The following is a 115,343-nucleotide window of genomic DNA, read 5'->3' as shown; positions in this document are numbered from 1 at the left end:
CGCTCTTTTAATTGTTCTCTGTACGGAATCTTATTTAAGTAATCGAAAGTAACCTCGTTTTCTGCCTTTACCCAAGCTTCAGTTTCTTTACTTCTATCGTCTTCTAACCATCTATAGTTATCTACAACAGCGGTTCCAAAAAGTGAATCTATTACTGGTTTTTTAGTCGTTTCTGGATATTTCAAATTGATGTTTTTTTGTTTGACTTCTTCCTTACAAGAAACAAATATTGCACTTGCAAATAAAATAGGAATGATTAATTTATTTTTCATGAGCTCTAAAGTTTGGTGGATATCAAAATTAAGGATATTTAATATATTTATAGTTATTTAAGCATTTTTAACTTTTGAAGCTTCAATTTACTCCCATTTTGTAATTTATCAAGTATAAAAACGACTACTTTTGTGAAAATAGATTACGTATTTCCGATATTGTCGGAAGCAAATTAAAAAATTATGACAGAAAACTTAACAAAAGAAACTTTCTTAGAAAAGGTTTTTAATTTTGAAGAAAGCCAAGAATGGAAATTTAAAGGAGACAAACCAGCATTAATCGATTTTTATGCAGATTGGTGTGGACCATGTAAAGCTATAGCACCTGTTTTAGAGGTTTTATCTGAAGAATACGAAGGTAAAATTGATATTTACAAAATAGACACCGAAGCTGAACAAGAATTATCTGCAGCATTCGGAATTAGAAGTATTCCTTCTATGTTATTTTGTCCTGCAGAAGGTGAGCCACAAATGGCAAATGGCGCTTTACCAAAAGCAGAACTAGAACGCATTATTGCAGATGTTTTAAAAGTGACGAAATAGTTTTTATTATTGCTATTTTACAAAGCAATTTTAATAATATAAATCCTGAAATTAACTTTTCAGGATTTTTTTCGTTTAAAAAACAATACATAAGAATCTAATGTATAAGAAAATTATGTATATTTGATGAATCGCACAGACAAAACAAATGTCAGTTCGAGTGGTTTTAAATTGAAGTGAAAACGAAAATTTAAAATTGTATCGAGAACAAAATGGCTTCTCGATACAATTTCGATAAAAAATCGAAATCACTCGAAGTGACAGTGAAACCAGAATAATACTGTTAAACAGACTTTAACAAATAAATACTTACACATTATAACGATTACACATTTTTTAAACATGGGAAATCAGAAATTATATAAAGGCTCTTTACAAACCATCATTTTAAAGTTGTTAGAAACCAATGATAAAATGTATGGGTATGAAATTACACAGAAAGTAAAAGAGCTTACAAAAGGCGAATTAAAAATTACCGAAGGTGCTTTGTACCCTGCATTACACAAATTAGAAGCGGATGGTTTGTTAGATGTAGAAGTTGCAAAAGTAGGAAACCGACTACGTAAATATTACAAACTTACCGAAAGTGGAACCAAAGAAACTGCGAACAAGTTGGATGAAATGCAAGAATTTTTAAGAACGATGCAACAATTGGTAAATCCTAAATTAAGTTTGGAATAATATGGAAAAGCGCTATGAAATAACGGAAAAACAGTTGACTTTTTTAAATAATTATTTGCTGAGAAAATACCCAAGTATTACTGATGAAACTAGAATAGAATTGGTAGATCATTTGGTTTCTGACTTTGAGAAAACAACTGAAGATGGAAATTTATCTCAATATTTATCTAACAAATTAAGTTTTATTAGAAAGTTCATTTTTGATAGAGCAAATACTCATCAAAAAAGATATGGAAAGGAAACTTGGAAACAATTCTATAGCTTTTTGACGTATATTAAATTATTACCAATCACATTTTCTGTATTAATTCTTTTCTATTTTCTAAATGAAAACATAAATGAAAAATGGTCTTGGGGAACTTTAGCTATTATTCAACTATTAATTTTTCTTTCTTCTATAATATTTGGAACAATTTATAAAAAAGAACTTAAAAAACTTGATGAAGTAAAATATTTAAGTGCTGATATTTGGTTACCATATGTTATGGTTCAATTACCAAGCGGATTTGGTTTTGACGATTATATAATGTCAAACAGTATTTTATTTACATTTTACGCTTCTTTCACTATAATTTATGCTATTTCTGCTTTTATTGTAATTAGAGAAAAGAGAAAAATCATCTTAGAAAAATACAAACACCTATTATACTAACGCTATGGAACTAACAAAGGAAGAAATACAGAAAGTAGAACATTATTTAAACATAAAACATATTACTTATATCGATTTAAGAGTGGAAGTTTTAGACCATATTGTTTCTGAAATTGAAGACGTAATGCGAAAAGAGAAAATTACTTTTCATTATGCTTTTGCAACTGCAAAACAAAAATGGAATCCGCAATTAAAAGAAACTACCAGTATGTTTTTCGGTTTGGGTTTTTCTGCACCAAAAATTGTAATTCAGAAAGCAAAAAAGGTGTATTGGAAACAATATGTATTTTTATTAGCATCTTATTTTATACCCTTTTTATTGTTAACTCATTTTAACTTTACAATAGAAAACCCCACAGAGTATAGTTTTTTTACCCTTTTTAAAGGAGTCGTAATTTTTAGTTTTCTGGCTTTTATTTACATGTTGGTTTTTAGAAATTATAAAATTGAAACTACTTATGGTTTTATTTTAAAAGCTCAAAGTTTAGGCGCTTTTACTGGGTTAATTGTTTTGGCTGTATTTTTCACACGTTTAAAAGAGTTAAACGGAATTAACATTGGTATGCTTTGCTCTTATATTTATATGACTATTAGTTATTTCCATTTCTATAAAAAACACCAAGAAGCTATCAAAAAATATAAAATTTCATAACTATGGAATTAACAAAAGAGCAAATACAGTACATAGATCATCGTTTAGAAAACGAAGGTGTAAAATATTGGGATATTAGAATAGAAATATTAGATCATGTAGTTTCTGATGTTGAGAAAAGAATGGATAATGAGGAAAGTTTTGATGATGCAATTAAAAATTCATTTATTTTTTTAGGACATAATGGGAACTTTGATGATTTATTAAAAAGTAGACAAAAGCTTTATCAAAGATTAAATAACAAAAGTTTTCTTAAAGAGTTTAAACTATTTTTCACTTCATTTAAAAGTGTTTTTAGTTACATGCTAATTATATTAATATGTTATTTATTTCAAGATGAGAGATTAATTATTAAAATACTTATTGCATCGTCTTTAAGTGCTTTTACACTTGTTACTGTGTTTAGCTTAGTACATTCTAAAAAAGTTTTTAAATCCGCCAGTCTTTTGGCTAATTTTAATTTTCTATCTATTTCATTAACACTCTTAAATTGCTTTATTTTTTTTCCAAGAGTTTTTATGGATATAGATAAATTACCTAATGAATATTTAGCTCTGGTTGTTGTAATTATATACCCATTCTTTTATGTTAGTTATATCAATTTCTTTAAAGGCTATAAAAAGATTAATGCCTCTTATTTAAAACTAATTAAAGAATGAAACTAACCAACACTCACATAGAAGAACTCTACAAATTCACTAAAAAACATTACGTAGAATATTATGATGTTCAAACGGAATTGGTAGATCATTTGGCAAATGACATAGAAAGTATTTGTAAAGAAAACCCGAGTTTAACTTTTGAGCAAGCTAGAGATACATCTTTCAAAAAATTTGGCGTTTTTGGTTTTATGGATGTTGTAGAGAAAAAACAATCTCAAATGACAAAAAAGTACTTTAAAATCATTTTTAAGTTTGCTAAAGAATGGTTTCAACTTCCTAAAATTATACTTACAATATTACTTTTTACAGGTTTTTATCAATTGCAAAATACTTCAAATGCCTACACAGTATATGTTACTGTTTTTGGGTTTGTTTTTATAGCACAAGTAATTTTAACAATCATCAATGCTAGAAAGTTAAAAAAGGAATTTAAAATAACACAAAAAAAATGGCTGTTCAAAAACATTATTAATGTTCAAGGATTGATATATTCGGCTTTTATATTAATTTATTCTTTCCATTATTTATTTCCGAATAACTCCAAAGACTTTTTAGTAATGGGAGATTTTAGAAAAGCTTTCTCAGCATTTTTTATCACATTTATACTAATTTTCGGCTATATCACTTTAATTGTTATTCCTAAAAAAGCAGAAGAATTATTAGCAGAAACATATCCAGAATATAAATTGGTTTAAATTTTCAGGTTAATGAAATTTTCAGAAAATCAAATAGACGAACTTTATAAATTTACCAAAAAACATTATGTGTATTATTACGATGTGCAAACCGAATTGGTAGATCATTTAGCAAACGACATAGAAGAAATCTGGGTAGCTCAACCACTTTTAACATTTGAAGAAGCTCGAGATACATCCTTTAAAAAATTCGGTATTTTTGGCTTTATGGATGTTGTAGAAAGCAGACAAAAAGCCATGAATAAACGTTATTGGAAAATAATATTACGTTTTGCAAAAGAGTGGTTTACAGTTCCTAAAATAATCATCACCTTTTCTGTATTTCTATTATTTTTTAGTCTTTTACAGATAAAATTTTCGGAATATATTTTCTTAGCAACTCTTTTAATTTTAATTACATTAGAAGGCATAAATTCTTACAAAGTGAGAAAAAAGCACAAAGAAAAAGAAGTGAAAAAAGAAAAGATATTTCTTTTAGAAGAGATGCTTGGCACGACAAAAAACACCTACACAGGTTTTACTTTTGTCAACTTATTTAACATTGCCAATTTAACAAGATTAGATTTTAGTCACTTAAATAGCTATTGGATTTTCGCTATTTCTATTGTACTGACTTTATTATGCATTTTGTTTTATGTTTCTAATTATATACTTCCCCAAAAAGCAGAAGAATTACTACAAGAAACCTACCCAGAATATAAAATGGTAAAAAGCGATTAAACAACTTTTAAGAATACGAATATCACTTCTATCTTAGTAATAGTCTCCTAAAGAAGTTAAAAACATAATGGAACAATAGTATGAGATTTCTCCGAAAAGTCGAAATGACAAATTGCATGAAAAAAGTACAATAAATGAAGTATTCTTATCAAAAAAAAGAAAATTAAAAATATTCTGTAACAAATTCCATTTCTAAACTACTTATTATCAATCTAACTAATTACCAAAACTTATGATTTCACATTTTTTAAAGCTAGAATGGAAACAATTTACACGTTCTGCCTCTTTAGGGAAAAGCGTTTCCATAAAAATATTAATGGGCTTTTTGGCAATTTGGATGCTTCTTGGATTTCTTTCTGTTGGGATTGGAGCCTATTTCTTTCTTGAAAAAGAATTCCCTAACAATGACCCTTTTATTATGGCGAATAAATTTATAATTTTCTTCATAATCATAGATTTACTTTTTCGCTATTTAATGCAGAAAATTCCTGTAATGGATATAAAGCCAATGCTTATTTTATCAATAAAAAAGAAAAAACTAGTAAACTATATTTTAACCAAATCTATTTTCTCCTTTTTTAATTTCAGTGCTTTAACACTCTACATACCTTTTGCTTTTATCTTAATTTCTAAGGGATATAATTTTACAGGTGTATTAGCTTGGACTTTTTTTATGCTGACAATTACAATCTGCGTAAACTTTATAAATTTCTTAATTAATAAAAATAATATTGCGCTGGGAGTTATAATTATATCTATAGCAAGTATATGGATATCTTTTAAATACCAAATATTTGATATGACTCATTTTTTTGGCGATGTATTTTATACTATTTATAAAAACCCTTTGCTTGCCATTATTGGGCTGCTATTATCAATAATATTATACTATTTAAACTTTAAACAACTATCTAATATTATATATCTAGATGGAGCCATAAAACAAAAAGAGGAAGAAGTAAAAACTGCTGATTTATCTATGATAGATAAACTAGGTGATGTTGCTCCTTTTATTAAAAATGATATTCGATTAATTTGGCGAAATAAAAGAACAAGAACAGTATTTTTAATGTCTTTTTTATTTTTACTAATTGGCTTAGTATTCTTCACTGTAAAAACATACAAAGATTCAGAAATATGGCAATTATATGGTTGCATTTTTTTAACGGGTGGTTTTGCCATGAATTACGGACAATTTGTACCCGCATGGGATAGTGAACATTATAGAATGTTAATGACTCAAAACTTTTCTTATCGAAAATTTTTAGATTCTAAATGGTTTTTAATGGTAGTTATGACCATTATTTTATTTGTTTTATCTACACCGTACATTTATTTTGGTTTTGACAAATACCTTTTAATTGTTGCAGGATTCTTCTTTAATCTAGGTTTTACACCGTTAGTAATGCTATATATGGGAGCATTTAATAAAAAAAGAATAGATTTAAATGCTAGTGGTTTTGGTAATACACAAGGTACAAGTGCAGCGCAATTTTTAGTAATGATTCCTGTTTTAATTTTACCAATGATAATTTACGCCATTGTTAATCACTTTTTCGGTTTTAATACAGCGGTAATTGTTATTGCAGCTGTTGGTGTTATTTCATTTTTATCAAAAAACGGATTAATGAATTTGATAGAAAAAAAGTACCAACAAAATAAATACAAAACACTTCACGGTTTTAAACAATCGGAATAGATCAACCTTAAATTCAACATCAAAATGATTACAATAGATACAATTACTAAAAAATACGGAAAAACAGAAGTTTTAAATGTAGCATCAGTAGAAATTCCTACCGGACAAAGTTTTGGTTTGGTTGGTAACAACGGAGCAGGAAAAACTACTTTGTTTAATATACTTTTAGATTTAATTAGACCTACAACAGGGAGTATTACAAACCATAAAATTGTTGTAAACCAAAGTGAAGATTGGAAAAATTTTACAGGTTCTTTTATAGACGAATCTTTTTTAATTGGTTACTTAACCGCAGAAGAATATTTCGATTTTATTGGAGATTTACGTGGCATGAACAAAGCAGATGTAAAATCTTTTCTAACTCAGTTTAATGACTTTTTTAACGAAGAAATTATAGGAAAGAAAAAATACCTGAGAGATTTAAGTAAAGGAAACCAGAAAAAAGCCGGAATTGTTGCTGCATTAATGGGAGATCCGAAAGTTGTAATTCTAGACGAACCTTTTGCTAATTTAGATCCAACCACACAAATAAGATTAAAAACCATCATTAAAAAATTAACCGAAAACAGAGATATAACAGTTTTAATTTCTAGTCACGATTTAACACACGTTACCGAAGTTTGTGAGCGCATAGTAGTTTTAGACAAGGGGAATGTGGTAAAAGATATAGAAACATCTACAGAAACTTTAGAGGAATTAGAAAGCTATTTTTCTGTAGAAGCCTAGTATTCTTAATTTATTACTATTTTTACGCATCAATTTATACTATTATCTATAGATTTTAGTTTAAATAAGAGTTTCTTACTTTTAAAATTAGTTGTTTAATCTAGATATATCTGCGTGAAAACCACCAAAAAAATAGTTTTAGTAATTGCCGTATTTTCAGTTCTATATTCTTGTAGTACAAGAAAAGATACTGTAATAAGCAGAAACTGGCATACCTTAAATACTAAGTACAATGTACTATTTAATGGTAAAGAAGCTTTTAATAAAGGAATTGAAGGTATTAATGAAGGCTATAAAGATGATTGGTTTACACAAATACCTATAGAACCAATTAAATTTGAAGAAGATAAAATTAACATCCCAAACTTTAATACAGGTATGGGTGCTGGTTTTAATGATGACAACGGAAACGAAGAAGAAAAAGCGAGTACTCCTTTTGGAATTGCAGAAGAAAAAGCTGTAAAAGCAATCCAAAAACATGGAATGAACATTAAAGATGTAGAGCGCAACAGACAAATTGATGATGCGTATCTATTATTAGGAAAAGCCCGTTATTACGAACAACGCTTTATACCTGCCATAGAAGCATTTAATTATGTTATTGCTACGTATCCGGATGCTAATTTAATTGCTGAAACCAAAATTTGGAGAGCAAAAGCTAATATTAGAAATGATAATGAAGAGTTCGCTATTGAATCTCTAAAATTACTTCTTCAGGTAAAAGACACACTAGAAGTAGATTTACCAGAAATAACGAGAGAACAAGGATATACTGCTTTAGCAATGGCCTATATAAAATCTGACAGTATAGATAACGCTAAAAAGTATCTAAATAAAGCTACAGAAACACTAAATAATAGAAACCAAGGTGCTAGAAATCTATTTGTTTTAGGTCAGATTTACAGTTCAGAACATAAAAAAGGTTCCGCATCACTTGCATTTCAGAGAATTATCGACTTTAGAAAAGCGCCCTACAAATACAAAATGCATGCCCATATAGAATTGGCAAAAAACTCTACTAGCGACTCTACTTCCAGTGCTATCTTAGAAAAAATTCAAGATTTAATTGAAGAAAGAGAAAACAGACCTTATTTAGATGAATTGTATTATCAAGCTGGTTATTTACACGAGCAAAACGATAGTATAAATTTAGCTGTAGCGTTTTATAATAAATCTCTTAGAGCTGAATCTGACAATGTAAAACAGAAAACATTTACCTACGAAAAATTAGGGAACATCAATTATAAAAATTCAAAATACATCGTTGCAAGTTCTTATTATGATAGTATTATAAACATTGCAGCAGATACTTTAAACTTAAAATTTAGACGTATTAAAAGAAAGCACAAAAACTTAGCTTCTTTAATTAATTTTGAAAATACTGTTGCTAAAAATGATAGTATTTTAAGAATTGTTGCACTTTCTAAACCCGAACAAGAAGCTTTTTTTCAAAAATACATAGACGATTTAAAAGAGAAAGATGAAGAAGCAGCTCAGTTAAAATTAAATCAGCAAGCCTTTGGAGATACGTTTGGCGGAAACATTTTAAAATCAAACACCAAAGGAAAATGGTATTTCTACAATTCTCAATCGATAAGTTTTGGTAAAACAGAATTTGCAAAAATTTGGGGAAACAGAGCTTTAGAAGATAATTGGAGATGGTCTGGAAAAGCAGCTACCAACATTGCAGACAATGACTCTTTGGTTATAAATACAAAAAATTTACGTTACGATTTAGCGAGCTACTTAGAAACGATTCCTACTGAAAAAGAAAAAATAGACACTTTAAAAATTAACAGAAATCTAGCTTTATACGAATTAGGTGTTATTTATAAAGAGCAATTTAAAGACACTAAACTAGCTTTAGAGAGATTAGAAAGAGTAAACAGTCTAAACCCTAGCAAAGAATTAGTTTTACCAATTAACTGGCATTTATATCAAATTTATAATGAGTTAGGTAGTGCTATAAAAACAAATCAACATAAAAACATCATTCTTACAGACTATCCTACCACTAAGTTTGCACAAATAATAAGAAACCCGAATAAACCTCTTGAAGAAGCTGTTTCTATAAATGAAATAGAAGAGACTTATAAAGAAATCTATTATCTATATAAAGAAGATAAGTTTGAAGAAACCGAAGCCAAAATAAACGAAATGCTTCCAACATTACAAGACTCAAAATTATTGCCAAAATTCGAGCTATTAAAAGCTTACGCTATAGGAAAATACCAAGATATAGAAACTTATAAAATTGCAATGGACTTTGTAGCTGTTAGCTACGGAAATACAGAAGAAGGAAAGAAAGCAAAAGAAATAGTAAAACAATTAAGTAAGTAATATGTTTAGTAATAAAAGTAAAAAACCACAAAATAAAAAAGTTATGGAAAGAAATGTTCTTGCTAAAAATACAAAAATTGTTGGCGACATAAAATCTGATGGTGATTTTAGAATTGATGGAACATTAGAAGGAACATTAGTGACAAAAGGACGAGTTATTATAGGTGCCGATGGTTTTGTTAAAGGAAAAGTGGAATGTACCAACGCGGATATAGAAGGTAAATATTCTGGAAACCTTTTGGTATTAAATACCCTAACCATAAAAACGAACGCAAACATTTCTGGAGAGGTAATAATTGGCAAACTATCTGTAGAACCAGGTGCTACATTTAACGCAACTTGTACTATGAAAGGAGCCGTAAAAGAATTAAATTCTAGTAATGACAAAAAAAACAGATCAGAAAAAACCGCTTAATAAAGCAATAAGACTCTCTGGTGCGGGTTTGCAAATGGGGTTAACTATTTATTTAGGTTCCTTGTTAGGGGAATGGTTAGATCTAAAATTTAACACTGCTTTCTTAACAGAAGCTATTACATTATTTGCCATCTTTGTAGCAACCTATTCTTTGATAAAACAAGCCAATAAAATTAATGATTAGAATTGTTATTACGTACTGTATTGCCTTAGTTTTACTTTTCGCTATCTGTTATGGTATTCATAGTTTTCTGATAGAAAAAAACCAAGTGATATTACATTTTAAGCTAGTAGAAATATACGAATTTAATGTTGGTTTCTCTGTATTGGTTTGTACTAATTTTGTTGCATTCTCTTTTGTTGATAAATTCAAGAAAAAATTAAGTTATATATATCTTGCCGCTATTCTTATTAAACTAATACTGTTTAAATTAGCCTTCTACGACACCCTGTTTCTAAAGGAAACACTCACTGTTTCAGAAAAATTATCGTTGCTAATTCCTACCCTTATTTTTTTATCAACAGATGCATTTTTTGTAGCTAAATTACTGAACAAAAAACAATAAAATAAAATAGCTAAAAAAAAGAGTGTAAGTATTTGAATAATTACATACCTTTGCCGCAAATTTAGAAAGCGTATTTTAAAAATGGGTGTTGCACAAAAAACAATCAAATTTCTGACAATAGCTGTAATAGCTCTTATTACAACTACAAGTTTCGCATTTGAATCAGGTAAAAAGACCGACGACCAAAACGACGGAGGACAAGTAAATACCAAAGAAGAGGTAAGAGCTTATATAGAGCATCACCTTAAAGATTCTCATGATTTCGCATTTTACTCTTACACAAATGATGCCAATGAAAGAAAACATGTAGGTTTTCCTCTTCCTGTTATTATTTGGACTACAGAAGGTTTAGTTACTTTTATGTCATCAGAATTTCATCATAATGACGATGGACATGTAATTGTAGAAAAAAACGCATTAAAATTCGCAAAAATACACAGTAAAATTTACGAGCTAGAAAACGGAGCTGCAACAGTTTCTTTTGATGATGCTCATCATGCTACAAACGCTAGTAGAGTTTTAGATTTTTCTATCACTAAATCTGTTGTAGGTATTTTATTTGCAGGATTCTTAATGTTCTTAGGATTCTCTAGATTAGCAAAACAATATAAATCAAGACAAATACCAAAAGGATTTAGTCGTGTTTTAGAGCCTTTAGTTTTATACGTTAGAGACGAAATTGCAAGACCAAACATTGGTGAGAAAAAATATAAAAAATTTACAGGCTTTTTATTAACCGTATTTTTCTTTATCTGGATCTTAAACTTATTAGGTTTAACTCCATTTGGATTTAACGTTACGGGTCAAATTGCTGTAACATTAGCATTGGCATTATTTACAATGGTAATCTATTTAGTAAATGGTACCAAAGATTTTTGGATGCACACATTATGGATGCCAGGTGTACCTTATATTTTAAGACCTATATTAGCAGTTATAGAATTAGCTGGTTTTATTTTAATTAAACCGTTTTCATTACTTGTACGTTTATTCGCAAACATTACTGCGGGTCACTTTATTGTAATGAGTTTAATTGCATTAATGGTAACAATGAAAGAAGCATTCGGACCTGTAGCATCTACAGGAATGTCTTTAGCATTGGCTTTATTTATAATGGTTATTGAATTATTAGTAGCCTTTTTACAAGCATACATTTTCACAATGTTATCATCATTATTTATTGGAATGGCTGTTGAAGAGCATGACCATCACTAAAAAACCTTGGTGCAAACCAAGTATCAAAAAAGAGTATTAGAATTTGTTTAATTAATATATTTAAAAATCAATTAGTATGTACAATTTAATTGGAGCAGGATTAATCGTAATCGGAGGAGGACTTGGATTAGGTCAAATCGGTGGAAAAGCAATGGAAAGTATTGCTCGTCAACCTGAAGCAGCTGGTAAAATTCAAACCGCAATGATCATCATTGGTGCCTTATTAGAAGGATTAGCATTTGGTGCATTAATCTTAGGGAAATAATTTTCTCAAAAAAAAACGAAAACACATTTCTGTAACGGTTGGTTACAGAAAGTGTTTTTAAATTAAACAAAGAACAATATAATTAGTAAATAGAATGGAAACTTTATTAAACGACTTTTCACCAGGCTTATTTGCAATGCAAGTAGTAATCTTAATTATCTTATTAATTTTGATGAAAAAATTTGCTTGGAAGCCAATTCTAAACTCTTTAGAAGAAAGAGAAACAGGTATAGAAGATGCATTAGAAGCTGCAGAAAATGCACGTAAAGAAATGCAAAATCTACAAGCAGATAATGAGAAATTATTAAAAGAAGCTAGAGCAGAAAGAGAAGCAATGATGAAAGATGCTAGAGATATTAGAGATAATATGCTAGCAGAAGCAAAAGAAGATGCAAAAGAAGTTACTTCTAAATTAATAGAAAAAGCACAAGCATCAATTCAGCAAGAAAAGCAAGCTGCTATAGCCGATATTAAGAAAAACGTTGCCGAATTATCTATTGGTATCGCAGAATCAGTAATTAAAAAAGAATTATCTAATAAAAAAGATCAACTAGAATTAGTTGAAGGACTTTTAAAAGATGTTACTTTAAACTAATTTAAGCATGAAAAACGCAAGAGCAGCAATACGTTATGCAAAAGCAATTTTAAATCTTGCTAAAGATTCAAAAGAAGAAACTGCCGTAAATGACGATATGTTATTGATAGCTAGTACAATTTCTGAAAATGAAACTTTTGAAGTAATGCTAAAAAGTCCTATTGTTAAACCATCAGAAAAAACAAAAGTTTTAAAAGCTTTGTTTGAAGGTAAAGTAAACAATATTACACTTGGCTTGTTTCATTTATTACAAGATAATAAAAGAATATCAATGCTTCTTAGTATTGCAAAGCAATATGCTATTATTTATGATTTTGATAAGAATATAAAAGTAGCAAAGGTAACTACAGCAGTTCCTTTAACAGAAGAAATAGAAAAGAAAGTTTTAGCTAAAATTGTAGCCATTACAGGAGACAAAGCTAATATAGAGAACGTAGTTAATCCGGCTATTTTAGGAGGATTTATTTTACGTGTGGGAGATGTGCAATATGATGCAAGTATCTCTAATTATTTATACGAATTGAAAAAGGAATTTGACAACAGTCATTTTATTCCAAAAATTTAATTATACATCAAATTATAAAAGATGGCAAGTATCAAACCAGCTGAAGTATCAGCAATTTTAAAGCAACAGTTAACAAATTTTGAAGCAAAAGCTACTTTAAACGAAGTAGGTACTGTTTTACAAGTAGGAGATGGAATTGCTCGTGTTTACGGTCTTTCTAACGTTCAATATGGTGAATTAGTAGAATTCGATAATGGATTAGAAGGTATTGTATTAAACTTAGAAGAAGACAATGTAGGTGTTGTTTTATTAGGTGCATCAACTTCTATTAGAGAAGGATCTAACGTTAAACGTACAGAACGTATTGCCTCTTTACAAGCAGGTGAAGGCGTTGTAGGACGTGTTGTAGATACTTTAGGAAACCCTATTGATGGTAAAGGACCAATTACAGGTAAAACTTATCAAATGCCTTTAGAGCGTAGAGCTCCTGGAGTTATTTATAGAGAGCCAGTAACAGAGCCATTACAAACTGGTATTAAATCTATTGATGCAATGATTCCTGTTGGACGTGGACAACGTGAGTTAATCATTGGAGATAGACAAACTGGTAAATCTACCGTTGCTATTGATACTATTTTAAATCAAAAAGAATTTTACGATGCTGGTGAACCAGTATATTGTATATATGTAGCTATTGGTCAAAAAGCTTCTACTGTTGCAGCAATTGCAAACATGTTAGAAGAAAAAGGCGCAATGTCTTATACTACAATCGTAGCAGCAAATGCATCAGATCCTGCAGCAATGCAAGTATATGCACCATTTGCTGGAGCTGCAATTGGAGAATTTTTTAGAGATACTGGTAGACCAGCTTTAATTGTTTTTGATGATTTATCTAAACAAGCAGTTGCATACCGTGAGATTTCTTTATTATTAAGAAGACCTCCAGGACGTGAGGCATATCCTGGTGATGTATTTTACTTACACTCAAGATTATTAGAACGTGCTGCAAAATTAATCAATGATGATAAAATTGCTAGTGAAATGAACGATTTACCGGATTCTTTAAAAGGAATTGTAAAAGGTGGAGGTTCTTTAACTGCATTACCAATTATTGAAACACAAGCAGGAGACGTTTCAGCATATATTCCAACAAACGTAATTTCGATTACAGATGGACAAATTTTCTTAGATGGAGATTTATTTAACTCTGGTGTTCGTCCAGCAATTAACGTAGGTATTTCTGTATCTCGTGTTGGTGGTAACGCTCAGATTAAAGCAATGAAAAAAGTATCTGGTACTTTAAAATTAGATCAAGCTCAATATCGTGAATTAGAAGCGTTTGCAAAGTTTGGTTCTGATTTAGATGCTGCTACAATGAGCGTAATTTCTAAAGGACAACGTAACGTTGAAATTTTAAAACAAGCTCAAAATGATCCTTACTCAGTAGAAGATCAAGTTGCTATTATCTACGCAGGTTCTAAGAACTTATTAAAAGACGTACCTGTAAATCAAGTTAAGAAATTTGAGAGAGATTATATCGATTACTTAAACTCAAAACATAGAGATACTTTAGATACATTAAAATCTGGTAAATTAACACCAGAAACAATTGCAGTATTAGAAGCAGCAGCTAAAGAAATTTCTACTCATTTCGAATAAAAAATAGTTGTCATTCCCGCGCAAGCGGGAATTTCAAAATTCCAATAGAATGGCAAACTTAAAAGAAATACGTAATAGAATTACCTCTATTAAATCTACAATGCAGATTACATCTGCCATGAAAATGGTATCTGCTGCAAAGTTAAAAAAAGCACAAGATGCAATTACGGCAATGCGTCCATATTCATCTAAACTAACTGAATTGTTGCAAAATTTAAGTGCAACTTTAGATAGTAATGCTGGTGGAGTGTATTCAAATCAAAGAGAGGTTTCTAAAGTTTTATTAGTTGTTGTAACTTCTAACAGAGGTTTGTGTGGTGGTTTTAACTCATCAATTACAAAAACAGTTATTAGAACTGTAAAAGAAAAATACAGTAATGTTGATGTAGACCTATTTACCATTGGTAAAAAAGGTGGAGATGTTTTATCTAAACAATATAACATTGCAGAAGCTAATAACGAAATTTACGACGATTTAACTTTTGATAACGTAGCTGAAATTGCTGAAAAGTTAATGCATCTATTTGCAGAGGGTACATATGATAAAATTGAACTTATTTATAATCAATTTAAGAATGCTGCAACTCAAATTCCGCAAGTAGAACAATTTTTACCAATTAAACCTATTGAAGGTGGTGATGCAGAAGCAGTAAGTTCTGATTATATTTACGAACCATCTAAATTACAAATTGTTGAAGCTTTAATACCTAAATCTTTAAAGACTCAGTTATATAAAGCACTTAGAGATAGTTTTGCATCAGAACACGGTGCTCGTATGACTGCAATGCACAAAGCAACAGACAACGCTACCGATTTAAGAGACGATTTATTGTTAACTTATAACAAAGCACGTCAGGCAGCAATTACTAACGAAATATTAGAAATTGTTGGTGGTGCAGAAGCATTGAACAATTAGACGAAGTTTTTTACTGAGTCAAATTATTCAAAATGCAGAAGCATTGAATAATTAGACACTTTAATTATCCTGCGAAAGCAGAAACTTATATAAAAAAGAGCTTATCAGAATTGATAAGCTCTTTTTTTATACCTTGGCATATAGTTTGATTTCTATTACAAAATAAGAATTATGAAAACTTTATCCATTTTACTACTTATATTGAGCTTTTCACAATGTGGAAGCACTCAGTTTGAAAAGAATACTCCTTTTATAATTGATTCGGCAAACTATATGACTTGGACTGGAGGACAACCAGGAATTCATGGTATTAATGTTCAAATTCAATTAAAAGAAAAATCGAATATTACATTTGATTCGTTATACTTTAGAAACAAGGCCACAAAAGTCGAAATTAAAGAAGCATCTCTAATTATAGCAAACTATACTAATTCAAAGAATAAAAACTTAGATATTACACTTCATTTAGACCCTAAAAAGGAATTTAGAAATAAACTTCCCATACAAAAAAAGATTCCTTTTGAATTATCAAAAAATGAAGCAGTCCTCACCTATCAACTAAATGGAAAAACAAAATATTATAAAATAAAAGATATTAAAGAAAGGGATACTAAACCTACTCAACAAATACAATAAGATGCAAAAAGATTCTTTAAAAATCACTCAATTATGAGTGGTTTTTATTTTTGGCACGTATTTTGAAATTACGTAAGCATAACAGTAAAATTCAAGCTTATGAAATCAATAAAACTACTTATAACAATAATCATTACCGGAACACTATTAAGTTCTTGTTCTACAGTTGACGATAATTACCAAGTTTCTTTAGAGCAAGTAGTCACAGATTATGATTTATGGTATGTAGATTATCACAGAACAACAGGAAGTGGAGACATCCCTTATGTTTCTAGAGCATTTACTTTATCATTTGTAAATGGAATTTTATACGCAAACAATAATATTGTAGATATTGGAAGAACCGGAAATGGTTTTGGAATTGTTGTTGGAACATACAATACGTATAATGGGGAATTGGAAACAGATCATGATATAGACGGTGCAAACGACTTTGAAGTTACTGTACTTTCTAACAATGAAATAAAATTATATAATTACAGACAGAATGTTACCTATTACTTAATTGGGTATCAGGTAAGTCAATTTGACTATGATAAATTATTTTACGAAAACATAGAATACTTTTTGCAAGAATATATTGCTTGGGAAAAAATAAGTACAAAAGGAGGCTTAACAAATGCCTTTGATAATGAAAATTATTTAGCATTTACACCCAAAAATATAACAACATTTTATAGTTCTCAAGAAGGAGTTGGCACAAAAGTTGATTATAGTATTTGGGATTACGTTGGTGCATATGAAATCTTTGATATCAATGGATTTGAAGACATAAAGGATTTAACATTATATTATGACAACGGAGATACAGAAGAGTTTAAGTTGGACGTTATTAATGATAGAACGATAGCACTTTATAATTATGAATCAGGAAAAACTTACGAGTTTTCTGGAATAGGTTATTTAGAATTTAAGAAAAGTGAAAATTCTAAAACAAGTGCAAAAGATATTGTAAGGAATGATGGTAGAAAACGTACTAAGGTAATAAGAGAAACAAAAGAAAGAAGAAATTTAAAATAAAGTTTGGTTAGTTGATTTTTGATTGGAGTAGTTACCAATTGAAAGATAAACCGTCCTGTGGAGGACGGTTTTTTCTTTGTTTATAATTTGATAAAAATTAAACCCTAAAACTCTGACTATCAAAATATGTTTTCTTAATTTTATAGAACAATTTTACGGATTGAATTAGATTACTGCTACCGCAGGAATAATAGAAAAAAGACAAATGAAACAAACAGCATTTATAACCGGAGCTACTTCTGGAATTGGAAAAGCAACAGCAGAAATTTTCGCAAAAAATAACATCCGTTTAATTCTTTGCGGAAGAAGAGCAGAACGATTATCAGCACTTAAAGAAACTTTAAGTAAACTTACAGAAGTAACCACTTTACAATTTGATATTTCTAAAAGAGAAGAAGTTGCAACAGCCATAAATTCATTACCCGAAAACTTTAAACAAATTGATATTTTAATAAATAATGCAGGGAATGCACATGGTTTGTCTAGCATACAAGATGGCGATATAGATGATTGGGATGCTATGTTAGATATTAACGTAAAAGGCTTGTTATACGTTTCCAAAGCTATCATTCCGCAGATGACAAAAAGAAACAATGGTTTTATTGTAAATATTGGCTCTATAGCCGCAAAAGATGTCTATCCTAACGGAAATGTGTATTGTGCTTCTAAACACGCTGTAGATGCTTTAAATAAGGCAATGAGAATCGATTTAAATAAACATAACATTCGTGTGTCTGCAATTCATCCTGGAGCGGTAGAAACTGAGTTTTCAGATGTTCGTTTTAAAGGTGATATAGAAAAGGCAAAATCTGTGTATGCTGGTTATAAAGCTTTACAAGCGGATGATATTGCAGATATTATTTATTTTGTAATTTCTAGACCGTATCATGTTAATATAGAAGATTTAGTAGTGTACCCAACAGCGCAAGCAACACCAACAATTTTAAATAGAGATTAAAATGCCAAAATCAGAAATTATAATTGGGTGTATGTCTTGGGGGAAATGGGGAAAACAATTTTCTACTAAAAAACAAATTGAGATGATTCAATTCTGCGTAGAAAACGGTAATGCAACATTCGATCATGCAGATATTTATGGGGATTATTCTACAGAGGCTGAATTTGGAAAAGCGTTTGTAGAAACTGGCATTCCGCGTGAAGAAATTCAGTTAATATCTAAATGTGGTATCCAACTTGTTGGAGAAGCAAGAGATAATACATTAAAACATTATAATTATTCGAAAGAATATATTATTTGGAGTGTAGAATCTACTTTAAAAAACTTAAAAACAGATTATCTTGATACTTTTTTACTGCACAGACCAAGTCCGCTTATGCAACCTGACGAAATTGCAGAAGCCATTACAGCATTGCAAGAAAGTGGAAAAATAATCAATTTTGGAGTTTCAAACTTTACGCCTTCTCAAGTTGATTTAATTGCTGATAAAATTCCTGTTTCTGTAAATCAAATAGAATTTTCTTTAACACATCATAATGCAATGCAAAATGGCAATTTAGATCAAATGCTACAAAAAAGTATGCAGCCAATGTGTTGGAGTCCTTTAGGAAGTGTTTTTAGAAAAAAAACAGCACAAACAGAAAGAGTAAAAGCAGTTTTAAAAACATTAGTAGCAAAATACATGGTTTCTGAAGATGTGTTATTATTAGCATGGATTTTAAAACATCCTTCAAAAATATCTCCTGTGATTGGAACCACAAATAAAGAACGAATTTTAAACGCAAATAAAGCTTTAGAAATTAATTTAGAGCTACAAGATTGGTTTCTACTTTTAGAAGCTAGCCAAGGAGAAGAAATGCCATAAAATGATAAACAAAAGACTTTTAATCAAAAACCTACTTTCTCACAACGATGAGAATAGTTTTTATGATAAGAAGCAAAAATTATCATTAAGTGCAAAAGATGGAAAAGCAAAGTTTTTAAAACATATTTGTGCACTTTCTAATTCCAATCCAGAAAATAATTCTTACATCGTTATTGGTGTTGAAGATGAAGAAAACAAAATTATTGGTGTCGATTTTTATGATGATAGCAAGATTCAGAATTTGGTAAATGCTTATTTAAAAAATCCTCCAAAAATTGAATATGAAAATGTTCCTTTTCCTAGCTTACAGCGTCATAAAGTTATTGGTTTGGTTACCATTCATCCGAATAATAAGATTACATCACTTTTAAAAAACACTTGGAAATATAGAAAAGGAACTACTTTTTATAGAAGAGGAAGTAACTCTATACCTTCTTCCGGAAATTTTGAATTGCGAAATACCAACAAAGATATTGTTGAGGCAATAGAGAAAAATGCACGTAACAATATAGAACTAACCTTAGATGGTGTTTTCGATTTCATCAACAATCATAAATCAGCCTACAACCCACAATATAAAGTTTTTAATGAGCAATTTGTGCTGTGTTGGGCAGGAGAAAAAAAGCTTATAAACGATGAAGTTTATTTTTCTAGAGTAGATATCGAATTAATTAACGAGCAAGTAAAGTTGTTTTTTTCGGCTTTAGATGATGTACAAATTAGTTATAATCAGCACTCTTTTATTATCACCGAGTACATCTATTTAGGATTAGAAAAGCAGGAAGAATTGTATCCTTTAGAGAAAACAATTATCCATTTTAAAGAAAACGGGCAGCATGACATTGTAAAAGAATTCTTGTTTGTTCCTCCAAAATTTGATGTAAACATTATACATCACATTTACAATGATTGCAATGCTATTGTAAAAAAAATTGAAAACAACATCCCTCTTTCTGTAATTGAAGATGCGGATGTGTTACGTTTACCTACCAATTATTTAATCTGTTATTTACACGGTTATATAGACGTCTCTAAACAGTTAAAGAAGGTAAAAACCTACCTAAAAGATTTAAAAGATAAAACAACGTATATAAAGTATAAGGAAGCTATGCGTGTAATTAGAAAAGTGCAGTATCATTAAATAAAAAGAGGTCGTCTAAAAAAGTGTTTTTATGTCAGTAAGACAACGTTTAATACTTTTAAGACAACCTCTTCTTGCAAAGGGATATTAAAATTTATAGGCTACTTTCTGGACTTCCGCTTCTTCATTTTTTTATCTTCTAATTTCTTTAAAATTTTCTCTTGTTTTTTCTCGTTTAATTCTGCTTTTGTGAGCTTTTTTCTCAATACAGCCATGATATTATTATTTTAAATTTATATATAAGAAAAACAGTATCGTAAACTCTAAATGGAAACATTATTACATATGCGAGTAAAGCCATTCAATTTGTTATTTTGAATATCTTCTATAAGAAATAATGAAATAGAGTTGTGTAGGCACACTCGAAATGCCTAATTAAGACACAAAGATAATTTTACGTTTTCTATACATTGCAAAAGAAAAAGAAGCACAAACAAAGCCATGGACGAGCGTCTCATAAAAGCTTTGTAGATATTTTCTTTTTATTGATTTCATTGCAGTATTAAAATAAAATATTGATTAATTATCAAAGATAACTTTAAGATTTCGACTTTCCAAATTTACATGCATCGTTTAATTAAAACGTATTCTGGATATGAGAAATATTAAACAAAATTCAATTTAGAAAATGATTTATTTAAAATAGCCACATCATCTACTTGTAACCATTTGTCTAAAATTGTTGCGTAAATCTCTCTAAAATCTATTTCATATTTAAGGTTTCCGTTTTTATCTAAATCGCCTAAATTAGGTAAGTTATTATACAAACCTTGTTGCTTTAAGTTTTTACCCATCACAAAAACATTGTTAGCTGTTCCGTGATCTGTCCCTTTAGATTCGTTTTGTTTTACACGTCTTCCAAATTCTGAAAACGTAAGAATTAACACATCCTCAAAAGTGTTGTTTTTTTGTAAATCATTTATAAACACTTCCATACTTTCTGCATACACTTTTAATAATCTTTCTTGTGTACCTGCTTGGTTTGCATGTGTATCAAAACCACTTAAACCTGCATAATATACTTGTGTTTCCAATCCAGAGTTTATAAACTGAGAAATAGTATTCAACTGTTTTCCAAAGATATTTTTAGGAAATTCTGCAGACGTACTTTTTGTATTACTTTTTTCGTAAATGTGTTTTGCAGATGATTTTGCATCAATCATGGTGTTGTACAAATAGCCTAAGTTATGTTCGCTTAAATGGGCATCATCATAATTGGTTACCACATTGTTAAAAAACGGAGCTCGCATAGAATTGTAAAACATTTTTGGGTCCGTAATTGCCAATCCGTTTTGTGTATTTCCTTTCATCATTAAAGACAAACTTTCATCAACTTCAATGGCAGCATATGGATTTCCTTTGGTGTAATCTAAATAACGACCTACCCAACCATTTTGTAAATATTCATTACTATCACTAGCCGTTTGCCAAATATCTGTAGATCTAAAATGTGATAAATTAGGGTTCGGATACCCAACATTATTTATAATACTTACAAAACCTTTGTTATACAAATCTTCTAATGGTTTTAGACTTTTATGAAGTCCAACTTCATCCGAAATTTTAAATACATCGTTTTGTTTTATGGCGATGTTATTTCTTTGTTGATAATAAATATCGTTATTAAAAGGAATCACCGTATTTAAGCCATCATTACCCCCTTTTAACTGAATAATTACTACTTTTTTATGGCTAAATGTTTTCACAGGAAGCTGTTCAAAAGCCTTTAAAAATTGAGGCACAAAAAACATTCCTGAAGCAAAAGTTGTCTGTTTTAAAAAATCTCTACGTTTCATGTGGTTAATAATTTAGCAAAGTTGATATTCAGGTAAACTCATTAATTGCACAACAAAATCTCTTTTGGAAAGTTGCTGATTTCTTTCTAACATTTCTTCAGTTCCACTATTTATTTTCGATGTAATTATTTGATGTACCAATTCCTTATTAGATTCCTTTTTATAATTTTCTTCAAAAGAACTCCAATCTGCAGAAACTTTTATAAAGGCTTTTCTTCGTAGTTTTCTTTTCTTAAAATCGGTAATCATGGTTTCTTCATCACCAATTTCTGAATACGCAATTTCGGCATTGTTTAACAAAACAGAAGGCAAACGCAAACGGGTAACAATGGTATTGCTGTCAATCCAGTTTCTACCAGTTTTCCAACCAGCCACATTTGGCGGACTCAATAAAATTTGCCCTAATAAACGTTGCAGTAATAAAACTTGTCTCGGTTTTTCTATTTTATAAGGTACAATGGTGTTTATTCCTACCAAAAATTCAATAGGCGATTTTATTTTGGTTCCAATATTTTCATCAGCATAAAACCAATTAGAAAGCAATACAAAGCGCATTAAATTTTCTATGCTGTAATCTTTATAAAACACCTCTACCATTTCATTTACATGCTTTTCATTAATGTTTTCATTGACAAAATAGCTGTAAATTTTTTCTGATATAAAACGTGCACATTGTTTTTTTTCTAGAATGATATCTATAATATCATCACCCTGAAAATTACCAGATTTTCCGAAAAACAACTTTTCACCACCATCATGTTGTCCTTCCTTAAACACAAAATGTCCTTTATAATTATGATTATATCCTGTAAAAGACCTTGCAGATTCTTTTATATCTTGTTCTGTATAATTATCCTGTCCTAAGGTAAAAAGCTCCATTAATTCGCGCGCAAAATTCTCATTCGGACTTTTTTTCTTGTTCTGTTTGTTGTTTAAATAGTTAAGCATTGCCGCTTCTTTAGAAACTGCTTTTGTGAAATCTTTAAAATTCCCTAAAGCATTTTTTCGCAACATATTATTGTAGCTCTGTACATATAATATGTTTTTATTTTCACATACAAAATGATTTGCCCAAAACAAGGTCATTTTTTCACGTAAAATTTCTGATGGATTATTTAACCTTTCAAACCAAGCTGTAGAAAGTTCTTGTACTTTTTTTCTACTAATTTTTTGAAGTTCTCTACGTTTGTTTTTATCCTTGACATCTTTAAAAGAAATACCTTTTAAAAAAGAAGTATCTACCGATAAAATAGTTGTGTTCTTTGAAGAAGTAAATAATTCGTTAACTACGTTTTTTTTACTTTTCTTAGATAAACGAGCCAATTCTTTTGGTGTAATACCAAAACCAACTCTGTTATATAAATGCTGTATATGTGTTGATTTCATAAACCTTAGACTATAAAAATTAAAGATAGTTTAATTTAAAGTATATAATTCTAAGGATATGAAAAATAAGTTCTTACAAATATGTTATTCTAGGTTTTGCGCTATAATTTGAAGTTTGAATTGTAGCATCTTCAAGTAAAAATTTGAGCTTTTTTACATCCCTTTAAACACTTTCATCATTTCTAAAGGAGATTGATGCAATCTACCAGTCGCTTTTTCAAAATCTGAAGGAACCTCATTTGCACCTTCTTTTACGCCTTCATAAATTCCGGCAATTACAGTTCCTATAAAATCGCCCAATGCTGCTTTTCGTTCGGTAGCATAGGCATCAAAAGAAACAGAATTATAGACTAAATTGGTATCATAAACCTGGTTTATTAAAGATGCTAATTCACTTTGGGTAATTGCTTCTCCAACTAAATTGTAGGTATTACCATTCTGTTTTTCTTCTAAAAGTATTTTTGAATACGCAAAACCTAATTCTTCTCTGCTTGTATACATACATTTACCTTCACCTGCACAATTTCTAATTTCGCCTTCTTTTACATAAGTATCAATATATTCTAAATCCGGTTCAATATAAATACCGTTTCTTCCAATAACCCAATCCAAACCAGAATTGATAACATCTTTTTCCGTTTGTCTGTTTGTTTGCACAATTGGACTAAATGCATTGTTTTCTTCTGCACCCACAATACTTGTATACACTATTTTTTGAACGCCGTTACTTTTAGCTGCTTCAATTACATTTCTATGTTGTATAATTCTTTTCTGCGGATCATCCATTCCAGAAACTAAAAGAACTGCATCTACTCCTTGCAATGCTTTTTCAAAATCTTCTCGATTGTTATAATCTCCTTTTCTAATCTCTACATCTAAATAGGCTGCTTTTTCTGGTGTACGAGCAATTCCTATTACATTTTCTTTTCCTATCGCTTTAATTAAGTGTTTTACAATGGATGCTCCTAATTTTCCGCTTGCTGATGTTACTGCTATTTTCATAATATCTTTTTAATCCGTTTTATTTTAGACTACAAATATCCGAATGTTACTTATTAATCGATAGATACATCTTCGACTAAAAATGGTAAAAGTTAGCTTTTATAAAATGTTTTTTACCGCTGCTGCTATTTGAAGTTCCGCCATATCTATAATATTTCTTTGGTCTGTAGGTTTTAGTATTGACAACTCTGTACAACCAAGAACCACAGGATAATTTTCACTGTATTTTTTAATCAATTGATGGTATTTATTGATGATTTCGTTAGTTTCCGTTGTATTATAAATATGTTTTCTAACCTCATCTATAAACACCATATCTTCTGAACTTGGAAGTAGGACTTCAATAGAATTTAAGGCTAAATAAGAACGGATATAACTGGATTTCATGGAATGTAAAGAACCCAAAAGCACGACTTTTTTAGCCTCAATTTCTTTTATTTTTAAAACTGATAAAGGCAACGGATGTAAGATGTTTTTCTGAAGTTCTAACCGATCTATCGTTTCATGCAATGTAATATTCGGAATTAATATTTCTGCAACGTCTAAGGCTTCAATTTGATCTAAATAGCTTTGTAAAATAGCATCTAATTGCACTGAAGTATTTGGTAAAAGCGGATTTACGGTATCAAAATCTGTATTTAATAAAAAAAACGGACAAGTACTATACCCTCCGTTTTTGGCATTATACACCTTATTTAGTTGCTCTAAATAGTATAAAGTAGATCTGCTTCCTAATCCTAGTATGGCAAGTTGCGTTTTACTCATTTTTAATTTCTAGTTAAAATATAATCTGCAAAATAGGCTTTGCTATCCATAATTTTAGTGTCGATACTAAAATCTGTATTCGCTATAATTTGTTGAATCAATTCATCATTATATTTTCTGGATATTTCCGTGTGAATTTTTTCACCTTTGGTAAAACTAAAAGATATATCGATAGATTTAATGGTTACAGTTTGATTTTCTGTACTTACAATATAACTCTTTGCAATGCCTTCTGTTTCGTCATATTCTGGCAGATGTTTAAATTGATTAAGGTTAAAATCACCACCCAACTCATTGTTGATTCTATTTAATAAATTCAAATTAAATGCCGCAGTTATTCCTTTGCTGTCATCATAAGCCGGAATCACAATTTCTTTCGATTTTATCAAATCTACGCCTAATAACAATTTATCACCCGGATTTAAATTTGCGCCTAGTTTATAGATGAATTTTGCAGCCTGTTCATCGGTCATATTCCCGATATTAGAACCCAAAAACAAGATAACTTTTGGCTGTTTGCTCTTTTTTAAGGAATCTAAGACTTCAAAATAATCTCCTTGTTGCGTTTTTACAGACAAGTTTGGTATTTCAGTATTTAAATCCTGTTTCAACTGACCTAAAGCATTCGAAGAAATATCAATAGGAAAATATTCAAAATTGTAATGTTGCGCAGTTAAACTTTTTAATAATTCTTTTGTTTTTAATCCATCTCCTGCACCTAACTCTATCAATTCAAAATAAGAATCGACTTTCATCTTAAAACTATCTATTAAATCTTTTGTTTTATTTTTGAATATATCTAGTTCGCTACGTGTTAAATAATACTCAGGCAAATTCATTATTTCTACAAAAAGTGCATCGCCTTTTTTATCATAAAAATACTTTGAAGAAAGCGTTTTTGGATTGCTCAGAAGTCCTTTTTCAATATCGTTTCTAAATGTTTCATTGATTTCCAAACTGCTTGTACTCCTTTTTTTATCTTTGTTCTTAACGATTTCAATCATATTATTATTTTGCTAGTCTAATTCCTGTAAATTGCCATCTTTCGGTAGGGTTAAAAAAGTTACGATACGTTGGTCTGCTATGATTTAGAGAAGTTGCTACCGAAGCTCCTCTCAACACCATTTTGTTGCTCATAAATTTTCCGTTGTATTCTCCAACCGCTCCATTTTCTTTTTTAAATTTTGGGTAAGGCAAGTAGGCACTATTTGTCCATTCCCATCGTTTTCCCCAATCTAATTGTTTGGCTGCAATTTCCCATTCAAATTCGGTTGGTAGTCGCATTCCTTTCCATTCTGCAAAAGCATTGGCTTCGTAATAATTAATATGACTCAAAATAGCAGCTGTATCTACTTTTTGTAAACCTGCAAGCGTGTAAGAATGCCATTCTCCATCAATTTTATGCCAATATAAAGGGGAATTAATTTTGTTTTTATTTACCCAAGACCAACCTTCATCTAACCAAAGATTAAAATCTGTATAGCCACCAGATTCAATAAATTCTATAAAATCCCCATTGGTTACCAAATGATTATCAATTTCAAAATCGTCTAGATATACTTTATGAACTCCCAATTCATTATCATAACAAAAGTCTGTTCCTTGATGTCCTATTTCGTAAATTCCGGCAGGTATTTGTATGCTTTTTGTTGCAGTATTTTTATCTTTAACAAGATTGTAATCCGCATTAAAAACCGGAAAAGTAGGATTGTGACCAAACATATATTTCACATCAGTCACTAATAATTCTTGGTGTTGTTGTTCGTGGTTTAACCCCAAAGTAACCAAATCAATTATTTTTTCATCTGAAAGATCCTTTAAAAAAGCAATCATCTTAGCATCTACATACGCACGGTATTCATAGATTTCATTGGTACTTGGTCGAGACATATTACCTCTGTTTGCTTGTAATATTCTAGTGCCAACATTGTTGTAATAACTATTAAACAGAAAGTTGAAATCTGCATTAAATTCGGTGTAATCCGCTACGTATTCTTTTAAAATAAAGGTTTCAAAAAACCAAGTAGTATGCGCCAAATGCCATTTAGCAGGACTTGCAAATTGTACTACTTGAATAGCATAATCTTCTATATTAAGGTGATTGCAAAAAGTGGTAGTTTGCAATCTTACTTGTTTGTATTTTTCTGCTAATCTCATTTAGGTTTTTATAGCTTTATTCCAATCCTTTTTTATCAGGATTCCAAAATGGTTTTGTTTTAATTTGTTTGGTACTCCAGTTTAGTTCATTTCTAAAATGGTGGTTTAATGCCACATAAACTCTACTGTCTCCTGCAATATAAACAATTTTATTTTCTTTTAATTTAGGTGTAATTTAAGATTTTAGTCTTTTTCGGTTTCTTCTTTCGATGAATTTATTTTTGATAAAAGGAATTCTTATCATAAAACCGATACCAACAACTATTGCATAAATAAGCCATGTTTTGTCTAAAATAGCCACGTGTAATAAGCTTAAGAAAATAGCCGCATACGCATAACTTTGTAGTTTTTTCCAGTTCGATTTTAGGTACTTCATCGACTTTCTGTTAGAAGTAAAAAACAACGGAATTAAAATTAAAATAGCCACAAAACCAGCTACATAATTAACTTGTGTAAAGGTTTCTAAAAAACCTTCTGCCCAAATAAAAATAATAAAATGCAGAAAACTCCAAATAGCTGTTGCAATTCCCATTGCCTGACGAACAAAAAGATTCATTACACCAAAAATGATAAAAACCGGAGTTAATGTTAAAACAGCCGTCATCCAACGGATGGCAAACTCACCTGAAACATGATACAACATTTCTAAAGTTGTTTTTCCGTCAGCTCCTTTGCCTTCTATTAACGAAAGAGAAAATCCGTTAGACAGATCTACATCAAACATATTGATAATAACAAGCATTGGTAATAGCGCTAGAATAGCAACAATTACCCAACCGTAATTCTTTTTTATTGCTTTCATTATTTGTACATGGTATTATTGTTCAAAGCTTCTTTTGGAACTTGTTGAATGCTGTCCCAGTGTTCTATAATTTTACCGTTTTTATCAAACCTAAAAAAATCCATGGTCACATAATTATCGTTGTCTGGCCATTCTTGATAGGTATGTAAGGCAACCAAATCTCCTTCGGATATTGCTCTTACAAACTCAATCGTTTTTACCGGAAACTCCTTTTCCATTCTATCAAAATAATCAATAAACGCCTGTGGTCCATCTCCTACCATTGGGTTATGCTGAATATATTTTTCACCTACATATAACGCAACAGCTTTTGTAGGGTTTCCTTCATAAGCCATTTTGTAAAAAGCAATTGCATTCTTTTTATTTTGCTCTATATTCATGGTATTATAGATTTGCTTTTAAAACATCTAATTCTTTTTCTAAAGTTTCTGCTTTTAGCTTAAATTTCTCCATCGCTTTTTTCAACTGACCTATTTTTTTGAAGGCTTCATCATCTTGTACTGCCGCATAAATAGTATTTCCTTCTTTTACTTTTATTTTTGAATTGCTGCCACATGTTGGGCAAATTGCTATTTGACTCATATTATTTGTTTTATAATTTACAAAGGTCTTATTATCTTCTTATTATAAAAGGTAAATCTAGGGTCCTTTATGGTAAATGTGAGAAATGTGTTGTTATTTATTTATTGATATTAAGACTACTTTCCCTCCAAATTTAGATTCTAATTCATATTTATCGGTTTCAGCAATTACTTTTAAAAACGCTTTAGATGCTGCCATATTTGCATTATCAACATAAATAATTGATTGCTTATGAAAGTTAGGTGCAAGCATATTGAATAATGGTAAATACAAATCCTTCCAACCATCTAAAAATAATAAATCGATTGCTTCATCATGTCCTTTTAAGGTTTCCATTGCATTACCAATTCTTACATCTACAAGGTTTAAAACACCTGCGTTTTTAAAATTATCGGTGGCTCTTTTTGCTTTAGATTCAATTAATTCGGTTGTAATAATTTTACCCTTCGTTTCTAGTATTCCTTGTGCTAAGAAAAGGGTAGAAATACCGAAAGATGTGCCGAATTCAACAATATTTTTTAAGTTGTTTTCTTTAATAAGTGCTACTAATTCTGTTCCTTGTTCTTTTGATATGGACAAATAAACATCTTTAAAATCCATAGGTTGAATTGATCTAAAAGCACTTTTTGCCAAACCTTTCATTATTTTAAAATGATCGTTCTTTGAGTCATTAAATAATTGATTTAGTATCACATTTATTTTATTCGATTGTTCAATTATCATAGGTTTATTTGTTTAGTACTGCAAATTTGATAATATTCCATACAATTGTTTTTATCAAAAGAAGCCTAAAAATGGTAAATATGAACCCCTAAGAAATTAAACGGAATTCTATAACGCAAAAAAAATCTGATAAACACCATAAGGAATTTATCAGATTAGATATATATATTGATAAGAAGTAATACCAAATGAATTTTAAAAACTTATTCGGGTCTTTTTAAATGATCTATAATACCACTTGTAAACACCGTTCTTAAAGTTCTTTCTGGTTTGTTTTGATAACCAACTATAATAGAACTGTGCATTAGCATTTTATCAAAATCAAAAACAATGGTTAAATAGTCTTTTAAACCTATTTCGTGCCAATTCACTAAATACATATCGTTTCCAAGTTTTGTTGATCTGTATGGAATGTCTTCGTTTCCGTTTCCTTTATTTGGTCCTGCAACCCATTGGTATTTTGCTTTTCCATCTTTAAATTCCATGTGCAATCCAGCACCATTTTGATATTGAAAATTAAAAGAATAACCGTCTAAAAGGTGCTCTGCTTGTCCAAACTGGAAGTTGTTTTCTGCTTTTGGTTCATTTTGAGAAAAACCAAGTCCTACTGTAAATAGTGCAAGACATACTAAAGTAATTAATTTTGCTTTCATCTTTGTTGCGTTTTAAATTTAATACAAAGTTGCTTTAAAACTCTTTTATGAGAAAGGTAAATGTTCCGATAATAATGGTAAATATAGGAATTAAATAAACTGCTGACTTTTAAATTCTTTCGGGCTTACCTTCATTTTCTTTTTAAAAAACTTCGTAAAATTAGTAACCTCATCAAAGCCAGTATCAAATGCAATTTCTTTTAAACTTTTGTTGGTACTCATCATATCTCGCTTTATTTCTAAGATAACATAATCGTCAATAAAATTTTTAGACGTGTTTAAAGTAAATTCTTTTACGGCACTATTTAAAGTTTTGGTAGTAATAAATAATAAATTGGCGTAGTCTTTTACATTTCTAGTTTTTGTAAAATTAGTCTCTACCAAACTTTTAAACTGATCAAAAGTGTAAAACTGTTTCGACTTGTTTTTTGGAATATAATTATCAGGAGATTTACGTTCTAACTTTAATAAATACAAATCTAGAAACGCCGCCATAATATTACGATGCGCAAAGCTATTCTCTAGTGCAATTTCCGATTGCAGCTGATGTATTAGAATCTCATTGTCTATTTTATTTTTAAAAACAGGAGAAGACAAATGGTAATTGTATAAATTAGAAATTAAATTAATAGAAGATTTAGAGAAATAATTCATCAGAAACTCTTCTGTAAAAATTATTAAAAAACCTTGGTACGTTGCATTTCTTTGAAAGGAATGCACTTGCCCTTTCTCTATTTTAAGAACTGTACCTTCTTCAACCTTATAATCCTTTAAATCTATTTGATGAGTGCCAGTTCCCTTTGTAACAATTAGCAACGCAAAAAATGCAATTCTATGTGGTTGCCTTGGTTCATGATCTTCAATGCTATCTAACCTTTCAAATAAATCTGATAAGTTTAAAAGCTCAAAAATGCTTTTACGATCTTTTCCTTGAAAGGCTATGTTTGGAATGTTTTTCAAGATATCAATTTATTTTTTTTGATTAAAAGTAGTATTCGTTCTGTAAACAATAATAGACAATATAATTATCTTTTTTTACTCTTTATTGATAAACGATCCAACTCTTCTAGAGAGATTTCAAAACCAATACTATTATATAAAAGTTGTATATGCGCTAATTTCACGCTCTTTAAACTTAAGAAACTAAAGATAGTTTAATTTGAGATTAAGTAAAGAACCCAAAAAATAAATAATATAGCAATAACTCCCATAATTAAATTTACAATTTGTTCTTTTTGAATTTGTGCTTTAACTCGCTTCCGAATTTTAAGTTTTTCTGATTCAGTTAGTTTTTTAAAAGACTTATTCTGAGTTGTTTTTCCAGGTTTTAACCTTTCCATTTCATCTCTATAAATGGATTTTATTTTATCAAAAGGAACTTTATTTTTTCTAGTAAAAACGGAAGTTTTATTACCAAATCCAATATAACCAACACCTGGACTCATTCTTCTTCTGTTTTCTCTTTTCATTTTATACCAGTTACTTGGTCATAATTAATCTAAACGTATTAAATTCGAGGTTAACATAATTTTAGAAAAAATAGAAAAACTGAAACTATTATATTTCTTTATCGTTTTTAATAATAGAACTAACCAAATTGAATGTCTAAAGAACTAAATCTTTTAATTAAAAACAGTAAAAGAGGAAATCAAAAAGCTCAAATAAAGCTTTACGACTTGTTTTCTGAAGCAATGTTTTTTATATCCTATAGATATCTAAAAAATGAAGAAGAAGCAAAAGATGCGATGCAAGATGCTTTTCTGAAAGCTTTTTTAAGTTTAGACACTTTTAAAGAAGACACCAGTTTTGGTTCTTGGTTAAAAAGAATTGTTATTAATACTTGTATTGATACATTAAAAAAGAAAAATATAGAAACAGTTTCATTAGAAAATTATCCTTTAGAAATTTTAGATGATACGGATTGGAATTTTGATATAAAAATTAATAAAGAAGAAATACTAAAAGCTATTGAAAAATTAACAATCAAATATCAACTTGTGGTTAAATTATATCTAATTGAAGGGTATGATCATTCCGAAATTTCTAAGATTCTAGAAATTCCAGAAAAAACTTCTCGTACACATTTAAGAAGAGGAAAATTGGCTTTGAGAAACCTTTTAAAAGTGAAAGAATATGGAACATGATATAAGAGATTTATTTAAAAATAAAGAGCAACTCATAAAAGAGTTACCAAAAGGTCATCGTACAGATTTTATAAAAAAATTAGATGATGCAAAAAAAAATAGAACTAAAAAAATTGGTTATTCTGTATTAAAAATTGCAGCATCAATTTTATTAATTGTTTGCTGCGGCTATTTTTATCAGAACACTTTTTCTACACCCATAAAAACTGCATTTGAAATTCAACTTGAAGGAATAGAAAATGAATACTTAAAAAATATAGATAAAGAATGGAACAGTTTTATTGAGGTAACAAATGACACCATTTTAATAAGAAAGTATCAAGAAAAAATAAAAGAATCTGATATTGATTATAAAAAAATAACTACACAATTAAAAGAGTCTCCAAACAACATAAATGTTTTAGAATCTTTAATAGATAATCTGCAAAGACGTTTGCAACTAATCAGAGATATTAAAGATCATATTAATGAGTTAAATCAAAAAAACACAAGCAATGAAACCATATATATATAGTATTTTATTTCTAATAAGCATCAATTTTTCTTTTTCACAAACAAAAGAATTGGTATTAAAAGAAAGTTACGAAATTAATGAAAACACTCTATTAGAGATTGATATTGATAACGCATCAATTGTATTTGAAGAGTCTAATGATAATAAAGTTCATCTTGATTATTCGATTCTTTTTAATAAAGATTCAGAAGAAATTCAATATAAAGTTTTTAAAGGTATAAAAGCAAAATCTTCAAAAACTAATAACAAAATAAAATTAGTTGTAAAAAACTCAATGTACCTAGGAGAGTTATATTCTCTAGATGTTGATATGAATACATACAAAGAACATATTAGAGGTTTTTTTTCAAATAAAAGGAAAAATGAACTTTCCTATAAGTCAAAAGATTCAATATTAAAAGAAATCGATTTTAGTTTAGGTTCAGATACTGACGATTTTTTTAAGAAACTAAAATTAAAAAACCCAAATAAAAACTACGGAAAATCACCACGAAAATTTAAACAATATTTTATAATTAAGCTTCCAAAAAGTATGAAAATTAAAGTTAAAGCATTGCATTCTAGAATAAATTTCACTTATAATGTTGATGCAAATCTTGATGTAAGTTCATTCAAAACTTATTATAAATTTAAAAGCATAAAAAATAAGAATAATACATTTCAATTGATGAGTGGTATTTTTCAAGCAGAAGAAGTATCTGGCGGAAATTATACATTAAAAGATATTCACAAAGTAAGAATTGGTTCTATATCTAATGCAATATTAAAAACTGAAACATCTAAAATTCAAATAGGAGAATTAGGAAAGAAAGTTTCATTTAAAGATTTTAACAGCAAGCTTCAACTCTATAACTTTGAGGGAAATTTTACTGATTTTAATTTGATTGGTGACTATACTGACTTAAATTTATATAATGTTAAGGAAAGTAATTATTCAATGACTATAAATGGTTTTAATACCGTTTTAAATATGAATGACAATAAAGCTACTTTTGGAGATTCTAAAGAAAAGAAAATTACAAAAATTCTTGAAAAGAAACCAAAAGAAAACATTATTTCAAATGGAAATATTGAAATTGAGTTAAAAAATGGAATCATAAATATTAAATAAAAAAAAATCCAATTCTCATAAAATTTTATGAGAATTGGATTTTTATAAATGTAAATCTATTTTTATAAATCAAACTTTATGCCTTGTGCTAAAGGCAATTCATCAGAATAATTAATGGTATTTGTTTGTCTTCGCATATAGACTTTCCAAGCATCAGAACCAGACTCTCTACCTCCACCAGTTTCTTTTTCACCCCCAAAAGCGCCTCCAATTTCTGCACCAGAAGTTCCTATATTTACGTTTGCAATTCCACAATCGGAACCTGCATAAGACAAGAATTTCTCTGCTTCTTTTAATTCATTCGTCATAATTGCAGATGATAAACCTTGGGCAACTCCATTTTGTTTTTCGATAGCATTTTCTACCTCTCCGGCATATTTCATCAAATATAAAATAGGTGCAAAAGTTTCATGTTGTACAATTTCAAAATGATTTTCTGCTTCTATAATTGCTGGTTTTACATAACAACCAGATTCATATCCTTCGCCTTCTAAAACACCACCTTCTACTAAAACGTTTCCTCCTTCTGCTTTTGCTTTTTCAATTGCAGCTAAATAGGTGTTTACAGCATCTTTATCGATTAACGGACCAACATGTTTGGTTTCGTCTAACGGATTTCCTATTTTAATTTGTTTGTAAGCACCAACAATGGCATCTCTTACTTTATCATACACAGTTTCGTGAATAATTAACCTTCTTGTAGATGTACAACGTTGTCCGCAAGTACCAACAGCACCAAAAACAGCACCTGGAACTACCACTTTTAAATCCGCCGTAGGCGTAATAATAATGGCATTGTTTCCGCCTAATTCTAATAAAGATTTACCGAAACGTTGGGCGACCGTTGCTCCTACAATTCGTCCCATTCTGGTAGAACCAGTTGCAGAAATTAGTGGAATACGAGTATCTGTAGTCATCATCTCTCCTACTTTATAATCGCCATTTATAATGGAAGAAATTCCTTCTGGTAAATTATTTTTCTTTAAAACATCTGCAATAATATTCTGACAAGCAACGGTACATAGAGGTGCTTTTTCAGATCCTTTCCAAACGCAAACATCACCACAAATCCACGCTAAAGCAGTGTTCCAAGCCCAAACAGCAACCGGAAAATTAAATGCAGAGATTATACCAACAACTCCTATCGAGTGCCATTGCTCTCTCATTACATGACTAGGTCTTTCAGACGGAATGGTTTGTCCGTTTAATTGTCGAGATAAACCAACAGCAAAATCGCAGATATCAATCATTTCTTGTACTTCTCCGTAACCCTCTTGTAAAGATTTTCCCATTTCATAAGAAACCAATTTTCCTAAAGGTTCTTTTAGATCTCTTAGTTTATTACCAAACTGACGTACAATTTCTCCTCTTTGTGGAGCAGGCATATTCCTGAAAGAAAGAAACGCTTTGGTAGCTGTTTCCATTACTTTTTCGTAATCTTCTTTTGTAGTCACTTTTACTTTTCCAATCAATTTACCATCAACAGGAGAGTAACTTTCTATTAACTCACCATTAGAAAAATTATTAGATCCTGTAGAAGTTCCGTTATTTATAGCTTTTAAACCTAGTTTTTGTAAAGCTTCTTTAATTCCAAAGTCTGTCATTTTGCTATTCCGTTTTTGTTGTTTACATTCGAATGACAATTTACGAATAATTTTAAATAAAAGTAAATTAAACAAAAACAATAATAATTGTTATATTTTAAACATAAATTATGATGAAATCCTTTTTTATTACCCTGTTATTATTAATTTCTTTTGGATGTAAAAAAGAAACAACATCATCAGAAGAAAAAACAGCTACTACAAAAAAACACGAGTTTGCTATTATTATTCATGGTGGAGCAGGAACGATATTAAAAAAGAATTTATCCGAAGAAAAAGAAGCAGCTTACAAAGCCAAGTTAGAAGAAGCTGTAAAGGTTGGACATGCTATTTTAAAAAATGGAGGAACAAGCCAAGAAGCAGTAATGAAAACAATACAAGTAATGGAAGAGTCACCATTGTTTAATGCAGGTAAAGGAGCTGTTTTTACACATGAAGAAACGAATGAATTAGATGCTTCTTTTATGGATGGAAAATCTTTAAATGCAGGTGCAGTTGCTGGAGTTACCAATGTAAAAAGCCCTATTGAGTTGGCTATAAAAGTGATGACAGACTCAGACCATGTGATGCTTTCTGGAAAAGGAGCCTCTATTTTTGCAAAAGAAAAAGGGTTAGAAATTGTCGATCCAAGTTACTTTTATACAGAAAAGCGTTTTCAATCTTTACAAAGAATAAAAAATAAAAATAAAACGGAGTTAGATCATGATGATAAAAAAGCTGCTTTTTATGATGCTGATATCAAAAATGCAAAGTTTGGAACTGTAGGTTGTGTAGCCTTGGATAAAAGTGGGAATATAGCTGCAGGAACTTCTACTGGAGGAATGACAAACAAACGTTGGGGAAGAATTGGTGATGCTCCGATTATTGGTTCTGGAACGTATGCAAATAATAAAACATGCGGAGTTTCATCTACAGGTTGGGGAGAATATTTTATAAGAGGTCAGGTTGCGTATGATATTTCTGCACAAATGGAATATCAAAATAAAGCTTTAAAAGAAGCAACTACAGACGTTATACAAAACAAACTGACTAAACTTGGAGGAACTGGAGGTGTAATTGCACTAGATAAAAATGGAAATATGTCTTTTGAATTTAACACAGCAGGAATGTACAGAGCTTCTATGAACGATAAAAATGAACTAATTGTAAAAATTTACAAAGAATAAGCCAACCATTCTTCTGGAATTGGACCTAAGTCTAATTCTATTTTTCTAGATTTTACAATCTTCTTAAAACCTAATCTAGATTTTATAGGAACAGACAAATTGATATTGTTCTTTTTATTTATGAGTTCTAGAACTTCGTAAATTGTCCTTTTTGTACACAATACTAAGCTATTCATCATAGCATTAGATTCTTTCTCTAAATCATAAAAATCTACAAAATAAGCAGGTTTTTCATCCTTATAAACAACCCATTGCGTAGATTTTTCTTCTAATGATACTATAATTTCTTTGGTACCACTTAATGTTCTATATGTGTTTGCTAAAAATGTCATATTGCTTTCTTTTAAAAAATCAAATCTAATATAATGCATTAGTAATTCTTTTTACAATTCGATAGAACTACCATAAACATCGTTAAAATGTATATTTAATACCTGAATATATGCCAAAATTGAAAGGAGAAAAACCATTGGAATCCTCACTAAACGTATCTAACTGTGCTTTAAACATGGGGTTTAAATTTAAAGACCATTTATTATTTAAGAAATAATTAAAATCAAAACCTAAATTTCCACTAAAGTTAATATTATTTAAATTGTTAGCACTACCCGAATTAGTAAAAAATTGAGAACTAAAATTAACTTCATTTTTATTTAAAAACAAAGAACTAAACCCTGCAACTACCTGTGTATTGAAATTTTTAACAGTTAAAAAATTATATTTCACCTCTATTGGGACTTCAATATAACCAAATATTTGATTCAAATCTCCATTTAAACTCGTTCTACTTATCATTGCACTATTATCAAAATCTGAAGTTTGAACAGGAGCTGTATTAAAAGATAAAGAAACACCACTATTAAATGCAACAGGTGATGTGCTTTTTGAAATTGAAGAAACAGCTGTTACCTGATTGTTCACAAAACTCATTTCTTGCAAATGGACACCAGATTGAATGCTCCATTTTTTATTGATTTGGTAGCCTACCTGAAAACCATAAGAAAAAGAGTTCTTTCCTTTTGTGGAATTAGCTAAACTTCTATTTACAGGAGATGAATTTGAAAATGAATTCGAATTTAAAACTGCAAAAACAGGTGCAATAGACCATTTATGTTTTAAATTTTTAATAGAAAAAACACTATCCCTATCTTTTATAGATTTATTTAAATCGACCTTATTTTTAGGCAATTCTTTTTCTATAGCTACATTCTCTACAATTCTCTCTTTTTCTTCAGAAAAAACCTCCTTATTTTTATTGATATCTATCTTTTTATCGCTCACAGAATCTAACGTCTCCTTAGTTGTATTCCTAGCAGTATTATTAGCTAATAAAGTTTTTTCCACAACGTTTTTATCACGAACTAACTTCTTTTGAAAATGAGGTTTTTCTACATCCTTTTTTACACTTTTTATACTTTCTTTCGTTTTTTTATCTGCAACCAATATCTTTTCTTCAATTTTTGTATTTTGAATAAGTGAATCTATTTTAGGCAGATCATTTTTTTCTACTTTTTTTTCGGTACGCTCTGTTACAATCGTTTTAGAATCAATTTTTATAAAATCAGTTTCATCTGTAGAGACTGGAAAGAGTAACATTCCTATAAGTAACATCGCTGCTGCTCCACCTGCAAACCACCAAAGAGGTACTACCCTTCTTTTCTTCTTTTTAAGTTTAGATTCTATATTGCCCCAAACTTTTTTATCTGGAGTTACCTCCAAATTTTTAAGCTGATCTTGAAACAATTTATCTAAATTCTTATTCTTCATTAGTTAGTCATTTACTGTTGTTTTTTGATGCATTTCTAATTGATCTTTCAAAATTTTTCTTGCTCTAGACAGGTTCGATTTTGATGTTCCAACAGAAATCCCTAACATTTCTGCAATATCTTTATGAGCATAATCGTCTAAAACATATAAGTTAAAAACCAATCTGTATTGATCTGGTAATTGCTGAATAAAGCCCAACAACACATCCACATTAAAAGAAGTGTCTTCTATATTAAACTCTTCTTCTGTTTCTAATTCATCAGAAAAATCACTTACATTTTGCAAAGGAGACTTTACTCTATATTTTTGCAAAACAGTATTTACAGTTACACGTTTTAACCAACCTTCAAAAGAACCTTTGTGGTTATATTGTTTTATTTTTTCGAAAATAGTCATAAAACTATCTTGTAAATTATCCTCTGCATCTTGATAATTACTCGAATATTTTAAACAAACTGCAAACAGCTTATCGGCATAAAGCTGATAAACTGTTGATTGCGCTGTAATTTTCTGCTTACAGCATTCTTGTATGAGTTCTTCTAGTTTGATGGTACTAATTTACAGGAACTATTACTTCCTCAAAAATATTTTCGCCCTCACTATCAGTTCCTTTAAAGAACTTAAAAATATAGTCTTCTGTTTGAGACGCTGTAACAACAAACTTCTTTTCTTCTTGCACAGTTTCTTCTGTACATTCTTCATCTAATAAAACCATTGCAGTTACTGCAACTGTTCTTGTAGAATCTTTAGTTTCATAATAAATTTGTTCAAAAGAATAACAATCGTTTGGAAAAGAATATTTTATAGTAATAGTATCTGATTCTCCATATGTAAAACTTTCTGGAGTAATTGCTTCATCTATTGGCATAAACTCAAATTTATAATTTGGTACATCATCGTTGTTTAAACAAGAAGCAAAGACAAATAATCCTAATAAAAGTAAACTAATTTTTTTCATGGTTTTTGTGTATTAAATTAATATTTAAGAGTTGGAATTCCATTTTCACATTCAACAGAAACAGGAACACTTCCTATAGAACAATCTGAAATTATGCCCCATTTAACGTTAAATGTTTTTTCTGCTTCTGTGTATATTTCTATTTTATTTAAAAAATTGTTTGTATCTATTTCAGACGAATAAGCTATATATCCTTGCGAACCTCCACAAGCTTTTGCGCCGTAAGCGGTAAACAACCAATTTGTAGCGTCTGAGCAAGAAACACTGCTAGACAATTCTTGAATTTCATTAAATAAATCCATTAAACTTCTATATTCAACTTCTTGTGCTGTCAATTCTCTTTTTACGACTAATTCCTGTTCTGTGAGTGTAATAATTCTCCAAGCATAATTTGCAGGATAGCTTTCTGTAGAAATGTTAATAAGCGTAGTATCTTGTTCAAAAACACCTTCAATATTAAAGAAAGTTAAAGGCGGTGTGCCACACCAACCAGAAGTTCGCTCTATAAAACCTCCCGCTTGATCAAATGAAACTCCGTATGCCTCATTTGGTAAAGAGCTTCCTCTTTTAAACGTTATAGTATCATTATTATAAACTGGTTCTTGCCAATAACCTATTAGTAAATTATCAGTATCTACAGGTATCTCATTATTTTCACAAGAAAAAAATAAACTTACAAGTAGTAAAAGGAAAAGTTTTTTTAAGTGCATTATTTAGGTGTTTTATTACAAGATGCAGAAATTTTAAAAAGGTTGCGTCTAATATTGTTATTTTTGCAAAGTATATGCAAAACACTATTTTTAACATCCGAAATCAAGAAGAATTTAAGCAAGCTGCTTTAGCTGTTTTTAAACATCAATTTAAAAACAATAAAGTATATCGTTCTTTTTGCGATTTATTATACATTCATCCTTCAGACGTTACTAAGGTTGAAGAAATTCCGTTTTTACCTATTCAGTTTTTTAAAAGTAGAAAAGTACTTTCTTCTTTAGAAAAAATTGAAGAAACTTTTACAAGTTCTGGTACCACAGGAAGTGTTACAAGCAAGCATTTTGTAACGGATATTAACCTCTACAAAGAAAGTTATCTAAAAGGATTTGCCCATTTTTATGGCAACATAGAAGATTACGTTGTTTTGGCTTTGCTGCCAAATTATTTAGAAAGAAATGGTTCTTCTTTGGTGTTTATGGTGGATGATTTAATTCAGAAATCTAACAACCCAGAAAGTGGTTTTTATTTAGATAATATTCAAGAATTAGCAAAAAAACTAGTTGAATTAGACAAAAAAGGACAAAAAACGCTCTTAATTGGTGTTTCTTTTGCTTTGTTAGATTTGATAGAAATGCAACAATTCAACCTAAAAAACACCATTATTATGGAAACTGGTGGTATGAAAGGACGAAGAAAAGAATTGATTAGAGCTGAATTGCATCAACTTTTACAAAGCGGATTTGGAGTTTCAGAAATACACTCAGAATACGGAATGACAGAATTATTAAGTCAAGGGTATTCTAACGGAAACGGTGTTTTTGACACACCACCTTGGATGAAAATTTTGACCAGAGACACCGAAGATGCTTTAACAATTCAACAAGTTGGAAAAACAGGCGGAATTAATGTAATTGATTTAGCCAATTATAACTCTTGTGCTTTTATTGCTACGCAAGATTTAGGCAAAGTACATGAAAACGGAACTTTCGAAATTATTGGTCGTTTCGATAATTCTGATATTAGAGGTTGTAATTTAATGGTCTTATAAAGAAATTAAAGATGAAGTTTAAATTAATTGAAGATTTTAAAGAGTTTGCTGTAAAAGGCAACATGATAGATATTGCTATTGGGGTTATTATTGGAGCTGCCTTTAACAAAGTAATAAGCGTATTGGTAAAAGAGGTTTTAATGCCTCCTTTATCTTTTATGACCCAAGGAGCAAAATGGGAAAACAAGAAAATTATTCTAAGAGAAGCGGTACTTGTTAAAGAAAAAATTACAGTTGATGAAATTGCCATTGGTTATGGTAAATTATTTGAAGCTAGTATCGATTTTTTAATCATTGCTTTTACCGTTTTTATGGTTGTTAAAGTGATGAATTCTATGAAAAAGAAAGCAGACGACCCAAAGAACAAAGCCGTGGTGACTCCAAAAAATATTGAGTTAATGCACAAAACCAACGAACTTTTAGAAAAACAAAACGAATACTTGCAGAAACTTTTAGCAGAAAAAAAATAGTGAAACATACGTTTTGTAAATTTTGTTTTTAAATTACGACTGATTTGTTATCAGCTAATTAAACACAAAACGTAATGAATACTAAAACAGCCCTTTTATACCTAGTCCTTTTTTCTTTTATAGGATGTCAATCCGGTCAAACCAAAACAGCGCCTCAAACAACTGTAAAAGAAGAAAATACCCCTATTTCTAAAAGTGAACAATTTAATAAGTATTGGTATTCCGGGAAAGCAGAATTAAGTAGCTACACCTTAAAACAAGCTAGATATGGCGAAATACGAGACGGAGAAGTTGTTTTAGTTTTTGTTACAGAACCTTTTTCTGTTAGCAAGCAAGTAAAATTAGACAATCCGCAAAAAGCAGGAAATGATAATGTTTCTGTTCTAAAATTAAACCAGGTTCGTAAATTTAATACCGGTATTTACGATTATTCTATTGTTACCTCTACCTTTACTCCTATTGATACTAAAAACTATCCTTTTACTTTAAAAGCTTCTACAAGTATACAAGAATGGTGCGGACATACTTTTACGCAATTAAATCTTGCTGATGACAAATATAATTTTAAACAGTTTTCTTATTTTGAAGCTGATGGAGACGAGGAAAAAACAATTAATGCTACCTTTTTAGAAGAAGCATTGTTCACTAAAATTCGTATTGCAAAAGGACAATTACCTGAAGGAGAAATCAATTTGATTCCCTCTACTATTTACAGCCGTTTTAACTACAAAAAAATGGACGTAGAGAAAGCGGAAATTAGTAAAACAACATCAGAAAAAACGTTTACCTATAAAATAAAGTATCTAAATATTAATAGAACTCTTACCATTGATGTAGAAAAAGAGTTTCCCTATAAAATTTTAGGTTTCACAGAAGTTGATGGAACTGGTTTAACCACAACTGCAAAACTTAAAGCAACTAGTAATGAGCCTTATTGGGAACAAAAAAAGTTATCGGATCAAGATAAAAGAAAAGCTTTAAAATTAAAATACGAATAGTTTTTTTTTAAGGTTTCTGCTATTATTTATTAGCAAGAATAATAGTTTGACATTCTCATAAAAAACAGCTAACTTCGTTTGATTTATGATATAAAATGTTAAGACGTTTGATATCAATTGAGTTGTACACGATACGATTGCGAAAAATGAAAAAAACATTACTTTTATTGATTACATTATTATCATTGAGTTGTTCAGAAAAACCAAAGAAAGATTGGAAAACAGAAACACCTACTTTCAATGATTTTGAAACATCTGGATTTTGTGATACGAGTTTTCGTTCAACGAATCCAAATTTTGAAAATTCGAATATTGATACTAAATATAAAGCAGAAGTTATAAGACAATTCAAGAAAACTGAAAATTATTATAACTGCAATTATATAATCACACCGATTCACAAAGCTGATAAAGAATGGGAATTACACATTTTTAACGCATATAACGGAGAATTTGTTCAGTCTTTAAAACATCAATATGGAGCAGAATTAACAATAGAAAGTTCATTGATTATTCTTGATGGAATGGATGACGGAACATTTGATGAGTTAACCCAATTTTGGATTATGGAAAATGATAAAATGATACGAATAAAATAACCGTGTACAACAACTGGTATATTCTATAGCTTGGTTTTTGCACACTTACGAAAATCCTCTCAGATTTTCTTGGTCGGTAAATATTTACTAAATTAGTTGCTTAAAATACGCTACAAAACATACCAAAAACCGTTAAACGAACGTTTCTTAAAAAACAAAAAAGGCGAAAAATTTAAAATTTTTCGCCTTTTTTATAAAATATCATCACTGTATTTATTCATTCTTCAAAGCATTCCAACCTTGTGCTTTTAACTCAATTTCTTGGCTCGCTCTTGTTACTAAGTTCAAACCTTGGTTTTCTGCAGTAACATGCCCAATAATAGAAAAATGAGGATTTCCTTTTATTTTATCAAAATCTGCAATTGGCACGGTAAATAACAATTCGTAATCTTCACCTCCACTTAAAGCAACCATGGTAGAATCTAACTCAAATTCTTCACAAGCAGAAATTACCTGTGGGTCTAAAGGCAATTTATCTTCATAAATTTTACACCCTACTTTACTCTGAGTACAAATATGAAAAAGTTCCGATGAAAGTCCATCAGAAATATCAATCATAGAAGTTGGTTTTACTTCCATTTCTTTTAATAAACCCGGAATGTCTTTACGTGCTTCTGGCTTTAACTGACGTTGAATTAAATACGTGTAATTATCTAAATCTGGCTGATTATTTGGGTCAACCTTAAAAACTTGCTTTTCTCTTTCTAAAACTTGTAATCCTAAATAAGCAGCACCTAAATCTCCAGAAACCACAATTAAATCGGTTTCTTTTGCGCCATCTCTATACACAACGTCTTCTTTTTCTGCTTTACCAATTGCGGTAACAGAAATTAAGATTCCTTTGGTAGATGAAGTTGTGTCTCCACCAACTAAATCTACATTATAAGACTCACAAGCCAACTGAATCCCAGCATACAATTCTTCAATTGCTTCTAGCGGAAACCTATTCGAAACCGCAATAGAAACCGTAATCTGTTCTGCAACTCCATTCATTGCATACACGTCAGACAAATTCACCATTACAGCCTTGTACCCTAAATGCTTTAATGGCATATAACTTAAATCGAAATGCACCCCTTCTACTAACAAATCAGTAGTAACCAAAGTTTGTTTATCCGAAGCATCTAAAACCGCAGCATCATCTCCAACAGCTTTTATTGTAGATGGATTTTGCACTTTAAAATATTGTGTAATATGGTTGATTAAACCAAACTCACCTAGTTCGGCCAACGACGTCTTTTGTGTATTTTTATCTTCTAACATGTTGCAAAGATAGGTACATTCTAAAAAATGACAGAATTACTTTAACACCTATATTTTTTATTTTAGATTTTAAACAGTACTTTTAATATTCTAAGCCTAAAAATTATGATTCGTTTTAGTATTGTTTGCTTTTTTATTCTTCTCCATATTTCAAGTGCAACTGCTCAAGAACTCATAGAAATTGCAGAATCTGAAGCAAAATCTGCTGCTACAAAAATTCATTTTAAAGCAAATCCTAATACTTCAAATTACGATATTACCTATCATAAATTAGAGTTTTCTGTAGATCCTTCCGTGGCAGCTATTTCTGGTAAAGTAACCACCACTTTTACAGCTTTAGACAATTTATCTACTGTTACGTTTGATTTAGATGATACTATGACGGTGACTTCGGTTACTCAAAACGGAAATACTTTATCTTTTTCTCAAAACTCAAATAACGAATTGGTTATTACACTTAAAGCTACTTTAAATCAAGGAAACTCTACATCAGTTGTAATAGATTACAATGGAAACCCAACAAGTAATGGTTTTGGTTCTTTTGAAGTAAACACACACGGAAGTGCAAATACTCCGGTTCTTTGGACGCTTTCTGAACCTTATGGCGCTTTGGGTTGGTGGCCTTGTAAGCAAGATTTGAATGATAAAATTGATTCGATTGATGTATATATCACTGCACCAGAACAATATGTTTCCGTTTCCAACGGATTAGAGCAGAGCACAACGACTAATTTAGGTTTTAAAACCACACATTTTAAACATCAATACCCTATTCCGGCGTATTTAATTGCCATTTCGGTTACTGATTATGAAACCTATTATCACCAAGTTTCTCATAATAACAATAATTTTCCGATTGTAAATTATGTGTACCCCGAAAGCTTAACTTCAGCTCAAAACAGCACTTTAGTTACGGTTGATATTATGGAACATTTTATTGATTTGTTTGGCGATTATCCTTATAAAAATGAAAAATACGGTCATGCTCAGTTTGGTTGGGGCGGCGGAATGGAACACACAACTGTTTCCTTTATGGGAAATTTTAGCCGTGGATTAATTGCGCATGAATTAGCGCACCAATGGTTTGGAAATAAAGTTACCTGCGGAAGCTGGAAAGATATTTGGCTAAATGAAGGTTTTGCAACTTATTTATCTGGTTTAACCATTGAACATTTAGATGGAGATCTTTCTTTTAAAAACTGGAGAAGTTCAACCATTAATTCTGTAACCTCATCTACAAATGGAGCGGTTTACCTTACGGATATAGATACCACAAGCGTCAGCAGAATATTTAATAGTAGATTATCTTATAATAAAGGCGCCATGGTTTTACACATGTTGCGTAAAAAACTAGGCGACACGCATTTTTTTGAAGCTTTAAAAAACTACATTTCAGATCCTGATTTGGCTTACAATTATGCAAAAACTCCAGATTTAATAGCACATTTAGAAACTGCAAGTGGTTTAGATTTAGAAGAGTTTTTTAACGATTGGATTTACAATCAAGGATATCCAACTTACAATGTAAACTGGCATCAACCAGAAACAAATACCATAAATATAACATTGAATCAAACCCAGAGTGATCCTTCTGTTTCTTTTTTTGAAGCCAATGTTCCCATCCGTTTAAACGGAACAAACGGAGAAGTTTTAGACATCATTTTAAACAACACCACAAACGGACAAACTTTTGTAGAAAACGTTACTTTCACAGTAAATTCAATAGATTTTGATCCAGATACTCATTTAATTTCTAAAAACAATAATGTTACTTTAGGTATAGAAAACAATCCATTTATAGCAGAAAACATTTCTTTGTTTCCGAATCCAGTAAATGATATTTTAACGATTGAAACCTCAAAGAATATTACATTCAAAAATGTGATTATTTACAACACGCTTGGTAAAGAAATTTTTACAACTAGTAATAAGGAGGTTAATCTTAGTCAATTGAATCAGGGTATTTATTTTATTAAAATATTTACGGATGCAGGAAACTTGTATCAGAAGATTATTAAAGAATAGTGTTTTGATTGAAGTGTTCTCGATACAAAATTTCTGAAAAAGAAATTTCACTCGAACTGACAGCATGTATTATTCAAAAGATTTGTTACGCGGAAATGACAAAACTGGATAGAAACTAAACTAAGCTTGTCACTTCGAAGTATTGAGAAGTCTCAAAACAGTGATATCAAAGCGCAACCAAGCATTATGTGATTTCTCCAAAAAGGTCAAAATAACAAAACTGGATGGAAACAAAACTGAGCGCAGCCAAACTAAACACAAAAAAATACAAAGCTTGTTACTTCGAAGTATTGAGAAGTCTAATAACAGTTATAACACTGCACAACCAAGCCTTATGTGATTTCTCCCAAAAAGGTCGAAATGTCAAAACTGAATGGAAACAAAACTGAGTGCAGCCAAAACTAAACGCAAAAAAACACAAAGCTTGCCACTTCGAAGTATTGAGAAGTCTCACAACAGTGATACCATAGCGAAACCAAGCATTATGTGATTTCTCCCAAAAAGATCAAAATAACAAAACTAAGCGCAGCCAAACTAAACGCAAAAAAACACAAAGCTTGTCACTTCGAAATATTGATAAGTCTCATAACAGTGATACCACAGCGAAACCAAACCTTATGTGATTTCTCTCAAAAAGGTCGAAAGGACAAAACTGGATGGAAACTAAACTAAACGCAAAAAAACACAAAGCTTGTCACTTCGAAGTATTGAGAAGTCTCATAACAGTGATAACACAGCGTAACCAAGCCTTATGTGATTTCTCCCAAAAAGGTCGAAATAACAAAACTGGATGGAAACTAAACTAAACTAAACGCAAAAAAACACAAAGCTTGTCACTTCGAAGTATTGAGAAGTCCCATAACAGTGATACCACAAAATTGAGTAGCAAAAATTGCATCCAACCTTTTTAAAGCCTTTCACCCGTTTATAAATTAGTTTTTCTATTTTTACCGATATAAAAAATTCATCTTTTGATTTCCATAACAACATCAGAAAATAAAAAAGTCTATTTTGCTTCCGACCAACATTTTGGAGCACCAACTCCTGAAGCTAGTTTTCCTCGCGAAAAAAAGTTTGTCGCTTGGTTAGATGAAGTAAAAAAAGACGCAGAAGCCATTTTTTTATTAGGCGATTTATTCGATTTTTGGTTCGAATACAAAACCGTAGTTCCTAAAGGGTTTGTAAGAGTTTTAGGAAAATTAGCAGAAATAAAAGATTCAGGAATTCCGATTTACTTTTTTATAGGAAATCATGATTTATGGATGAACGATTATTTCCAAAAAGAACTGAATATTCCTGTTTATCATGAACCACAAGAGTTTTTAATCAACAATAAAAAGTTTTTAATTGGTCATGGAGACGGTTTAGGTCCTGGTGATCATGGGTACAAACGCATGAAAAAAGTGTTTACATTTCCATTATTCAAATGGATGTTTAGATGGTTGCATCCAGACATTGGCGTACGTTTAGGGCATTATATGTCTGTAAAAAATAAATTAATTTCTGGTGATGATGATGCAAAATACTTAGGTGATGAAAACGAGTGGTTGGTATTGTATTGTAAAGAAAAACTAACCCAACAACATTACGATTACTTTGTATTCGGACACAGACACCTTCCTTTAGAAATAGAGCTACAGGAAAACAGTACATATATAAATCTTGGAGATTGGATTCAGTATTTCACCTATGGTAAGTTTGATAAAGAATTTAAGTTATTAAAAGCATAAAAATAAACCTTCACTGATTTAGTTTAAATACTTTTATAAAATAATAGACATAAAAAAAGCGGCAAATTGCCGCTTTTTAAATATAAAATAATTCATTTATTTCAAGTTAAAACTTACTCTTGCAAATAAGAATCTACCGCCAATACCAAATTGTTGTGCTCTTCTAGACCAATCGAAACGACCATCACTTCTATTACCAAAAGAAGCTTCTGCCATATCTGGATAAATATCAAACAAGTTATTTGCACCAATAGTTAACGTTAAAGCATCTGTAGCTTTATACCCTAAAGATAAATCTGTAACTACCTTAGAGCTGAATACCTGTTGGTTTGCCACTACTGTTGTAGCCTCTGTTACTTCACCAAAATATACATTTCTTAAAAAGATATTGAATTTACCCGTTGTAAAACTATTTGTTAAATTCAACTTAGTTCTTGGCACCGCTTCTTCTAAATACACTCTACTATCTTCAGGAAAATAAGTACTTACTAAACCTGCATTTTCTAAAACCGCAGATGCATTAATATCTCCTACTTGCTCTGTTTTAGATAAAGTTGCAGATAAATCTGTTTTTAACCTAGAATTAGCACCAATATCTGCTTTATGCGTAATTACAAAATCGATTCCTTTAGATTGTGTATCTATTGCATTTGCAAAGAAAGACGCTGCAGAAGCATTTGCTTGTGTTAATAAATTATCTAATTCTGTCCCAGTACCAGGACCTTCAAACTGACCTGTATAAACTACTCTGTCATCAATATTAACAACATAACCATCTAAAGTTAAAGTAATATTAGCATCTGGTAATTTTGCCGTAAACCCTGCACTAAAACTGGTAGAAGACTCTTCTTTTAACTGAGGAATACCTAACAATTGAGCTGCTCTACTATCATTGGCAAAAGTACCCACTTCTTGTGGATCTCCATTCTGATCAAAAATAGTTGAGGTAGAATTAAAGTTTAATTGGTGTAAAGAAGGTGCTCTAAATCCAGTATTAAAAGAAGCTCTAATTCTAAAGTTCTCTGAAGCTTTAATTAAAGTTGCTAATTTAAAATTTACAGTAGAACCAAAATCTGAATAATCTTCAAAACGAGTTGCGAAATTTAACGAAACAGCTTCAGTTAAATCTGCATCTAAATCTAAATAACCAGCAATACTACTTCTACCTCTAGACAACTCATTACTTGGACTGAAACCTGGAAATACTTGCGAACCACCTGGTCTTGCAGCATCAAAAAAGTCTAATAAAGGCACCTGTGTAGATATCTTAATAGCCTCACCTGTTGCTGTATATTGAGTATAAGAAGCTTCTTCACCTGCAGTAATTTCATAATTCTCTAAACGATATTCTGCACCAAAAGCGACACCTAAACCTTGAAAAGTATTTTTATAAAATTTATTTAAATCTAAGTTTACGGTATTTTGAGAAAAAGCAAAACCACCAGCATCAAAAACTGTTGGAGAAGCATTTCCTTGCGATGCATTAAATGTATTTCCAATCATATAATCGAAAGCATTTCTACCATACGTATTTGAAAAATCTACATTCCATTCTCCAATCTTACCTTTAATTCCCACTGCTAAAGATTTATCTGAAATAGTAGAATTAATTTCTGGTAAAAAACCATTAATATAGGCAGGTGTGTACGTTCTACTTTGGTTTGGTAATCTATAAAAACCAGCAGAATTACCATCTCTAGAACCTAAACCAGCAAAAGAATACAGTTCGGTACCATTGTCATCTAAAGGTAATTTAAAGTTGGCAAAAAACCTACCTCCTCTTACTTTAGACTGTCCAACTCTCATGTTAAAGTCTTTACTTTCTAAACCTCTTGCTGCTAATTCTGCAGTTGTATTATCTCCTGATAAAACACCCTGTAATTGAGATTTTGTTGTAGCTCCATTTAAATTAATACCAGCCTGATTTGCATATTGAATAACATCACTAACATCATTATCTAATAATTTAGTTAAATCATAACCATCATCATTTGCAAACCTTTCAACAGTATTATATAAATTGAATATCGTTCCTTCCCAATCTTTCATTCTGTTGTAAGCTTCTCTTACATCAAAATCTCCTGTAAAGTTAATAAACCCACCTTTATCACCAATTGGCAATCCATAGTTTGCACTAATATTGGTAGTTTGTCCATCTACTCCTCCCGTTTGTCCGTTGGCATTTTTACTAAAATTAGCACCAGTAGTTACTACTAAAGCCAATTCATTTACGCTTTCATTTAAAACGATGTTAATAACACCCGCAATAGCATCAGAACCATATTGTGCCGCTGCGCCATCACGTAAAACTTCAATTCGTTTTATAGATGCTGCAGGAATTGCATTTAAATCTGTACCAACAGAACCTCTACCAAAAGTTCCATTAATATTTATTAAAGATGAGGTATGTCTTCTTTTACCATTTATTAATACCAAAACCTGATCTGGTCCTAAACCTCTTAAAGATGCTGGATCTATATGATCTGTACCATCAGAAATTGTTTGTGTATTAGATGTAAATGATGGAGCTACAAAATTTAAAATCTGATTTAAATTTACTTGTGGAGAAGATGCAGCCAATTCTTTCATATCTACAATATCTATTGGAACCGGAGAGTCTATAGCAGTTCTATTAGGATTCCTAGAACCAATTACAACAACTTCCTCTAAAGAATTATCTTCGTTTACCAAAATTGTTAAATAATTGGTATTTGTAACATTTACCTCTTTAGAAGCATATCCCATAGAGGAAACTACCAATTTTATAGGTAAACTTTCTACAGTAACAGAAAACTCTCCATTAATATCTGTAACCGATCCGTTGGTTGTTCCCTTTTCAATAACATTTACATATGGCAAACCACCACCAGATGAATCTGTAACTTTACCCTTTATAGTTTGTGCTACCATAGCCAAAGGCAACATAAATAACAAAGTGATTACTACGTTTTTTAATAAGTAATTTTCTTTCATATTAAAGTATTTTTAAAGTTATTATCTCTAAATATCGCCTTTTTAAACTAAAAATACAATATTTTAACAATTTCTTTATGCTATAACTCTTTTTATAAATTAAAAAAATAGACATCTTTAACCTTCTTTTAACAACAATAATTTTGTTATTATTGTAGCTTTGTTCCTGTAAAAAATAACACCTAATACAATATTACAATGGATGTAGATGTAAGAGCTATTAATGAGAAAATAGAAAGAGAAAGTGCCTTTATAGACATTCTTACTTTAGAAATGAATAAAGTAATTGTTGGCCAAAAACAAATGATAGAAAGTTTGTTAATTGGATTGATTGGAAACGGTCATATTTTGCTAGAAGGGGTTCCTGGATTGGCAAAAACACTAGCAATTAATACGTTATCTAAAGCGGTACAAGCTTCTTTTAGTAGAGTTCAGTTTACTCCAGATTTATTACCTGCAGATGTTGTTGGAACCATGATTTACAACATGAAAGAAAACAACTTTGAGATCAAAAAAGGTCCAATTTTCGCGAATTTTGTGTTAGCAGATGAGATTAACAGAGCACCTGCAAAAGTGCAATCTGCTTTGTTAGAAGCAATGCAAGAGCGCCAAATTACTATTGGAGACACTACTTTTAAGTTAGACGAACCTTTCTTAGTAATGGCAACTCAAAACCCTGTAGAACAAGAAGGAACCTATCCTTTACCAGAAGCACAAGTAGATAGATTTATGCTAAAGGTTGTTATTGACTACCCTAAATTACAAGACGAACAAATTATTATGCGTCAGAATTTGTCTGGCGGATTTGCAAAAGTAAATCCTGTAGTTTCTGTTGAACAAATTATTAGAGCAAGAGAAGTAGCTAATGAAGTGTATATGGATGAAAAAATTGAGAAATACATTCTTGATATCATCTTTGCAACTCGTTATCCAGAGAAATATAACTTACCACAATTAAAAGATTTAATTAGTTTCGGAGCATCGCCAAGGGGAAGTATCAACCTTGCAAAAGCAGCAAAATGTTATGCTTTTATCAAAAGAAGAGGGTATGTAATACCAGAAGATGTTAGAGCGGTTGTTTTTGATATTTTACGTCACAGAATAGGAATTACATATGAAGCGGAAGCAGAAAATGTAACGTCTGTAGACATTATCAACTCAATTATTAATGAAATTGAAGTACCATAATCAATTATCAATGAACAATTATCAGTTTTAAACTGATAAATGATAAATGTTAACTGACAATTGAAACAATGGAAACTAAAGAAATACTTAAAAAAGTTCGTAAAATAGAAATTAAGACAAAACGTTTGTCTAATGATATTTTTGGAGGTGAATACCATTCATCTTTCAAAGGACGTGGTATGACTTTTTCTGAAGTAAGACAATACCAATTTGGCGATGATGTAAGAGCCATTGACTGGAATGTTACTGCACGTTACAACGAGCCATATATAAAAGTTTTTGAGGAAGAGCGTGAGTTAACCATGATGCTTTTGGTTGATGTTTCTGGTTCTGAATTATTTGGTACATCCACACAGTTTAAGAAAGATACGGTTACAGAAATTGCCGCAACATTGGCCTTTTCTGCCACTCAGAATAACGATAAAGTAGGTTTAATTTTATTTTCTGATGATGTAGAACTTTTTATTCCACCTAAAAAAGGAAAAAGTCACGTTTTAAGAATTATTAGAGAGCTGATAGAATTTAAACCAAAAAGTAAAAAAACCAATATTGCTGCTGCTTTAAAATTTTTATCTAGTGTGATGAAAAAAAGAGCAATTGTTTTTATGTTATCCGATTTTATGGATGATGATTACGAAAAAACACTAAAAATTGCGGCTAAAAAACACGATTTAACTGGGATAAGAGTTTTTGACAAACACGATGAAGAAATTCCTAATTTAGGAATGGTGCCTATGTTAGATTCTGAAACAGGTGATGTACAGTTGATAAACACTGCTTCAAAATCTGTAAGAACTAGCTATAAAGCAAATGCCTTACGTTTGTCTGATTACTATTTAAACATGTTTAAAAGGAGTGGCGCAGGTACTGTTAACACAAGAGTTGATGAAAACTACGTAAAAAAATTATTAGGTTATTTTAAACATAAAGGAAGATAGTAACGCAGTTACCCTTAAAAATGAAAAAACAACTATTCTACATACTACTATTCGTTTCAACCATAGGTTTTGCACAAGAATCAATGGTAAAAGCAGAAATTGACACCACTAATATTAGAATTGGTGAACAATTCAATTTAAAGATTACTGTTGATGACACTCAGAATGTAATCATGCCCAAACTGCAATTAAAGGGTTTAGAAATTATAGATTCTACTCAAGTAGATACTATAAAAAACTCCTTAATAAGAAAGTATATATTGACTGGTTTTGATAGTGGTGCATTTTACATTCCGCAACAACAAATATTTGTAAAAAATCAAGCTTTTTTAACAGATTCTTTATTAGTAAATGTAGCTACCATTGCTATTGACACAACTAAAGTAAAAAAGTTCCCTATCAAATCTATTAAAAGTGAACCATATACTTTTGATGATTTTAAAATATACATTTATATACTTTTAGCAGCATTAGCAATTATCGGTTTCTGGATTTATTGGTTTGTCATCAGAAAAAGAAAAGAAGAAGTGGAGGAAGATACTTATAAAGCAATGCCTCCTTATGACGAAGCTATTTTAAAATTAAATGAATTAGACGAAAAATTATTGTGGCAAAACAATAAAGTAAAAGAATATTATTCTGAATTGACAGAAATTGTACGTGGTTATATAGAGCGAGAATTAAAAGTACCTGCTTTAGAAAAAACAACTGACGAAGTTTTAGACATGCTAAAAGACTTTAAGGACGCAGAAACCATACAAACATCAGAAGATACTATTAAAAAGTTAAGAGATTTATTAAGAGAAGCAGATTTAGTAAAATTTGCAAAATCGAAACCTTTTGCTTTAGAAATAGAAGAAGATAGAAAAGATGCTCAGGATATTGTGAGTAATTTAAAACCTAAACCAATTATTGAAAAGAATGATGAATTGGAGTAATTTTGAGTTTCATAATCCGGAGTTTTTGTGGTTACTAATTATAATTCCATTAGTAGCAGTCTGGCATTTTTTTATGCGTAAAAAAGATGCTGCAGTATTAACAATGCCAAGTATAAAAGGTTTTAAAACAGACTCGCTTTTATCAAAATTAAAACCACTTTTATATCTTTTAAGAATACTAGCTTTAGTGGCAATTATTGTCGCTTTAGCAAGACCGAGAAATGTTTCTGTTAGTAAAAAAACAAAGAGTAATAAAGGAATAGATATTGTAATGGCAATTGATGTTTCCGCAAGTATGTTGGCAAAAGATTTAAAACCTAACAGATTAGAAGCGCTTAAAAAAGTAGCCATAGATTTTGTAGATAGAAGACCAAACGACAGAATAGGAATTGTTGTGTATGCCGGAGAAAGCTTTACACAAACACCTATTACAAGCGACAAAGGAATTGTAAAACGAACCATTTCCGAACTTCAATGGGGACAACTAGAAGGCGGTACAGCTATTGGAATGGGATTAGGTTCTGCTGTAAACAGGTTAAAAGAAAGTTCCGCAAAAAGTAAGGTTATTATCTTATTAACAGACGGTGTAAATAATACCGGTAACATAGACCCAAGAACAGCTACAGAACTTGCAAAAGAACTAGAAATTAAAACCTACACCATAGGATTAGGAACTAATGGAATGGCAGATTTCCCTTACAGTAAAGACCCAAGAACAGGAAAATTACAATTTAGAAAGCTGCCCGTAGAAATTGATGAAGAATTGCTAAAAGAAATAGCTACGGAAACCCAAGGTAAATATTTTAGAGCTACAGATAATGAGTCTTTAAAAGAAATTTATGATGAAATTGACAAGCTTGAAAAAACGAAGATAGAGGAGTTTAAATATTACAATTATCAAGAAAAATATAGAATTTTTATCTTTTTAGGATTAGGATTCTTGTTGCTAGAATTTTTGTTGAGAAACACCATTTTTAAATCGTTTATTTAGAGAATGTGTAACTGTTGAATTGTTTAATCGTGTAAATGTAAAAAGGATGTATGTATTTTCATTTGAAAAGCTGAAGGTTTGGCAAGAAGCTATAGATCTCTCCGTTGAAGTTTATAGTATTACCAAAAACTTTCCTACTGATGAAAAATACGGAATTACAAGTCAATTAAAAAGAGCTTCAAATTCAATTTCAGCAAATATAGCAGAAGGTACATCTAGAATTACAAATAAAGACAAAGCACATTTTTCAACAATAGCATTTAGTTCAACTATGGAAGTTTTAAATCATATTATTTTATGTCATAAACTTCAATTTATAAACGAAGAAATTTATAATGACTTGCGTGAGAAAATTTATAAAATATCTAACATGTTAAATGCTTTACGCAAAGCACAGTTAAACAAATAAACAATTACACGATTACACATTAAAAACAATGTACAAAATAGAAGAACCCGTTTATTTTTCCCTGCTTATAATCATTCCAGCAATGATTGTTGTTTTCTTGTTGGTTTTATGGTGGAAAAAAAGAACACAGAAAAAATTTGCTGATTTAAATTTACTTCAAAGTTTAGCTCCAAATTCATCCACCTTTAAATCGGTTTTAAAACTGGTATTTTTACTTTTAGGAATTACTTTTTTAGTAATTGCTTTAGTAAACCCTAAAATGGGAACCAAATTACAAACCGTAAAAAGAGAAGGTGTAGATATTGTATTTGCCTTAGATGTTTCTAAAAGTATGTTGGCAGAAGATATTGCGCCAAACAGACTAGAAAAAGCTAAACAAATTATTTCTAAAACTATTGATAAATTAGGTTCCGATAGAGTCGGAATTATTATTTATGCTGGAAATGCGTATCCGCTTTTACCAATAACCACAGATCATGCAGCTGCAAATATGTTTTTACAAAACGCGAATCCAGATATGGTTTCTAGTCAAGGTACAGACATCAATGGAGCGCTAGAATTAGCAAAAACTTATTATAATAATGACGAACAAACAAATCGTTTTTTAATTATTATTTCTGATGGTGAAGATCATCAAGAAGAAACAAAACAAGTAGCCCAAACATTAACCGAAGAGGGCGTAAAGATTTACACAATTGGTGTAGGAACAGAAAATGGAGGCCCAATACCGATGCGTGTAAATGGATCTATGATTGGCTACAAAAAAGACAATAAAGGTGAAACTGTCATCACCAAACGTATGCCAGATGTATTGCAAGGAATTGCAGATGCTGCAAATGGCAGTTATATTGATGGTAATATTACAGAAAAACCGGTAACAGTGATTGCAGATATTATTGCAAATGCCGAAAAAAGCGAATTCGAAACAAAACAATTTTCTGATTATAAAGACCAGTTTCAATGGTTTGTAGCTATTGGATTACTATTCTTATTGATAGATATTTTATTATTTGATAAGAAAACCAAATGGTTGCGAAAAGTAGATTTGTTTGATGAAGAAAAACAGAAGAAATAAAGCCTTTCCTCCTTCCGAGGTACGAGGAAATCTCTTAAAAATTACAACCTTTTTATAAAGTTACATTTTTAGATGAGCTGATTAATAATTTTAATCAGCTCATTTGTTTTATTTCATTTATTAGAAAAAACTTCATCTATTACACAATAAAATATTCCGCTCATTAAATAAGGATACTTTTTACCCATAAAATGGGTAAATAATACACACTTAAAAACACCTAAAAAAGATAAACTACTGTAAAACAGACACATCTACTAATGGTACATATATTGATTTAATCTTGGTACAAAAAGTCCTAAACAACCACCATCATGAAATCAACAGCATTTAATTTAAAGTTACAAAATAATAAATTTTCCATAGAAGACAGAAAAACTTCTCCAATTAACTTTAGAGCGGTTATTGTTCTTGTTAGTTCATTTGTTATAATGATTGGTGCCGCTTTTGCAGTTTATTTATTACAAGATGATTTTTCAAAATTTAATTTTGAAAGGTTAAACAATAGTTTCGGAGCTGTATTTTTTAATCTTGCAGCTGTATTATTTGTTTTTACATCATTAACATTTCTTTACGATGTATACTTATATTTTAAATACAAGCCTATTGAATCTGTAAGTGATGAAGAATTGCCAACAGTTACCGTTATTGTGCCAGCATATAACGAAGGGAAGCAAGTTTGGGCTACCTTAAAAAGTTTAGCTAAAAGTGATTATCCTAAAGAAAAATTACAATTATTATCTATTGATGATGGTAGTAAAGATGATACTTGGGAGTGGATGAAAGAAGCTAAAAGAATTTTAGGAGATCAAGTTACTATTATGCAACAGCCTAAAAATATGGGTAAGCGTCATGCTTTATACCGTGGTTTTAACATGGGAACAGGAGAAATTTTTGTTACTGTTGATAGTGATTCAATCGTTAAGGAAGACACACTACGTAATCTAGTAAGTCCATTAGTTGTTGATGAAAAATGTGGAGCTGTAGCTGGTAATATACAAGTACTGAATAATAAAAAAGCTTTATTACCAAAAATGCTAAATGTAAGTTTTGTAATGAGTTTCGAATTTAAACGTTCTGCTGAAAGTAGTTTAAACTCAGTATTATGTACCCCTGGTGCTTTAGCTGCTTATAGATCAACTGCTGTTTTTGCTTGTTTACCAGAATGGATAGATCAAAAATTTATGGGTAAAGCGTCTGATATTGGAGAAGACAGAGCATTAACTAATATGATATTAAAGCAAGGTTACAGCGTATTATTTCAAAGAAACGCTTTTGCTTATACAAATGTACCAGAAGATTATAAAGGCTTGTATAAAATGTTTATTAGATGGGGAAGAAGTAATGTTAGAGAAAACATTGCAATGTCTAAATTTGTATTTACAAACTTTAAAGAAGGAAACAAGTTCGGATCTAGATTATTGTTTTTAACACAATCAATTAAAATGATTATGTCTTATCCTTTCTTAATATTTATGTTATATTTTATAATTGCACATCCAGCACTATTTATAAGCTCTACGTTATTAAGTATTTTAATAATATCTACTTTTCCAGTATTATTTTATGCAAAAAGATACGATTTTAAAGAAGCATTTTGGGCATATTCATATAGTATACTATATACTTTTGGGTTGTTCTGGATTACTCCGTATGCCATTGCAACAGCAGGAAAAAGTGGTTGGTTAACTAGAGAATTAGCCGCTTAAGTAGCATAAAAATAACATATAAATAATTCTGCACCCCTATGTAGAATTATTGAGAAAACATCCAGGAGGCTCTTTTATAGCGTAAACTGGATGTTTTTATTTGTAGAGAATTAAACACAATATTTTTCCTCCCAAACCACTTCATCATACAATAAGTTCGTCAAAAGCAACCTAAAACAATGAATATTAGGCTCCTTAAAAATAACAACTTATTAACAAAATTCTTTTTTTGAATACCTTACTTTTGTAATCATTACTTTTATGTAAAAAGACACAAATTATGAAAGAAGTTAAAGGTAACATGAAGATCTTACAGTATATCCTTATCGTTTTCTTGATGCTATTTTCACCGAAAGAAATTTTAGCACAAAAAGATTCTATTGCCTTACAACGAGAAGCTAGAAAGTTGTTAAGACAAGGAAATGATTTATATAGTAAAAAGCAATTTACAGACGCTTCAGTTGCGTATCAGAAATCATTAGCAAATAATACAAAATACGATAAAGCATCTTACAATTTAGGTAATGCTTTATATGAAAATAATAATTTTAAAGAAGCGGTACCACAATACGAATTAACCGCAGAAACTGCAAAAGATAAATTTACAAAGGCAGAAGCGTATCATAACATTGGTAACGCAATGATGGAGCAAAAACAATATCAAGCTGCTGTAGACGCCTACAAAAACTCCTTAAGAAATAACCCTAATGATGATGAAACTCGTTATAATTTAGCCGTTGCTCAATCCTTACTAGAAAAGGAAAATCAGGATAATAAAGACGACAAAAATAAGGACAATAAAGATAAAAAAGATCAGGACAAGAAAGACAAAGACGATAAGAAAGACGGAGACGACAAAGATAAAGACAAGGATAAAGACAAGGATCAAAAAGACCAGAAGGATAAGGACGGCAAGGGAGATGATGAAAAAGACAAAAATAAAGACCCTAAAAAAGACGAGAAAAAAGAACAAGAAAAGCCTAAACCTCAACCAGGAAAAATGTCTCCAGAACAAGTAAAGCAATTGTTAGAAAGCTTAAATAACGAGGAAAAGAAAACACAAAAGAAAATGAATGCTCAAAAAGCAAAAGGCGAAAAAGTAAAACAAGAAAAAGATTGGTAAAAATCTACCCTTAATCTTAATTGAAGTTAACGTACATCATATTCTAAAAATTAGTTTGTTTAAAAAATAAGTACAAAATTGAATACATATAAAATTAAAACAATAAGTAAAACTCAAGAGTGGCTTTCACAAATGGGGAAAGTCAGAGGTGCCTTTATGCTTATATTTTGTTTCGTAACCACTTTTGTAGCTGCTCAAGAAGCTACCTTAACAGCAACTGTAAGCAAAAATAAATTGGCAGTAAACCAGCGTTTACGAATTGAGTTTACCATTAATAAACAAGGTGGAGACAATTTTTCTCCTCCTAAGTTTACAAATTTTAAAGTAGTTGGTGGCCCAAGTCAATCTGTTAGTCAGTCTTGGGTGAATGGAAAAACAAGTTTTTCACAATCTTACACCTACGTTCTTCAACCAAATAAAAAGGGAGAATTAACTATTGGAGAAGCTAGTATTAAAATTTCTGGTAAGACCATAAAATCTGAAGCTATAAAAATTATAGTTTTAGATGCTGTAGATATTCCTAAAAACCCAAACGACCCAAATTATATTGCACAACAAAACATTCATTTAGTAGCAGAAATATCTAAATCTAGACCTTATGTAGGAGAAGGTATTTATGTAGAATATAGATTGTATGTTAGCGAAAATGTTAGTGTGTATGATACTAATGTTACAGAAGCTCCTCAATACAATGGTTTTTGGAACCAAGCCATTAAAATAAATAATTACCCTGTAAAAATGGGAAAATACAATGGCGAAGATTATAGATACATTGTACTTCAGAAAGCATTATTAATACCTACAAAAACAGGGAATTTAACAATAGATCCTATGAAAATGGATATTGTTATAGGCGTTCCTACTGGTAGAGCAGATTTTTTTGGAAATGTAATTACAAGAAATGTTCAAAAAGAATTTGCATCTGCTAAAAAAATAATTAATCCTAGATATCTTCCTTTAGAAGGGAAACCAACAAATTTTACTGGTGCAGTTGGTGATTTTAATTTTGATGTTACTCTAAGCAAAGAGATTTTAAAAGCAAATGAAAGCTCTCAAATTAAAGTAGCTGTATCTGGTAAGGGAAATTTAAAGTTGTTTGAATTACCAGAGGTAACAACTCCTGTTGAGTTAGAAAAATATCAACCAGAAAGAAAAGAAAAAGTTCAGGTAAATTCTAGTGGAATTTCTGGTGAAGTATCAGATTTATATACCGTAGTTCCGCAGTATAAAGGAAAGTATAAAATACCGAATGTTTCTTTCTCTTATTTTAATCCGAATGAACAAAAATACCATACAATTACAACCGACGATTTCTTTGTAGATGTGCTAGAAGGAAAAGAATTAAAACCTGCAATAGATACAAATGCTACGCAAAAGCAAGAGGTAGTATCTACAGGTAATAACTTCAGATATATACAAACAAAAAGTAATTTAGAACTTGTAGATACAGAAGATTTCTTTAAGTCTAACTTGTTTTATATTTTACTATTATTGCCGTTAATTACCATTCCTATTGGTATTTTTATTGCTAAAAAGACAGAAGAAAGAAGTAATGATCTTATAGGAAACAAGCTTAGAAAAGCAGAAAAATTAGCTAAAAAATATTTATCTGAAGCAAAAAAACAATTGGGTAAAAAAGAAGCTTTTTACGAAGCCTTAGAAAGAGCGCTGCATAACTACCTAAAAGCAAAATTAGGTATTGAAACAGCAGATATTAGTACAGAAAAAATTACAGAAATTTTAGAAAATAAAAAAGTTGAACCAACAACAATTGTTCAATTTATAGAAGTTTTAAAACATTCTGATATGGCACGTTACTCACAGATAACAAACACAGAAATGGAAGCTGAATTTGAGCGTGCAAAACAAGTTATTGTTCAATTAGATAAACAATTATAACCTATTTCCTGCAAGACCTCAAAAACCTTGTAGGTATATTTCAATATAGACTATTTCGAATGAAAAGAATATTTTTTTTATTGTTCATAATTGCCAATTCGGTTACTGCACAAAATGTAGATAGCTTATTTGTTTCTGCAAATAACTTATATAAAGACGGTAAATTTAGCGAGGCTATTGAGTTCTACAAGCAAATAGAAACTAAAGAGTTAGTATCATCAGAATTGTATTACAATTTAGGTAATTCTTATTATAAGCTTAACAAAGTTGGGCCAGCTATTTATTATTATGAAAAGGCGTTAATATTAGATCCATTAAATGCAGATGTAAAAAACAATTTAGTTTTTGCAAAACGTTTAGCATTAGATAATATAGAGGAATTGCCAAAAACTGTTTTACAAAAATTTAAAGTAAATTATTTACAAAAGCTATCTTATAACCAATGGGCAATAGTAGTTGTAGTATTTTCAATTTTAGGAAGCTTCTTGTTTTTACTCTTTTATTTTGCTGATGGACCTACTAAAAAAAGGTTCTATTTTACAACGAGTATTATTAGCTTTATACTTCTTATTGCATCATTATTTATCACTTATAATCAATATAATTTTGCACTTAACAATAAAGAAGCTATCGTTTTTGCAGAAGAAACAGACGTTAGAAATGCTCCTACATTAAACTCCGAGGAAATATTTACGTTGCATGAGGGAACTAAAATTATAGTTTTAGATGGCGTGGATGAATGGAAAAAAGTTAAAATTAATGATGGTAGATTGGGCTGGATACATGCTGAAGACATTAAGTTATTAAACGATATTTAATTTTTTTTTAACACTAAATACAAAAAGCTTTCTTAAATTCGCAAAAAAAATACTTGAAAGTTAAAGTAGCACTTTTCTTTATATTGATATTTTCCTCCCTATTAATTACGCCTACAGTAATTAGTTTAATTGACAGTACCCAAGACATTTCTGTCTTAATTAACATGAATGAGGAAGAAGAAAATCATGGGAAAAATACTTTAAAAGAAGTAAAAGTTATTCCTTATTCTGATGTTTCTATCTCTTTTAGAAAAAATCAGAAGATCAAAAATGTACGTTACAGATCTAAAAACTACATTTCTGAATACCCAAATATAGTGACTCCTCCACCTAAGTTTGTACTATAACTTCCGTACAAAAAACAAAATTTATAAAACTTAACAAATAGCTCTACTCTAAAAAGAATAGAGTAAAAATATATTACATATGTTTAAAAATATTAAAAACGACTTACCTGCAAGTATTGTAGTGTTTTTCGTAGCATTACCATTGTGCTTAGGTATTGCATTAGCTAGTGGTGCGCCCTTATTTTCTGGAGTAATTGCCGGTATAGTTGGTGGTGTTGTTGTAGGAGGACTAAGTGGTTCTAAGCTTGGTGTTAGTGGACCTGCAGCAGGTTTAGCTGCTATTGTATTAACTGCCATTGCTACTTTAGGTAGTTATGAAAACTTCTTAGTGGCTGTAGTTTTAGGTGGAATTATTCAAATAATTTTTGGCTTTTTAAAAGCAGGAGTTATTGGTTATTATTTCCCTTCATCAGTAATTAAAGGAATGTTAACAGGTATTGGAATTATCATCATATTAAAACAAATACCAAACTTTTTTGGTTATGATGAAGAATCTGCTTGGGATCTAGAATTTTTTGAACTTGATGGTGGAAATACATTCTCTGAGCTTATTAAAATGTTTAGTAACATAAACCCAGGAGCTGCTTTAATAGGTTTTTTAAGTTTAGCAATTATACTTTTTTGGGACATCATTTTAAGTAAGAAAGCAAAAATATTTAAAGTTATACAAGGACCCTTTATTGCTGTTGTTGCAGGAATTATATTTTATACGCTTACTTTAGGTGATGAAACACTTTCAATTGCTAGTAAACATATGGTAAGTGTACCAATTCCAGAAGATTTAAGTTCTTTTGTAGGGCAGTTTAGTTTCCCTAACTTTTCAGTTATTTTTCAACACGAAGTATGGATTGTAGCATTTACAATTGCTTTGGTTGCTAGTTTAGAAACGTTATTAAGTGTAGAGGCTTGTGATAAGTTAGATCCAGACAAAAATGTAACACCAACCAATAGAGAATTATTGGCACAAGGAACCGGTAACATTATTTCTGGTTTAATAGGTGGGTTACCTATTACACAAGTAATTGTAAGAAGTTCTGCAAATGTGCAATCTGGCGGAAAATCAAAATTATCTACCATTTTACACGGTATTTTATTATTGATATCAGTAGTTTTAATTCCTACTTTATTAAATAAAATCCCATTAGCTGTATTAGCTTCAATTCTTTTAGTTGTAGGATATAAATTAGCAAAACCAGCTCTTTTTAAACAAATGTATAAATTAGGATGGAAACAGTTTATTCCTTTTATAGTTACAGTTGTAGGTATTGTTTTTACAGATTTATTATCAGGAATTGCTTTAGGTCTTTTAGTAGGAATTGTTGTTATCTTATTAAAGAGTTACCAAAACTCTCACTTTCTTCACATTGAAGACAATAGTAATGGTAAACATAAGATAAAAATGACCTTAGCAGAAGAAGTAACTTTCTTTAATAAAGGAGCTATTTTAAAAGAATTAGACAGCTTACCGGCAGATTCTTATTTAGAAATAGATCTTATTAAAACAAGGTATTTAGATAATGATATTATAGAAATTCTTGAAGACTTTTTATACAAAGCCAAAGAAAGAAATATTGATATTAAACTTATATCTAAACGAGGAACTGTAGAAAACCCAGAAAGTTTTATCAATTTCTTTAAGGAAAACCCAAAGTCTAACATTAGTTTGAGTTAAAACTAAGACGACAAAAAAGAATATAAAAACCAAATAGCATCTAAACTAAAAACACTACAAGTACTGTAAGGTAATAGATAACGATGCTAAATTTTAAAACAAATAATTATTGAAACAAACGTTTCATTAATACAAAACATAAAGAACATGAAAGCACATACTAAAGAAACACAAGCAACGATGACGCCTAAAAAAGCGTTAGATTTTTTAACAGAAGGAAACCAAAGATTTCAAGATAACTTAAAGGCTCATAGAAACTTATTAGAACAAGTAAATGATACAAGTACAGGTCAATTTCCTTTTGCTACAATTTTAAGTTGTATCGATTCTAGAGTTTCTGCAGAATTAATTTTCGATCAAGGTTTAGGAGATATTTTTAGTATTAGAATTGCAGGTAACTTTGTAAACCAAGATATTTTAGGATCTATGGAGTTTGGTTGTAAACTAGCAGGTACAAAACTTGTTGTAGTTTTAGGACACACTAGTTGTGGTGCCATAAAAGGTGCTTGCGACAATGCAAAATTAGGAAACTTAACTGCAATGCTTAACAATATTAAACCAGCTGTAAACGCTGTTTTAGAACCAAAAGAAGCTAGCTCTAGAACCTCATCTAACTTAGATTTTGTAGATAATGTTGCTGCTAGAAATGTAACACTTACTATTGAAAGAATTAGACGCGAGAGTGAAGTTTTAACAACAATGGAAGAAAATGGTGAAATTATGATTGTTGGAGCGATGTACAATATTAATGATGGATCTGTTAATTTTATCAATTAAAAATAAAACAACTTAATAAAAGAGGGAACACAAGCCTCTTTTATTAAGTTATAATAATTACCTTTCCATTATTAATGCACAACATAATCATATATAAATGTGCAATTAGAAAAAGTATAAACTAAAAAAATACTAACTAAAACTTTAATAATGAACTTAGAAACTGTATTTAAGAACAATGAAAATTGGGTTAAAGAAAAATTAGCTACAGATAAAAACTATTTTGAAGAATTAGGGAAAGGCCAAAAACCAGAGTTGCTATACATAGGTTGTTCAGACAGTAGAGCTACTGCAGAGGAACTAATGGGGGCAAAACCTGGAGAAGTTTTTGTGCATAGAAATATTGCGAATATGGTTATTAGTATCGACTTAAACGTAATGTCTGTAATTAACTATGCCGTAGATCATTTAAAAGTAAGTCATGTTATTGTTTGTGGCCATTATGGTTGTGGTGGCGTTAAAGCAGCTATGCAATCTGCAGATCTTGGTATTTTAAACCCTTGGTTGCGTAATATTAGAGATGTGTATAGAATTCATGCTACAGAATTGAATGCCATTAAAAACGAAGATAAAAAATACGAACGTTTGGTAGAGTTAAACGTAAAAGAACAATGTGTAAACCTTATTAAAACAGCGGCTGTACAGAAAGCATATAGAGATCGTGGTTTAAAAGTACATGGTTGGGTTTTTGATGTACATACAGGTAAATTAATTGATCTAAAAATTGATTTCGAAAGGTACTTAGACGATATAATGGAAATTTATCATTTAGATTAAAAAATAAAACCCAAGGAAAAATCCTTGGGTTTCTTTTTGCCGTAAAGTTTGTGTAATTTTTATAAAGCTTTATCTTGTTCTTCTTCCTTTATTATTGATGGAAAAATAGTAGGTGCAACCTTTTTTACTGGAGCATATAATATAGATTCTTGCAATGTTTCCTTTTCTACAAAAGGAATTGTATCATTCATTTTACCAAAAAAAATAAAAACAACACTTAGTATCAATCCTATTTTTAAGGCGCCAAATACACCACCCAAGATTTTATTTAAAATTCCTAAAGAAGCAAAATCTGCAATTTTAGTCAATGCTTTTCCTAGCAGTGCAATTACCAAAATAATTATAACAAAAGTAACAGCAAAAGCCGCTAAAGAGATATATTCTGGATTCCAAGAAACATACTCTTTTAAAAAATCTGAAACAAAATAAGAGAAATGAATTGCACCGTACACACCACCAATAAGTCCTACCAATGAAGCTACTTCAACAAATAAGCCTTTTAATAACCCTCTTACAAAACCAAAAAGCAGTAAAGAAGCTATAACAATGTCAAAAATATTCATGAAATTAATTTTATCAAACCTACATAATTTTTTGTCAATTTAAAAATGCCAGTTGTATCTTTACAACTTATAAAAAAAGTAAGATGCCAAAAACACTCACCTTAAAAGAAAAATGGGAATTGTTAGTTAGTAAATTAACCAATCAATTTGCAGATGGAGACGAATTAAATATGGATGGAATTATCTATTTAATTGGTGTACAAGAATTAGGACAAGGACAAAGAGAATTTAAAAAAGACGAAAAAGTAAACCTTATGCATATTGCCATTTGTAAGCTTTTAGAACCTTATGGTTATTACGAATTCGATTATTATGATGATGATACTTGGCCACATTATAAAACATTAACAGAGTTACCAAACTTAAAACCTGGAGAACAAACGGTGTTAATGAAAGAAGCTATTATTAACTATTTTGAGGCTTTAAATTATTAATAAGACTTTAAAACAGAGAAATAGTACTTTTGGTATGCTTCTTGAAAATAGTTTAACAAGACCAAAAATCAACCTTAAAAAGATGAAAAAAATACTCGTTCTTATATTCTTAATTTCTTCATTTGCACAAGCACAATATACCGTTAACGGAACCATGTCTCCTACAATAGATACAGATTGGGTAATTTTATACAAAATTGAAGGCGCATCACAAAAGTTTATACAAAACTCAAAAATTAAAATAGATTCTGTTGATATTCAAGGAAAAAAACAAGCAATCGGTAGCTTTAGTTTTACACTTCCAGAAAATACAAAAGTAGGTTCTTATAGAATAACGTATAGATTAGAAAATGCAGGATTTGTAGATTTTGTGTTTAATAAAGAAGATGTAAACTTTGGTTTTCACCCAGAATATGCAAACCAAACAGTCACTTTTACAACTTCTAAAGAAAACATGTTGTACAAGGATTATGTAGATAATATTTCTATAGCACAAGAAAAATTAGATTCTATACAAGTTGCCGTTTTACAAAACCAAGACTTAGACCTTAAGAATGAATACAAAGAAGCTTTAAAAACAGTAAATAATATTCAAAAAGGGTATTTAGAAGCTTCAAACGGAATGTATGTACAGCCTTTTATTAAAGCTTCAAAAAGAATTAATCTACCAGAAATCATAGAAACGTCAGAAAAGTATATGGCTACTATGATTGGTACTTTTTTTGACCCTATAGATTTTAAGAGCAAAACACTATTAAACTCTGCTTTTATTACCGATAAAATTACAGATTATGTTTTTTACATTAATTACTCTCCAGATCCAGCAACACAACAAAAATTATTTAAACAGTCTGTAGACACTGTTCTTTCTAAAATTGAGAACCTATCTTATAAAAAGGAAATCATTGAGTTTTTAATCAACCAATTTGAAACGGATACGAATCTTGAACTAATAGATTATTTGTTCGATAACTATTATTCTAAATTACCAACCAATCTACAAGACAAAGGGTTTATAGATGGAAAAGAAGCCTTATTTGCTGCAGAAATAGGCCGAATTGCACCAGATTTCTCATGGAAAGAAGGTGGTAAACAATTAACCCTTTCTAAATTAAATGAAGCAGAAAACTATTTATTGATTTTCTGGAGTACTACGTGCTCTCATTGTTTAACAGAAATACCACAAGTACATACCTTTTTAGCCGAAAATGACCAAGTAAAAGTAATTGCTTATTCTTTAGAGAGTGATAGTTTCGGCTGGAATAGTTTTAAGAAAACACTACCAAATTGGCACCATGTTTTAGGTTTGAATAAATGGGAGAATAAAACAGCTAGAACCTATAATATTATTGCTACACCTAGCTATTTTATTTTAGATGCTAACAAAAAAATCATTGCTAAACCAGAACATTTACAAGATGTAAAACTTTTTTTTGATAAGAAATAATGATAAAAAAACTACTTATTCTTTTAGTTTTATTTATTCATTTTTCTGCTGTAAGTCAACAGTTTTTTAAAATTGATGATACTGCTCCAGAATTTAAGCTTTGGCTTACAGACGGCAGTAAATTAACAAATAATGACACCAAAGGAAAAGTAGTTGTTTTAAAATTTTGGTTTACTTCTTGCATGCCTTGTCTAACAGACATCCCTAAATTAAATAACCTTGTAAAAGAATTTGAAAAAAGAGATGATATTCTATTTATTGCACCTGCTTTAGACCGAAAACCAGCTATAGAAAAATTATTAGAAGTACATCCTTTTCATTTTAAAATAGCATATTCTGCTATGGATGTTAGTCAGAAATTTAATAAGCAACAAGTTTATCCATCTTATTTTATCATCAACAAAAAAGGAAAAATTGCATACATAGATAGCGGCAGTAAAATGTCAGAAACTAACGACTTAAAGAATGCAATTATTGAAGCATTAAAATAATTACATTTTCTTATTCTTTGCTTGTTTTAAAGAAGTAATTACAATACCAACTATCACTAAAAATGCTCCAAAAAACTGAAGCAACGTTAATCTTTCACCTAAGAAAAAAGACGCCAAAACAATAGTAGATATTGGCCCAACACCTGCAACAATTGCAAAATTAGAAGAGCTAATCATTTTTATAGAAGCGCTTACCAAAAAAGAAGGAATTACGGTTGCAAAAACAGCTATTAAAAGTCCGAAACCATATACTTGCCAAGGTAAATTAAACAAATCTGTTTCTCCCATAAAACTAAAATGTATAAACACACAAAAACAAGAAACTAACATGGCATATGCTGTAAATTTTACCACACCGAATTTAGGAATTAACCAACCACTTCCTACCAAATAAGAAGCATAGGTTATAGCGCTTAAAAGCACAAAAAAGCCTCCTAAATACACGTTGTTTTCAGAAACATCTACTTCATCAGAAAAAGCAATTACAATTCCTAAATAGGATAAAAAGATGGCTAAAGCTTGAAACTTTGTAATCGGTTGCTTAAAAAAAAGTCTATTTAATAAAATTACAATTGTCGGGTATACAAATAAAATAATACGTTCTAAACTCGCTTTAATATAAGTTAAACCCTCAAAATCGAAATAGCTTGCTAGATAATAACCTACCACCCCAAAAAATACCACCCAATAATAATCGCTTTTGGTAGTTTTGATCTCCTTATTTTTATTTCGATATAAATAGGCAATCACTACGTAAAACAGAAAAGAAAACAGCATTCTTAACAACAACATAGTTATTGCATCTACATTATAATTGTATGCAAGTTTAACCATTACCGCTTTAGAAGAAAAGAGCACAATGCCCAAAACACCTAAGAAAACACCCAACCAAAAGTTTTTTTTCATCATAAAACCAATCTAAAACTTACGGTTTTAGAAAATTGTTTTAAAATTAAACGATTACGAAGTTCAGAAAGGCATCTACGCTATTAATTCTGAGATTTAGATTTACCTAAATACGTTTAGCAATATAAAATATCGATTGTCAAAAACTTAATAAACAACCTTGATACACTGCAAGGAGTATGCTTCCGATACGAATACTTTTCATTTATAGGAAAGTCTATGGGGTATTAAATACTTGGCTATCGCCCTGCGATTAAAAATGTAAAAAAGCATCTTCTAAATGCTCAATTTTTGTTTTATTTTTTTGATGAATAATGGCAATAATATCAAACCGAACCTCCACATCTAAATCTTGTGTTACCACATAATAATCGATTGCAGAAACTAATAATTTTATCTTTTTAGCTTTTACTGCATCTTGTGGTTCTTCAAAATAGTCTGAACTTCTTGTTTTTACCTCAACAGCAGCCAATACTTCTCCTTTTTGAGCAATAATATCTACTTCGGCTTTTAAATATCGGTAGTTTGTTTCTAGAATTTTATAGTCGTTTTTTAACAAAAACGCAATGGCTAATTTTTCTCCTTTTTTACCAAGTTCATTGTGTTCTGCCATATTATGAGTTTACAGTATTTAGTGGCAGTTTTTAATTATCAAATAAAAGTTGATAATAATTCATTATGAAATTGCCAATATGTTAATTTACAAAATAAATGACACAAAAAACCTCAAAGGTTTTAAAAATCTTTGAGGTTTGCTTTATAAAAACACCGTAGTTTATTCTTCAAAAACAACAGAACTCTGTCCAGAACCAACTGTTAACTGAATATTCCTTCCAAAAATTAAAGCTCTATTATCAGGTTCGTGTCCTGCAGGAAAATCAAACATTACCGGAAAATCATACTCTTTTACAACATCTAAAACAAGTTGTTCTATAGAGCTTCCCCATTTGGTAGAATTATTCTTAATTCTAGAAATATCACCAATAATTAAACCCGCACAATTATCAAAATAACCAGCACGCTTTAAACTTTGCAACATTCTATCTATAGAGTATTTATACTCACCTATTTCTTCAATAAAAAGAATCTTTCCCTTTGTGTCTGTCTGACTGTTGGACCCCAACATAGAGGATAATAATGCAAGGTTCCCTCCTACTAGTTGTCCGCTAACCACTCCTTTTTTATTGTAATTAGAAGAAGGAATCGTGTACTTTAATTGCTTACCAAAAATTGCTATTTTAAAACTAGCTACTGTTTCTATAATTGATTCTGGTTTCTCATCTACACTAGTGCCCATCATTGCATGCATCGTTTCTACGCCTAAATTATGAATATGACTATGAAAAGCCGTAATATCTGAATACCCTATAATCCATTTTGGTTGTTTTAAAAATGTAGTATAATCTAATTTATCTAAAACCCTCACAGAACCGTAACCTCCACGACCCGACCAAATTGCCTTAATATTTGGGTTGTCTAATGCTTTTTGAAAATCTTCTGCTCTTTCGTTATCTGTACCAGCAAAATGACTATTCTGATTAAAAATATGTTTCCCTAAAATTACTTTTAAACCCCAACTTTCTGCTAGTTTCTTAGCCCTTTGTATGGTTTCTGCCCTATTTTTTAAAATTCCGGCAGGTGCAAGAATTGCAATCGTATCTCCTGGTTGTAAATAAGGTGGTGTAATTAATTTTTCTTGTGCATATATTGTTGAAAAAATCATAAAGAGTGCAAGTGTAAAAAGTGTTTTTTTAATCAAAATATGTCTTATTTATGGGTTCTAATCTAGTAAAAATCTATTTCCTGTAAATGTATCAATTTTCAATGGTTTTTAAAAGTCTCTTTTTCGTACTTTTGCACTTCAAAAATCAGTACATAATTAATACATAGAACACATGAGTGCTCCTAAAAGATATACAATTACAGCAGCTTTACCATATACAAACGGACCAATACATATTGGGCATTTAGCAGGCGTTTACGTTCCTGCAGATATTTATGCACGTTATTTACGTTTAACCGGTAATGATGTTGCCTATATTTCTGGTTCTGATGAGCATGGTGCTGCCATACCAATGAGAGCAAAAAAAGAAGGCGTTTCTCCGCAGGTGATTATCGATAAATATCATGGAATTATTAAAAAGTCTTTTGAAGATTTCGGAATTTCTTTTGATAATTATTCGAGAACTTCAGCAGAAATTCACCACAAAACGGCCTCAGAGTTTTTTACAAAGATGTATAATGATGGTGAGTTTATAGAAGAAACTTCAGAGCAATTGTATGACGCAGAAGCAAATCAGTTTTTAGCAGACAGATTTGTGGTTGGAACGTGCCCTAAATGTGGTTTCGAAGAAAGTTATGGAGATCAATGTGAAAGCTGTGGAACAAGTCATAACGCAACAGATTTAATCAACCCAAAGTCTGCTATTACTGGCAATACACCTACTTTAAAAGAAACAAAACACTGGTTTTTACCTTTAGATAAACACGAAGCTTTTTTACGCGAATGGGTTTTAGAAGGACATAAAAAAGACTGGAAACCTAATGTTTACGGACAAGTAAAAAGTTGGGTAGAAGATGGTTTAAGACCAAGAGCCGTAACGAGAGATTTAGATTGGGGAATTCCTGTACCTGTAAAAGGCGGAGAAGGAAAAGTTTTATATGTTTGGTTTGATGCACCTATTGGTTACATTTCTTCTACCAAAGAATGGGCTGCTAGAGAAGGAAAAAACTGGGAAGACTATTGGAAAAAAGACGATACGAAACTGGTTCATTTTATAGGAAAAGACAATATTGTTTTTCACTGTATTATTTTCCCTGCGATGTTAAAAGCACACGGAGATTATATATTACCAGATAATGTACCTGCAAATGAATTCTTAAATTTAGAAGGAAATAAATTATCGACTTCTAAAAACTGGGCAGTTTGGTTGCATGAGTATTTAGAAGAATTTCCAAATCAGCAAGATGTTTTACGTTATACTTTAACGGCAAACGCACCAGAAAGCAAAGACAACGATTTTACTTGGAAAGATTTTCAGGCAAAAAACAACAACGAATTAGTAGCCATTTTTGGTAACTTTATTAATAGAGTTGTCGTTTTAACAAACAAATATTACGAAGGTATTGTACCTGCTGCAAATGATTTTACAGAAGTAGATGAAGATGTTTTAGCTGCTGTAAAAGAGTTTCCGAATATTATTGGTAAATCTATAGAAAGATACCGTTTTAGAGAAGCAAGTCAAGAATTAATGAACTTAGCAAGACTTGGTAACAAGTATTTAGCTGATGAAGAGCCTTGGAAAGTGATAAAAGTAGATGCAGAACGTGTACAAACAATTATGTATGTTGCTTTACAAATTTCTGCAGCTTTAGCAGTAGTTTCTAAACCTTTTTTACCTTTTACTTCAGATAAATTAAAAGGGATTCTTAACCTTGATGAAACGTTGTCTTGGGAAGATATTACTGAAAAGGATGTTTTATTACCTGCAGCGCATCAAATAAATAAAGCTGAATTATTATTCTCTAAAATTGAAGATCAAACTATTGAAATTCAATTAGAAAAATTAGCTGCTACAAAAATTGCCAACGAGCAAGAAAACAAAGTGTTAGAACCACAAAAAGAAACCATAGAATTTGATGATTTTACCAAACTAGATATTAGAATTGGTACTATTTTAGAAGCAGAAAAAGTAGCTAAAACTAAAAAGCTTTTAAAATTAAAAGTTGATGTTGGTATTGATACAAGAACCATTGTATCTGGTATTGCAGAAAGCTTTTCTCCAGAAGATATTATTGGTCAGCAAGTATCTGTTTTGGTAAACTTAGCACCAAGAAAAATTAGAGGTGTAGAAAGCCAGGGAATGATTTTAATGACAGATACACCAGATGGTAAATTAGCTTTTGTAGAGCCTACAAAAGAAGTTAAAAACGGACAACAAGTAAGTTAATACAAACTTTTTATATTAGAATCGTGTAATTTCTCCATTTGGTAGAAATTACATGATTTTATTTATAAGTTAGAATTTTATTCTTAAATTACACTATGTAGTTTTACTTTTTATCGATAATCACAAACGGGTTAAAGAACACCTCCTTCGTTTTAACGAATTAAAACAATAGATATCAAGTAATTAAATAATTTAGCAACACGATAATATAATCCCTATAAAATATTTAGAGAAGTAATTTGTTAGAAATCCCTAAATTTTTAACAAACTTAAGTTACTCTCCCTATGCTAAATCGCTAAAACATTCATTTGTTTTTAGCGATTTTCATTTTACTCAAAAACTCATTTTAGATTTAATACTGTTAGTACATTAACCTAAAACACTGCTCTCTTTCAATTCGTTAATAAATGGCTGCTTATAAATTCTTTTGCCTAATGCAGCATTAATTGCATTCGCAACGGCACCTCCTGCTGGTGGTAAACCTGGTTCTCCTAATCCTGTTGGAGATAAATCATTTTCTACAAAATACACTTCTACTTTTGGTGTTTCTTGCATTCTAATTAAGCGATACGTATCAAAGTTTTTAGCATTTGGCTTTCCGTCCTTAAAAGAGAAATCTGCATACATGGCATGCCCTATTCCGTCTAAAACACCACCTTCTACTTGGTTTCTTGCTCCTGTTGGGTTAACTACAATACCACAATCTACCGCAACAGTTACTTTTTTAACTACAGGAAAACCATCTTTTAATACAATATCGGCAATTTCTGCAACGTGCGTGTTGTGGCTATAATAAGCAGAAAAACCTTGATAAACTCCCTCTTCTGTTTTGCCCCAATTTCCTTTTTCTTTCACCAACTTAATAGTGTCTTCCATTCTTTGCCCAGAATATTCTATTTTATTATCTGTAGTTCCTTTTACGTTCTGTAATAAATCTAAACGCAATTGAATAGCATCTACATTTAATTCTGATGCTAATTCATCAAAGAAACTTTGTTCTGCAAATGCTAAAAAATTAGTATAAGGTGCTCTCCAAGCTCCTGTTGTAATATTACTATTATAACTGCCCGTTTCTACTTTATAATTAGGGATACACCCTGCTGGAAAAAAGTTAGGAATCAATCCATACATATTTCCATTTACCGCAGCTTCTTTTAAATGATAACCTGTTACCTCACCGTCTTTTAAAGCGGCTTTTATTCTATATTTTACAGCAGGTTTGTAAACACCTGTTGTCATATCATCTTCTCTAGTAGAAACCAATTTTACTGGTTTTTTAATTGCATTAGATATTTCTGCAGCCTCATATACAAAATCTGCGTACAATCTTCTACCAAAACCTCCACCCATTCTAGTCATTTCTAAAGAGATTTTCTCGATATCAAAATCTAACAAATCTGCAACTACATTTGCAGCAAATTCGGGTGTTTGTACAGGACCTGCTAAATGTATTTTTTCTGATGTAACATCAGCATAAAAATTCATAGGTTCCATACAATTGTGTGGTAAAAAAGGTGAATGATATGTTTTTTCTATCACTTTATCTGCAGCTGCCAAAGCCTTTTTAATATCACCATCTTCTCTTCTTGTCTCTAGGTTTTTTCCGTCTAAAATATCGGTTAAAACGGTATCATGGTTTTCTGTAGATTCTAATTTGCTATCTACTTTCCAAACTGCCGTAAGTGCTTTTTTACCTTTTATTGCTGCCCAAGTATTTTCTGCAATAACCACTACTTTATCTGTTTCAGACATGGTAAATGTCCAGTTTTTCTTACCAGACGCAACATACTTTCTTATTTTATCACCTATGGTAATAACATCAATTACACCTTTTACTTTTTTTGCTTCGGTAGCATCAAAACTTTCTAATATTTGCCCGAAAGCTGGTGGCCTTAAAACAGTTGCAATCATCATTCCATCTGTTTTGTAATCCAATCCAAAAAGTGGTTTTCCTGTGATAATTTTATCAATATCTACATTTACAATTTCTTGACCAATAATAGTATAATCCTTCGCTTCTTTTAATTTTACATTTTCCGGAACTTCTAATAATGCAGCTTCTTTTACAACATCTCCATAGCCTAATGTATCTCCATTAGCATTGGTTATAACTCCTTTTGATGCTTTACACGTATTGGCATCTACATTCCATTTTGCAGCAGCAGCATTTACCAACATTTGTTTAGTGGTTGCTCCTGTTTGCCTTAAAGCATCCCAACCAAAGCGAATAGATTGACTTCCGCCAGCCAATTGTCTGGTAAAATTATTAGTGTCTAGGTTTCCTTGAGCTACGTTTACTTTACTCCATTCTACATCTAATTCTTCTGCAATAAGCATAGGCATTGCTGTTTTTACACCTTGCCCTATTTCTGGGTTTGGCGAAAAAATAGTGACATAACCATCATCAGAAATTTTAATAAATGCATTAAAATCATTGAAGTTTAATTTTGTAATATCCACTGGCATTACTGCTTCTGGTTTACAAGCCGTTAATAAATTAAACCCAATTAATAAACCACCACTTGCTAAAACTGATGCCTTTAAAAAGTTTCTTCTGCTAAAATTATTCTTTGATATAGATTCCATTTTGTGAAGTAGTTTTATGATTAAGACATTTTATTTGCAGCAACTTTTACAGCTTTTTCAATTCTATTATAAGAAGCACATCTACAAATATTACCGTGCATGGCTTCTCTAATTTCTTCTTCTGAAGGATTTTTATTTTCTGATAAAAAAGCAGAAGCCGTCATAATTTGTCCTGCTTGGCAATACCCACATTGTGGCACATCAATCTCTTTCCAAGCTTCTTGTACAGGGTGTTTACCATCTGTAGACAACCCTTCTATGGTGGTAATTTTCACATCATCTAAAATAGAAACTTGCATCTGACAACTTCTTGTTGCAACGCCATCTATATGAACTGTACAAGCACCACATTGCGCAATTCCGCAACCAAACTTTGTACCTACTAAATTTAGTTCATCTCTTAAAATCCATAACAATGGAGTGTCTGCATCTGCAGATACTTTTCGGGCTGTTCCGTTAATATGAAGTGTATAATTTGGCATAGAAAGTCGGTTTAAAATTAAAGTTGGAAGTTACAAAAAATTGCTTTTGTTATTTTAACTAGAAGTTAAATGAATATATTTTGGGATTATTTTAACGAAAACAAACCTCAAGTACCTAAATAACAATACAATAACTATTCAAAAAACTGTTTAAAGCAAAAAAAAATCCACCCTAAAAAGGGTGGATTCAACTTTTTCAAATCAATTTTACGCAGCTTTATCTTACTATTTTTTATTCCACATCTATAATTCGTTTTTGTTTTTCTTCTTTTTTTATCTTTTTTAAAACATCAAATAAATTTAGTTTTAACTCTCTATGTTCTTTTAAGTGATTTTTAAATAAAATAAGTAGTGTTTTATGCTCGTTCTTATAAGTTTCTTTTTGTTTATCACCCTCAGGTTCTATAACTTCTAGGTTGTTTTCATGTTTTTGAACCAATTGAATTAACGCATCATTGGTCTTTATAGAATTACTTAATTTCTCAATAATTTCTTTACTTTTATCATAAGATTGAAAATCGATTAATTGAAGCGTATTCCATTTTATTAAGTCTTCGAAAAAGAGATATTCATCATTTAAAAACTCTAATTCTAAACGCCATTCTTTAGAATCATTATGCATTTCTTCTGCACTTAACCATTTTATATAACTTGTATTTACATGTTTAATTTTCATCATAAATAGTATTAAATTCTACACTAAAAAACTTATCCACCCCTAATTTACTTAAAAAAACAAGCTTATAAAATGATTAATATCATCTAAATTAGTTTGCCTTTTCCCCTGAAGGAATTACTAAGAAAGGTACATTTAAATGAAAACCTATTTGACTAATTGTTGATTTAAAAAATAGATTTTCGAAAAAAGAATGCTTATTGTTTATCATCACTAACAGATTTATTCGCATTTTTAATTGAAATTCAGAAATAGCACCTGTTACACTTTGGTTGCTAACACTATAAAATAAATGGGAAACATTTTTTAAGATTTTATCTAACTTATGTTTATTTTCTATTTGATTTTTAGATAAATCATCGCCATAAGTAGTGTTTATTATATTTATTCTAGAACTATTAGAAAGGCCAATATCTACAATTAGTTTTACTTGTTTTTCATTAAAAGAAACTTCATAGTCCGAAGGAAATAATACTTCATTAGGAGCTTCAAAAGCATAATTACTTGGTATTGCTAACACGGGGCATTTTGCATTTTTAATGATATGTACGGTGTTAGAACCAAATAAAATTTCGGTTAAACCTGTTGCTCCTTTGGTTCCCATTACAATAAGATCCATTACATGTTTTTCATGCAACTCTTCTATCTCACTTGTTAGAGTGTTAAATGAAGCTATTTTACGATACGTATGGTTTGGGTTTTTAAATTGATTTTCAATTTTTTGTTGAAGTTTATCAAGTCCTTCCTCTGATGTGTTTTTTACAACATCAACCAAATTAAAACCTTCAACACCTGGGTTCATATACTCTACATCATAAATCATTGGTGTATAAGTATTCATTATAAAGAAATTACATTTTTCGTCCTTAAATAATTGAATTGCATATTGAATTGCATTCCATGAATTATCTGAAAAATCTGTAGGTAAAAGTATATTTTTCATGATGTTTGTTTTTAATAAATTCTAAATTATATTTCCTATTCCATAACCTCCTAGAAGAGATTTTTACCTATAAATTTATTTTATCTATATGGTTTTAAAATAGAATATGTTGCTTTTTAAGTATAAAATGAACCTCTAAATTTCTTAGATTATCCTTTGTAAAGAGTTAAATATCTATCAGAAAGATAAAGCACATCTGTTGCAGAATTATTATCAGACTAAAAAAAAGTCTTTATTAGCCTGATAATAATTTAACCGAGCATTTATCTGCATTTACAGATAAGGTTTTGTAATTGCTTTTCTCTTTTGTAACTGCTTTTCTAAATCTGAAATAGTATTTTTTACAGCAAGCTCGTAATTTTTTTCATTTGAAGATGCAAATAATCTTGGTCCTGGTGCACTTAATTCTATTTCACAAATTACACCTTTGTTTTTAGAATCATTTTCCTTTTTAAAAAACACATCTGCTTTAATAATTGTTTCGAATTTTTTAACCAAACCATCTAGCTTTTTTTCTGTATAAGCTTCCATCGTTTCACTTGTAGACATGTTAACAAATTGAATATTCATTTTCATCTTTATGGTGTTTTTAGTTATTAATAAAAAAATTATTGAAACCTATCGTTTCGTATGTAGTTCTAAGATAATCCTTTTTAATTAAATTATTATAATAGCATATGCAATATTTAATAGATATAAACCTATTAGAAAAAGTAGTGTATATATTGCCTGTACAAATCTAATATTTACAAGTTTTAACCAATGTATGGTTCGCTTAGGAATACTAAAAAGAGATAACCCTATAAGTAATGACGACCAACCAATTAGGGTAATTATAAGTTTCCAATTAGGCTCCCATATGTTATGGAATAGAATATTTATCAACCCAATAATAATGGCTAAAAAAGAAAAAATAATTAGAAATTTTTGATCTTCTAAATCATTAAATATTTGCCTAATCCTTTTTGGATTAAAACTTAGTATAACGAAAAAAATAAGTAAGTAATAACCCCAAAACTTTGCTAAAAAAATTGAATTATCCATAACATATTGTTTTTATTCATGCAGTACTAAAAAAGGAACATCGGTATGATAGCTTATTTCCGCTACCTTAGTATGAAATAGTATTTGTTGAAAATAATTAAGATTTTTTGCCACCATAGCAATCATATCTATATTTCTACTATTTACAAAACATTGCACAGCATCTTCTACTTTTTTATTTGTTAAAAAATGAAAACTGTGTTGGTAATTATAGAGATAATCTTCTAATAGTTCTTTACTTTTTTGTTGATCCTCATTTAAAGAGGTTACCTTTTTACTGATATTTAAAACCCTTAAGGACGCGTTTTTTTCTTCTAAGATTTTTATTATTGGTTCTAATATTTGTAATTCATTACATAGAGAAAAATCTGTTGGAAATGCCACCTCTTCTATTTTCTTAAATTTAGCATTCTCAGGTACTACTAAGGTTGTACATTTTACCTTTGTAATAACATCTCCCGTATTACTCCCAGTAATATATCCCTGAAAACCACTAGCTCCTTTAGTTCCCATAACAATAACATCTATTTTTTTTTCTTCTACCTGCTGTCTTATAGACTCAATAAAAAAATTAGTATCTGTTAAAGTGTAAAAATTATGGTTCTTATTATTAAAGTTTAGAGCTATTTTTTGCTGAAGTCCTTTTAATTGTTTTTTTGCATTTTCTATGTTTACATCTATAACAACTTCTTGCGTGTCATCATAAAAATAATCATCTACTACAACATTATTTAACCTATTAACGTGTAACAAATAAAAATTGCACGTTGCGTGCTTATAAAAATTTAAAGCATACTCAATAGCATTCCAAGAATTGTCTGAAAAATCTGTAGGGAGTAAAATAGCTTTCATTTAAATTCATCTTTTATCTAAAAGACAAATTTATTGCTAGAATACTTTTTAAAAAATGATATTAGTCATATGGCTGCTAATTCATTTAAAATCAAGAAATATCTTTTAGTTTCTCTAAATCTAAAATTTTAATTGTTCTACCTTCTATTTCTATTAAACCTTGTTTTTTAAAACTAGACATAGTTCTAATTAAAGTTTCTGTTGCAATACCTGCAACACTTGCTAGATCGTTTCTAGAAATTTTTATATGATCTTCTGGTTTTCTATTTAATTTTTCTGCAAACATTAAAATTGTCTTCGCTGTTTTTTTACTTACAGAACTATATGCCATTTGTAAAAGTTGATCTTTTACAACTGCTAAGTCTTCTGTTAACAATTCTATCAACTCTAATGTTACTTTATGATTTTTGTTTAAAACACCAGTTAATGTTTTTTTAGAAAGACCAACTAATTCTGTTTTCTGAATTGCCGTTGCAGATTCTTGATATGCTAAATTCTGAGAAAAAGAAGTATAGCCAAACAAATCATCTTCTTTATATAAAGCAGTTGTAAGTTGTTTTCCTTGCTCATCTAACTTATGGCATTTTATAAGTCCTTTATTTATTAAATAAATATAATTAGAGTTATTGCCTTCTTTATAAATGCTTGCATCTTTTAAAAAAGTAAACGTTTCTCCGTTATCTTCAAAATAATTTTTTAAGTCATTAAGACTTCTTATGTCTTCTTCCTCTTCTTTTACAACTTCAATTTTTTCTCTACGATCTTTTAGTATCGCTGCTTTTGCCAATCTACTTTCTATAGCACTAATTAATTCATCTTCATTAAAAGGCTTTGTTATATAGTCATCTGCCCCTAAATCCATTCCTTTTCTTACATCACTTCTTTCTGTCTTTGCTGATAAAAATATAAACGGAATGTGTTGCGTTATTTCGTTATTAGTTAAAGCTTCTAAAACACCGTAACCATCTAACTCTGGCATCATAATATCACAAACAATAATATCTGGAACTATTTTTTTTGCTAGTTGCACCCCTATTTTACCGTTAGCAGCACTGGTAACCTCGTAGTTTGATAATTCTAAAAGTTCTGATGTATTTTCTCTTAAAACTACATCATCCTCAATTAATAGTATTTTTCTCATATTGCTTTGTTAATAATCTTCAATGTAAAAGTTGATCCTATATTCTCTTCACTTTCAAAAGTAATTGTTCCTCCTAAATTTTGTAAATGACTTTTAATAATATTTAAACCAATTCCTGTTCCTTCCGTTAATAATGCATTTTCTGCTCTAAAATAACGGTTAAATATATTTTTTTGATCTGCCTTTGGAATCCCAATTCCTTGATCTTTTATTTTAATGGTAGTCGTCGTGCTATCTTGCTTTATTTTAATGTCTATTTCAGAATTTTCTGGCGAATATTTAATAGCATTGTTTATTAAATTAGATAAGGCCAAGGCAATTGTTTTTTCGTCTTGCAATAAAGAAATATCATCTATATCTTCTGGATATTTAATTCTTTGTCCTACTTTTAAAAGCATGTTTGCATTATAAATAACCTCATCTACAACCTTACTTAATTTAAAAGTATGAAACTTGTAATTTACTTTACCCGTTTCTAGTATTTCTATAGATAAAAAATCATTTAAAATATTATTTAAATAATGTACTTTATTAGTAATGGTTTCTAAGTGCTTATCTCTTTTTTCTTGTTGTTCTGCCAACTTATATTTACCTAAAAGCATTGTAGACGTTAAAATACCACTTAACGGTGTTTTAAACTCATGAGAAACTAACGACAAGAATTTTGTTTTTAGTTCATTCAGTTCTTTTTGCTTTTTTAAAGCATCTTTAATTTTATTCTCTGCTTCTAGCCGTTTATGATTCTCTTTATCCAGCTCTATATTTACAGTTTTTAATTCATGAACTGTTTTACTTAACTCTTTAGTTCGCTCACAAACCTTTTTTTCTAGATCATTGTTTAATTGATGTATTTCTTCTTCTTGTTGTTTTCGAACAGAAATATCTATAATTAAAGCCATTATAAAAGTTTGTCCTTCTATTTGAAACGGATTTAAACCTGCTTCTAAAGGAAAAATAGCTCCATTTTTTCGGGCTCCATACAAGTCTCTCCCGTTGCCCATCTGCCTTTTTTCTTTGTTCTTCATAAAACCCTTAAAATGGGCTCCGTGACCTGCGTGATAATTTTTAGGGATTAAAATATTAAGTGGTTTATTTATAAGTTCTCCTGTATCATAACCAAACATTCTCTCTACAGATGAATTTACAGAAACTATGTTTTGTTGATCGTTTACTACAACAACTCCCTCTGATACAGCCTCAAAAAGTACATTAAAAACATCCCGATCTTTACTTAGCATTTGGCAATAAATTATCTAATTAAACAAAGATTAAAAATACTACATTTTATATTCAAATTATAGTAATTTATGACTAATATCATAATTATATAACTCATTATTCTATAACTTTACTCATATTCATAAATTCTTAATTATGAAACCATCACAAAACACAATTATTTCTTTTTATGAAAACTTAGGTAAATTATTTTTCGCAATTGCAGCTGCAGATAACATTGTAGAAGAAGTAGAATTTAATGTTTTAAAAAAAATAGTAAAAGACAAATGGACTAAAATAGATCCTGTAGATGATGATTTTCATTCGGATGCAGCCTATCAAATAGAAACCGTTTTCGATTGGTTAAATATTGAAAGTTTTTCTAATTCAGAAACTTGTTACAATGAGTTTATCGATTTTAAAAAAGAACATCCTTCCTTATTTACCCAAGAAATAAAAAGTCTAATTATAAAAACAGCAACTAAAATAGCTGCTTCTGTTGCAGATTTAAATAAATCTGAATTAAAATTGGTTGCAAAACTAAGTTTAGAACTTGAAAAATAATAAATTTAAGTATTATTTTAACCAAGTTGTAATACACAACCAAATTAAAAAAAATACGTATATTACTTTTTAAACACCTTAACTGATGGCTTCTATAGATTATTATAAAATTTTAGGAATTACCAAAAGTGCTTCTGAAGCTGATATTAAAAAAGCTTACAGAAAATTAGCACGAAAATACCATCCAGATCTAAACCCTAATGATAAAACTGCTGAGAAAAGCTTTAAAGAAATTAATGAAGCAAATGAAGTTTTAAGTAATCCAGAAAATCGTAAGAAATACGATGCATATGGAGAGCATTGGCAAAACGGAGAAGCTTACGAACAAGAAAAACGAAGACAGCAAGAACATCAAAATAGGTCTCAAAGTAATCAAGGTGGGTATTCTCAAGAAGATTTTTCTGATATGTTTGGAGACATGTTTGGTGGTGCTTCTTCAGGAAGAAGAACGAATGCTAAATTTAGAGGGCAAGATTACAATTCTGAAATTCAACTAAACTTAAACGATGTTTACAAAACACAAAAACAGGTAATTACTGTTAATGGAAAAAACATTAGAATTACAATTCCGGCTGGTGTAGAAAACGGACAAGTAATCAAAATAAAAGGGCATGGAGGAAAAGGTGTAAATGGTGGTCCGAATGGCGATTTATACATTCAGTTTTCTATTATAAATAACACCAAATTTAAACGAAACAAAGACAATCTTTATATTGATGTTGATTTAGATTTATATACGGCTCTTTTAGGCGGACAATTAACCGTTGATACTTTTGATGGACAAGTAAAACTAACCGTTAAGCCAGAAACAGCAAACGGAACCAAGGTGAAATTAAAAGGAAAAGGATTTCCTAAATATAAAAAAGAAGATCAGTTTGGAGATCTATATATCACTTATCAACTTAAAATACCAACTAAATTAAACGAAAAAGAGATAGCATTAATTAAAGAATTACAAAAACTACGCTAAACATGGAAACTCAAAATTTAATATCTATTCAGCAGTTTTGTACCCACTACAGTATTCCTGCAGCTTTTATAAATGAATTAAAAGAATATGAATTAATAGAAGTCATTGTAGAAAATAATGATCATTATATTAAAATTACGCAAATAACAGAAGTTGAAAAAATGATTCGTTTGCATTATGATTTAAACATAAACCTAGAAGGTGTAGATGTAATTTCCAACTTATTAAACCAAGTGGATTCTTTAAAAAAAGAAATAACTGATTTACAAAACAAGCTCAAGTTTTACGAAAACGAATAATATTCTAAAATAATTTCATATAAAAATAGTTCCTTATTTTAGCGCTACCTCCTAGTATTTTTAGGCTTTTTACACCTAAAAAATCATATAATTAAAGATAAAAAATTAATAAACTGATTTTTATCATATTTTATTTAATTGATTTTTAATACATTAGTCACTCCCTTTAACTAAAACTAAGTATCATGATAACTAATTTAAAAGAGAGTGAATGCATAAACATCTTAGAAAATAACTATGTAGGGCAACTGAGCTATATTTATATAGAAAGACCTTTTATTGTACCCATGACTTATTTTTTTGACAAGAAAAATAGTATTGTAGGCTATTCCGAAGAAGGTCATAAAACAAAGGCAATGAGAAATTATAGAAAAGTTTCTCTGCAGGTTTCAGAAAAAGCAGACAGCAATACTTGTAATTCTGTTTTAGTGCATGGTATTTATGAAGAACTATCTGGTTCTGTAGCAAAAAAATATTTACACGATTTTACCGAAGGTATTAAAGCAATTATTCTAAAAAATGAACACAGAAATTTGCATTGTATAAGCGATTTCTCTAACAAAAGAACACAGAAAAAAATTCCAATTGTTTTTAGAATAACTGTTGATGAAATGACCGGTAAAAAAATTACAAACGAGAGTTAATAACAAGAAAACATAAATATCAAATTTAAAAAGACCATCTAAAAAGGTGCAATACTTTCTAGACAGCCTCTTTCTATGTAATTTATTTAGCTCCCAAAAGCAATAATTCATTCACCATAATTTCGGTAACATATCTTTTTTCACCTTCTTTGGTATCATAAGAACGGTTTGTTAACTTCCCTTCAACGGCAATTTCTTGTCCTTTATTTACATAGTTTTCTACCACTTTAACCAAACCTCCAGTAATAACAATATTATGCCAATAAGCACGCTCTACCTTATTACCTGCTTTGTCTTTGTAACTGTCATCTGTAGCCATAGAAAATTTAGCCATTTTATTACCATCTTTAAAAGTTACTATTTCTGGATCTTGACCCAATCTACCAATTAACTGTACTTTGTTTCTTAACGTATTCATAAGATAAGTTTTTATGCATTTTTATTGAATGCAGATTTATAATTTGTTTTTGTCAATTCGTTTTGACTCTGCAAAGTTGCGACACCATTGCAATTTTATTCGGTTAGAAAACAATTACTTTCGGTTGTAATTACTTGTAGTCGTTTGTAAACGGATAAAATTTAAGTATATTTACCTTATGAAATTTCATTTAGAAACAAAAAGACTACTTCTTAGAGAATTTAGAATAACTGACGTAGAAGGAATGTTTGAGTTAGATTCTAACCCAAAAGTTCATAAATATTTAGGGAAAAAGACAATTAAAACGAAAGAGGAGGCAAAAAAAATGATTGAATTTATTCTAAAACAGTATAAAGAAAATGGTATTGGTCGGTTTGCTGTTATAGAAAAATCTTCAGGTAATTTTATAGGTTGGTCTGGTTTAAAACTAAATAAAGGAACAAAAGAAAGCTTAAATGGTTTTCAAGATTTTATTGATATTGGCTATCGCTTCATTCCGAAATATTGGAAAAAAGGATACGGCTTAGAAACTGCTATTGCTTGTTTAGAATATGGTTTTAACTCCATGAATTTAGACATTATTTATGGTGCTGCAGAAATAGAAAATATTGGATCAAACAAAATTTTACAAAAAATTGGATTACAATTTGTAAACGAATTTAAAGAAGATAATGAGCTAGTAAATTGGTACGAACTAAAGAAAGAGAACTATGGAAAGTAGAAAATGTTTGGAGTGTGATGAAGTTGTTAAAGGTAGAATTGATAAAAAATTCTGTTCAGATTATTGTAGAAATGCGTACAATAATCGTGTTAACAAAGACAGTAAAAACCTCATTAGAAATATAAACAATCGACTTAGAAAAAATTACAAGATTTTATCAGAATTAAATACAACTGGTAAAACAAAAGTAACCAGAACCAAATTGTACGATAAAGGTTTCGATTTTCAGTTCTTTACCTCTATTTACAAAACAAAAACTGGGAATACTTATTTTTACGTTTACAATGAAGGTTATTTGCCTTTAGAAAATGAGACTTTTTTATTAATAAGAAAAGAGTAAAAAATTTACATCAACATATACTTTTATAAAATGCCATTATTTACAGATTTCGAACCCTTTTTAATTCTAATACTATTTATTATAATAGTTGGTATTATTATCTTTATAACTTATTATTTTAGTACAAAACAAAAAATTATAAGAACACTTTCTAAACTACCAATTAAACAAATAGGAAGCTTAAAAAATAATGAACTTACAAGATTTACAGGAAAAGCCTTACATGTTAAAGAGCCTTTAGTTGCGCCATTTAGCAAAAGAAAATGTGTGTTTTATGTCATAAAAATTGAACAACAGAAAAGTAACGGAAAACAACAAAGCTGGCGAACAATTGTACATGAAGAAAAAGTACAAGATTTTTTCCTAGAAAAAAATAGTGATTTTGCCATGGTAAGACTCCATCAAAATCCTAAAAACTACACCAGTTATTTAGTAGCTGATAAAAAAGTAAAATCGGGTACTTTTAATGACCCAACTTCAGAGTTTAAAGCATTACTAGAAAGCTATCATATTAAAAGTGATAATTTTTTAGGGCTTAATAAAACCTTACGCTATTCTGAAGCAATTATAGAAATTGGAGAAGAAATTACCGTTGCAGGTATTGCAAAATGGAAAAGCTTAAAAGAGCCCATAGAAGGCTATTCGTATTCTAAAATAGCCGAACTAGAAAGTTCTGATAAACAAAAATTAATTATTACAGATTTACCAAATATTAAATCTAAAAAAAGGTTTTAACTATTCCAGGTATTTCCTTTTACGCTAATTGCGGCTTTTAAAACATCTGTTTGACTTATTTGACCAATTAGCTTTCCGTTTTCTACCACAGGAAATCTTCTTCTATGAGAACTAATAAATTTAAAAGCAGCATCAAAAATATTGGTATTCTTATCAATAGTATCCACACCGATAGCCATATATTTACCTACTGTATTATTAACATCAGAAGGCATATTGTAATATTTACTTTCAGATATATGTTTAATACAATCTGTTTCAGAAATAATACCTATTAAATCGTTTTTGTCATTTACAACCGGTCCTCCAGAAATTTTATGTGTAATTAATTGTTCAATTACATGATCTAAGGTATCCTCAGCTTTAAAAGTTATCAATTTTTTTGTCATGTAATCAGATACTAAAATTTGCGCATCTTCTTTTCCCTGACTGGTATCTCGTTTTCCTTGAAAGCTTTTAATTGCCATAATAGTTTCGTTTTTGGTTCTCTTAAATTTAATGTTTTTTCTGTTTTATGCAACTTTTCTATCAAGTTTTTTTTTATTTCTTACATTTAAAGAAATTTATTTATCAAATAATCAAATGAAAGCCTTTTCTTCTCTTATATGTGTATTTAGAAATATCTGTCTTATTTTTTGGAGTTTTTCTGATTTAAAACCTCTATTTCATCTAGAAAAAAAGTCTAAATAGAATTCTCTATAAATAATGCACTTTGTCTTTTAAAGAAAGAAAAACAGCTATCAAACAAGTTTAGCCCAGATTGAAACGGCATCCTTTTTTCTGTCAGTTTGAGTGGTTTTTTATGACGAAGGAAGAAAAATTGTATCGAGAACAGAAGAAAAAAGATATAGTGGAAAGCTGGAAATAGCTTCTAAAAAAGTAAACGCATAAAAAAAAGCATCCAGAGATCTCTAGATGCTTTTAAATATAATTTTAGGCTGTTTTAGTCTATTTCAGAAACTCTTAATGTATTTACCATACCTTTTGCCTCAACTGGCATAGAAGTAAGGTTAATCATTAAATCTCCTTCTTTAACAAAACCTTTTTCTTTAGATATTTTGTTAATATCTACAACAGTATCATCTGTACTTAAGTTTTTATCGTAATAAAAAGCTTTTACACCCCAAAGTAAGTTTAGTTTTCCTAAAATTCTTCTTTCTGATGAAAATGCTAATATTTTAGCTTGTGGTCTCCATGCTGAAATTTGGAATGCTGTATAACCACTATTTGTTAAAGTAGAAATTGCGGTTGCATCGATATCATTTGCCATTAAAGCTGCGTGATGACAAACTGATTTTGTTATAAATCTGTTTGTTCTAATATGTGGCGCTTCATGTGGTACTTTAATCATTCTAGAGTTTTCAACTGCTTTAATGATTTCAGACATTTTCTGAATTACTTTTAAAGGGTGTTTCCCTACAGAAGTTTCTCCAGATAACATTACTGCATCTGCTCCATCCATAATAGAATTGGCAACATCATTTACTTCTGCTCTAGTTGGAACAGGATTATCAATCATTGTTTCCATCATTTGAGTTGCAATAATTACAGGAATTCTTGCTCTCTTTGCACGTCTTACTAATTTCTTCTGAATTAATGGAACGTCTTGCATAGGAATTTCTACTCCTAAATCTCCACGAGCAACCATTAAACCATCACAAAAAGGAATTAATGCATCAATATTTGCAACTGCTTCTGGTTTTTCAATTTTAGCAATTACGGGTACTCTATAATCTGAATGCTCATCGATTAAATCGCGTAACATTCTTAAATCTTCTGGTGTTCTTACAAAAGAAAGTGCCATCCAATCTACATTTAAACCTAATGCAAAAACGGCATCTTCTTTATCTTTTTCTGTTAAAGCTGGTAAAGAAATAGCTGTGTTTGGTAAGTTTACTCCTTTTTTAGATTTTAAAGGTCCTCCAACTACTGTTTTTACTACAACTTCTTTGTCTTTATCTGTAGAAACTACTTCAAATAACAATTTACCATCATCTACCATAATATGCTCTCCAACTTTTACGTCTTTAGGAAAACGTTGGTAGGTCATAAATGCTTTTTTGTTGTTACCAATACATCTTTCTGTAGTAAAAGTAAACAAGTCTCCATCATTTAAAACTACATCTTCTTCCATAACTCCTACACGAAGTTTTGGTCCTTGTAAATCTGCTAAAATGGCAACATTAAAACCTTCTTCTTCATTAATTTCTCTAATTCTTAGCACATTTTGTTTTACAACGTCGTAATCTGCATGCGAAAAATTAATTCTAAAAACGTTGACACCTGCAACTGCCAACTCTTTCATCTTTTCTTTAGTATCTATTGCTGGACCTAAGGTTGCAACTATTTTTGTTTTTTTGTAGTCTTTCATGTTTAAAATATTAAAAAGTCTTTAGACTTTAAGGTGTTTTTATCTATTGAATATGCGGTAATTACATTATCAATACTTTTAATTCTATTTACTGTTTTCATAACAAAATCATCGTCTGAATCTCCACAAATTTTTAAAAAAAAATCTACTTTTTTCTTTTCTGGAATTAGGTATGTTATTGTTTCTGATGTTAATAACAACTCGTTGGCTGCTGTTTGGTTTTCTGTTCTATAACTGTTAGTTATTAAAAACCACTCGTAATCATATTCTATATTTTCATAATTATATATAGAAAAAGAGGCTTTCTTTTCTTCTATAACAAATTTTAAATCTTCTTTTGCTTTATAAAACCTGGTATTAAGGTTTTTATTTAATAAGTAGGCAAGTTTATAATCTTCTAAAGTAGAATGGATTCCTATTAAAGAATATTCTTCTTCGCAAAAATCGTCCATTTCTAAAGCGTGTACCTGCATAGATTATAACTAATACTCGTTTTTATGAAAAACAAAATTACTAATTGTTTACGAACTTTACTGTTAATTTTAACGAAAACGTTATCGTGGTTAGCCTAAATTGATTTCTTTTTGAAACGCAAAATAGACTCTTTTAGCAGCTTGCTCTTCTGCTTTTTTCTTAGAAGTAGCTCTACCTTTGGCTATTTGCTCTCCATCGATACTTACCTTTACACTAAAGTGTTTGATAGCTTCGTTACCAGAATCTTCATAGGTGTCAAAAGTATATTTCTTCTTTTGTTTCTGGCACCATTCTATAATAAGCCCTTTGTAACTTGTAATTTTCCCTTCTAGCTTTTCAATATCTACGTAGGGTACAATTACATTTTCGTAAATAAATTTCTGACAAGTATTGTAGTTTTTATCCAAATAAATAGCGCCTACTAATGCTTCAAAAATATTACCATGAATATTATCTCCAACGTTAGCTTGATCTATATTACTTTTTACGAAACGTATTAAGTCTAGATCTTTTCCTAATTCATTTAAATGCTCTCTACTAACAATTTTAGAGCGCATTTGTGTAAGATAACCTTCACTACCTGTAGGTACTTTTTTGTATAAATAAGATGCAATTACAGATCCTAAAATAGAATCTCCTAAAAACTCTAAACGTTCGTAATTTATAGGAATTCCTTTGCTGTCTAACATTTGCACAGACCTATGTGTAAATGCTTTTTTGTATTTATTTATTCTTCTTGGAGAAAAATTAAGTAGTTTTTTTAATTCGTTGTATAATTGTGCATCCTCTTCACTGTGAGGTTTTACTATTTTACGAATAAAATTCATAGAGTATTATTCATCAAGTTTTTTAAATGCAACACATGCATTATGTCCACCAAAACCAAAAGTATTACTCATAGCAATATTAATATCGCGCTTTTGAGCTTTATTTAAAGTTAAGTTTAATTCTGGATTGATATTTTCATCTACATTAACATGATTAATTGTTGGAGGTACAATACCATTTTTCATGGCTAAAATTGCAGCTATAGACTCTATAGCTCCTGCAGCTCCTAACAAGTGACCTGTCATAGATTTTGTAGAATTAATATTAATGTTTTTAGCATGTTCTCCAAAAACTGCAGAAATTGCTTTCAATTCTGCAACATCTCCTAAAGGAGTTGAAGTACCATGTGTATTAATATGATCTACATCTTCTGGTTTAATACCTGCATTTTCTAAGCAGTTATTCATTACAGCAATCACACCAATTCCTTCTGGATGTGGTGCCGTCATATGGTGAGCATCAGAAGACATTCCTCCTCCAATAACCTCAGCATAAATTTTTGCTCCTCTAGCTTTAGCATGCTCATAGCTTTCTAAAACCAAAGCACCTGCTCCTTCACCTAATACAAAACCATCTCGTTCTGCATCAAAAGGTCTAGAAGCTGTTTCTGGACTTTCGTTTCTTGTAGATAAGGCATGCATGGCATTAAAACCACCAACACCAGAAATTACAACTGCAGCTTCAGAGCCTCCAGTTACAATAACATCACAAGTACCTAAACGAATATAATTTAAAGCATCAATCATTGCGTTAGCAGATGACGCACATGCAGAAACCGTAGTATAATTTGGCCCCATAAATCCATTTTTAATAGAAATATTTCCTGGCGCAATATCTGCAATCATTTTTGGGATAAAAAATGGGTTAAATTTTGGTGTACCATCTCCGGCTCCAAAATTTATAGCTTCGTTTTGAAAAGTTTCTAAGCCTCCAATTCCTGCTCCCCAAATTACACCAACGCGTAATTTGTTTAATTTTTCTAGATCAAAATTTGCATCTGCAATTGCTTCATCTGAAGCAACCATTGCATACTGCGTAAATGGATCCATTTTTCTAGCGTCCTTTCTATTAATAAAGTCCGTTACCTCGAAGTTTTTTAATTCACATGCAAAACGAGTTTTGAACTTGGCAGCATCAAACCGCTTGATAGGTGCTGCACCGCTAACTCCGTTAACTAAAGCATTCCAATACTCTTCAATATTATTACCAATTGGCGTAAGTGCGCCAAGTCCAGTGACTACAACTCGTTTTAACTGCATATAAATTTACTTTTTAGCTTCTTCAATATAGCTTACTGCTTGACCTACTGTTCCGATGTTCTCTGCTTGATCATCTGGTATTTGAATATCAAATTCTTTTTCGAATTCCATAATTAATTCAACAGTATCCAAAGAATCTGCTCCTAAATCGTTTGTGAAGCTAGCTTCTGTTGTTACTTCGTTATCGTCTACGCCTAATTTGTCTACGATAATAGCTTTTACTCTTGATGCAATGTCTGACATAATTTTGTGTTTTTTAAAATTTTAATCGTGGCAAAAATACAAATCTTAGCAATTAAAACTAATTTTTGTCCCGAAAATGATTCTTAAAAGTAAATAAAAATATTTAATCTTCTCTTAAAATAATCAATTTGTTAATAATTATTCTTTTTTTTGTAGCTTAGAAATGAAGTTATGAAGCGTATTGTTATTTTTGCATCTGGTTCTGGAACGAACGCAGAAAACATTATTAAATTTTTTAATCATACTAAAACCGCTAAGGTTACTACTGTGCTATGTAACAATGAACATGCCAAAGTATTTGATAGGTGTAAAAAATTAGACATCAAATGTTTACATTTTAAAAAAGAAGCTTTTTTTACTTCGGATGAAGTGCTAAACCTATTAAAAGAACAGGCAGATTACATTATTTTAGCAGGTTTTTTATGGAAAATTCCAACCAAAATTATCGATGCTTTTCCGAATAAAATCATAAATATTCACCCTGCATTGTTGCCAAAATATGGCGGAAAAGGGATGTATGGGATGAACGTTCACAAAGCGGTAAAAGAAAATAAAGAATCAGAAACGGGTATTACAATTCACTACGTAAATGCCAATTATGATGAAGGTGCCATCATATATCAGGCAAAAACAGCCTTAAATGAGGAAGATTCTCCTGAAAAAATTGCAGAAAAGATTCATATTTTAGAACAAGAGTACTTTCCTAGAGTTATTGAAGATGTAATTTTAGCTATAAATGAGTAAAAAAAAGTTTTATGTAGTTTGGAACGGACACAGAAAAGGGATTTTTACGTCTTGGAAAGTCTGTAAAAAGCAAATTGATGGTTTTGAAGGTGCTCAATATAAATCGTTCGCAGATTTAAATGAAGCCGAAATAGCTGCCACTAAAAATTATGTAGACTATGTAGGGAAAGACACTAAAAAGAAAACGTTATCATCAACAGAAAAAGAAAAATTTGGGAGACCTATTTTAGAAAGTATTTCTGTGGATGCAGCTTGTTCTGGAAATCCTGGTAAAATGGAATACAGAGGCGTTTTAACGCATAATAAGCAACAAATTTTTATAAAAGGCCCATTTGCTAGAGGAACTAACAACATTGGCGAATTCCTAGCTCTAGTGCACGGAATTGCTTTATTAAAGAGTAAGAACAAGGAAAATATTCCTATTTATTCCGATTCTAAAATTGCCATGAGTTGGGTAAAGCAGAAAAGATGCAAAACCAACATGCATTTTGATGCTTCTAACAAAGATTTATTAGAGTTGATAAAAAGAGCCGAAACTTGGCTGAAAAATAACACGTATAAAAATCCTATTCTAAAATGGGAAACCAAAGCTTGGGGAGAAATTCCTGCAGATTTTGGGAGGAAGTAAAGGTGTTGGCAGTTGCAGTTTTCAGTTGCTTATTTTTATGGAAAATTGCTACTGAATAATCTAAAGACTATACTAAATAGTACAATTCTTGTAATACGTGCAACTTGTCCCTTTGAAGTAATGAAAAGTCACTTAACAGTAAAACCAATAATACTTAACAAGCGTTATGGGATTTCTCCCAAAAGGTCGAAATTGTAAAGATTTACTAATTCGAAGACAAAACCGTATGAAAAAAAAACCAAAACTTGTCCCTTCGAAGTATTGAGAAGTTGCATAACAGTAATAATCAACAATACTTAAAATCATAAAAAGAAGACAAGAATTAGGGCTCTCTCAAACAGATTTAGCCATTAAACTAAACATGACCACAAGTGGATATTTTAAAATAGAAAAAAGAGACTCTAAACTAGACCTTTTAAGGCTATTTGCAATTGCAGAGTGCTTAGGTATAGATGTTAAAACACTTTTTTAAAAGCAATACTATCAACTTTTATTATAAATATAAAAACCCCGAAACTAATAATTAGTTTCGGGGTTTTAGGGAAGGTATATAAATTAATTTTATAAATTTTTATTCAGTTTTAGAATTCTTTCAGGTAATTGCACCTTTACCAATTAATATTATTATTTAATTCGTCTGCAGGAATTGGAAGGTATTCTTTAGAGCTATCGTAAAACTCTTTTCCCACTTTATCACTATTTTGAATCTCTTGTTCTAATAATCCCCATCTTTTTAAATCATAAAAACGATGTCCTTCCCTAAAAAACTCTATCATTCGTTGATGCCTAATTTCTTTCATCATTTCTTCATTAGTTTTACCTAAACTTAAAGGGAGTAAGTTAGCTCTTTCCCTAACTCTATTTAAATAGGGATACGCTTCGTTTACTTGTCCTTGCATAATTAAGGCCTCTGATTGCATTAATAAAATATCCGAAAAACGTAAGACTTTTTCATTAATTTCAGAAATTTGAATTAGTTCATCATTATCCTTCCAATTTTGATATTTTTTTATCATAGAATTAAAACCAAAAAGTAAAGTATACTCAGAGAAAGGTTTATTATAAAAAACCGCATTAGGATAGTCCCAAACAATTGAAGCATACATTCTAGGGTCAAAATCATTTGAAACTGTTTTTTCTTCCTGAAATTCATTAAAAATTTTATTTGTAGGGAAAGCTTCAAACCATCCACCTACTTCTGCTGGCGCATAAAATTGTCCTGAAACAGATCCCTGAGATTCACTCGAATTTTCGGTACCACCTACAACTGTACCTCCAACATTTTGAAGCTGAATTTCGAATAATGATTCTTTATTATTATCATATTCTTTTTCAAAATTCTGAGCATAATCGGCTAATAAATCATAAGTATATGGGGTATTAGAGTAACCATTAACATCTAAAATTATTTTAAATTCAGCCTCTGCTAAACCCCATTTTTGTTGATATAAATAAGCTTTTCCTAAAAACCCAATAGCCGCGCCTTTAGTTACTCTACCTACCCATTCTGAAGAATAAGAAACTGGTAAACCTTCCTTTGCATCATTAAAATCATTTTCTATTTGAGTCCAAACATCAGACTCTGGACTTTTATTTTTAAAATAATCATTTTTAGATGTTGGAACATCAGTTACAATGGCCACATCTCCAAAATTAATAACCAAATAAAAATAATTTAACCCTCTTAAAAACTTAGCTTCAGCTATATATGCTTTTTTTTCTAAATCATCTAGCTCTTCAATATTTGGCGTGTTTTCTATAATTTGATTAGCTCTAAATATACCATTATAAGCCCCTTCAAAGATTTGACCTACCTTACCATTAGTTGAAGCATTTACAAATGTTGAAAGTCTATATAAGTCAGAAACATCATTTCTAATATAAAAATCATCTCCCCGTGCATTTTGTACTGCTGTTCCATTATTATTGTAATATCCTGTATTTTTACTTTTTAAAGTTTTATAGGTTGCAGCAAGCCCTAATAATAGATCATTTTCACTTTTCCAAAAATTTTCTTGTGTGATTACATTGGGGTTTATCTGATCTAATTCGCTTGTACAAGCTCCTAAAAGTATAACAAAGATTAATATATATATATAATTTTTCATTTGATATTTATTTAATTAAAATGATAACTGAACTCCTGTTAAAATAGTAGATGACAAAGGATAAATAAGCTGTCCAAAATCTACTCCTCGATCCAATACTGAACCACTTCCTCCTAAATCTGGATTAAAACCTTTATAATTTGTTAACGTGAAAATATTATCTGCGCTAACGTATAATCTTAAATTACTTAACCCCATTTTTCTTATTAGTGTTTCAGAAAAACTATATCCTAATTGAAAAGTTTTAAACCTTAAATAAGAACCATCTTCTAAAAACCTACTTGATGTTTGACCATTCCCATTTGGATCATTAATAACAGCTCTAGGCATGCTCGTGTTTGTATTTGAAGGAGTCCAAGCATTTAAGGTAGACGAAGCGTAATTATGTTCTGCATCCATTCCTTCTAAATCTTGTCTTAAACCATTATAAATTTTATTCCCATAAGTACCTTGAAAATACAATTTCATGTCAAATCCTTTCCATGCTAAATTACTTCCAAAACCAAAAGAAAAATCAGGTGTTGGGCTTCCTAAATATTGTCTATCATTTTGATCTATTTTACCATCATCATTATAATCTACAAATTTTAAATCACCAGGTCTTGCATTAGATTGTATTAAATTACCATCTTTTGTATAACTATTTATCTCTTCTTGTGTTTGAAACAATCCGTCTTCTTTTATTAAATAGAAAGCCCCAACTGGCCCTCCTGCCTGTGTAATAGTAGTTTCTGCATCATGCTGTGTTGCTATACCTCCAAATATTTGTTGAGTTCCTGTTCCTAAATCATCAACCCTATTATTAATAGTAGTAATTGATCCGTTAAATTCATAACTAAACTCATTAACGGTATTTCCATAAGTTGCTGAAATTTCAATTCCCTTATTTGTTATATTACCCGCGTTTACATACGGACTAGTACCGCTAGCTCCTGTAGAAAGTGGAATAGGAACTCTAAGAATTATATCTGAATTTTTTTTAATAAAATAATCTGCAATAACTTTTAACTTACTATCAAAAAAACTTACATCTGTTCCAAAATTTAAAGTCTTAGATACCTCCCACTTTATATCTGGTGTTGCAAAAGCTGTTTGAATTGCTCCGGGCCATAGTTCTTGATTTTGTCCCATTACATAATTTGCATTTAAATTAATTAATGGACTATATGAATAGTTATCGAAATTTTGACTTCCCAGAACCCCATAACTAACCCTGAACTTAGCACTATTTAATGTTCCATTTCTGTCAAAAAAATCTTCATTTGAAATATTCCATGCTGCAGATAAAGACGGAAAATAACCGTATCTATTTTCTTTTCCAAATCTAGAAGAACCATCCTTACGCATAATTCCCGTTACTACATACTTATTATCATAAGCATACATTAATCTTCCAAAATAAGAAATCAACACATTTTCACTAGCATTACTACCAGATTGGATATTAGTAGTTCCTGCATCTAATACTTTTACACCAGACGGCATACCACTTTTACTTCCTACTAAGCTTCTAAAATTTGTTTTTTGATAGGTATATCCCAACAAACCTTTTATACTGCTTTTACCTATTTTAGTTTGATAATCAAATGTATGTTCTAATAAAGATGTAATACTTTCATTTCTCGTTTCCGTCAAATCAGCATCTTGATTGATAAAAAAAGTACCTATTTCATAAGCAGGTGTATAATAATAGTTATAATTACTTTCACTTGTGTAACCTGCATTAAATTTATAAGTTAATCCTTCAGTAATTGACGCCTCAACAAAAACATTAATAACAGTTCTTTTCTCTGTATCTTCTGGCTTTATTAAACTAGATTGAGCCACTGGATTAATCACAGTAACCACTGCCCCTTCTGCACCTGCAAAGCCCCCTATTGCATTTTCATCGTATACATCAAATACGGGTATCATTTTTACAGCAGAACCGGCAGAATTTCCTCCTTGACCTTGTCCCCATCCACTTAACTTACCTGTAGTCCTTCCATTAGATAATAAAACGGTTTCTCCTATTTTAAACCTACCTTTAGTAACTTCTGATTTAAATCTTAAATTAGCTCTATTATAGTCTGTGTTTATGATAACTCCATCTTGAGCTAAGTAACTTCCCGACAAACTATAACTATAGTTTTCACCACCACCACTTACATTTAAACTATAATTTTGGGTAGGTGCTATTCTATATACTTCATTTTGCCAATTGGTTCCATTTCCTAAACTCGTTGGATTTTGCGCTAAATCTAGTCTCGGTAAACCTGCATTATCATGTGCTGCATTACTTACATTAGCCCATTGCTCAGCATTCAAAACATCTAACTTTTTAGTAACAGTTTGTATACCAGAGTAAGCACTTAAATTAATTTTTGCTTCTCCTTTTGTTCCTGATTTTGTAGTAATAATAACCACACCGTTTGCCGCACGAGATCCATAAATAGCTGCTGATGATGCATCTTTCAAAATATTCATAGAATCAATATCTGTTGGAGAAATATTATTAATATCCGAAACCTGAACACCATCTACAATAAACAATGGATCATTATTACCTAAAGAACCTGTCCCTCTAATTAAAATTCTCATTCCTGATCCTGGATTACCTCCAGCTGATTCTACTTGTACACCAGCAACTTTCCCTTGTAATGATCTAGCAATAGTATTTGTACCTTGTGTTACCACATCATCTGCTTTAATACTTAAAACAGCTCCAGTTACTTCATTTCTACTTTCCTTTCCATAACCAACCATTACAATCTCATCTAACTGTCCAACTTCTTCTTCCAAAGAGACATTAATATCGATTTTATCATTTACAGCAACTTCCTTTGTTTTATACCCTAAATAAGAATACACTAAAACAGTGTTTTTATCAGTTACAGAAATCGTATAAATTCCATCAAAATCTGTAGTTGTACCGTTAGTTGATCCTTTTTCTAATACACTAACACCGGGTAGAGGAGTACCAAATTGGTCTTTTACAATTCCTTTAATAGAAATCTTAAATGGAGTCTCTTTTGTATTACTTATTTTAATAGTGTTGGGTATGTTATTATGAATTAAAACAATTTGTTTTCCTACAGTTTTATACTCAATATTTGTATTCTTAAACAAGTTTTTTAAGACATCAAACACTAGGGTGTTTTTCACATTTACCGATACCTCTTTTACATTATTTAATTCATTGTTATTATACAATATATTAAATTCCGTTTGAGATTCAATTGCCCTAAATACTTCTAGATAGGTTACTTTATTCAAACTTAAAGTTACTTTATCATTCTCTAAATTAGTCCCTGCCTGAATTTGAAAGAGTGAAATAAAAATAAGATAAGCTGTTAATTTCATTTTACGACTTATTTTATGGGATAAAGAGCTACCTCCCCATACGTTAGTTAGTTTTTTCATACTTTTGCTTTAGTTAATTTGGTTTAATAAATGTGTTAAATCATACAAATCTTAGATTGGGAAATGTTCCAGCATTTTCCGATCTTTTTGTATATTCTAGTTGTACAGTTTTTGTTTAAATCATTTGTTTCTGCTATTTTTAAGTTATTTTAGTTAATTGTTATTGTATCTTTTTCTATTATATATTTAAATGAGTAATTTGCTTTAAAAGATTCTAAAACCTCTTGAATATTTTCTACTTGAAAAGTAGCTGTAAACACCTGATTGTCTAACTCTTTGTTATTGTTTATAATTTTAATATTGTAATGTCTTTCTAATCTTTTAATTATTTCTGGGAATCTTAATTTTTCTATAACTAGGGTTCCATCAATCCAACTTGTATAAAAGGAAGTGTTCACTTTTTGAATTGTTATCTTTTGATTTTCTTTATCCCATTCCGCCTTTTTTCCTGGTTGAAGTAACTTTGATTTTTCTTCAGAATACAATTCATCTTTACCATACAATCTAACAGCTCCTTCTACCAATACTGTAGAAATATTTTTGTTTTCTGAATAAGAAGAAACATTAAAGCTTGTGCCTAAAACTCGAATGTTTAAATCGTTAGACTCAACAATAAACGGATGCTCTATGTCTTTGCTCACTTTAAAAAAGGCTTCTCCTGTTAAAAATACTTGTCTATTTTGTCCGTTTAAGAAATTAACGGGGTATTTTAATGTTGTGCCAGCATTTAAATGAACTTCTGTTCCGTCTGAAAGTATTAAGGCAAAGGTTTTACCATAAGGCACATTTAATTCATTATAAACAAGTTCTTTTGAAATGGTTTCAGAATTATTTTGATAGTTTATTTTCTTTCCAATTTGAGCACCAATTACCTCTCCTTTTTGATCTATTATTTTAGTTTGTCCGTTGCTAGTAATTATTTGTGTTTCACCGTTAGATAGTTTTAGAACAATCTCTTCATTCACTATGGAATGCTCTTGAATAATGGTTGCAGGTTTATTAATGTATAAAAAGTAGGCAATTCCTATAAAACCAATAAAGACAGCTGCTACTCTAGAAAATATTTTAAAATAATTAAACTTTGGAGTGGGATTAATTTCTTTTAAAATTTTCTTCCATGTTTGCTCTTTTCCTTTATCAATTTCCCTTGCATTTCTAGCCCTTTTGAGACGTTCTTGCGAGTTCTTTATTCGGTCTACTATTTCTTGAGCGCTCTCTTTGCCAAAGTCTGATTCCATTCTTTCAGAATCGATACTTTGATCCATTAAATAAGACGATGCTACGTCTTTTACGAACTCTATTAATTGACTAATTCTTTTCATGTATTATATATTGTCAAGCGCTTTTACAATATATAAACGAGTACTTCTTAAAAGAGGGTGAATAAAAATTAACTTTTTTTAATATAAAGATAATTTAAGGTAGATATAAATATTATTAACCTAATTAATCCGTAGTAAAACAATCAAAAATGTAATTAAAGAAGGTTTTAAAAATAATCTTAATTTTTTATAAGCTATTTTTTTTTGTGTCTTAACAGTGTTCATAGAAATATCTAATTCTTCTGAAATTTGTTTATTTTTATATCCGTTCATACTTAAGTTAACTACTTCTCTACATTTTGTAGGTAACGTTTTTAAACCTTTTTCTATGGTTGATGAAACTTCTTCGATAAAAAATTCTTTATCGAAATAAGAATCAGACTCTAATTCAAAAAAATCTATAGTTTCTAGCCTTTTGATTAATTTATACTCATTACTTCTTAAATAATCGATGCTTTTATTTTTTACTGAGACATACAAATAAGATTTTACAGCAACTTCATCATCTAAAAATACTTTATGATTCCAAAAGTTAATAAATACATCTTGCACAATGTCTTTTGCTTTTTCTATGTTATTTACATACTTATCGGAAAAGAGACATAAGGAAGTGTATAATACGTTATACAAGGCATTATACTGGTTTAATCTTTCTCTATTTTCTTTATTTAAATTCAAATTTCTAGTTTACAAATATGTTAATTTCGTGAGAAAAGGATCCATTAAAAAGGCCTATCCAAACCTGTTTAAACTAGAACAAAAGAAAGAATTAAAAACCTAAACACTGTTGTTGAGCGTTTATAAAAACAGAAAAACCTGCAAAATGCAGGTTTTTCTAAAAAATATAATATTTATGTATTAGAGATTAGCTTTCATTAACTCTCTATTCATACGAGCTATATTGTCTAAAGAAATTCCTTTAGGACATTCTACCTCACAAGCCCCTGTATTTGTACAGTTTCCAAAACCTTCTAAATCCATTTGAGCTACCATGTTTTGTACACGATCTGCAGCCTCTATTTGTCCTTGTGGTAATAAAGCATACTGAGATACTTTTGCACCTACAAATAACATTGCAGAAGAGTTTTTACACGTTGCTACACAAGCACCACAACCAATACAAGCTGCTGCATCCATAGCCTCATCCGCTGCATGTTTAGAAATAGGCAACGAGTTAGCATCTTGTGTATTACCAGAAGTGTTTACAGAAATGTAACCACCTGCTTGCTGAATACGCTCAAAAGCCATTCTATCTACAATTAAATCTTTAATTACAGGAAATGCTGATGCTCTAAAAGGCTCTATAGTAATAGTTTCTCCATCATGAAACATACGCATGTGTAATTGACAGGTAGTAATACCTCTATCTGGTCCATGAGCTTCTCCATTAATATATAAAGAACACATACCACAAATACCTTCTCTACAATCATGATCAAAAGCTACAGGTTCTTCACCTGAGTTAACCAATTGTTCATTCAAAACATCCATCATTTCTAAGAAAGACATATGCTCTGAAATATCAGTCACTTTATAGTCTACCATTTGACCCTTTGAACCAGCGTCTTTTTGTCTCCAAATTTTAAGTGTTAAATTCATTTTGTCTTTCTTATTTGTATGAACGTTGTTTAAGTTCTATATCTTTAAATTCTAATTCTTCTTTATGTAAAACTGCGTCTGCAGGTTCTCCTTTATATTCCCAAGCAGATACAAAAGCAAAATCTTTATCATTACGTTTTGCTTCTCCTTTTTGCTCACCGTCTAATTCTACAGATTCTTCTCTAAAGTGTCCACCACAAGATTCATTTCTTACTAAAGCATCTTTAGCAAACAATTCTCCTAATTCTAAGAAATCTGCTACACGTCCTGCTTTTTCAAGCTCTACATTCATTTCGTTTGCAGTACCAGGAACCATTACGTCTTTCCAGAACTCTTCACGAATTGCTTTAATTTCTGCCATAGCAGCTTTTAAATCTTTTTCGTTACGAGACATCCCTACTTTATCCCACATTACTTTTCCAAGACGTTTGTGGAAATGGTCTACAGATTTTGTTCCTTTATTATTCAAGAAGAAATCGATTCTATCTGTTACTTCTTTTTCAGCTTCATCAAACTCTTTAGTATCGGTTGCAATCGCTCCCGTTCTAATATCATCAGATAAATAATCTCCAATAGTATAAGGTAATACAAAATAACCATCAGCTAAACCTTGCATTAAAGCAGAAGCACCAAGTCTGTTTGCACCATGATCAGAGAAGTTAGCTTCACCAATACAGTATAAACCTTCTACAGTAGTCATTAGGTTATAATCTACCCAAACACCCCCCATTGTATAGTGTGTTGCTGGATAAATCATCATTGGAGTTTCATATGGGTTTTCAGCGATGATTTTTTCATACATCTGAAATAAGTTTCCGTATTTTTCTTCAATAATTGCTTGTCCTAATTCTATAATTTTTTCGTTAGAAGCATTTTTAATACCATGAATCTTAGCTTGCTCTTTACCATAACGTTGAAAAGCAGAAGCAAAATCTAAATACACAGCTTCACCTGTTGCATTTACACCATAACCAGCATCACAACGCTCTTTTGCTGCTCTAGAAGCAACATCACGTGGTACTAAATTACCAAAGGCAGGGTAACGTCTTTCTAAGTAATAATCTCTATTTTCTTCAGCAATTTCAGTAGGCTTTAATTTACCTTGCTGAATTAATTTTGCATCTTCTATTCTTGCAGGAACCCAAATTCTACCATCGTTACGTAAAGATTCAGACATCAAAGTTAATTTAGACTGATAATCTCCTGAACGAGGAATACATGTTGGGTGAATTTGTGTATAACAAGGATTTGCGAAATACGCTCCTTTTTTATGGATTTTCCAAGCTGCAGTAGCATTAGAACCCATTGCATTTGTAGATAAGAAATACACGTTTCCGTAACCTCCGGTTGCAATTACAACAGCATGTGCAGAATGACGTTCTATTTCTCCTGTAATTAAATCTCTCGCAATAATTCCTCTTGCTTTTCCACCAACTTTAACAACGTCTAACATTTCATGACGATTGAACATCTCAATCTTACCACGAGCAATTTGACGGTTCATTGCAGAATAACATCCTAATAATAATTGTTGTCCTGTTTGTCCTTTTGCATAAAAAGTTCTAGAAACTAAAACTCCACCAAAAGAACGGTTATCTAATAAACCACCATAATCACGTGCAAAAGGAACTCCTTGTGCCACACATTGATCTATAATGTTACCAGATACTTCTGCCAAACGGTGTACGTTTGCTTCACGAGAACGGTAATCTCCTCCTTTTACAGTATCGTAAAACAATCTGTAATTAGAATCCCCATCTCCCATGTAATTTTTTGCTGCGTTAATTCCACCTTGTGCTGCAATTGAATGCGCTCTACGAGGAGAATCTTGGTAAGCAAATGCTTTTACGTTATATCCTAATTCTGCTAACGTTGCTGCTGCAGAACCTCCTGCTAAACCTGTACCAACAACAATAATATCAATATTACGTTTGTTAGCTGGATTTACAAGATCTATTTTATCTTTATAAGTTGTCCATTTATCTTTAATTGGACCTTCTGGTATTTTTGAATCTAAAGCCATAGTTATAAGATTAATGGTTAATGATTAAAATGATGAAACAATGCAACAATGATAAATCCTAAAGGAATAATTATAGAATATATTTTACCAAAGTTTTGTAATGCTTTTTTTCTACCTGCAGTAACTCCCATAGATTGGAAAGCAGATGTAAAACCGTGTGCTAAATGCAATCCTAAGAAAACAAAAGCGATAACATAAAATGCAACTCGCCAAAGAGGTACAAATTTTTCTTGTAACTCATGAAAATATCTTACAGGATCTTCTGGTAATGCTGCAATGTATTTATGGTTAACTTCTGGAATCCAGAAATCTATAAAGTGAAGTACAATAAAAGCCAAAATAGCTGCTCCACTCCAAATCATGTTTCTACTCATCCAAGATGAATTAGCTGCACCATTGTTTTTAGCATAAGCAACTCCGTTTGCTTTTTTGTTTTTTATTTCTAAAATAAAACCTAATACAAAGTGAAAAATAACACCAAAAACTAATACAGGTTGCAACGCAAATTGTACTAAAGGATTGGTTCCCATAAAATGAGACAACTCATTAAAGAGGTCTTCACTAAAGAGTGATGTAATATTTACCGCTAAATGTATAATTAAGAAAAACATGAGGAAGAATGCGGAAAGCGCCATGGCTACCTTTCTCCCAACTGAAGATTTGAAAAATCCGCTCATTGTATAAATGTATAATTAAGTTATAATTGTTCTTTTACAAATGTACCATTTAGATACGCTCTACTGAAATAATAATGGTTGTTTTTTGGTTATTTAGAATCGTTTTAAGGTGATGATTTTGTTTTAAATATTACTTTATTTTTTAGCGTGTTATAACACTGCCATTACTTCTGCTACAATAATTATAAGAACCAATGAAAAAGGATACACAGCTGCATAAGCAATTTGAGGAGCATCCGAATCGGTCATAGAATCTGTTGCACTTAATCCTGGTGTAGAAGTCATACCTCCTGTTAAGGCTCCTAAAACAGACAAAAAGTTTATTTTTAATAGGAATCGTCCAACAAGAATAGTAGTAATCATAGGAATTAAGGTAATTAAAGCACCGTATAAAAATAAAATAAAACCATGTTTTTCAATTGCTGAAATTAAACTTTGTCCTGCTTTTAAACCAACAGGAGTAAGAAATAATAAAAGCCCAAACTGACGTAATATTTGGTTTGCAGGACCCGATAAATTCCAAATTACAGTAGCAAACTTTCCTTTCCAACTTAAAAATATAGAAGATAAAAGCACACCTCCTGTAAGCCCTAATTTTAAACCAATTCCTCCTAAAGGAATAGCAATAGCACCTACAAGAATACCGATAACAATACCAAATGCTACAGGTAAAAAACTTGTTTGTCCTATTCTTTTTAAACTATCTCCAAAGAGTTGCGTCACCGCAGGAACATTCCCTTTAGAGCAAGAAACTAAAATTTTATCACCATATTTTATTTTGGTTGATGGATGCGGAGCTAAATCGATACTAGCTCTTCTAATACGTGTTATGGTAGCAGAATAATTTTCTAGAAGATTAAGTTCTTCAATGGTTTTATTTACCACAGCATCATTACTTACTACATACCACTTTACTTCGTATGTTCCACTTCTAGGGATTTTAATATCGGTAACTTTACCTAATAAAACCTCTATTCTTTGCAACGCATTTACCGTACCTACTGCTTTTATAATATCTCCCGTTTCTAAAATAGTATCTTTTGTTGGAGAAATAGGCAACTGATTAGGCTTCATAATACGTGAAATATTCGCTTTGGTCATAAAACGAATTCTCAATTCTCTAATCGTTTTACCGTTTACGTTTTCATTAGAGATAATTAGGTTTTTATTGATCACCATTGGAGTGCTAGATTTCGATTTTTCTTCAAAATCTTTTTCTTCTTTTTCGATGTTCACCCTAAACAACGAAGGACCTAATTTTACAAATAAAATAACACCTAAAACTCCAAACGGATATGCAATACCATAACCAATAGACGCTAAAGGAGATTGAGAAGCCTCTATAGAAGCAGCCAAACCAGGTGTAGATGTTAGTGCTCCTGTTAGTAAACCACTCATCATATTCATATCTACATCATAAATATAAGAAATAGACACAGCAGTAATACCTCCTGTTATAACCGTAATACCTGCCAAAAGGATTAATTTAGCTCCTTGCTCTTTAAAAGAACTAAAAAATGAAGGTCCTGCTTGCATACCTATGGTATAAATAAATAACACCAAACCTACACTTTGAATAATTGGAGGAATATTAAAAGTGATGCCATTTAAATTGTACAGATATCCAAAAAAGATAGCGACAAAAATAACCGCAGAAGTATCAAAACTTATCCCTTTTATACGAATGTTTCCTAGGGCGATTCCTAAACCAATAACTAGAAATAACACAAAGTAATCTTTAGTGAGTAATTCTAAAAAAAATTCCATAATTTTTAATATTAATTTTATAAAAATTGACTTTAATTTAAGTAGACAAAAGTATGCCTTTACTTCATTTAGTTTTTATGATAATTATCACTAGAAACGCTGCTATTACTGATATTTTAAAACTACACGCTCTCCAACTACTATGTCTATTGAACGAATACGTTGTAGTACATTTTACCAATTAAAATGAGCCATTTATTTAGTATCCGAAGAGATTAGACATTTATCATTTTTCCATTTCCCCATAAGTTCCTCTTTCTGAATTACTTCTCCATTGCATGTCAAAAAATTCCCTTTTTCGTCTTTTTTTATAATTTTCATTTTACCTTTCTCAATAGCATTTACAATTCTATAAACCAATCCGTTTTTAGAAACAATACTTCCTTTTGCAATTAGTTTTAACCCTTCTTCATTATTGTGTAAATCCATTTCAGTTGAAATTTCATCTGGCACAACACCATCTTCTAATTTTTGTTTCTTGTACGTTAAATAATTTTCTTTTTCATGTGCCTCCCCTAAAGAACGAGCAGCATTTTCACCCATTTCTTGCGCTAGTCTTGCCATCCAATAAGCATGTCTAAAAGCATCTACCTGCCCACCTGCTCCATCTTTATCTAACAAATCTGTTTTTGCAATTGAATCTGAAACCCTATTTGTTTCTTTAGAAATTTCTAAAGATTTTGTCGCCTTAAAAGGATGAAAAAATACCCATTTTTTAATTGGTGGAGAGAGCTTAAAAAAACTTTTAAAATTAGATTGTCCAAATGAATGTACAGTAAAAAGTATCGTTAAAAGAAATAGTGTCTTTTTCATTTTGAAAATAATGATTTGTAAAAAACAAAAATACTCCTTTTAATCGAAAAACAAATTGATGCGTAAACTTCCATACCACTTATTTTTAAAAAAACATTCAACAGCAAACTCCTTTATGAGTCTTAATTTCAAAGTAGTAATACTTGATATTAATCAATTTTAAAAATTTAGTACAAAAAAAATCATCTTAATTATAAAAATTAAAATGATTTAAATATATGTTTTTAAAAAACAGGAATCACTTCCTAAAAAATTGAAGAAATTGGGGGAAACCTTAATTATTTGTAGCAAAACTAAAGTTAATTAAAAACATTTTTAGATAATAATACTCCAAAAAACTGTAGAAATGGGAAAATAAATAAGAATTCACCTACTTTTTTAAGTGAAAACGGCTTTTAAATTATAGAAACTTAATGTTATTCGAATAAATTCAAAAAAACATTACACATATTTTTTTCTAAACTCTTCTGGTGTAGAATTAGTGTGTTTTTTAAAATATTTATACAAATTGGTAGGCTCATTAAAACCAGTTTTAAAAGCAATTTCTTTTATAGAAAGATTATAATGTATCAGCAATCTTTTCACTTTAATTATAACAGTATCATCTATAAACTCTTTAGCAGATTTGTTTGCTATAAATTTTACAACCATATTAAGCTTCTTTGCAGAATACCCTAACTTATTTGCATAATCATACACTTTTTTAGTTTTGTAGTAATCTTCTTCTAGTAAATTTTGAAATATAATAAACTCTTTTAAATACCTACTTTGTTGCAAAGTGTTATAGCCTGTCGATTTAATTCTATAAATCAAAGTAATTAAAATATGTAATAAACTCCTTATCAGTTTAAAAGAATAAATATCATTTACAACTAAAACCTCTTTTTCTATTCCTTTTATTAATTTAAAAATACTCTCAAAATCGCAGTCTTTTAATTGTGTTTTTGGAGAAACTAATAACTCATTAAACATCTGAATTGCATTTGCAACCTCAATTTCATTTAAATAACTATTTAAAAACTCTTCTTTAAAACATAATAGAAAACCTTTTGTTGCCTTATTTAAATAAAACCGATGCATTTGATCTTTTCTAATAGCCAAAATAGTCCCTTTATCATATTCATAATCAGAAAAATCTATTGAGTGTTTACCTTTTCCTTCTGTTATAAAAATTAATGCATAAAAATCTACTTTATGATTTTTTGTAAGAATTTCTTCACTTTCAAACTTATCTAAGTCTTGAAAATTAACAATATCAAAATTTGATTGCTGGAGTTTTAAGTAATTATGGGTTCTGTGTAGGGTAATTGACATCTATTTAAGGTATTAAAACCTCTAAAATACAGATTATTATTTTAGTCCTTTTATAATTATTGTATTTCCATTAAAAACAATTGCATCTTCCATCTTTTTACCTAACAACAACTTACCGATTGGGGACGAAACAGAAATAGCAAAATACACTACATTATCAACTGTAAGTTGACCTGCAGAAATAGATAAAAAATAATTAGCCATAGTTGTTTCAATCACCGTGCCTAAATGCGCAATATTAGACGTTTTAGAAACATCAATTTTAGCTAAAATTTCTTTCATTTGTGTAATTCCGGCAAGTTGCTGACTCGCTTTTTCCATTTCTAACTGCAACATAGCTCTACCGGTTTCGTGCTTATCGCCAGCAGAACTTTTAGTTTCTGATTGCAATGCTTTTTGATTAGAGGAAATAATTTCTGTAACCGTATTTAAGCGTTTATTTACAAAAGCTTCACACTGCTTATAAAGTGCTTCTTTAACTTTTAATTGCGACATATATTATTTTAATTTTCTAAAGTAAATACAAAAGCACCATAATTTCCATGATGCGAAATTGAGCAAGATTTGGTTAATAATTTTTTCTTGTGATAAAATAAAGGAGCACCAACAGTTGTTTTTATTTTTACGATTTCATCGTATAAAACCCCCGTTTCTATCGCCAATTGTGTTTTTAAATCGATATGAGTTTTTTTTGATGCACCAATCTTAAAAAAAATAGCATCCTCACTGTTCACCTCTTTGGCAATTGTATGGATATAAAATGGATTAAAACTTATATTTGTAACATATTTATTAGCTTCAAAAAGCACAAAGCCTTCTGTTTTAGAAATTAAACTACATTCAAATTTTTGAGGTGCAAAAAAGCGTTTTTCTATTTTTTGAGTATAACATTTATAAGCCGCTTCTTTCATAGACCAAAACAACCAAACTGTTATAAACGGATTCTCTGCATTACGAATTGCTTCTTGTTCTTTTTTGGTGAATTGTTTTTCTAAAAACCCTTTTCGCTGCCAATTACTCTGGGTTTTAGCAAAGTTTAAATCAACAATATCATTACCAATATTATGCATCCATTTTAGATTGAATTACGGCAATAGTTGCTTTTACAGATAGCATTTTCTCCATAGAATCGTTGTCTATTTCTATTTTAAACTCGTCTTCTACATCTAAAATAATATCTACCAAATTTGCAGAATTTATTTCTAAATCATTTATAAAATCTGTTTCTTCTGATAAATTTTTAAAACCTTCTTCGTTTTGAATATATGGTTTTACAATAACAGTTAATTTCGATATAATTTCTTCTTTTGTCATATGTATAGTTATTTACACTTCGACAAGCTCAGTGTGACATTGTTAGTTTTTATTGTTCCAGCGTTTTTAATTATTAACTTTCATAAATTTATATCAAAAATTAAAAACACTAATTAACGCTACGCATATCAGTCTGAGCCTGTCAAAGTCTATTTTTCATATTTCTTAAAGATAACACATGCGTTTACGTCACCAAAACCAAAACTTGCTTTTGCTAAAATAGTAATGCTTTTCTCAATCAATTTAGTCGGAATTTTATCTGTAGAAATTAATTCAGAAATTTCCGGATGAACATCTTCACAATTGATATTCGGAAACACAAACTGTTCTTTAATTTGCAAAACGGAAGCCACAGATTCAATAGCACCAGAAGCAGCCAAACAATGGCCAACCATAGACTTTAAAGAGTTAATAGTTGGAAAATCAGTTCCTCTTCTTTGCAATGCTTTGGTCCAATTTTCTATTTCTAAACTGTCTTTAGAAGTAGCTGTTAAATGTCCGTTTATTACATCTATTTCATCTGCAGAAATACAAGCATCTAAAATTGCATCTGTAATACATTTCTGAACAGCTTCTGCATTCGGAGCCGTTAACGTTCCGCCATTTCTTTGTCCGCCAGAATTTATATTTCCACCTAAAACCTCTGCATAAATGGTTGCTTTTCTTTCTAAAGCACTTTCTAAAGATTCTAAAACCAAAGCTCCCGCTCCACTTCCAGGAACAAAACCAGACGCAGTTTCACTCATCGGTCTCGATCCTTTTTCTGGCGTTTCATTGTGCTTATAAGACATCACTCTCATGGCATCAAACCCACCCCAAGTATACAAACTACTATCACTAGAACTGCCAACCAACATTCTTTTTGCCTTTCCGTTTTTAATACGTTCAAAACCTAATAATAAGGCTTCTGTACCCGTTGTACAAGCAGATGAATTTGTGGTTACTTGGTTTCCTAAACCTAGAATTCCGCCTAAATAAGCCGAAATTCCGCTTGCCATGGTTTGCACCACAGAAGTACTTCCTAAACGTCTTACTTTTTGATCGTCAATTTTATAAATTGATTCTCTGAATTTTTCAATTCCCGAGGTACCTGTTCCAAAAATTAAACCCGAATCATAATCTAATTTAGAATTTTCATCTATAGAAAAACCAGCATCTTTCCAAGCATCAATTCCTGCCATACAACCGTATAAAATTGACGTACTGTTAAAGCCACGTAATTGTAAAGGTGATAAATAGGCTGCTTTTTTTTCTTCGGAAACCTCAGGAATTCCACCAATACAACAAGAAAAACCTTTGTCCTTTAAATTTTGATGAAAGGTAATTCCTGAAGTTCCTGATTTTATCGCATTTGTAAACGCAGGTAAACCAACGCCATTTGGTGACACAACTCCTAAACCAGTAATTACCACTCTGTTTTTCATTTTTAAATATTTATTAATTTGTTCTCGATACAATTTCGCGAAAAAGCGAAATCACTCGAACTGACATTAATTTATTTTGCGATTATCATTCCAGAAATAGTTCCTCTGCAAACCAATTCATTTTTGTCATTCATCATTCTTACTTTGCACTTCAATTTATTGAATCTAAAATATTCTTTCTCCGAAATTACGGTTACTTTTTCATTGGGTAAAACCGGTAAATAGAAATCAACCTGATTAGAAGTTAGCGCAATTTGTGTGTTTTTTTCTTCGGATGAAATTTTATCTTTTAATAAATAAATACCCAAACATACAACACCAATTTGTGCCATGGTTTCCGTTAAAATTACACCTGGCGTGATTGGGTTTCCTTTAAAATGACCTTCATAAAAAAAAGCTTTTTCGTTGAAAGTGTAATTTCCAACAACTCCATTTTCTGAAATTTCTGTGAGTTCATCTACAAATAAAAAAGGCTTTGTATAAGGAAGATTTTTTATGATTTCTATTTGGTTCATTTACTCTATTTTTTAGACATTTTTGTCATTTCGACAAAGGAGAAATCATATAACAGTGATTCCACAATACAAACCAAACTTTATGCGATTTCTCTCTCCGTTCGAAATGACATTCTTAAGAAGGTTTATGAACTATACTTTACCATTCCAACAATATTCGTTGCGCAGAAAAACCAGGACCAAAACTCAACATTAAACCTCTTTCGCCTTTTGCCGGATTCCGATCCATAAATCGTTCTAAAACATACAAAACAGTTGCGCTAGACATATTACCGTACAAACGTAAAACCTCTTTTGTATCGTCTATATTTTTACCTAAAACCCCGAATAAATCTTCTACCGTTTGTACAATTTTCTTTCCTCCTGGATGAAAAATTAAGTGGTCTACATCATCAATCGTTAAATTATTTCGTTCTAAAAACGGATGTACAATTGCCGGAAAATGATCTGATATTTTTTGCGGAACTTCCTTATCCAATATCATTTGTAAACCTGTATTTACCAATTTAAACCCCATCATAGAAGTAGCATCATAAAAATGATACATCGCTTCATCAATAATTGCGGGTCCTTTATCATCTTCATGCGAAGACAAAATAACTGCAGAAGCACCATCACCAAAAATAGCAGCACTTACAATATTTGTCATCGAATAATCTTCTAATTGAAACGTTGCGGTTGGTGCTTCTACAGCAATTACAACTGCTCTTTGGTTCGGATTCGATTTTAAAAAATTCTTTGCATAAATAATTCCAGAAACCCCTGCTGCACACCCCATTTCGGTAACAGGTAAACGCACAATATCTTGTTTCATTTGCAGGGAATTAATCAAATAAGCATCCATAGACGGAATCATAATTCCGGTACAACTTACGGTAATTATATAATCGATATCCGTAGGTTTTAAACTCGCTTTTTTTAAAGATTTTTTTAAAGATTGTTCTGCTAATTTTACAACTTCACGTGCGTAAATATCATTTTTTTCCTCAAAAGAAGTTGCTATAAAAACCTCTTCTGGATCCATAATAGAATAGCGCTTGTCTACGCCTGCTCCTTCAAAAAGTTTAATCACTTTTCTTTGAAAACGGGTATCTTGATCTTGCATCCATAATTTTACAAACGGAATAATATCTTTAGTTTCTCTGTAATATTTTGGAAGTTGTTTTGCAACCGATGTTATTTTTACTTTCATATTTAGTTATTACACAGAGATTCACAGAGTTTTTTCGCAGAGATTCTCGGAGTTATTTATATATTTTTTCTCAGATTTAACTGATTGTTATTATTCGAATTTCTTTACTTTTCAACTTTAAGAACTTTCAACTTTTTAACGTTTCAGTATCCATTGAAAACGGAATGCCCATTTCCAAGAAATTTGTGGTTTTACATTTAATTTTTGAGAGACTCCTTCTAAATCTTTTCTTTTGAATCCTCTTAAAACAGATGTTAATCCGTCTTCAATAATCATTTTATTTTTGATAAAAAGAGACAACAACATAAACAGATAATACGCTAATTTATGTCGATGCAAATCATTCACTACAATTCCTATTTTTGTTTGTTTTAGTGTATTTCCTAGAAAAGAAACCAATTGTTCTTCTTTAAAATGATGTAAAAATAAGGTTGCCAATACCACATCGAATTGTCTGTTTTTAAAAGCTTCAGAAAAAATATCTTCCGTTTTAAAACTCAGTTCTGGAAATGCTGCCGATAATTCATTTGCGTACGCTATTGCTGTTGGGTTTGCATCTATGCCTAACAGCTTCATTTTATAGCCTTTTTTCCTTCCGAATTTTGCTACATCTCGTAAAATATCTCCATGACCACAACCAATATCTACAATGGTTAACTCTTGTTCTTTTGGATGATTTTTTAATACTTTTTTCAGTGAATTTAAAGTTACTAAATTTCCGCCTAAATACCGATTTATATTTTCTAATTTATCTAAAGTATCTCGCAGCAAATCTCCGCCAATAGAAAAATCATCCATCAGTTCTTCTTTGTCTGTTCTATTTTTTGTGCTGATAAAAAAATCCATTAAACTTTCATTGGTTTACCATGTGTTTGCTTGATTATTATGGGTAATAAAAAAGGTAGTTTCTTTAATATTTGAAGTAAAATAGCTGCAATTTTATCTTTTCGAAATAACATTGCAATAAAATGACCTGCTTTCAAACGCAAACTAAATTTTTTATTCCACTGTCTAATATATTGCTTTTCGAGCTCTTTTCTAGATATATTTTCACCATTCAAGTAATTTAAAATCAATTTAGATGCAATTTGTGCCGATTGAATTGCCATACTCATTCCGTTTCCACAAAGCGGATGAATCATTCCTGCAGAATCGCCGCACATTAAAATATGGTTTTCTACTGGTTTTTTGGTTTCAAAAGAAATCTGACTTATCGTTAATGGTTTCTCGAAAATTGCTTCAGAATTATCGAAAATTTCTTTTAAATACTGATTTTTAAAAACGACTTGCTCCTGAAAATCATCAATGTTTTTATACTTTTTAAAGGACTCATAATTGGTGATATAACACAAATTAATTGCATTTTTTTCCACTTTAGAAACACCACAATAACCACCTTTAAAATTATGAAGTGCTACTAAATCTTCTTTAAAATTTCCTTTTACATGAATTTTAACACCTAAATAAGGTGATTTTTTCTTGATAAACTCGCGTTCCATTTTCACATCTAATAAAGAACGTTTGCCAAAAGCTCCAATGGTAATTTTAGAAGTGAAGGTATTATTTTCTTTCGTTTCAACGGAAAATACATCATTTTCAAAAGCAACATTTATGACGGAATCTTTTAAAATTGTAACACCATTTTTTATTGCTTTTTCTGATAAAAGAAGATCTAATTGATATCGTGAAATCCCGAATCCGCCCAAAGGTAACTTTGCCGAAATAAGATTATTCTTTGTAGTTGATAATTGAAATTCAGAGATTTTAACAGCACCAAAATTAAACGGATTAATCTCTAAAAAGTCTAAATAAGGTAAAACTTCATTCGAAATATATTCTCCACAAACTTTGTGCTTCGGATATTCATTTTTCTCAATTAACAAAACCTTTTTATT

The 115,343-nt window shown here is 30.3% G+C and carries 122 protein-coding genes (2 of these 122 only partly in view); 62 read left to right on the top strand and 60 right to left on the bottom strand.

Going from position 1 to position 115,343, the window contains the following annotated elements:
• A protein-coding gene (locus GQS57_RS05345) for a prolyl oligopeptidase family protein (RefSeq protein ID WP_165731547.1) crosses the window boundary here: on the bottom strand, nucleotides 1-272 show its beginning. Its footprint begins 1,888 nt before the window's first position; only the first 272 of its 2,160 coding nucleotides appear in the window; its start codon is at nucleotides 270-272; its stop codon lies beyond the left edge, outside the window.
• A gap of 183 nt (nucleotides 273-455) precedes the next feature.
• Here GQS57_RS05345 and trxA point away from each other — a divergent pair, with 183 nt between their 5' ends.
• The 24 genes from trxA (at nucleotide 456) to GQS57_RS05230 (ending at nucleotide 20,398) form a co-directional block, all read left to right on the top strand.
• Nucleotides 456-815, top strand: coding sequence for a thioredoxin (gene trxA, locus GQS57_RS05340; RefSeq protein ID WP_165731546.1), 360 nt, complete (start codon nucleotides 456-458; stop codon nucleotides 813-815).
• 342 nt (nucleotides 816-1,157) lie between these two features.
• Nucleotides 1,158-1,496 carry a PadR family transcriptional regulator gene (locus GQS57_RS05335; RefSeq protein ID WP_165731545.1) on the top strand — a complete coding sequence of 113 codons (339 nt, stop codon included), beginning with the start codon at nucleotides 1,158-1,160 and terminating at the stop codon, nucleotides 1,494-1,496.
• A gap of 1 nt (nucleotide 1,497) precedes the next feature.
• Nucleotides 1,498-2,148: a hypothetical protein gene (locus GQS57_RS05330; RefSeq protein WP_165731544.1), complete on the top strand. Its 651-nt coding sequence runs from the start codon at nucleotides 1,498-1,500 to the stop codon at nucleotides 2,146-2,148.
• Nucleotides 2,149-2,152: 4 nt separating this feature from the next.
• Nucleotides 2,153-2,800 carry a hypothetical protein gene (locus tag GQS57_RS05325; protein ID WP_165731543.1) on the top strand — a complete coding sequence of 216 codons (648 nt, stop codon included), beginning with the start codon at nucleotides 2,153-2,155 and terminating at the stop codon, nucleotides 2,798-2,800.
• Nucleotides 2,801-2,802: 2 nt separating this feature from the next.
• Nucleotides 2,803-3,459, top strand: coding sequence for a hypothetical protein (locus tag GQS57_RS05320; protein ID WP_165731542.1), 657 nt, complete (start codon nucleotides 2,803-2,805; stop codon nucleotides 3,457-3,459).
• Nucleotides 3,456-4,157, top strand: coding sequence for a hypothetical protein (locus tag GQS57_RS05315; protein WP_165731541.1), 702 nt, complete (start codon nucleotides 3,456-3,458; stop codon nucleotides 4,155-4,157). The genes GQS57_RS05320 and GQS57_RS05315 overlap by 4 nt, the downstream gene beginning before the upstream one ends.
• A gap of 12 nt (nucleotides 4,158-4,169) precedes the next feature.
• Nucleotides 4,170-4,877, top strand: a complete 708-nt coding sequence (locus GQS57_RS05310) for a hypothetical protein (RefSeq protein ID WP_165731540.1) — start codon at nucleotides 4,170-4,172, stop codon at nucleotides 4,875-4,877.
• Between the two features lie 232 nt (nucleotides 4,878-5,109).
• Entirely contained in the window at nucleotides 5,110-6,576 is a 1,467-nt protein-coding gene (locus GQS57_RS05305) for a DUF5687 family protein (protein ID WP_165731539.1), read from the top strand.
• Between the two features lie 24 nt (nucleotides 6,577-6,600).
• The gene (locus GQS57_RS05300) at nucleotides 6,601-7,302 is read left to right on the top strand and encodes an ABC transporter ATP-binding protein (protein ID WP_165731538.1); all 702 of its coding nucleotides are present in this window, start codon (nucleotides 6,601-6,603) and stop codon (nucleotides 7,300-7,302) included.
• Nucleotides 7,303-7,416: 114 nt separating this feature from the next.
• The gene (locus GQS57_RS05295; protein WP_165731537.1) at nucleotides 7,417-9,642 is read left to right on the top strand and encodes a tetratricopeptide repeat protein; all 2,226 of its coding nucleotides are present in this window, start codon (nucleotides 7,417-7,419) and stop codon (nucleotides 9,640-9,642) included.
• A 43-nt stretch (nucleotides 9,643-9,685) separates the two neighbouring features.
• On the top strand, nucleotides 9,686-10,057 hold the full coding sequence (locus GQS57_RS05290) for a polymer-forming cytoskeletal protein (RefSeq protein WP_240915436.1): 372 nt from the start codon (nucleotides 9,686-9,688) through the stop codon (nucleotides 10,055-10,057).
• On the top strand, nucleotides 10,023-10,241 hold the full coding sequence (locus tag GQS57_RS05285; RefSeq protein WP_165731535.1) for an AtpZ/AtpI family protein: 219 nt from the start codon (nucleotides 10,023-10,025) through the stop codon (nucleotides 10,239-10,241). Before GQS57_RS05290 ends, GQS57_RS05285 begins: the two co-directional genes overlap by 35 nt.
• On the top strand, nucleotides 10,234-10,623 hold the full coding sequence (locus GQS57_RS19205) for a DUF6168 family protein (protein ID WP_368855179.1): 390 nt from the start codon (nucleotides 10,234-10,236) through the stop codon (nucleotides 10,621-10,623). The genes GQS57_RS05285 and GQS57_RS19205 overlap by 8 nt, the downstream gene beginning before the upstream one ends.
• Before the next feature lie 81 nt (nucleotides 10,624-10,704).
• On the top strand, nucleotides 10,705-11,838 hold the full coding sequence (gene atpB / locus GQS57_RS05280) for a F0F1 ATP synthase subunit A (RefSeq protein ID WP_165731534.1): 1,134 nt from the start codon (nucleotides 10,705-10,707) through the stop codon (nucleotides 11,836-11,838).
• A 76-nt stretch (nucleotides 11,839-11,914) separates the two neighbouring features.
• Nucleotides 11,915-12,103 carry an ATP synthase F0 subunit C gene (gene atpE / locus GQS57_RS05275; RefSeq protein ID WP_068447578.1) on the top strand — a complete coding sequence of 63 codons (189 nt, stop codon included), beginning with the start codon at nucleotides 11,915-11,917 and terminating at the stop codon, nucleotides 12,101-12,103.
• Between the two features lie 94 nt (nucleotides 12,104-12,197).
• Nucleotides 12,198-12,698: a F0F1 ATP synthase subunit B gene (locus GQS57_RS05270; RefSeq protein ID WP_165731533.1), complete on the top strand. Its 501-nt coding sequence runs from the start codon at nucleotides 12,198-12,200 to the stop codon at nucleotides 12,696-12,698.
• A 7-nt stretch (nucleotides 12,699-12,705) separates the two neighbouring features.
• The gene (gene atpH, locus GQS57_RS05265) at nucleotides 12,706-13,263 is read left to right on the top strand and encodes an ATP synthase F1 subunit delta (RefSeq protein ID WP_165731532.1); all 558 of its coding nucleotides are present in this window, start codon (nucleotides 12,706-12,708) and stop codon (nucleotides 13,261-13,263) included.
• Nucleotides 13,264-13,284: 21 nt separating this feature from the next.
• Nucleotides 13,285-14,862, top strand: a complete 1,578-nt coding sequence (gene atpA, locus GQS57_RS05260; protein ID WP_165731531.1) for a F0F1 ATP synthase subunit alpha — start codon at nucleotides 13,285-13,287, stop codon at nucleotides 14,860-14,862.
• 49 nt (nucleotides 14,863-14,911) lie between these two features.
• Entirely contained in the window at nucleotides 14,912-15,778 is an 867-nt protein-coding gene (gene atpG, locus GQS57_RS05255; protein WP_165731530.1) for an ATP synthase F1 subunit gamma, read from the top strand.
• A 171-nt stretch (nucleotides 15,779-15,949) separates the two neighbouring features.
• Entirely contained in the window at nucleotides 15,950-16,414 is a 465-nt protein-coding gene (locus GQS57_RS05250; RefSeq protein WP_165731529.1) for a hypothetical protein, read from the top strand.
• A gap of 99 nt (nucleotides 16,415-16,513) precedes the next feature.
• The gene (locus tag GQS57_RS05245; RefSeq protein ID WP_165731528.1) at nucleotides 16,514-17,434 is read left to right on the top strand and encodes a hypothetical protein; all 921 of its coding nucleotides are present in this window, start codon (nucleotides 16,514-16,516) and stop codon (nucleotides 17,432-17,434) included.
• 205 nt (nucleotides 17,435-17,639) lie between these two features.
• A complete protein-coding gene (locus tag GQS57_RS05240; RefSeq protein ID WP_165731527.1) occupies nucleotides 17,640-18,392 on the top strand; it encodes an SDR family NAD(P)-dependent oxidoreductase in 753 nt (250 codons plus the stop codon).
• Nucleotide 18,393: 1 nt separating this feature from the next.
• Complete coding sequence (locus tag GQS57_RS05235) at nucleotides 18,394-19,257, top strand: aldo/keto reductase family oxidoreductase (protein ID WP_165731526.1); 864 nt, start codon at nucleotides 18,394-18,396, stop codon at nucleotides 19,255-19,257.
• Nucleotide 19,258: 1 nt separating this feature from the next.
• A complete protein-coding gene (locus GQS57_RS05230; protein ID WP_165731525.1) occupies nucleotides 19,259-20,398 on the top strand; it encodes an ATP-binding protein in 1,140 nt (379 codons plus the stop codon).
• Nucleotides 20,399-21,003: 605 nt separating this feature from the next.
• Here GQS57_RS05230 and GQS57_RS05225 read toward each other — a convergent pair.
• From GQS57_RS05225 to GQS57_RS05160, 14 genes are all read right to left on the bottom strand, one after another.
• Nucleotides 21,004-22,194, bottom strand: a complete 1,191-nt coding sequence (locus GQS57_RS05225; protein ID WP_165731524.1) for a DUF1501 domain-containing protein — start codon at nucleotides 22,192-22,194, stop codon at nucleotides 21,004-21,006.
• A 12-nt stretch (nucleotides 22,195-22,206) separates the two neighbouring features.
• Nucleotides 22,207-23,580: a DUF1800 family protein gene (locus tag GQS57_RS05220; RefSeq protein ID WP_165731523.1), complete on the bottom strand. Its 1,374-nt coding sequence runs from the start codon at nucleotides 23,578-23,580 to the stop codon at nucleotides 22,207-22,209.
• 153 nt (nucleotides 23,581-23,733) lie between these two features.
• Nucleotides 23,734-24,582, bottom strand: coding sequence for an SDR family oxidoreductase (locus tag GQS57_RS05215; protein WP_165731522.1), 849 nt, complete (start codon nucleotides 24,580-24,582; stop codon nucleotides 23,734-23,736).
• Nucleotides 24,583-24,681: 99 nt separating this feature from the next.
• On the bottom strand, nucleotides 24,682-25,347 hold the full coding sequence (locus tag GQS57_RS05210; protein WP_165731521.1) for an aspartate/glutamate racemase family protein: 666 nt from the start codon (nucleotides 25,345-25,347) through the stop codon (nucleotides 24,682-24,684).
• Between the two features lie 2 nt (nucleotides 25,348-25,349).
• The gene (gene egtD / locus GQS57_RS05205) at nucleotides 25,350-26,351 is read right to left on the bottom strand and encodes an L-histidine N(alpha)-methyltransferase (protein WP_205860212.1); all 1,002 of its coding nucleotides are present in this window, start codon (nucleotides 26,349-26,351) and stop codon (nucleotides 25,350-25,352) included.
• Nucleotides 26,352-26,355: 4 nt separating this feature from the next.
• On the bottom strand, nucleotides 26,356-27,504 hold the full coding sequence (egtB, locus tag GQS57_RS05200; RefSeq protein ID WP_165731520.1) for an ergothioneine biosynthesis protein EgtB: 1,149 nt from the start codon (nucleotides 27,502-27,504) through the stop codon (nucleotides 26,356-26,358).
• A 16-nt stretch (nucleotides 27,505-27,520) separates the two neighbouring features.
• Complete coding sequence (locus tag GQS57_RS19200) at nucleotides 27,521-27,652, bottom strand: hypothetical protein (protein WP_368855182.1); 132 nt, start codon at nucleotides 27,650-27,652, stop codon at nucleotides 27,521-27,523.
• A gap of 27 nt (nucleotides 27,653-27,679) precedes the next feature.
• Entirely contained in the window at nucleotides 27,680-28,306 is a 627-nt protein-coding gene (locus GQS57_RS05190; protein WP_165731519.1) for a ferric reductase, read from the bottom strand.
• Nucleotides 28,306-28,686 carry a nuclear transport factor 2 family protein gene (locus tag GQS57_RS05185; protein ID WP_165731518.1) on the bottom strand — a complete coding sequence of 127 codons (381 nt, stop codon included), beginning with the start codon at nucleotides 28,684-28,686 and terminating at the stop codon, nucleotides 28,306-28,308. Before GQS57_RS05185 ends, GQS57_RS05190 begins: the two co-directional genes overlap by 1 nt.
• A 4-nt stretch (nucleotides 28,687-28,690) precedes the next feature.
• On the bottom strand, nucleotides 28,691-28,888 hold the full coding sequence (locus GQS57_RS05180) for a hypothetical protein (protein WP_165731517.1): 198 nt from the start codon (nucleotides 28,886-28,888) through the stop codon (nucleotides 28,691-28,693).
• A 93-nt stretch (nucleotides 28,889-28,981) separates the two neighbouring features.
• Entirely contained in the window at nucleotides 28,982-29,611 is a 630-nt protein-coding gene (locus GQS57_RS05175) for an O-methyltransferase (RefSeq protein ID WP_165731516.1), read from the bottom strand.
• Nucleotides 29,612-29,814: 203 nt separating this feature from the next.
• The gene (locus tag GQS57_RS05170; protein WP_165731515.1) at nucleotides 29,815-30,264 is read right to left on the bottom strand and encodes a hypothetical protein; all 450 of its coding nucleotides are present in this window, start codon (nucleotides 30,262-30,264) and stop codon (nucleotides 29,815-29,817) included.
• A 90-nt stretch (nucleotides 30,265-30,354) separates the two neighbouring features.
• Nucleotides 30,355-31,224 carry an AraC family transcriptional regulator gene (locus GQS57_RS05165; RefSeq protein WP_165731514.1) on the bottom strand — a complete coding sequence of 290 codons (870 nt, stop codon included), beginning with the start codon at nucleotides 31,222-31,224 and terminating at the stop codon, nucleotides 30,355-30,357.
• Between the two features lie 194 nt (nucleotides 31,225-31,418).
• Nucleotides 31,419-31,733, bottom strand: a complete 315-nt coding sequence (locus tag GQS57_RS05160; RefSeq protein ID WP_165731513.1) for a hypothetical protein — start codon at nucleotides 31,731-31,733, stop codon at nucleotides 31,419-31,421.
• A 132-nt stretch (nucleotides 31,734-31,865) separates the two neighbouring features.
• On the opposite strand from GQS57_RS05160, the gene GQS57_RS05155 reads away from it, so the two are divergent.
• Genes GQS57_RS05155 through GQS57_RS05145 form a run of 3 tightly spaced genes read left to right on the top strand, consistent with a single transcriptional unit; the run spans nucleotide 31,866 to nucleotide 34,033 of the window.
• Nucleotides 31,866-32,408: an RNA polymerase sigma factor gene (locus tag GQS57_RS05155; RefSeq protein WP_165731512.1), complete on the top strand. Its 543-nt coding sequence runs from the start codon at nucleotides 31,866-31,868 to the stop codon at nucleotides 32,406-32,408.
• Nucleotides 32,398-32,922 carry a hypothetical protein gene (locus GQS57_RS05150; RefSeq protein WP_165731511.1) on the top strand — a complete coding sequence of 175 codons (525 nt, stop codon included), beginning with the start codon at nucleotides 32,398-32,400 and terminating at the stop codon, nucleotides 32,920-32,922. The genes GQS57_RS05155 and GQS57_RS05150 overlap by 11 nt, the downstream gene beginning before the upstream one ends.
• Nucleotides 32,903-34,033 (top strand): hypothetical protein, encoded by a 1,131-nt coding sequence (locus GQS57_RS05145; protein ID WP_165731510.1) that lies wholly within the window; start codon nucleotides 32,903-32,905, stop codon nucleotides 34,031-34,033. The genes GQS57_RS05150 and GQS57_RS05145 overlap by 20 nt, the downstream gene beginning before the upstream one ends.
• Nucleotides 34,034-34,095: 62 nt before the next feature.
• Here GQS57_RS05145 and GQS57_RS05140 read toward each other — a convergent pair whose 3' ends face one another.
• Nucleotides 34,096-35,637 carry an aldehyde dehydrogenase family protein gene (locus tag GQS57_RS05140; protein WP_165731509.1) on the bottom strand — a complete coding sequence of 514 codons (1,542 nt, stop codon included), beginning with the start codon at nucleotides 35,635-35,637 and terminating at the stop codon, nucleotides 34,096-34,098.
• A 110-nt stretch (nucleotides 35,638-35,747) separates the two neighbouring features.
• Here GQS57_RS05140 and GQS57_RS05135 point away from each other — a divergent pair, with 110 nt between their 5' ends.
• On the top strand, nucleotides 35,748-36,803 hold the full coding sequence (locus GQS57_RS05135) for an isoaspartyl peptidase/L-asparaginase family protein (RefSeq protein WP_165731508.1): 1,056 nt from the start codon (nucleotides 35,748-35,750) through the stop codon (nucleotides 36,801-36,803).
• Here GQS57_RS05135 and GQS57_RS05130 read toward each other — a convergent pair.
• The 5 genes from GQS57_RS05130 to GQS57_RS05110 all read right to left on the bottom strand — a co-directional run bounded on the left by GQS57_RS05130 (nucleotide 36,791) and on the right by GQS57_RS05110 (nucleotide 40,238).
• Nucleotides 36,791-37,135 (bottom strand): hypothetical protein, encoded by a 345-nt coding sequence (locus GQS57_RS05130; protein WP_165731507.1) that lies wholly within the window; start codon nucleotides 37,133-37,135, stop codon nucleotides 36,791-36,793. The two genes, GQS57_RS05135 and GQS57_RS05130, sit on opposite strands and share 13 nt — an antisense overlap.
• Before the next feature lie 82 nt (nucleotides 37,136-37,217).
• The gene (locus GQS57_RS05125; protein ID WP_165731506.1) at nucleotides 37,218-38,570 is read right to left on the bottom strand and encodes a hypothetical protein; all 1,353 of its coding nucleotides are present in this window, start codon (nucleotides 38,568-38,570) and stop codon (nucleotides 37,218-37,220) included.
• 3 nt (nucleotides 38,571-38,573) lie between these two features.
• Nucleotides 38,574-39,077: an RNA polymerase sigma factor gene (locus GQS57_RS05120; RefSeq protein ID WP_353959057.1), complete on the bottom strand. Its 504-nt coding sequence runs from the start codon at nucleotides 39,075-39,077 to the stop codon at nucleotides 38,574-38,576.
• A gap of 46 nt (nucleotides 39,078-39,123) precedes the next feature.
• On the bottom strand, nucleotides 39,124-39,528 hold the full coding sequence (locus GQS57_RS05115; protein WP_165731505.1) for a hypothetical protein: 405 nt from the start codon (nucleotides 39,526-39,528) through the stop codon (nucleotides 39,124-39,126).
• A gap of 17 nt (nucleotides 39,529-39,545) precedes the next feature.
• Nucleotides 39,546-40,238, bottom strand: a complete 693-nt coding sequence (locus GQS57_RS05110; protein ID WP_165731504.1) for a hypothetical protein — start codon at nucleotides 40,236-40,238, stop codon at nucleotides 39,546-39,548.
• 74 nt (nucleotides 40,239-40,312) lie between these two features.
• Between GQS57_RS05110 and GQS57_RS05105 the strand changes: the two genes are divergently transcribed.
• The 4 genes from GQS57_RS05105 (at nucleotide 40,313) to GQS57_RS05090 (ending at nucleotide 43,354) form a co-directional block, all read left to right on the top strand.
• Nucleotides 40,313-41,287 (top strand): acyl transferase, encoded by a 975-nt coding sequence (locus GQS57_RS05105; RefSeq protein ID WP_165731503.1) that lies wholly within the window; start codon nucleotides 40,313-40,315, stop codon nucleotides 41,285-41,287.
• An 11-nt stretch (nucleotides 41,288-41,298) separates the two neighbouring features.
• A complete protein-coding gene (gene mscL, locus GQS57_RS05100; protein WP_165731502.1) occupies nucleotides 41,299-41,757 on the top strand; it encodes a large conductance mechanosensitive channel protein MscL in 459 nt (152 codons plus the stop codon).
• Nucleotides 41,758-41,831: 74 nt separating this feature from the next.
• Nucleotides 41,832-42,755, top strand: a complete 924-nt coding sequence (locus GQS57_RS05095; RefSeq protein WP_165731501.1) for a hypothetical protein — start codon at nucleotides 41,832-41,834, stop codon at nucleotides 42,753-42,755.
• A gap of 146 nt (nucleotides 42,756-42,901) precedes the next feature.
• Entirely contained in the window at nucleotides 42,902-43,354 is a 453-nt protein-coding gene (locus tag GQS57_RS05090) for a hypothetical protein (RefSeq protein WP_165731500.1), read from the top strand.
• Between the two features lie 213 nt (nucleotides 43,355-43,567).
• Here GQS57_RS05090 and thiL read toward each other — a convergent pair whose 3' ends face one another.
• Nucleotides 43,568-44,617, bottom strand: coding sequence for a thiamine-phosphate kinase (gene thiL, locus GQS57_RS05085; protein ID WP_165731499.1), 1,050 nt, complete (start codon nucleotides 44,615-44,617; stop codon nucleotides 43,568-43,570).
• A gap of 105 nt (nucleotides 44,618-44,722) precedes the next feature.
• Between thiL and GQS57_RS05080 the strand changes: the two genes are divergently transcribed.
• Nucleotides 44,723-46,642 (top strand): M1 family aminopeptidase, encoded by a 1,920-nt coding sequence (locus tag GQS57_RS05080; protein ID WP_165731498.1) that lies wholly within the window; start codon nucleotides 44,723-44,725, stop codon nucleotides 46,640-46,642.
• Between the two features lie 971 nt (nucleotides 46,643-47,613).
• On the top strand, nucleotides 47,614-48,372 hold the full coding sequence (locus GQS57_RS05075) for a UDP-2,3-diacylglucosamine diphosphatase (RefSeq protein WP_165731497.1): 759 nt from the start codon (nucleotides 47,614-47,616) through the stop codon (nucleotides 48,370-48,372).
• Nucleotides 48,373-48,468: 96 nt separating this feature from the next.
• Here GQS57_RS05075 and GQS57_RS05070 read toward each other — a convergent pair whose 3' ends face one another.
• Nucleotides 48,469-51,345 (bottom strand): TonB-dependent receptor, encoded by a 2,877-nt coding sequence (locus tag GQS57_RS05070; protein ID WP_165731496.1) that lies wholly within the window; start codon nucleotides 51,343-51,345, stop codon nucleotides 48,469-48,471.
• 198 nt (nucleotides 51,346-51,543) lie between these two features.
• On the opposite strand from GQS57_RS05070, the gene GQS57_RS05065 reads away from it, so the two are divergent.
• From GQS57_RS05065 to GQS57_RS05000, 14 genes are all read left to right on the top strand, one after another.
• Nucleotides 51,544-52,533 (top strand): MoxR family ATPase, encoded by a 990-nt coding sequence (locus tag GQS57_RS05065; protein WP_165731495.1) that lies wholly within the window; start codon nucleotides 51,544-51,546, stop codon nucleotides 52,531-52,533.
• Between the two features lie 68 nt (nucleotides 52,534-52,601).
• Complete coding sequence (locus GQS57_RS05060; RefSeq protein WP_165731494.1) at nucleotides 52,602-53,471, top strand: DUF58 domain-containing protein; 870 nt, start codon at nucleotides 52,602-52,604, stop codon at nucleotides 53,469-53,471.
• Between the two features lie 20 nt (nucleotides 53,472-53,491).
• Nucleotides 53,492-54,409, top strand: coding sequence for a BatD family protein (locus GQS57_RS05055; RefSeq protein WP_165731493.1), 918 nt, complete (start codon nucleotides 53,492-53,494; stop codon nucleotides 54,407-54,409).
• Nucleotides 54,396-55,400 carry a VWA domain-containing protein gene (locus tag GQS57_RS05050; protein ID WP_165731994.1) on the top strand — a complete coding sequence of 335 codons (1,005 nt, stop codon included), beginning with the start codon at nucleotides 54,396-54,398 and terminating at the stop codon, nucleotides 55,398-55,400. The genes GQS57_RS05055 and GQS57_RS05050 overlap by 14 nt, the downstream gene beginning before the upstream one ends.
• A gap of 46 nt (nucleotides 55,401-55,446) precedes the next feature.
• Nucleotides 55,447-55,809, top strand: a complete 363-nt coding sequence (locus GQS57_RS05045; protein WP_165731492.1) for a four helix bundle protein — start codon at nucleotides 55,447-55,449, stop codon at nucleotides 55,807-55,809.
• Between the two features lie 28 nt (nucleotides 55,810-55,837).
• The gene (locus tag GQS57_RS05040; RefSeq protein WP_205860211.1) at nucleotides 55,838-56,884 is read left to right on the top strand and encodes a VWA domain-containing protein; all 1,047 of its coding nucleotides are present in this window, start codon (nucleotides 55,838-55,840) and stop codon (nucleotides 56,882-56,884) included.
• 314 nt (nucleotides 56,885-57,198) lie between these two features.
• Entirely contained in the window at nucleotides 57,199-58,593 is a 1,395-nt protein-coding gene (locus tag GQS57_RS05035) for a glycosyltransferase family 2 protein (RefSeq protein ID WP_165731491.1), read from the top strand.
• 280 nt (nucleotides 58,594-58,873) lie between these two features.
• Entirely contained in the window at nucleotides 58,874-59,716 is an 843-nt protein-coding gene (locus tag GQS57_RS05030) for a tetratricopeptide repeat protein (protein ID WP_240915435.1), read from the top strand.
• 78 nt (nucleotides 59,717-59,794) lie between these two features.
• Nucleotides 59,795-61,615 carry a BatD family protein gene (locus GQS57_RS05025; protein ID WP_240915434.1) on the top strand — a complete coding sequence of 607 codons (1,821 nt, stop codon included), beginning with the start codon at nucleotides 59,795-59,797 and terminating at the stop codon, nucleotides 61,613-61,615.
• Between the two features lie 59 nt (nucleotides 61,616-61,674).
• On the top strand, nucleotides 61,675-62,433 hold the full coding sequence (locus GQS57_RS05020; RefSeq protein ID WP_165731490.1) for a tetratricopeptide repeat protein: 759 nt from the start codon (nucleotides 61,675-61,677) through the stop codon (nucleotides 62,431-62,433).
• Nucleotides 62,434-62,486: 53 nt separating this feature from the next.
• A complete protein-coding gene (locus tag GQS57_RS05015) occupies nucleotides 62,487-62,780 on the top strand; it encodes a hypothetical protein (RefSeq protein WP_165731489.1) in 294 nt (97 codons plus the stop codon).
• A 79-nt stretch (nucleotides 62,781-62,859) separates the two neighbouring features.
• Entirely contained in the window at nucleotides 62,860-64,452 is a 1,593-nt protein-coding gene (locus GQS57_RS05010) for a SulP family inorganic anion transporter (protein WP_165731488.1), read from the top strand.
• Nucleotides 64,453-64,581: 129 nt separating this feature from the next.
• Complete coding sequence (locus GQS57_RS05005) at nucleotides 64,582-65,229, top strand: carbonic anhydrase family protein (protein ID WP_261974087.1); 648 nt, start codon at nucleotides 64,582-64,584, stop codon at nucleotides 65,227-65,229.
• Between the two features lie 150 nt (nucleotides 65,230-65,379).
• Nucleotides 65,380-66,006 carry a carbonic anhydrase gene (locus GQS57_RS05000; protein WP_165731486.1) on the top strand — a complete coding sequence of 209 codons (627 nt, stop codon included), beginning with the start codon at nucleotides 65,380-65,382 and terminating at the stop codon, nucleotides 66,004-66,006.
• A 59-nt stretch (nucleotides 66,007-66,065) separates the two neighbouring features.
• Here GQS57_RS05000 and GQS57_RS04995 read toward each other — a convergent pair whose 3' ends face one another.
• Complete coding sequence (locus tag GQS57_RS04995; protein WP_165731485.1) at nucleotides 66,066-66,569, bottom strand: CvpA family protein; 504 nt, start codon at nucleotides 66,567-66,569, stop codon at nucleotides 66,066-66,068.
• Between the two features lie 83 nt (nucleotides 66,570-66,652).
• Between GQS57_RS04995 and GQS57_RS04990 the strand changes: the two genes are divergently transcribed.
• The 3 genes from GQS57_RS04990 (at nucleotide 66,653) to GQS57_RS04980 (ending at nucleotide 68,941) form a co-directional block, all read left to right on the top strand.
• The gene (locus GQS57_RS04990) at nucleotides 66,653-67,003 is read left to right on the top strand and encodes a hypothetical protein (protein WP_165731484.1); all 351 of its coding nucleotides are present in this window, start codon (nucleotides 66,653-66,655) and stop codon (nucleotides 67,001-67,003) included.
• An 82-nt stretch (nucleotides 67,004-67,085) separates the two neighbouring features.
• Nucleotides 67,086-68,450: a TlpA disulfide reductase family protein gene (locus tag GQS57_RS04985; protein WP_165731483.1), complete on the top strand. Its 1,365-nt coding sequence runs from the start codon at nucleotides 67,086-67,088 to the stop codon at nucleotides 68,448-68,450.
• Entirely contained in the window at nucleotides 68,450-68,941 is a 492-nt protein-coding gene (locus GQS57_RS04980; protein WP_165731482.1) for a peroxiredoxin, read from the top strand. Before GQS57_RS04985 ends, GQS57_RS04980 begins: the two co-directional genes overlap by 1 nt.
• Here GQS57_RS04980 and GQS57_RS04975 read toward each other — a convergent pair whose 3' ends face one another.
• The 3 genes from GQS57_RS04975 to GQS57_RS04965 all read right to left on the bottom strand — a co-directional run bounded on the left by GQS57_RS04975 (nucleotide 68,942) and on the right by GQS57_RS04965 (nucleotide 71,570).
• Entirely contained in the window at nucleotides 68,942-69,850 is a 909-nt protein-coding gene (locus GQS57_RS04975) for a DMT family transporter (protein ID WP_165731481.1), read from the bottom strand. It lies immediately after the preceding gene.
• 250 nt (nucleotides 69,851-70,100) lie between these two features.
• On the bottom strand, nucleotides 70,101-70,460 hold the full coding sequence (locus GQS57_RS04970; protein ID WP_165731480.1) for a YraN family protein: 360 nt from the start codon (nucleotides 70,458-70,460) through the stop codon (nucleotides 70,101-70,103).
• A 162-nt stretch (nucleotides 70,461-70,622) separates the two neighbouring features.
• On the bottom strand, nucleotides 70,623-71,570 hold the full coding sequence (locus GQS57_RS04965) for an LD-carboxypeptidase (RefSeq protein ID WP_165731988.1): 948 nt from the start codon (nucleotides 71,568-71,570) through the stop codon (nucleotides 70,623-70,625).
• Nucleotides 71,571-71,742: 172 nt separating this feature from the next.
• Here GQS57_RS04965 and metG point away from each other — a divergent pair, with 172 nt between their 5' ends.
• Complete coding sequence (gene metG / locus GQS57_RS04960; protein ID WP_165731479.1) at nucleotides 71,743-73,797, top strand: methionine--tRNA ligase; 2,055 nt, start codon at nucleotides 71,743-71,745, stop codon at nucleotides 73,795-73,797.
• Between the two features lie 370 nt (nucleotides 73,798-74,167).
• On the opposite strand, the gene GQS57_RS04955 is transcribed toward metG, so the two are convergent.
• The 8 genes from GQS57_RS04955 to GQS57_RS04920 form a co-directional block, all read right to left on the bottom strand.
• A complete protein-coding gene (locus tag GQS57_RS04955) occupies nucleotides 74,168-76,384 on the bottom strand; it encodes a molybdopterin cofactor-binding domain-containing protein (RefSeq protein WP_165731478.1) in 2,217 nt (738 codons plus the stop codon).
• 20 nt (nucleotides 76,385-76,404) lie between these two features.
• Entirely contained in the window at nucleotides 76,405-76,866 is a 462-nt protein-coding gene (locus GQS57_RS04950; protein WP_165731477.1) for a (2Fe-2S)-binding protein, read from the bottom strand.
• A gap of 232 nt (nucleotides 76,867-77,098) precedes the next feature.
• Nucleotides 77,099-77,545, bottom strand: a complete 447-nt coding sequence (locus GQS57_RS04945) for a hypothetical protein (protein ID WP_165731476.1) — start codon at nucleotides 77,543-77,545, stop codon at nucleotides 77,099-77,101.
• 88 nt (nucleotides 77,546-77,633) lie between these two features.
• Nucleotides 77,634-78,485 (bottom strand): universal stress protein, encoded by an 852-nt coding sequence (locus GQS57_RS04940; protein ID WP_165731475.1) that lies wholly within the window; start codon nucleotides 78,483-78,485, stop codon nucleotides 77,634-77,636.
• A gap of 273 nt (nucleotides 78,486-78,758) precedes the next feature.
• Nucleotides 78,759-79,061: a ribosome-associated translation inhibitor RaiA gene (gene raiA, locus GQS57_RS04935; protein WP_068447682.1), complete on the bottom strand. Its 303-nt coding sequence runs from the start codon at nucleotides 79,059-79,061 to the stop codon at nucleotides 78,759-78,761.
• A 480-nt stretch (nucleotides 79,062-79,541) separates the two neighbouring features.
• The gene (locus GQS57_RS04930; protein WP_165731474.1) at nucleotides 79,542-80,381 is read right to left on the bottom strand and encodes a universal stress protein; all 840 of its coding nucleotides are present in this window, start codon (nucleotides 80,379-80,381) and stop codon (nucleotides 79,542-79,544) included.
• A gap of 91 nt (nucleotides 80,382-80,472) precedes the next feature.
• Complete coding sequence (locus GQS57_RS04925) at nucleotides 80,473-81,522, bottom strand: response regulator (RefSeq protein WP_165731473.1); 1,050 nt, start codon at nucleotides 81,520-81,522, stop codon at nucleotides 80,473-80,475.
• Nucleotides 81,519-82,760 carry a PAS domain-containing sensor histidine kinase gene (locus GQS57_RS04920; RefSeq protein WP_165731472.1) on the bottom strand — a complete coding sequence of 414 codons (1,242 nt, stop codon included), beginning with the start codon at nucleotides 82,758-82,760 and terminating at the stop codon, nucleotides 81,519-81,521. The genes GQS57_RS04925 and GQS57_RS04920 overlap by 4 nt, the downstream gene beginning before the upstream one ends.
• 136 nt (nucleotides 82,761-82,896) lie before the next feature.
• Between GQS57_RS04920 and GQS57_RS04915 the strand changes: the two genes are divergently transcribed.
• The 4 genes from GQS57_RS04915 to GQS57_RS04900 all read left to right on the top strand — a co-directional run bounded on the left by GQS57_RS04915 (nucleotide 82,897) and on the right by GQS57_RS04900 (nucleotide 85,217).
• Nucleotides 82,897-83,304, top strand: coding sequence for a hypothetical protein (locus tag GQS57_RS04915; protein WP_165731471.1), 408 nt, complete (start codon nucleotides 82,897-82,899; stop codon nucleotides 83,302-83,304).
• An 85-nt stretch (nucleotides 83,305-83,389) separates the two neighbouring features.
• Entirely contained in the window at nucleotides 83,390-84,274 is an 885-nt protein-coding gene (locus GQS57_RS04910) for a DnaJ C-terminal domain-containing protein (protein ID WP_165731470.1), read from the top strand.
• Nucleotides 84,275-84,276: 2 nt separating this feature from the next.
• Nucleotides 84,277-84,573, top strand: coding sequence for a chaperone modulator CbpM (locus tag GQS57_RS04905; protein ID WP_165731469.1), 297 nt, complete (start codon nucleotides 84,277-84,279; stop codon nucleotides 84,571-84,573).
• A 185-nt stretch (nucleotides 84,574-84,758) separates the two neighbouring features.
• Nucleotides 84,759-85,217 (top strand): pyridoxamine 5'-phosphate oxidase family protein, encoded by a 459-nt coding sequence (locus tag GQS57_RS04900; protein ID WP_165731468.1) that lies wholly within the window; start codon nucleotides 84,759-84,761, stop codon nucleotides 85,215-85,217.
• 82 nt (nucleotides 85,218-85,299) lie between these two features.
• Here the strand turns inward: GQS57_RS04900 and GQS57_RS04895 are convergent, their stop codons facing one another.
• On the bottom strand, nucleotides 85,300-85,635 hold the full coding sequence (locus GQS57_RS04895; protein ID WP_165731467.1) for a single-stranded DNA-binding protein: 336 nt from the start codon (nucleotides 85,633-85,635) through the stop codon (nucleotides 85,300-85,302).
• A gap of 178 nt (nucleotides 85,636-85,813) precedes the next feature.
• On the opposite strand from GQS57_RS04895, the gene GQS57_RS04890 reads away from it, so the two are divergent.
• From GQS57_RS04890 to GQS57_RS04880, 3 genes are read left to right on the top strand one after another with little or no spacing between them, the layout of a single operon-like run.
• Nucleotides 85,814-86,356, top strand: coding sequence for a GNAT family N-acetyltransferase (locus tag GQS57_RS04890; protein ID WP_165731466.1), 543 nt, complete (start codon nucleotides 85,814-85,816; stop codon nucleotides 86,354-86,356).
• Nucleotides 86,346-86,696 (top strand): hypothetical protein, encoded by a 351-nt coding sequence (locus tag GQS57_RS04885; protein WP_165731465.1) that lies wholly within the window; start codon nucleotides 86,346-86,348, stop codon nucleotides 86,694-86,696. Before GQS57_RS04890 ends, GQS57_RS04885 begins: the two co-directional genes overlap by 11 nt.
• 30 nt (nucleotides 86,697-86,726) lie before the next feature.
• Nucleotides 86,727-87,431, top strand: a complete 705-nt coding sequence (locus GQS57_RS04880) for a hypothetical protein (protein WP_165731464.1) — start codon at nucleotides 86,727-86,729, stop codon at nucleotides 87,429-87,431.
• Here the strand turns inward: GQS57_RS04880 and GQS57_RS04875 are convergent.
• The 6 genes from GQS57_RS04875 to GQS57_RS04850 form a co-directional block, all read right to left on the bottom strand.
• On the bottom strand, nucleotides 87,428-87,898 hold the full coding sequence (locus GQS57_RS04875; RefSeq protein WP_165731463.1) for a CBS domain-containing protein: 471 nt from the start codon (nucleotides 87,896-87,898) through the stop codon (nucleotides 87,428-87,430). The two genes, GQS57_RS04880 and GQS57_RS04875, sit on opposite strands and share 4 nt — an antisense overlap.
• 476 nt (nucleotides 87,899-88,374) lie before the next feature.
• The gene (gene pyk / locus GQS57_RS04870) at nucleotides 88,375-89,802 is read right to left on the bottom strand and encodes a pyruvate kinase (protein ID WP_165731462.1); all 1,428 of its coding nucleotides are present in this window, start codon (nucleotides 89,800-89,802) and stop codon (nucleotides 88,375-88,377) included.
• Between the two features lie 2 nt (nucleotides 89,803-89,804).
• On the bottom strand, nucleotides 89,805-90,275 hold the full coding sequence (locus GQS57_RS04865) for an IPExxxVDY family protein (RefSeq protein WP_165731461.1): 471 nt from the start codon (nucleotides 90,273-90,275) through the stop codon (nucleotides 89,805-89,807).
• Nucleotides 90,276-90,365: 90 nt separating this feature from the next.
• On the bottom strand, nucleotides 90,366-91,103 hold the full coding sequence (gene rnc, locus GQS57_RS04860; RefSeq protein WP_165731460.1) for a ribonuclease III: 738 nt from the start codon (nucleotides 91,101-91,103) through the stop codon (nucleotides 90,366-90,368).
• A gap of 6 nt (nucleotides 91,104-91,109) precedes the next feature.
• Complete coding sequence (gene fabF / locus GQS57_RS04855; RefSeq protein WP_165731459.1) at nucleotides 91,110-92,363, bottom strand: beta-ketoacyl-ACP synthase II; 1,254 nt, start codon at nucleotides 92,361-92,363, stop codon at nucleotides 91,110-91,112.
• A 6-nt stretch (nucleotides 92,364-92,369) separates the two neighbouring features.
• The gene (locus tag GQS57_RS04850; RefSeq protein WP_004569249.1) at nucleotides 92,370-92,606 is read right to left on the bottom strand and encodes an acyl carrier protein; all 237 of its coding nucleotides are present in this window, start codon (nucleotides 92,604-92,606) and stop codon (nucleotides 92,370-92,372) included.
• Nucleotides 92,607-92,777: 171 nt separating this feature from the next.
• On the opposite strand from GQS57_RS04850, the gene GQS57_RS04845 reads away from it, so the two are divergent.
• From GQS57_RS04845 to GQS57_RS19195, 3 genes are all read left to right on the top strand, one after another.
• Nucleotides 92,778-93,350 carry a phosphoribosylglycinamide formyltransferase gene (locus GQS57_RS04845; protein ID WP_165731458.1) on the top strand — a complete coding sequence of 191 codons (573 nt, stop codon included), beginning with the start codon at nucleotides 92,778-92,780 and terminating at the stop codon, nucleotides 93,348-93,350.
• Entirely contained in the window at nucleotides 93,343-93,978 is a 636-nt protein-coding gene (locus GQS57_RS04840) for a viroplasmin family protein (protein WP_165731457.1), read from the top strand. Before GQS57_RS04845 ends, GQS57_RS04840 begins: the two co-directional genes overlap by 8 nt.
• 292 nt (nucleotides 93,979-94,270) lie before the next feature.
• The gene (locus GQS57_RS19195; RefSeq protein ID WP_165731986.1) at nucleotides 94,271-94,450 is read left to right on the top strand and encodes a helix-turn-helix transcriptional regulator; all 180 of its coding nucleotides are present in this window, start codon (nucleotides 94,271-94,273) and stop codon (nucleotides 94,448-94,450) included.
• A gap of 136 nt (nucleotides 94,451-94,586) precedes the next feature.
• Here the strand turns inward: GQS57_RS19195 and GQS57_RS04830 are convergent, their stop codons facing one another.
• From GQS57_RS04830 to GQS57_RS04745, 18 genes are all read right to left on the bottom strand, one after another.
• On the bottom strand, nucleotides 94,587-96,086 hold the full coding sequence (locus GQS57_RS04830; RefSeq protein ID WP_165731456.1) for a RagB/SusD family nutrient uptake outer membrane protein: 1,500 nt from the start codon (nucleotides 96,084-96,086) through the stop codon (nucleotides 94,587-94,589).
• Between the two features lie 15 nt (nucleotides 96,087-96,101).
• The gene (locus GQS57_RS04825; RefSeq protein ID WP_165731455.1) at nucleotides 96,102-99,488 is read right to left on the bottom strand and encodes a TonB-dependent receptor; all 3,387 of its coding nucleotides are present in this window, start codon (nucleotides 99,486-99,488) and stop codon (nucleotides 96,102-96,104) included.
• 149 nt (nucleotides 99,489-99,637) lie between these two features.
• The gene (locus tag GQS57_RS04820) at nucleotides 99,638-100,810 is read right to left on the bottom strand and encodes a FecR family protein (RefSeq protein ID WP_165731454.1); all 1,173 of its coding nucleotides are present in this window, start codon (nucleotides 100,808-100,810) and stop codon (nucleotides 99,638-99,640) included.
• A 120-nt stretch (nucleotides 100,811-100,930) separates the two neighbouring features.
• Nucleotides 100,931-101,488, bottom strand: a complete 558-nt coding sequence (locus GQS57_RS04815; protein ID WP_240915433.1) for an RNA polymerase sigma-70 factor — start codon at nucleotides 101,486-101,488, stop codon at nucleotides 100,931-100,933.
• 180 nt (nucleotides 101,489-101,668) lie between these two features.
• Entirely contained in the window at nucleotides 101,669-102,409 is a 741-nt protein-coding gene (locus GQS57_RS04810) for a succinate dehydrogenase/fumarate reductase iron-sulfur subunit (protein ID WP_165731453.1), read from the bottom strand.
• 10 nt (nucleotides 102,410-102,419) lie between these two features.
• The gene (locus tag GQS57_RS04805; protein ID WP_165731452.1) at nucleotides 102,420-104,432 is read right to left on the bottom strand and encodes a fumarate reductase/succinate dehydrogenase flavoprotein subunit; all 2,013 of its coding nucleotides are present in this window, start codon (nucleotides 104,430-104,432) and stop codon (nucleotides 102,420-102,422) included.
• 17 nt (nucleotides 104,433-104,449) lie between these two features.
• Nucleotides 104,450-105,109, bottom strand: a complete 660-nt coding sequence (locus GQS57_RS04800; RefSeq protein WP_165731451.1) for a succinate dehydrogenase cytochrome b subunit — start codon at nucleotides 105,107-105,109, stop codon at nucleotides 104,450-104,452.
• 150 nt (nucleotides 105,110-105,259) lie between these two features.
• The gene (locus GQS57_RS04795; RefSeq protein ID WP_165731450.1) at nucleotides 105,260-106,876 is read right to left on the bottom strand and encodes an aspartate:alanine exchanger family transporter; all 1,617 of its coding nucleotides are present in this window, start codon (nucleotides 106,874-106,876) and stop codon (nucleotides 105,260-105,262) included.
• A gap of 195 nt (nucleotides 106,877-107,071) precedes the next feature.
• On the bottom strand, nucleotides 107,072-107,689 hold the full coding sequence (locus GQS57_RS04790) for a hypothetical protein (protein ID WP_165731449.1): 618 nt from the start codon (nucleotides 107,687-107,689) through the stop codon (nucleotides 107,072-107,074).
• Between the two features lie 441 nt (nucleotides 107,690-108,130).
• Nucleotides 108,131-109,003, bottom strand: coding sequence for a helix-turn-helix domain-containing protein (locus GQS57_RS04785; RefSeq protein ID WP_165731448.1), 873 nt, complete (start codon nucleotides 109,001-109,003; stop codon nucleotides 108,131-108,133).
• A 36-nt stretch (nucleotides 109,004-109,039) separates the two neighbouring features.
• The gene (locus tag GQS57_RS04780) at nucleotides 109,040-109,498 is read right to left on the bottom strand and encodes a 3-oxoacyl-ACP synthase (RefSeq protein ID WP_165731447.1); all 459 of its coding nucleotides are present in this window, start codon (nucleotides 109,496-109,498) and stop codon (nucleotides 109,040-109,042) included.
• An 8-nt stretch (nucleotides 109,499-109,506) separates the two neighbouring features.
• Nucleotides 109,507-110,073 (bottom strand): 4'-phosphopantetheinyl transferase superfamily protein, encoded by a 567-nt coding sequence (locus tag GQS57_RS04775; protein ID WP_165731446.1) that lies wholly within the window; start codon nucleotides 110,071-110,073, stop codon nucleotides 109,507-109,509.
• Nucleotides 110,066-110,317, bottom strand: coding sequence for an acyl carrier protein (locus tag GQS57_RS04770; RefSeq protein ID WP_165731445.1), 252 nt, complete (start codon nucleotides 110,315-110,317; stop codon nucleotides 110,066-110,068). Before GQS57_RS04770 ends, GQS57_RS04775 begins: the two co-directional genes overlap by 8 nt.
• A gap of 149 nt (nucleotides 110,318-110,466) precedes the next feature.
• Nucleotides 110,467-111,741 (bottom strand): beta-ketoacyl synthase, encoded by a 1,275-nt coding sequence (locus GQS57_RS04765; protein ID WP_165731444.1) that lies wholly within the window; start codon nucleotides 111,739-111,741, stop codon nucleotides 110,467-110,469.
• Nucleotides 111,742-111,812: 71 nt separating this feature from the next.
• Nucleotides 111,813-112,256 carry a 3-hydroxyacyl-ACP dehydratase FabZ family protein gene (locus GQS57_RS04760; RefSeq protein ID WP_165731443.1) on the bottom strand — a complete coding sequence of 148 codons (444 nt, stop codon included), beginning with the start codon at nucleotides 112,254-112,256 and terminating at the stop codon, nucleotides 111,813-111,815.
• Between the two features lie 139 nt (nucleotides 112,257-112,395).
• A complete protein-coding gene (locus GQS57_RS04755) occupies nucleotides 112,396-113,448 on the bottom strand; it encodes a type III polyketide synthase (RefSeq protein ID WP_165731442.1) in 1,053 nt (350 codons plus the stop codon).
• Between the two features lie 135 nt (nucleotides 113,449-113,583).
• Nucleotides 113,584-114,294, bottom strand: coding sequence for a methyltransferase domain-containing protein (locus GQS57_RS04750; RefSeq protein WP_165731441.1), 711 nt, complete (start codon nucleotides 114,292-114,294; stop codon nucleotides 113,584-113,586).
• Nucleotides 114,294-115,343, bottom strand: partial view of an NAD(P)/FAD-dependent oxidoreductase gene (locus tag GQS57_RS04745; RefSeq protein WP_165731440.1) — the 3' portion only. The gene runs 114 nt beyond the window's last position; the window shows 1,050 of its 1,164 coding nt (coding positions 115-1,164); its start codon lies off the right edge, out of view — the gene reads right to left on this strand; it ends in the stop codon at nucleotides 114,294-114,296. The genes GQS57_RS04750 and GQS57_RS04745 overlap by 1 nt, the downstream gene beginning before the upstream one ends.

The organism is Polaribacter sp. 20A6 (assembly GCF_011378915.1).
Taxonomy (GTDB): Bacteria; Bacteroidota; Bacteroidia; order Flavobacteriales; family Flavobacteriaceae; genus Polaribacter; species Polaribacter sejongensis.
This window is presented reverse-complemented; position numbering and strand designations above follow the sequence as displayed.

Excerpts from the sequence above, each read along its gene's own strand:
- GQS57_RS05325 (WP_165731543.1), top strand. The coding sequence starts at position 2,153 with ATGGAACTAACAAAGGAAGAAATACAGAAAGTAGAACATTATTTAAAC.
- GQS57_RS05225 (WP_165731524.1), bottom strand. The coding sequence starts at position 22,194 with ATGAAACGTAGAGATTTTTTAAAACAGACAACTTTTGCTTCAGGAATG.
- GQS57_RS05335 (WP_165731545.1), top strand. The coding sequence starts at position 1,158 with ATGGGAAATCAGAAATTATATAAAGGCTCTTTACAAACCATCATTTTA.
- GQS57_RS04910 (WP_165731470.1), top strand. The coding sequence starts at position 83,390 with ATGGCTTCTATAGATTATTATAAAATTTTAGGAATTACCAAAAGTGCT.
- GQS57_RS04920 (WP_165731472.1), bottom strand. The coding sequence starts at position 82,760 with ATGCTAAGTAAAGATCGGGATGTTTTTAATGTACTTTTTGAGGCTGTA.
- GQS57_RS05055 (WP_165731493.1), top strand. The coding sequence starts at position 53,492 with ATGAAAAAACAACTATTCTACATACTACTATTCGTTTCAACCATAGGT.
- GQS57_RS04905 (WP_165731469.1), top strand. The coding sequence starts at position 84,277 with ATGGAAACTCAAAATTTAATATCTATTCAGCAGTTTTGTACCCACTAC.
- GQS57_RS04790 (WP_165731449.1), bottom strand. The coding sequence starts at position 107,689 with ATGAAAAAGACACTATTTCTTTTAACGATACTTTTTACTGTACATTCA.
- GQS57_RS05050 (WP_165731994.1), top strand. The coding sequence starts at position 54,396 with ATGAATTGGAGTAATTTTGAGTTTCATAATCCGGAGTTTTTGTGGTTA.
- GQS57_RS04890 (WP_165731466.1), top strand. The coding sequence starts at position 85,814 with ATGAAATTTCATTTAGAAACAAAAAGACTACTTCTTAGAGAATTTAGA.
- fabF (WP_165731459.1), bottom strand. The coding sequence starts at position 92,363 with ATGCAGTTAAAACGAGTTGTAGTCACTGGACTTGGCGCACTTACGCCA.
- GQS57_RS19205 (WP_368855179.1), top strand. The coding sequence starts at position 10,234 with ATGATTAGAATTGTTATTACGTACTGTATTGCCTTAGTTTTACTTTTC.
- GQS57_RS04985 (WP_165731483.1), top strand. The coding sequence starts at position 67,086 with ATGAAAAAAATACTCGTTCTTATATTCTTAATTTCTTCATTTGCACAA.
- GQS57_RS04820 (WP_165731454.1), bottom strand. The coding sequence starts at position 100,810 with ATGAAAAGAATTAGTCAATTAATAGAGTTCGTAAAAGACGTAGCATCG.
- GQS57_RS04885 (WP_165731465.1), top strand. The coding sequence starts at position 86,346 with ATGGAAAGTAGAAAATGTTTGGAGTGTGATGAAGTTGTTAAAGGTAGA.
- GQS57_RS04995 (WP_165731485.1), bottom strand. The coding sequence starts at position 66,569 with ATGAATATTTTTGACATTGTTATAGCTTCTTTACTGCTTTTTGGTTTT.
- GQS57_RS05320 (WP_165731542.1), top strand. The coding sequence starts at position 2,803 with ATGGAATTAACAAAAGAGCAAATACAGTACATAGATCATCGTTTAGAA.
- thiL (WP_165731499.1), bottom strand. The coding sequence starts at position 44,617 with ATGTTAGAAGATAAAAATACACAAAAGACGTCGTTGGCCGAACTAGGT.
- GQS57_RS05310 (WP_165731540.1), top strand. The coding sequence starts at position 4,170 with ATGAAATTTTCAGAAAATCAAATAGACGAACTTTATAAATTTACCAAA.
- GQS57_RS05090 (WP_165731500.1), top strand. The coding sequence starts at position 42,902 with ATGAAAAAAACATTACTTTTATTGATTACATTATTATCATTGAGTTGT.
- GQS57_RS04930 (WP_165731474.1), bottom strand. The coding sequence starts at position 80,381 with ATGAAAGCTATTTTACTCCCTACAGATTTTTCAGACAATTCTTGGAAT.
- GQS57_RS05010 (WP_165731488.1), top strand. The coding sequence starts at position 62,860 with ATGTTTAAAAATATTAAAAACGACTTACCTGCAAGTATTGTAGTGTTT.
- GQS57_RS04970 (WP_165731480.1), bottom strand. The coding sequence starts at position 70,460 with ATGGCAGAACACAATGAACTTGGTAAAAAAGGAGAAAAATTAGCCATT.
- GQS57_RS05000 (WP_165731486.1), top strand. The coding sequence starts at position 65,380 with ATGAACTTAGAAACTGTATTTAAGAACAATGAAAATTGGGTTAAAGAA.
- GQS57_RS04805 (WP_165731452.1), bottom strand. The coding sequence starts at position 104,432 with ATGGCTTTAGATTCAAAAATACCAGAAGGTCCAATTAAAGATAAATGG.
- GQS57_RS05045 (WP_165731492.1), top strand. The coding sequence starts at position 55,447 with ATGTATGTATTTTCATTTGAAAAGCTGAAGGTTTGGCAAGAAGCTATA.
- GQS57_RS05030 (WP_240915435.1), top strand. The coding sequence starts at position 58,874 with ATGAAAGAAGTTAAAGGTAACATGAAGATCTTACAGTATATCCTTATC.
- GQS57_RS05190 (WP_165731519.1), bottom strand. The coding sequence starts at position 28,306 with ATGAAAGCAATAAAAAAGAATTACGGTTGGGTAATTGTTGCTATTCTA.
- GQS57_RS04800 (WP_165731451.1), bottom strand. The coding sequence starts at position 105,109 with ATGAGCGGATTTTTCAAATCTTCAGTTGGGAGAAAGGTAGCCATGGCG.
- atpH (WP_165731532.1), top strand. The coding sequence starts at position 12,706 with ATGAAAAACGCAAGAGCAGCAATACGTTATGCAAAAGCAATTTTAAAT.
- GQS57_RS04775 (WP_165731446.1), bottom strand. The coding sequence starts at position 110,073 with ATGCATAATATTGGTAATGATATTGTTGATTTAAACTTTGCTAAAACC.
- GQS57_RS05070 (WP_165731496.1), bottom strand. The coding sequence starts at position 51,345 with ATGAAAGAAAATTACTTATTAAAAAACGTAGTAATCACTTTGTTATTT.
- GQS57_RS05115 (WP_165731505.1), bottom strand. The coding sequence starts at position 39,528 with ATGAAAAAAATTAGTTTACTTTTATTAGGATTATTTGTCTTTGCTTCT.
- atpE (WP_068447578.1), top strand. The coding sequence starts at position 11,915 with ATGTACAATTTAATTGGAGCAGGATTAATCGTAATCGGAGGAGGACTT.
- GQS57_RS05170 (WP_165731515.1), bottom strand. The coding sequence starts at position 30,264 with ATGAAAGCAAAATTAATTACTTTAGTATGTCTTGCACTATTTACAGTA.
- GQS57_RS04925 (WP_165731473.1), bottom strand. The coding sequence starts at position 81,522 with ATGAGAAAAATACTATTAATTGAGGATGATGTAGTTTTAAGAGAAAAT.
- GQS57_RS04785 (WP_165731448.1), bottom strand. The coding sequence starts at position 109,003 with ATGTCAATTACCCTACACAGAACCCATAATTACTTAAAACTCCAGCAA.
- GQS57_RS05135 (WP_165731508.1), top strand. The coding sequence starts at position 35,748 with ATGATGAAATCCTTTTTTATTACCCTGTTATTATTAATTTCTTTTGGA.
- GQS57_RS04955 (WP_165731478.1), bottom strand. The coding sequence starts at position 76,384 with ATGGAATCTATATCAAAGAATAATTTTAGCAGAAGAAACTTTTTAAAG.
- pyk (WP_165731462.1), bottom strand. The coding sequence starts at position 89,802 with ATGAAAGACTACAAAAAAACAAAAATAGTTGCAACCTTAGGTCCAGCA.
- GQS57_RS04845 (WP_165731458.1), top strand. The coding sequence starts at position 92,778 with ATGAAGCGTATTGTTATTTTTGCATCTGGTTCTGGAACGAACGCAGAA.
- GQS57_RS04915 (WP_165731471.1), top strand. The coding sequence starts at position 82,897 with ATGAAACCATCACAAAACACAATTATTTCTTTTTATGAAAACTTAGGT.
- GQS57_RS04760 (WP_165731443.1), bottom strand. The coding sequence starts at position 112,256 with ATGAACCAAATAGAAATCATAAAAAATCTTCCTTATACAAAGCCTTTT.
- GQS57_RS04810 (WP_165731453.1), bottom strand. The coding sequence starts at position 102,409 with ATGAATTTAACACTTAAAATTTGGAGACAAAAAGACGCTGGTTCAAAG.
- GQS57_RS05220 (WP_165731523.1), bottom strand. The coding sequence starts at position 23,580 with ATGAAATCAACACATATACAGCATTTATATAACAGAGTTGGTTTTGGT.
- GQS57_RS04990 (WP_165731484.1), top strand. The coding sequence starts at position 66,653 with ATGCCAAAAACACTCACCTTAAAAGAAAAATGGGAATTGTTAGTTAGT.
- GQS57_RS04865 (WP_165731461.1), bottom strand. The coding sequence starts at position 90,275 with ATGCAGGTACACGCTTTAGAAATGGACGATTTTTGCGAAGAAGAATAT.
- GQS57_RS04965 (WP_165731988.1), bottom strand. The coding sequence starts at position 71,570 with ATGATTTTTTCAACAATATATGCACAAGAAAAATTAATTACACCACCT.
- GQS57_RS04825 (WP_165731455.1), bottom strand. The coding sequence starts at position 99,488 with ATGAAAAAACTAACTAACGTATGGGGAGGTAGCTCTTTATCCCATAAA.
- GQS57_RS04780 (WP_165731447.1), bottom strand. The coding sequence starts at position 109,498 with ATGTCGCAATTAAAAGTTAAAGAAGCACTTTATAAGCAGTGTGAAGCT.
- GQS57_RS04850 (WP_004569249.1), bottom strand. The coding sequence starts at position 92,606 with ATGTCAGACATTGCATCAAGAGTAAAAGCTATTATCGTAGACAAATTA.
- GQS57_RS05175 (WP_165731516.1), bottom strand. The coding sequence starts at position 29,611 with ATGATAATTGAACAATCGAATAAAATAAATGTGATACTAAATCAATTA.
- GQS57_RS05035 (WP_165731491.1), top strand. The coding sequence starts at position 57,199 with ATGAAATCAACAGCATTTAATTTAAAGTTACAAAATAATAAATTTTCC.
- GQS57_RS05125 (WP_165731506.1), bottom strand. The coding sequence starts at position 38,570 with ATGAAGAATAAGAATTTAGATAAATTGTTTCAAGATCAGCTTAAAAAT.
- GQS57_RS05305 (WP_165731539.1), top strand. The coding sequence starts at position 5,110 with ATGATTTCACATTTTTTAAAGCTAGAATGGAAACAATTTACACGTTCT.
- atpB (WP_165731534.1), top strand. The coding sequence starts at position 10,705 with ATGGGTGTTGCACAAAAAACAATCAAATTTCTGACAATAGCTGTAATA.
- GQS57_RS05240 (WP_165731527.1), top strand. The coding sequence starts at position 17,640 with ATGAAACAAACAGCATTTATAACCGGAGCTACTTCTGGAATTGGAAAA.
- GQS57_RS04755 (WP_165731442.1), bottom strand. The coding sequence starts at position 113,448 with ATGAAAGTAAAAATAACATCGGTTGCAAAACAACTTCCAAAATATTAC.
- atpG (WP_165731530.1), top strand. The coding sequence starts at position 14,912 with ATGGCAAACTTAAAAGAAATACGTAATAGAATTACCTCTATTAAATCT.
- GQS57_RS04980 (WP_165731482.1), top strand. The coding sequence starts at position 68,450 with ATGATAAAAAAACTACTTATTCTTTTAGTTTTATTTATTCATTTTTCT.
- GQS57_RS05210 (WP_165731521.1), bottom strand. The coding sequence starts at position 25,347 with ATGAGTAAAACGCAACTTGCCATACTAGGATTAGGAAGCAGATCTACT.
- GQS57_RS05145 (WP_165731510.1), top strand. The coding sequence starts at position 32,903 with ATGAAACCATATATATATAGTATTTTATTTCTAATAAGCATCAATTTT.
- GQS57_RS04880 (WP_165731464.1), top strand. The coding sequence starts at position 86,727 with ATGCCATTATTTACAGATTTCGAACCCTTTTTAATTCTAATACTATTT.
- atpA (WP_165731531.1), top strand. The coding sequence starts at position 13,285 with ATGGCAAGTATCAAACCAGCTGAAGTATCAGCAATTTTAAAGCAACAG.
- GQS57_RS04840 (WP_165731457.1), top strand. The coding sequence starts at position 93,343 with ATGAGTAAAAAAAAGTTTTATGTAGTTTGGAACGGACACAGAAAAGGG.
- GQS57_RS05110 (WP_165731504.1), bottom strand. The coding sequence starts at position 40,238 with ATGCACTTAAAAAAACTTTTCCTTTTACTACTTGTAAGTTTATTTTTT.
- GQS57_RS05060 (WP_165731494.1), top strand. The coding sequence starts at position 52,602 with ATGGAAACTAAAGAAATACTTAAAAAAGTTCGTAAAATAGAAATTAAG.
- GQS57_RS05250 (WP_165731529.1), top strand. The coding sequence starts at position 15,950 with ATGAAAACTTTATCCATTTTACTACTTATATTGAGCTTTTCACAATGT.
- GQS57_RS05290 (WP_240915436.1), top strand. The coding sequence starts at position 9,686 with ATGGAAAGAAATGTTCTTGCTAAAAATACAAAAATTGTTGGCGACATA.
- GQS57_RS04895 (WP_165731467.1), bottom strand. The coding sequence starts at position 85,635 with ATGAATACGTTAAGAAACAAAGTACAGTTAATTGGTAGATTGGGTCAA.
- mscL (WP_165731502.1), top strand. The coding sequence starts at position 41,299 with ATGAAGTTTAAATTAATTGAAGATTTTAAAGAGTTTGCTGTAAAAGGC.
- GQS57_RS05270 (WP_165731533.1), top strand. The coding sequence starts at position 12,198 with ATGGAAACTTTATTAAACGACTTTTCACCAGGCTTATTTGCAATGCAA.
- GQS57_RS04900 (WP_165731468.1), top strand. The coding sequence starts at position 84,759 with ATGATAACTAATTTAAAAGAGAGTGAATGCATAAACATCTTAGAAAAT.
- GQS57_RS05185 (WP_165731518.1), bottom strand. The coding sequence starts at position 28,686 with ATGAATATAGAGCAAAATAAAAAGAATGCAATTGCTTTTTACAAAATG.
- GQS57_RS05300 (WP_165731538.1), top strand. The coding sequence starts at position 6,601 with ATGATTACAATAGATACAATTACTAAAAAATACGGAAAAACAGAAGTT.
- raiA (WP_068447682.1), bottom strand. The coding sequence starts at position 79,061 with ATGAAAATGAATATTCAATTTGTTAACATGTCTACAAGTGAAACGATG.
- metG (WP_165731479.1), top strand. The coding sequence starts at position 71,743 with ATGAGTGCTCCTAAAAGATATACAATTACAGCAGCTTTACCATATACA.
- GQS57_RS05020 (WP_165731490.1), top strand. The coding sequence starts at position 61,675 with ATGAAAAGAATATTTTTTTTATTGTTCATAATTGCCAATTCGGTTACT.
- GQS57_RS04765 (WP_165731444.1), bottom strand. The coding sequence starts at position 111,741 with ATGAAAAACAGAGTGGTAATTACTGGTTTAGGAGTTGTGTCACCAAAT.
- GQS57_RS04940 (WP_165731475.1), bottom strand. The coding sequence starts at position 78,485 with ATGAAAAATATACTTTTACCTACAGATTTTTCAGATAATTCATGGAAT.
- GQS57_RS04945 (WP_165731476.1), bottom strand. The coding sequence starts at position 77,545 with ATGATGAAAATTAAACATGTAAATACAAGTTATATAAAATGGTTAAGT.
- GQS57_RS05150 (WP_165731511.1), top strand. The coding sequence starts at position 32,398 with ATGGAACATGATATAAGAGATTTATTTAAAAATAAAGAGCAACTCATA.
- GQS57_RS04875 (WP_165731463.1), bottom strand. The coding sequence starts at position 87,898 with ATGGCAATTAAAAGCTTTCAAGGAAAACGAGATACCAGTCAGGGAAAA.
- rnc (WP_165731460.1), bottom strand. The coding sequence starts at position 91,103 with ATGAATTTTATTCGTAAAATAGTAAAACCTCACAGTGAAGAGGATGCA.
- GQS57_RS05315 (WP_165731541.1), top strand. The coding sequence starts at position 3,456 with ATGAAACTAACCAACACTCACATAGAAGAACTCTACAAATTCACTAAA.
- GQS57_RS05160 (WP_165731513.1), bottom strand. The coding sequence starts at position 31,733 with ATGAAAAGAGAAAACAGAAGAAGAATGAGTCCAGGTGTTGGTTATATT.
- GQS57_RS05065 (WP_165731495.1), top strand. The coding sequence starts at position 51,544 with ATGGATGTAGATGTAAGAGCTATTAATGAGAAAATAGAAAGAGAAAGT.
- GQS57_RS05230 (WP_165731525.1), top strand. The coding sequence starts at position 19,259 with ATGATAAACAAAAGACTTTTAATCAAAAACCTACTTTCTCACAACGAT.
- GQS57_RS05235 (WP_165731526.1), top strand. The coding sequence starts at position 18,394 with ATGCCAAAATCAGAAATTATAATTGGGTGTATGTCTTGGGGGAAATGG.
- GQS57_RS04830 (WP_165731456.1), bottom strand. The coding sequence starts at position 96,086 with ATGAAAAATTATATATATATATTAATCTTTGTTATACTTTTAGGAGCT.
- GQS57_RS05245 (WP_165731528.1), top strand. The coding sequence starts at position 16,514 with ATGAAATCAATAAAACTACTTATAACAATAATCATTACCGGAACACTA.
- GQS57_RS05155 (WP_165731512.1), top strand. The coding sequence starts at position 31,866 with ATGTCTAAAGAACTAAATCTTTTAATTAAAAACAGTAAAAGAGGAAAT.
- GQS57_RS04750 (WP_165731441.1), bottom strand. The coding sequence starts at position 114,294 with ATGGATTTTTTTATCAGCACAAAAAATAGAACAGACAAAGAAGAACTG.
- GQS57_RS04975 (WP_165731481.1), bottom strand. The coding sequence starts at position 69,850 with ATGATGAAAAAAAACTTTTGGTTGGGTGTTTTCTTAGGTGTTTTGGGC.
- GQS57_RS05215 (WP_165731522.1), bottom strand. The coding sequence starts at position 24,582 with ATGAAAATAGCAGTAACATCAGCAAGCGGAAAATTAGGAGCATCCATT.
- GQS57_RS05080 (WP_165731498.1), top strand. The coding sequence starts at position 44,723 with ATGATTCGTTTTAGTATTGTTTGCTTTTTTATTCTTCTCCATATTTCA.
- trxA (WP_165731546.1), top strand. The coding sequence starts at position 456 with ATGACAGAAAACTTAACAAAAGAAACTTTCTTAGAAAAGGTTTTTAAT.
- GQS57_RS05330 (WP_165731544.1), top strand. The coding sequence starts at position 1,498 with ATGGAAAAGCGCTATGAAATAACGGAAAAACAGTTGACTTTTTTAAAT.
- egtB (WP_165731520.1), bottom strand. The coding sequence starts at position 27,504 with ATGAGATTAGCAGAAAAATACAAACAAGTAAGATTGCAAACTACCACT.
- GQS57_RS04950 (WP_165731477.1), bottom strand. The coding sequence starts at position 76,866 with ATGCCAAATTATACACTTCATATTAACGGAACAGCCCGAAAAGTATCT.
- GQS57_RS05040 (WP_205860211.1), top strand. The coding sequence starts at position 55,838 with ATGTACAAAATAGAAGAACCCGTTTATTTTTCCCTGCTTATAATCATT.
- GQS57_RS05095 (WP_165731501.1), top strand. The coding sequence starts at position 41,832 with ATGAATACTAAAACAGCCCTTTTATACCTAGTCCTTTTTTCTTTTATA.
- GQS57_RS05140 (WP_165731509.1), bottom strand. The coding sequence starts at position 35,637 with ATGACAGACTTTGGAATTAAAGAAGCTTTACAAAAACTAGGTTTAAAA.
- GQS57_RS04795 (WP_165731450.1), bottom strand. The coding sequence starts at position 106,876 with ATGGAATTTTTTTTAGAATTACTCACTAAAGATTACTTTGTGTTATTT.
- GQS57_RS04770 (WP_165731445.1), bottom strand. The coding sequence starts at position 110,317 with ATGACAAAAGAAGAAATTATATCGAAATTAACTGTTATTGTAAAACCA.
- egtD (WP_205860212.1), bottom strand. The coding sequence starts at position 26,351 with ATGATTGAAATCGTTAAGAACAAAGATAAAAAAAGGAGTACAAGCAGT.
- GQS57_RS05285 (WP_165731535.1), top strand. The coding sequence starts at position 10,023 with ATGACAAAAAAAACAGATCAGAAAAAACCGCTTAATAAAGCAATAAGA.
- GQS57_RS05130 (WP_165731507.1), bottom strand. The coding sequence starts at position 37,135 with ATGACATTTTTAGCAAACACATATAGAACATTAAGTGGTACCAAAGAA.
- GQS57_RS05105 (WP_165731503.1), top strand. The coding sequence starts at position 40,313 with ATGCAAAACACTATTTTTAACATCCGAAATCAAGAAGAATTTAAGCAA.
- GQS57_RS05180 (WP_165731517.1), bottom strand. The coding sequence starts at position 28,888 with ATGAGTCAAATAGCAATTTGCCCAACATGTGGCAGCAATTCAAAAATA.